100 protein-coding genes, 4 tRNA genes and 1 other RNA gene (1 of these 105 only partly in view) are annotated in these 115343 nt (G+C 69.6%); 49 read left to right on the top strand and 56 right to left on the bottom strand.

All coding sequences use genetic code 11. The features are described 5' to 3' along the window. On the bottom strand, positions 1-3548 hold the 5' portion of the coding sequence (locus tag BJP65_RS13915) for a Pls/PosA family non-ribosomal peptide synthetase (protein ID WP_070409529.1). 397 nt of this gene lie to the left of the window's left edge; only the first 3548 of its 3945 coding nucleotides appear in the window; it begins with the start codon at positions 3546-3548; its stop codon lies beyond the left edge, outside the window. 159 nt (positions 3549-3707) lie between these two features. Between BJP65_RS13915 and BJP65_RS13910 the strand changes: the two genes are divergently transcribed. The 4 genes from BJP65_RS13910 (at position 3708) to pstB (ending at position 7897) form a co-directional block, all read left to right on the top strand. Further along, on the top strand, positions 3708-4835 hold the full coding sequence (locus BJP65_RS13910; protein ID WP_055838330.1) for a phosphate ABC transporter substrate-binding protein PstS: 1128 nt from the start codon (positions 3708-3710) through the stop codon (positions 4833-4835). Between the two features lie 156 nt (positions 4836-4991). Beyond that, on the top strand, positions 4992-6011 hold the full coding sequence (pstC, locus tag BJP65_RS13905) for a phosphate ABC transporter permease subunit PstC (RefSeq protein WP_055938237.1): 1020 nt from the start codon (positions 4992-4994) through the stop codon (positions 6009-6011). Continuing rightward, a complete protein-coding gene (gene pstA / locus BJP65_RS13900) occupies positions 6008-7099 on the top strand; it encodes a phosphate ABC transporter permease PstA (RefSeq protein WP_055838335.1) in 1092 nt (363 codons plus the stop codon). The genes pstC and pstA overlap by 4 nt, the downstream gene beginning before the upstream one ends. Positions 7100-7117: 18 nt before the next feature. Next, on the top strand, positions 7118-7897 hold the full coding sequence (gene pstB, locus BJP65_RS13895; RefSeq protein ID WP_055838337.1) for a phosphate ABC transporter ATP-binding protein PstB: 780 nt from the start codon (positions 7118-7120) through the stop codon (positions 7895-7897). Positions 7898-7985: 88 nt separating this feature from the next. On the opposite strand, the gene BJP65_RS13890 is transcribed toward pstB, so the two are convergent. The 4 genes from BJP65_RS13890 to sigK all read right to left on the bottom strand — a co-directional run bounded on the left by BJP65_RS13890 (position 7986) and on the right by sigK (position 11291). Continuing rightward, positions 7986-8870 (bottom strand): aminodeoxychorismate lyase, encoded by an 885-nt coding sequence (locus tag BJP65_RS13890; RefSeq protein WP_055838340.1) that lies wholly within the window; start codon positions 8868-8870, stop codon positions 7986-7988. 329 nt (positions 8871-9199) lie between these two features. After that, positions 9200-9838, bottom strand: coding sequence for a DNA-directed RNA polymerase subunit beta (locus BJP65_RS13885; protein WP_070409528.1), 639 nt, complete (start codon positions 9836-9838; stop codon positions 9200-9202). Positions 9839-9891: 53 nt separating this feature from the next. After that, positions 9892-10704 (bottom strand): anti-sigma factor domain-containing protein, encoded by an 813-nt coding sequence (locus tag BJP65_RS13880; RefSeq protein WP_055838345.1) that lies wholly within the window; start codon positions 10702-10704, stop codon positions 9892-9894. Further along, positions 10701-11291, bottom strand: a complete 591-nt coding sequence (sigK, locus tag BJP65_RS13875; protein ID WP_055839471.1) for an ECF RNA polymerase sigma factor SigK — start codon at positions 11289-11291, stop codon at positions 10701-10703. Before sigK ends, BJP65_RS13880 begins: the two co-directional genes overlap by 4 nt. 318 nt (positions 11292-11609) lie before the next feature. Here sigK and BJP65_RS13870 point away from each other — a divergent pair, with 318 nt between their 5' ends. Then, a complete protein-coding gene (locus BJP65_RS13870) occupies positions 11610-12284 on the top strand; it encodes a fasciclin domain-containing protein (protein ID WP_070409527.1) in 675 nt (224 codons plus the stop codon). 109 nt (positions 12285-12393) lie between these two features. On the opposite strand, the gene BJP65_RS13865 is transcribed toward BJP65_RS13870, so the two are convergent. Next, positions 12394-13443, bottom strand: a complete 1050-nt coding sequence (locus tag BJP65_RS13865) for an iron-siderophore ABC transporter substrate-binding protein (protein WP_070409526.1) — start codon at positions 13441-13443, stop codon at positions 12394-12396. Between the two features lie 23 nt (positions 13444-13466). On the opposite strand from BJP65_RS13865, the gene BJP65_RS13860 reads away from it, so the two are divergent. The 3 genes from BJP65_RS13860 (at position 13467) to BJP65_RS13850 (ending at position 15644) form a co-directional block, all read left to right on the top strand. Next, complete coding sequence (locus BJP65_RS13860; protein WP_219811351.1) at positions 13467-14516, top strand: iron ABC transporter permease; 1050 nt, start codon at positions 13467-13469, stop codon at positions 14514-14516. Continuing rightward, positions 14513-15529, top strand: a complete 1017-nt coding sequence (locus tag BJP65_RS13855; RefSeq protein WP_181015941.1) for an iron chelate uptake ABC transporter family permease subunit — start codon at positions 14513-14515, stop codon at positions 15527-15529. The genes BJP65_RS13860 and BJP65_RS13855 overlap by 4 nt, the downstream gene beginning before the upstream one ends. A gap of 39 nt (positions 15530-15568) precedes the next feature. Next, positions 15569-15644, top strand: a tRNA-Lys gene (locus BJP65_RS13850). Between the two features lie 363 nt (positions 15645-16007). Here BJP65_RS13850 and BJP65_RS13845 read toward each other — a convergent pair. After that, the gene (locus BJP65_RS13845; protein WP_070409525.1) at positions 16008-17717 is read right to left on the bottom strand and encodes an AIPR family protein; all 1710 of its coding nucleotides are present in this window, start codon (positions 17715-17717) and stop codon (positions 16008-16010) included. Positions 17718-18853: 1136 nt separating this feature from the next. Here BJP65_RS13845 and BJP65_RS13840 point away from each other — a divergent pair. The 8 genes from BJP65_RS13840 to BJP65_RS13805 all read left to right on the top strand — a co-directional run bounded on the left by BJP65_RS13840 (position 18854) and on the right by BJP65_RS13805 (position 28191). Next, the gene (locus BJP65_RS13840) at positions 18854-19642 is read left to right on the top strand and encodes an AraC family transcriptional regulator (RefSeq protein WP_258027481.1); all 789 of its coding nucleotides are present in this window, start codon (positions 18854-18856) and stop codon (positions 19640-19642) included. Positions 19643-19806: 164 nt separating this feature from the next. After that, the gene (locus BJP65_RS13835) at positions 19807-20874 is read left to right on the top strand and encodes an ABC transporter substrate-binding protein (RefSeq protein ID WP_070409523.1); all 1068 of its coding nucleotides are present in this window, start codon (positions 19807-19809) and stop codon (positions 20872-20874) included. 8 nt (positions 20875-20882) lie between these two features. Then, positions 20883-21956, top strand: coding sequence for an iron ABC transporter permease (locus BJP65_RS13830; RefSeq protein WP_070410029.1), 1074 nt, complete (start codon positions 20883-20885; stop codon positions 21954-21956). Continuing rightward, a complete protein-coding gene (locus BJP65_RS13825) occupies positions 21953-23047 on the top strand; it encodes an iron chelate uptake ABC transporter family permease subunit (RefSeq protein WP_070409522.1) in 1095 nt (364 codons plus the stop codon). Before BJP65_RS13830 ends, BJP65_RS13825 begins: the two co-directional genes overlap by 4 nt. 11 nt (positions 23048-23058) lie before the next feature. Further along, positions 23059-23847 (top strand): ABC transporter ATP-binding protein, encoded by a 789-nt coding sequence (locus BJP65_RS13820; RefSeq protein WP_083285866.1) that lies wholly within the window; start codon positions 23059-23061, stop codon positions 23845-23847. 8 nt (positions 23848-23855) lie between these two features. Beyond that, the gene (locus BJP65_RS13815) at positions 23856-25490 is read left to right on the top strand and encodes an ABC transporter ATP-binding protein (protein ID WP_181015940.1); all 1635 of its coding nucleotides are present in this window, start codon (positions 23856-23858) and stop codon (positions 25488-25490) included. Further along, entirely contained in the window at positions 25487-27304 is a 1818-nt protein-coding gene (locus BJP65_RS13810; RefSeq protein WP_070409519.1) for an ABC transporter ATP-binding protein, read from the top strand. Before BJP65_RS13815 ends, BJP65_RS13810 begins: the two co-directional genes overlap by 4 nt. After that, complete coding sequence (locus BJP65_RS13805; RefSeq protein ID WP_070409518.1) at positions 27301-28191, top strand: siderophore-interacting protein; 891 nt, start codon at positions 27301-27303, stop codon at positions 28189-28191. The genes BJP65_RS13810 and BJP65_RS13805 overlap by 4 nt, the downstream gene beginning before the upstream one ends. Positions 28192-28241: 50 nt before the next feature. On the opposite strand, the gene BJP65_RS13800 is transcribed toward BJP65_RS13805, so the two are convergent. Beyond that, positions 28242-29183 carry a LysR family transcriptional regulator gene (locus BJP65_RS13800; protein WP_070409517.1) on the bottom strand — a complete coding sequence of 314 codons (942 nt, stop codon included), beginning with the start codon at positions 29181-29183 and terminating at the stop codon, positions 28242-28244. A 118-nt stretch (positions 29184-29301) separates the two neighbouring features. Here BJP65_RS13800 and BJP65_RS13795 point away from each other — a divergent pair, with 118 nt between their 5' ends. From BJP65_RS13795 to BJP65_RS13780, 4 genes are all read left to right on the top strand, one after another. Next, positions 29302-30294, top strand: coding sequence for a putative oxygenase MesX (locus tag BJP65_RS13795; protein ID WP_070409516.1), 993 nt, complete (start codon positions 29302-29304; stop codon positions 30292-30294). A 20-nt stretch (positions 30295-30314) separates the two neighbouring features. Next, the gene (locus tag BJP65_RS13790) at positions 30315-31352 is read left to right on the top strand and encodes a methionine synthase (protein WP_070409515.1); all 1038 of its coding nucleotides are present in this window, start codon (positions 30315-30317) and stop codon (positions 31350-31352) included. Between the two features lie 79 nt (positions 31353-31431). Beyond that, a complete protein-coding gene (locus BJP65_RS13785; protein WP_070409514.1) occupies positions 31432-32472 on the top strand; it encodes an aldo/keto reductase in 1041 nt (346 codons plus the stop codon). A gap of 96 nt (positions 32473-32568) precedes the next feature. After that, positions 32569-32754, top strand: a complete 186-nt coding sequence (locus BJP65_RS13780; RefSeq protein ID WP_070409513.1) for a hypothetical protein — start codon at positions 32569-32571, stop codon at positions 32752-32754. 4 nt (positions 32755-32758) lie between these two features. On the opposite strand, the gene BJP65_RS13775 is transcribed toward BJP65_RS13780, so the two are convergent. Together BJP65_RS13775 and BJP65_RS13770 are read right to left on the bottom strand one after the other, a co-directional pair. Continuing rightward, positions 32759-33457 (bottom strand): hypothetical protein, encoded by a 699-nt coding sequence (locus tag BJP65_RS13775; RefSeq protein ID WP_070409512.1) that lies wholly within the window; start codon positions 33455-33457, stop codon positions 32759-32761. 144 nt (positions 33458-33601) lie between these two features. After that, positions 33602-34072 carry an Lrp/AsnC family transcriptional regulator gene (locus tag BJP65_RS13770; protein WP_070409511.1) on the bottom strand — a complete coding sequence of 157 codons (471 nt, stop codon included), beginning with the start codon at positions 34070-34072 and terminating at the stop codon, positions 33602-33604. An 80-nt stretch (positions 34073-34152) separates the two neighbouring features. On the opposite strand from BJP65_RS13770, the gene BJP65_RS13765 reads away from it, so the two are divergent. From BJP65_RS13765 to BJP65_RS13755, 3 genes are all read left to right on the top strand, one after another. After that, complete coding sequence (locus tag BJP65_RS13765; RefSeq protein WP_070409510.1) at positions 34153-35115, top strand: DMT family transporter; 963 nt, start codon at positions 34153-34155, stop codon at positions 35113-35115. A 42-nt stretch (positions 35116-35157) separates the two neighbouring features. Further along, positions 35158-36741 carry a molybdopterin-dependent oxidoreductase gene (locus BJP65_RS13760; protein WP_070409509.1) on the top strand — a complete coding sequence of 528 codons (1584 nt, stop codon included), beginning with the start codon at positions 35158-35160 and terminating at the stop codon, positions 36739-36741. Positions 36742-36937: 196 nt separating this feature from the next. Then, a complete protein-coding gene (locus BJP65_RS13755; RefSeq protein ID WP_070409508.1) occupies positions 36938-37963 on the top strand; it encodes a PAS domain-containing sensor histidine kinase in 1026 nt (341 codons plus the stop codon). Here the strand turns inward: BJP65_RS13755 and BJP65_RS13750 are convergent. The 14 genes from BJP65_RS13750 to BJP65_RS13685 form a co-directional block, all read right to left on the bottom strand. After that, positions 37944-38522, bottom strand: coding sequence for an isochorismatase family protein (locus tag BJP65_RS13750; RefSeq protein ID WP_070409507.1), 579 nt, complete (start codon positions 38520-38522; stop codon positions 37944-37946). The genes BJP65_RS13755 and BJP65_RS13750 overlap by 20 nt on opposite strands. After that, positions 38519-40798, bottom strand: a complete 2280-nt coding sequence (locus BJP65_RS13745; protein WP_083285863.1) for an efflux RND transporter permease subunit — start codon at positions 40796-40798, stop codon at positions 38519-38521. Before BJP65_RS13745 ends, BJP65_RS13750 begins: the two co-directional genes overlap by 4 nt. Before the next feature lie 40 nt (positions 40799-40838). Next, positions 40839-41234, bottom strand: coding sequence for a hypothetical protein (locus tag BJP65_RS13740; protein WP_070409505.1), 396 nt, complete (start codon positions 41232-41234; stop codon positions 40839-40841). Between the two features lie 224 nt (positions 41235-41458). Next, positions 41459-41534 (bottom strand) — tRNA-Thr (locus BJP65_RS13735). A 77-nt stretch (positions 41535-41611) separates the two neighbouring features. Next, on the bottom strand, positions 41612-42283 hold the full coding sequence (deoC, locus tag BJP65_RS13730) for a deoxyribose-phosphate aldolase (protein ID WP_055838391.1): 672 nt from the start codon (positions 42281-42283) through the stop codon (positions 41612-41614). Between the two features lie 63 nt (positions 42284-42346). After that, the gene (locus BJP65_RS13725; RefSeq protein WP_070409504.1) at positions 42347-43888 is read right to left on the bottom strand and encodes an alpha/beta hydrolase; all 1542 of its coding nucleotides are present in this window, start codon (positions 43886-43888) and stop codon (positions 42347-42349) included. Further along, positions 43885-45063 (bottom strand): DNA polymerase III subunit delta', encoded by a 1179-nt coding sequence (locus BJP65_RS13720; RefSeq protein WP_070409503.1) that lies wholly within the window; start codon positions 45061-45063, stop codon positions 43885-43887. Before BJP65_RS13720 ends, BJP65_RS13725 begins: the two co-directional genes overlap by 4 nt. A 121-nt stretch (positions 45064-45184) precedes the next feature. Continuing rightward, entirely contained in the window at positions 45185-45859 is a 675-nt protein-coding gene (gene tmk / locus BJP65_RS13715) for a dTMP kinase (protein WP_083285862.1), read from the bottom strand. Next, positions 45856-48795, bottom strand: coding sequence for a type I DNA topoisomerase (gene topA, locus BJP65_RS13710; RefSeq protein WP_258027480.1), 2940 nt, complete (start codon positions 48793-48795; stop codon positions 45856-45858). The genes tmk and topA overlap by 4 nt, the downstream gene beginning before the upstream one ends. A 60-nt stretch (positions 48796-48855) precedes the next feature. After that, entirely contained in the window at positions 48856-49185 is a 330-nt protein-coding gene (locus BJP65_RS13705) for an Rv3654c family TadE-like protein (protein WP_055838404.1), read from the bottom strand. Next, entirely contained in the window at positions 49185-49538 is a 354-nt protein-coding gene (locus BJP65_RS13700) for a TadE family type IV pilus minor pilin (protein ID WP_070409502.1), read from the bottom strand. Before BJP65_RS13700 ends, BJP65_RS13705 begins: the two co-directional genes overlap by 1 nt. Next, complete coding sequence (locus tag BJP65_RS13695; RefSeq protein ID WP_070409501.1) at positions 49538-49777, bottom strand: DUF4244 domain-containing protein; 240 nt, start codon at positions 49775-49777, stop codon at positions 49538-49540. Before BJP65_RS13695 ends, BJP65_RS13700 begins: the two co-directional genes overlap by 1 nt. Before the next feature lie 95 nt (positions 49778-49872). Next, entirely contained in the window at positions 49873-50775 is a 903-nt protein-coding gene (locus BJP65_RS13690) for a type II secretion system F family protein (protein ID WP_070409500.1), read from the bottom strand. Further along, positions 50769-51749, bottom strand: coding sequence for a TadA family conjugal transfer-associated ATPase (locus tag BJP65_RS13685; RefSeq protein WP_258027479.1), 981 nt, complete (start codon positions 51747-51749; stop codon positions 50769-50771). The genes BJP65_RS13690 and BJP65_RS13685 overlap by 7 nt, the downstream gene beginning before the upstream one ends. Positions 51750-52221: 472 nt before the next feature. Between BJP65_RS13685 and acs the strand changes: the two genes are divergently transcribed. Beyond that, the gene (acs, locus tag BJP65_RS13680) at positions 52222-54189 is read left to right on the top strand and encodes an acetate--CoA ligase (protein WP_070409499.1); all 1968 of its coding nucleotides are present in this window, start codon (positions 52222-52224) and stop codon (positions 54187-54189) included. Between the two features lie 193 nt (positions 54190-54382). Here the strand turns inward: acs and BJP65_RS13670 are convergent, their stop codons facing one another. Next, entirely contained in the window at positions 54383-54850 is a 468-nt protein-coding gene (locus tag BJP65_RS13670; protein ID WP_055938344.1) for a RidA family protein, read from the bottom strand. Next, positions 54847-55065, bottom strand: a complete 219-nt coding sequence (locus BJP65_RS13665) for a DUF4177 domain-containing protein (RefSeq protein ID WP_055838421.1) — start codon at positions 55063-55065, stop codon at positions 54847-54849. Before BJP65_RS13665 ends, BJP65_RS13670 begins: the two co-directional genes overlap by 4 nt. 116 nt (positions 55066-55181) lie before the next feature. Between BJP65_RS13665 and BJP65_RS13660 the strand changes: the two genes are divergently transcribed. Genes BJP65_RS13660 through BJP65_RS13645 form a run of 4 tightly spaced genes read left to right on the top strand, consistent with a single transcriptional unit; the run spans position 55182 to position 60427 of the window. Further along, a complete protein-coding gene (locus BJP65_RS13660; protein WP_070409498.1) occupies positions 55182-57881 on the top strand; it encodes a transglycosylase domain-containing protein in 2700 nt (899 codons plus the stop codon). Beyond that, the gene (locus BJP65_RS16660) at positions 57878-58801 is read left to right on the top strand and encodes a metallophosphoesterase (protein ID WP_156784906.1); all 924 of its coding nucleotides are present in this window, start codon (positions 57878-57880) and stop codon (positions 58799-58801) included. Before BJP65_RS13660 ends, BJP65_RS16660 begins: the two co-directional genes overlap by 4 nt. A gap of 42 nt (positions 58802-58843) precedes the next feature. Continuing rightward, entirely contained in the window at positions 58844-60166 is a 1323-nt protein-coding gene (locus BJP65_RS13650) for a recombinase family protein (protein ID WP_083285859.1), read from the top strand. A 9-nt stretch (positions 60167-60175) separates the two neighbouring features. Then, positions 60176-60427 (top strand): hypothetical protein, encoded by a 252-nt coding sequence (locus BJP65_RS13645; protein WP_070409496.1) that lies wholly within the window; start codon positions 60176-60178, stop codon positions 60425-60427. Positions 60428-60482: 55 nt separating this feature from the next. Here BJP65_RS13645 and BJP65_RS16655 read toward each other — a convergent pair whose 3' ends face one another. Together BJP65_RS16655 and BJP65_RS16650 are read right to left on the bottom strand one after the other, a co-directional pair. Then, a complete protein-coding gene (locus tag BJP65_RS16655; protein WP_156784905.1) occupies positions 60483-60647 on the bottom strand; it encodes a hypothetical protein in 165 nt (54 codons plus the stop codon). Then, positions 60644-61021, bottom strand: a complete 378-nt coding sequence (locus tag BJP65_RS16650; RefSeq protein ID WP_156784904.1) for a hypothetical protein — start codon at positions 61019-61021, stop codon at positions 60644-60646. Before BJP65_RS16650 ends, BJP65_RS16655 begins: the two co-directional genes overlap by 4 nt. A gap of 1 nt (position 61022) precedes the next feature. Between BJP65_RS16650 and BJP65_RS16645 the strand changes: the two genes are divergently transcribed. Genes BJP65_RS16645 through BJP65_RS13610 form a run of 9 tightly spaced genes read left to right on the top strand, consistent with a single transcriptional unit; the run spans position 61023 to position 67149 of the window. Then, complete coding sequence (locus BJP65_RS16645; RefSeq protein WP_156784903.1) at positions 61023-61331, top strand: hypothetical protein; 309 nt, start codon at positions 61023-61025, stop codon at positions 61329-61331. A 38-nt stretch (positions 61332-61369) separates the two neighbouring features. Beyond that, complete coding sequence (locus tag BJP65_RS16640) at positions 61370-61675, top strand: hypothetical protein (protein ID WP_156784902.1); 306 nt, start codon at positions 61370-61372, stop codon at positions 61673-61675. Further along, a complete protein-coding gene (locus tag BJP65_RS13640; RefSeq protein WP_070409495.1) occupies positions 61672-62043 on the top strand; it encodes a hypothetical protein in 372 nt (123 codons plus the stop codon). Before BJP65_RS16640 ends, BJP65_RS13640 begins: the two co-directional genes overlap by 4 nt. A gap of 3 nt (positions 62044-62046) precedes the next feature. Next, positions 62047-62460, top strand: a complete 414-nt coding sequence (locus BJP65_RS13635; RefSeq protein ID WP_070409494.1) for a hypothetical protein — start codon at positions 62047-62049, stop codon at positions 62458-62460. A gap of 37 nt (positions 62461-62497) precedes the next feature. Further along, positions 62498-62974, top strand: coding sequence for a hypothetical protein (locus BJP65_RS13630; RefSeq protein WP_070409493.1), 477 nt, complete (start codon positions 62498-62500; stop codon positions 62972-62974). Further along, positions 62974-64200, top strand: coding sequence for a hypothetical protein (locus BJP65_RS13625; protein ID WP_070409492.1), 1227 nt, complete (start codon positions 62974-62976; stop codon positions 64198-64200). Before BJP65_RS13630 ends, BJP65_RS13625 begins: the two co-directional genes overlap by 1 nt. Further along, positions 64200-64568, top strand: coding sequence for a hypothetical protein (locus BJP65_RS13620; protein ID WP_070409491.1), 369 nt, complete (start codon positions 64200-64202; stop codon positions 64566-64568). The genes BJP65_RS13625 and BJP65_RS13620 overlap by 1 nt, the downstream gene beginning before the upstream one ends. After that, positions 64565-66283 (top strand): hypothetical protein, encoded by a 1719-nt coding sequence (locus tag BJP65_RS13615; protein ID WP_156784901.1) that lies wholly within the window; start codon positions 64565-64567, stop codon positions 66281-66283. The genes BJP65_RS13620 and BJP65_RS13615 overlap by 4 nt, the downstream gene beginning before the upstream one ends. 11 nt (positions 66284-66294) lie before the next feature. Next, positions 66295-67149, top strand: a complete 855-nt coding sequence (locus BJP65_RS13610) for a hypothetical protein (RefSeq protein ID WP_156784900.1) — start codon at positions 66295-66297, stop codon at positions 67147-67149. A gap of 924 nt (positions 67150-68073) precedes the next feature. Here BJP65_RS13610 and BJP65_RS16340 read toward each other — a convergent pair. Then, positions 68074-68259: a hypothetical protein gene (locus BJP65_RS16340; RefSeq protein ID WP_083285858.1), complete on the bottom strand. Its 186-nt coding sequence runs from the start codon at positions 68257-68259 to the stop codon at positions 68074-68076. 555 nt (positions 68260-68814) lie between these two features. On the opposite strand from BJP65_RS16340, the gene BJP65_RS13605 reads away from it, so the two are divergent. Together BJP65_RS13605 and BJP65_RS13600 are read left to right on the top strand one after the other, a co-directional pair. After that, positions 68815-70338: a hypothetical protein gene (locus BJP65_RS13605; RefSeq protein ID WP_070409488.1), complete on the top strand. Its 1524-nt coding sequence runs from the start codon at positions 68815-68817 to the stop codon at positions 70336-70338. Positions 70339-70504: 166 nt separating this feature from the next. Continuing rightward, positions 70505-70581 (top strand) — tRNA-Pro (locus BJP65_RS13600). Between the two features lie 356 nt (positions 70582-70937). Here the strand turns inward: BJP65_RS13600 and BJP65_RS13595 are convergent. Next, positions 70938-72950, bottom strand: a complete 2013-nt coding sequence (locus BJP65_RS13595; protein ID WP_070409487.1) for a S1 family peptidase — start codon at positions 72948-72950, stop codon at positions 70938-70940. A gap of 129 nt (positions 72951-73079) precedes the next feature. Between BJP65_RS13595 and BJP65_RS16335 the strand changes: the two genes are divergently transcribed. Both BJP65_RS16335 and BJP65_RS13585 read left to right on the top strand, forming a co-directional pair. After that, on the top strand, positions 73080-73487 hold the full coding sequence (locus BJP65_RS16335; protein ID WP_083285857.1) for an META domain-containing protein: 408 nt from the start codon (positions 73080-73082) through the stop codon (positions 73485-73487). A gap of 144 nt (positions 73488-73631) precedes the next feature. Next, a complete protein-coding gene (locus BJP65_RS13585) occupies positions 73632-74411 on the top strand; it encodes an HAD-IIB family hydrolase (RefSeq protein WP_070409486.1) in 780 nt (259 codons plus the stop codon). 49 nt (positions 74412-74460) lie between these two features. Here BJP65_RS13585 and BJP65_RS13580 read toward each other — a convergent pair whose 3' ends face one another. From BJP65_RS13580 to BJP65_RS13550, 7 genes are all read right to left on the bottom strand, one after another. After that, positions 74461-75282, bottom strand: coding sequence for a siderophore-interacting protein (locus tag BJP65_RS13580; RefSeq protein WP_070409485.1), 822 nt, complete (start codon positions 75280-75282; stop codon positions 74461-74463). After that, positions 75279-76076 (bottom strand): FadR/GntR family transcriptional regulator, encoded by a 798-nt coding sequence (locus BJP65_RS13575; RefSeq protein ID WP_083285856.1) that lies wholly within the window; start codon positions 76074-76076, stop codon positions 75279-75281. The genes BJP65_RS13580 and BJP65_RS13575 overlap by 4 nt, the downstream gene beginning before the upstream one ends. Positions 76077-76139: 63 nt before the next feature. Next, positions 76140-77168, bottom strand: coding sequence for a UDP-glucose 4-epimerase GalE (galE, locus tag BJP65_RS13570; RefSeq protein WP_070409484.1), 1029 nt, complete (start codon positions 77166-77168; stop codon positions 76140-76142). A gap of 49 nt (positions 77169-77217) precedes the next feature. Further along, complete coding sequence (locus tag BJP65_RS13565; RefSeq protein WP_055838470.1) at positions 77218-77823, bottom strand: thymidine kinase; 606 nt, start codon at positions 77821-77823, stop codon at positions 77218-77220. A 7-nt stretch (positions 77824-77830) separates the two neighbouring features. Beyond that, entirely contained in the window at positions 77831-79303 is a 1473-nt protein-coding gene (locus tag BJP65_RS13560; protein ID WP_055838473.1) for a malate:quinone oxidoreductase, read from the bottom strand. Positions 79304-79404: 101 nt separating this feature from the next. Beyond that, positions 79405-80475: an aspartate-semialdehyde dehydrogenase gene (locus tag BJP65_RS13555; RefSeq protein ID WP_055838477.1), complete on the bottom strand. Its 1071-nt coding sequence runs from the start codon at positions 80473-80475 to the stop codon at positions 79405-79407. Positions 80476-80682: 207 nt separating this feature from the next. Then, a complete protein-coding gene (locus BJP65_RS13550; protein ID WP_055838480.1) occupies positions 80683-81969 on the bottom strand; it encodes an aspartate kinase in 1287 nt (428 codons plus the stop codon). A 174-nt stretch (positions 81970-82143) separates the two neighbouring features. Between BJP65_RS13550 and BJP65_RS13545 the strand changes: the two genes are divergently transcribed. Beyond that, complete coding sequence (locus BJP65_RS13545; protein WP_070409483.1) at positions 82144-83541, top strand: threonine/serine exporter ThrE family protein; 1398 nt, start codon at positions 82144-82146, stop codon at positions 83539-83541. 34 nt (positions 83542-83575) lie between these two features. Here BJP65_RS13545 and recR read toward each other — a convergent pair whose 3' ends face one another. The 7 genes from recR to BJP65_RS13510 all read right to left on the bottom strand — a co-directional run bounded on the left by recR (position 83576) and on the right by BJP65_RS13510 (position 95281). Then, positions 83576-84169, bottom strand: a complete 594-nt coding sequence (gene recR / locus BJP65_RS13540; protein ID WP_055838486.1) for a recombination mediator RecR — start codon at positions 84167-84169, stop codon at positions 83576-83578. Then, positions 84169-87225 carry a DNA polymerase III subunit gamma and tau gene (locus tag BJP65_RS13535; protein ID WP_070409482.1) on the bottom strand — a complete coding sequence of 1019 codons (3057 nt, stop codon included), beginning with the start codon at positions 87223-87225 and terminating at the stop codon, positions 84169-84171. The genes recR and BJP65_RS13535 overlap by 1 nt, the downstream gene beginning before the upstream one ends. A 348-nt stretch (positions 87226-87573) precedes the next feature. Beyond that, positions 87574-90111, bottom strand: a complete 2538-nt coding sequence (locus BJP65_RS13530) for a glycoside hydrolase family 65 protein (RefSeq protein WP_070409481.1) — start codon at positions 90109-90111, stop codon at positions 87574-87576. Between the two features lie 119 nt (positions 90112-90230). Beyond that, entirely contained in the window at positions 90231-90965 is a 735-nt protein-coding gene (locus tag BJP65_RS13525) for an HAD family phosphatase (protein ID WP_070409480.1), read from the bottom strand. Positions 90966-91042: 77 nt separating this feature from the next. Continuing rightward, a complete protein-coding gene (locus BJP65_RS13520; protein ID WP_070409479.1) occupies positions 91043-92293 on the bottom strand; it encodes an acetate/propionate family kinase in 1251 nt (416 codons plus the stop codon). Continuing rightward, on the bottom strand, positions 92290-94434 hold the full coding sequence (pta, locus tag BJP65_RS13515) for a phosphate acetyltransferase (RefSeq protein ID WP_070409478.1): 2145 nt from the start codon (positions 94432-94434) through the stop codon (positions 92290-92292). Before pta ends, BJP65_RS13520 begins: the two co-directional genes overlap by 4 nt. A gap of 73 nt (positions 94435-94507) precedes the next feature. After that, positions 94508-95281, bottom strand: coding sequence for a DeoR/GlpR family DNA-binding transcription regulator (locus BJP65_RS13510; RefSeq protein WP_258027478.1), 774 nt, complete (start codon positions 95279-95281; stop codon positions 94508-94510). 41 nt (positions 95282-95322) lie between these two features. Here BJP65_RS13510 and BJP65_RS13505 point away from each other — a divergent pair, with 41 nt between their 5' ends. Further along, positions 95323-96000 (top strand): NUDIX domain-containing protein, encoded by a 678-nt coding sequence (locus BJP65_RS13505; RefSeq protein ID WP_070409477.1) that lies wholly within the window; start codon positions 95323-95325, stop codon positions 95998-96000. A 30-nt stretch (positions 96001-96030) separates the two neighbouring features. Here BJP65_RS13505 and ffs read toward each other — a convergent pair. From ffs to BJP65_RS13470, 7 genes are all read right to left on the bottom strand, one after another. Next, positions 96031-96127, bottom strand: an RNA gene (ffs, locus tag BJP65_RS13500) — signal recognition particle sRNA small type. Positions 96128-96265: 138 nt separating this feature from the next. After that, complete coding sequence (locus BJP65_RS13495) at positions 96266-99292, bottom strand: glycoside hydrolase family 38 C-terminal domain-containing protein (RefSeq protein WP_070409476.1); 3027 nt, start codon at positions 99290-99292, stop codon at positions 96266-96268. Positions 99293-99319: 27 nt separating this feature from the next. Continuing rightward, positions 99320-100228 carry a carbohydrate ABC transporter permease gene (locus BJP65_RS13490; RefSeq protein WP_244630687.1) on the bottom strand — a complete coding sequence of 303 codons (909 nt, stop codon included), beginning with the start codon at positions 100226-100228 and terminating at the stop codon, positions 99320-99322. Beyond that, on the bottom strand, positions 100225-101157 hold the full coding sequence (locus tag BJP65_RS13485; RefSeq protein ID WP_070409475.1) for a carbohydrate ABC transporter permease: 933 nt from the start codon (positions 101155-101157) through the stop codon (positions 100225-100227). The genes BJP65_RS13490 and BJP65_RS13485 overlap by 4 nt, the downstream gene beginning before the upstream one ends. Before the next feature lie 2 nt (positions 101158-101159). Next, positions 101160-102518, bottom strand: coding sequence for an extracellular solute-binding protein (locus BJP65_RS13480; RefSeq protein WP_070409474.1), 1359 nt, complete (start codon positions 102516-102518; stop codon positions 101160-101162). 137 nt (positions 102519-102655) lie between these two features. Then, positions 102656-103861, bottom strand: coding sequence for an ROK family transcriptional regulator (locus BJP65_RS13475; RefSeq protein ID WP_070409473.1), 1206 nt, complete (start codon positions 103859-103861; stop codon positions 102656-102658). Positions 103862-103961: 100 nt separating this feature from the next. Next, complete coding sequence (locus tag BJP65_RS13470; protein WP_055838521.1) at positions 103962-104894, bottom strand: ROK family protein; 933 nt, start codon at positions 104892-104894, stop codon at positions 103962-103964. 200 nt (positions 104895-105094) lie between these two features. Here BJP65_RS13470 and BJP65_RS13465 point away from each other — a divergent pair, with 200 nt between their 5' ends. From BJP65_RS13465 to BJP65_RS13455, 3 genes are read left to right on the top strand one after another with little or no spacing between them, the layout of a single operon-like run. Then, entirely contained in the window at positions 105095-106105 is a 1011-nt protein-coding gene (locus BJP65_RS13465; protein ID WP_055839498.1) for a MoxR family ATPase, read from the top strand. A gap of 7 nt (positions 106106-106112) precedes the next feature. Beyond that, entirely contained in the window at positions 106113-107333 is a 1221-nt protein-coding gene (locus BJP65_RS13460; protein ID WP_070409472.1) for a DUF58 domain-containing protein, read from the top strand. Beyond that, on the top strand, positions 107320-109626 hold the full coding sequence (locus BJP65_RS13455) for a DUF3488 and transglutaminase-like domain-containing protein (RefSeq protein WP_258027477.1): 2307 nt from the start codon (positions 107320-107322) through the stop codon (positions 109624-109626). Before BJP65_RS13460 ends, BJP65_RS13455 begins: the two co-directional genes overlap by 14 nt. Positions 109627-109738: 112 nt before the next feature. Here the strand turns inward: BJP65_RS13455 and BJP65_RS13450 are convergent. The 3 genes from BJP65_RS13450 to BJP65_RS13440 form a co-directional block, all read right to left on the bottom strand. Beyond that, positions 109739-109827: transfer RNA gene (locus BJP65_RS13450), tRNA-Ser, on the bottom strand. Between the two features lie 61 nt (positions 109828-109888). Further along, the gene (locus BJP65_RS13445; protein WP_070409471.1) at positions 109889-110470 is read right to left on the bottom strand and encodes a GNAT family N-acetyltransferase; all 582 of its coding nucleotides are present in this window, start codon (positions 110468-110470) and stop codon (positions 109889-109891) included. Beyond that, entirely contained in the window at positions 110467-110838 is a 372-nt protein-coding gene (locus tag BJP65_RS13440) for a MerR family transcriptional regulator (protein WP_070409470.1), read from the bottom strand. Before BJP65_RS13440 ends, BJP65_RS13445 begins: the two co-directional genes overlap by 4 nt. 120 nt (positions 110839-110958) lie before the next feature. On the opposite strand from BJP65_RS13440, the gene BJP65_RS13435 reads away from it, so the two are divergent. Further along, positions 110959-112452 (top strand): SulP family inorganic anion transporter, encoded by a 1494-nt coding sequence (locus BJP65_RS13435; protein ID WP_070409469.1) that lies wholly within the window; start codon positions 110959-110961, stop codon positions 112450-112452. A gap of 198 nt (positions 112453-112650) precedes the next feature. Here the strand turns inward: BJP65_RS13435 and BJP65_RS13430 are convergent, their stop codons facing one another. Then, the gene (locus BJP65_RS13430) at positions 112651-113586 is read right to left on the bottom strand and encodes an AraC family transcriptional regulator (protein ID WP_070409468.1); all 936 of its coding nucleotides are present in this window, start codon (positions 113584-113586) and stop codon (positions 112651-112653) included. Positions 113587-114025: 439 nt separating this feature from the next. Between BJP65_RS13430 and BJP65_RS13425 the strand changes: the two genes are divergently transcribed. Beyond that, positions 114026-114367 (top strand): hypothetical protein, encoded by a 342-nt coding sequence (locus BJP65_RS13425; RefSeq protein ID WP_070410021.1) that lies wholly within the window; start codon positions 114026-114028, stop codon positions 114365-114367. A 56-nt stretch (positions 114368-114423) separates the two neighbouring features. On the opposite strand, the gene BJP65_RS13420 is transcribed toward BJP65_RS13425, so the two are convergent. After that, complete coding sequence (locus tag BJP65_RS13420) at positions 114424-114888, bottom strand: helix-turn-helix domain-containing protein (protein WP_070410020.1); 465 nt, start codon at positions 114886-114888, stop codon at positions 114424-114426. 228 nt (positions 114889-115116) lie between these two features. Between BJP65_RS13420 and BJP65_RS13415 the strand changes: the two genes are divergently transcribed. Further along, positions 115117-115317, top strand: a complete 201-nt coding sequence (locus tag BJP65_RS13415) for a hypothetical protein (RefSeq protein WP_070409467.1) — start codon at positions 115117-115119, stop codon at positions 115315-115317. Positions 115318-115343: the final 26 nt, after the last annotated feature.

Raw genomic sequence — 115343 nt, 5'->3', positions numbered from 1 at the left:
AACCACGGGGCGGCGACCATCTCGGTGAAGGTGTCCGAGACCTCGGTACGCCACACGAAGCTCGACCAGAGGGGCTGTTCCCCCGCGCGGATGACGCCGACGATGGCCCACTTGGCCGCGGTCGAGACCCCGGCGGCGACCGCCCCCGCGGCCAGCATCACCAGGCCCGACAGCAGCAGCGTCCACACCGGCCCGACGCTCTGCCAGAGCCCGGCGAGGGCGAAGATCACCCCGAGCCCGATGGCGCAGGTGACGACGACGGGGACGAAGCGCCCCAGTTCCCACAGCGTCCGCGCCAGACGCAGACCCGACGTGGGGCGGTAGGTGCGCGACTCGTCGCCCGCGGCCGAAAGGCGGCGCAGACGCACCGCGGGCGAGCCGAGCCACGACGAACCCGCCTTGGCCTTCATCGGCGCCGCCGACAGCACCGCGACCAACCCGTCGCGCGGCACGCGGTGCCCCGGCGCAGCCATGCCCGAGTTGCCGAGGAACGCGCGCTTGCCGATGCGCACCGGGCCGATCCGCAGCCATCCGGCGCGCAGTTCGTAGGACGCGACCATCGTGTCGTCGGCCAAGAACGCGCCGTCTTCGATGCGGGTCATCGACGGGATCAACAGAACGGTCGACGCCTCGACGTCGCGACCCACCTCGGCGCCGAGCAGGCGCAACCACACGGGGGTGAACAACGACGAATACAGCGGGAAGAGGATCGTGCGGGCGGCATCCAGAAGTCGTTCGATGGTCCATGCCTGCCACGCGACGCGGCTGCGCACGGGGTGGGTCCCCTCGGTCAGGCCGATCGAGAGCAGCCGCACGAGCAGGACGACGGATGCCGCGAACACGAGCCCCGTGACGGCGACGGCCGGCACGAGCCAGACGAACGCGCCGCCCGCAGCCCCGGCGAGCGAATCCGCGCCGCGCATGCCCTGGGCGACGACGAGCGCGCCCACGGTGAAGGCCGCGAGCGGCAGCAGCGCGAGCACGAGCGCCGACGCCGCGTACGCCCACAGCCAGCGGGTGGGCGCGGGCGGGCGCTCGGTCGGCCATCCCTTCGCCGTCCCGCCGACGCGCACGGCGGGCGAACCCGCCCACGACTGGTCGGCCTTGACGCGGCCGAACACCGCGGAACCGGGGGCGATCTCGGCTCGTCGGCCGATGCGGGTGCCCGGCGCGAGCGTGGAGCGCGCGCCCACCGTCGCCTCGGCGCCGATGCGCACCTCGCCGATGCGCACGAGGTCGCCGTCGATCCAGTACCCGGTGAGGTCGACCTCGGGCTCGATCGATGCGCCGTCGCCGACGACGAGCATGCCCGTGACCGGCGGCAGCGCGTGCATGTCGACGTTCCGGCCGATCCGCGCGCCCAGAGCGCGGGCGTAGTACGACACCCAGGGGGCGCCGGCCAGACCCACGGCATCCACCTGGTCGGCGATCTGCTCGGCGAGCCACAGGCGGATGTGCACCCAGCCGCCCCGCGGGTGATCCCCGGGCTGTACCCCCGCCAGAAGCAGACGAGCGGATGCCACGGCGATCGCCATGCGTCCGAACGGCGTCGCGAAGATCAGCAGACCGACCACGAGCAGGGGCCAGGGCACCGACGGCAGCACGTCGAAGCCGGGGAGGAGCCGCAGCACGGCCGACGCGGTGAGCAGGTACAGCAGCCACCGCACGCCGGAGAGCACGAACAGCGGCGCGCCCAGCAGCGTCTGCGCCCACTGGGTCGTGCGCGGGGTGGGCTCGGCGCGGTGGAACTCCGCCGCGCCCTCGTCGACCAGCTGCGGACCGAGGGCCTTCGCCATCGCGCCCAGACGGGGAACGTCGTAGATGTCGGCGACCGAGAACTCCGGCACCCGCGTACGGATACGCGAGACCAGCTGCGCGGCCGCGAGCGAACCGCCGCCCAGGTCGAAGAAGTCGGTCTTGCGCTCGGTGACGGCGACGCCGAGCACCGCCTGCCACTGCTCGGCGAGCCAGGCCTCGTCGGCCGAGAAGTCGGTGGGCGCGGGGGCGTCGACGCCCGGGAGCGGCCAGGGCAGTGCCGCGCGGTCGACCTTGCCCGAGGTGCGCACCGGCAGCGCGTCGACGACGCCGAGCAGCGGGATGGTCGCCGCCGGCAGGCGCTCGGCGAGCGCGGCGCGCGCGGCGCCCCGGTCGAGGTCGACGCCCTCGTCCATGACCAGGTAGCCGACGAGCACGGGCACGCCGGCCTCGGTCGTGCGCACGGCGACCGTGGCGGCGCTCACGCCCGCCAGATCCTGCAGCGCCGACTCGACCTCCCCCAGCTCGATGCGTCGTCCGCCGACCTTGACCTGGTCGTCGGCGCGGCCCTGGAAGACCAGGCCTTCCGACTCGAACCGCACCAGGTCGCCCGAGCGGTAGGCACGATCCCACCCGAGCGTCGGCATGGGCGCGTACTTCTCGGCGTCCTTCGCGGGGTCGAGGTAGCGGGCGAGACCGACCCCGCCGATGATGAGCTCTCCGGTGCCCCCCTCGGGAACGGGGAGTCCTTCGGCGTCGACGACGGCCAACGCCCATCCGTCGAGCGGCAGACCGATGCGCACCGGCAGCGAGCCGTCGAGCGCGGCCGCGCACGCGACCACGGTGGCCTCGGTCGGCCCGTAGGTGTTCCACACCTCGCGCCCGTCGGCGACCAGGCGGGCGGCGAGCTCGGGCGGGCAGGCCTCGCCGCCGAAGATCAGCAGGCGCACGTTCTCGATGGAGTCGGCGGGCCACATCGCCGCCAGCGTCGGCACGGTCGACACCACGGTGATGCCCTGGCGCAGCAGCCACGGCGCGAGGTCTTCGCCGGAGCGCACGAGCGAGCGGGGGGCGGGCACCAGGCACGCGCCGTGTCCCCAGGCGAGCCACATCTCCTCGCACGAGGCGTCGAACGCGACCGACAGACCGGCCAGCACACGGTCGCCCGGTCCCAGCGGCTCCTGCTGGAGGAACAGGCGCGCCTCGGCTTCGACGAATGCCGCCGCCGAACGGTGCGACACGGCGACGCCCTTGGGAACGCCCGTCGAACCCGAGGTGAAGATGATCCACGCGTCGTCGTCGACTCCGGGCGGGGCCACCACCGGCACCGCGTTCGTGCTGGGATGCGGCGCGTCGCCGTCGTACAGGCGCACGAGGTCGGCATCCGCGTCGTGGGAGACGAACTCCCCGGCGCCCACGACGATGCCGCGGACCCCGGCTTCGCCGAACACCAGGCGGGCGCGCTCGTCGGGATCATCGGCATCCACGGGCACGTAGGCGGCGCCGGCGGCCATGACCGCGAGGATCGAGACGTACAGCTCCTTGGAGCCCGACGGCATCCGCACCCCCACGCGGTCGCCGCGGCGCACACCCGCCGCGTGCAGGGCGCCGGCCGTGCGCCAGACGCGCGCGAGCAGCTCCCGGTAGCTCAGGGCGCCCGAGCCGTCGTCGATCGCCGAGGCCTCCGGATGCCGTGCGGCGACGTCCGAGAGCAGATCGATGAGGGTGCGCGCAGGAGCCGCGGCATCCCGTCGGTCCAGCGGAGCCTGTGCGGCGGAGGCAGAGTTCGTCACGGGGGTGAACAGTACAACCCCCAGGAAAACACCCCGGACGGGCCACACCGGTTCACCTCCCGTTCACCCGTGGGGCGCAGTCTCGTAAGAGTCGCTGTTTACCGTTCACGACGAACCCTGCACCGGGTTCCTGTTCCCGACATGCGAAGGATTCACACAGTGAAGCTCTCCCGAATCGCCCAGCTGGGCACCGTGGCCGCCGTGGCCTCTCTGACCCTCGCCGGCTGCGCCGGCCCCTCGAGCTCCGGCGGCGCCGCGGGCTCCTCGGAATCCCCCTCCTCCTCCGACGTGGCGTTCACGATCGACTCCTCGCTCTCGGGCACCATCACCGCCGGTGGCTCGAGCGCCCAGTCCAACGCGCAGGCCGCGTGGACCAGCGCCTACAACGCCCAGGCCAAGGGCGTCACGATCAACTACGACAAGTCGCAGGGCTCCGGCGGTGGCGTCACCAACTTCCTGAGCGGCGCGTACGACTTCGCCGGCTCCGACTCGCCGCTGAACGCCGACCAGACCTCGCAGTCGGTGGCGCTGTGCACCGAGGGCGGCGTGAACATCCCCGTCTACCTCGACGGCGTCGCGATGATCTTCAACATCCCCGGTGTCACCGAGCTGAAGCTCTCGGGCGAGACGATCGCCAAGATCTTCGCGCTGCAGATCACCGACTGGTCCGACCCGGCCATCACCGCCGACAACGGCACCGAGCTCCCCGCCGGCGCCATCACGACCGTCGCGCGTTCGGACGGCTCGGGCACCACGCAGAACTTCACCAACTACCTCGCCGCGACCCAGTCGTCGGTGTGGACCTACCCCGCGGGCAAGGACTGGCCGGTCGAGGGCAACGTGTCGAAGCAGAAGGGCGGCTCCGGCGTCGTCGAGGCCGTCAAGGCGGGCTCGGGCACCATCGGCTACGCCGACCACTCGGCCGTCGGCGACCTCAACTCGGCTGCCGTCATCCAGGACGGCACCGCCGTCGCCTACAGCCCCGAGGCCGTCACCGCGACGTTCGAGGCTGCGGCCGTCGACGCCAGCAACGGCATCGCGGGTGACCTGTCGAAGAAGTTCGACTACTCGAAGCTCACGGCCGAGACGTACCCCATCCCGCTGGTGTCGTACGCGATCACCTGCAGCACGTTCAAGGACGCCAAGCAGTCCGAGCTGGTCAAGTCGTACCTCGGCTTCGTCACGAGCTCGCTCGGCCAGCAGGTCGCGGCCAAGAACGCCGGCTCCGCACCGCTGCCGGACTCGGTCCTCGAGGCTGCCGCCGAGACCCTCTCGGCCATCAAGTAAACATCTGTCGGACTCGGCCCGGCTCGCACCTCTCGTGCGGGTCGGGCCGGGCTGATCGAAGCGATCGATCATCATCGAGCGTTTCGCTGAGCCGAATCCTCACAGAACACCCGACCGAGGAGCACCCCATGACCCGTGCCGAGCGTGAGGTCCCGCGTGACTGACACCGTCGCTGACACCGAGACCGCCCCGTCGTCCCCTCCGCCGCCTCGAGCGAGCATCGTCGGGAAGCGTCGCGTCGGCGACACGGTCTTCCTCGGTCTGTCGACCACGGCTGCCGTGTCGATCATGATCATCCTCGCGGGCGTCGCGATCTTCCTGATCCTGCGTGGGCTTCCGGCCATCACCGCCAACTGGACCGAGGGCGACCTCGCCGGGTACCAGAACGGCACGTGGACCAACTTCTGGGAGTACGTCGGCCCGCTGCTGTTCGGCAGCATCTGGGCGGCGCTCATCGCCATGGTGATCGGCACCCCGGTCGCCATCGGCATCGCGCTGTTCATCTCGCACTACGCGCCCCGCAAGATCGCCGGAGCCCTGGGCTACGTCGTCGACCTGCTCGCCGCGGTGCCCTCGATCGTCTTCGGACTGTGGGGCATCATCGTGATGCGCCCGCTGCTGCTGCCGGTGAGCCAGTTCCTCAACGAGTACCTCGGCTGGATCCCGTTGTTCCAGGGCCCCGTGTCGAGCACCGGCTCGACGATGTTCACCGGTGGAGTGGTGCTCGCGGTCATGATCCTCCCGATCGTCACCTCGATCACCCGTGAGATCTTCCTGCAGACCCCGCGCCTGCACGAAGAGGCCGCCCTCGCCCTCGGCGCGACGCGCTGGGAGATGATCCGCCTCGCGGTGTTCCCCTACGCCCGCAGCGGCATGGTCTCGGCCACCCTGCTCGGCCTCGGGCGCGCGCTGGGTGAGACCATGGCCATCGCGCTCATCATCTCGCCGAGCCTCATCTACTCGGTGCTGCTGCTGACCGACGGCTACAACTCGCAGACCATCGCCGCCAACATCGCCCTGAACTTCCCCATCGCGACCGACCTGCAGCGCTCCGCGCTGATCGGCACGGGCCTGATGCTGTTCGTCGTCTCGCTCGCGGTCAACATGTTCGCGCGCTACATCGTCGCCGCGACGGGCCCGGGGGCCAAGGGTCGCAAGAAGGGAAAGCGCTCGTGACCGCCTCCGTCACCCCCGCGGCCTCGACCCCCCTGGCGCTGACCAGCGGCCGGCTCCCGCGTTACATCGAGCCCGCGCTGCTCGCCGGTGTCGCCGTCGTCGTCGCCGCGATGCAGCTGCTCATGGGCGGCTTCAACATCGCGACCTGGCTGATCCTGACCGCCGTGCTGTACCTGATCGCCATCGGCGTCGGCTCCAGCATCGTCGAGAACCGCCGCAAAGCGGTCGACCGGGTCGTGCGCGGCCTCGTCACCGTGGCCTTCCTTCTCGCCGTGGCGCCGCTCATCTCGACCCTCTACACCGTGGTGTCGAAGGGCCTCGCGGTGGTCAACCTGCAGTTCATCACGCAGGTGGGAGGCACCGCCTTCGACCCGAACACCCTCGAGGTCGTCGCGACCCCCGGTGCCTGGCAGGCCGTCACCGGAACGCTGATCATCACGGGGATCGCGGCCCTCATCTCGGTGCCCATCGGCATCCTGGCCGCGGTCTACCTCGTCGAGTACGCACAGCCGAACAACCCGCTCCGCCGCGCGATCACGTTCCTCGTCGACGTGATGACCGGTATCCCCTCGATCGTCGCCGGTCTGTTCGCGTTCTCGCTGTTCAGCCTCGTCGTCGGTCCGAAGGCCTTCAGCGGCTTCTCGGCATCCATCGCCCTCTGCGTGCTGATGATCCCCATCGTCATCCGCTCCACCGAGGAGATGCTGCGTCTGGTGCCCGCCGATCTGCGCGAGGCGTCGCTCGCCCTGGGCGTGCCGCGCTCGGCCACGATCATCAAGGTCGTGCTGCGCACTGCCGCCAGCGGCATCATCACGGGTGTCGTGCTGGCCGTGGCCCGCGTGGTGGGTGAGACGGCGCCGATCTTCATCGCGGCGAGCTTCACCGACAACTTCAACGCCAACCCGTTCGACGGTCCCATGCAGACCCTCCCCGTCATGGCCTACACCGCCTACAGCTTCCCCGGCCAAGACATCGACGCCTCTCAGGCCCAGGCCTGGGGCGCGGCGTTCCTGCTGGTCGTCCTCGTCGTCATCTTCAACCTGATCGCCCGGATCGTCGCGGCCGTGTTCGCGCCGAAGGCGCGCTGAGCTAGGAAAGGCACTCCCGTGTCCAAGAGCATCGAGGTCCAGGACCTCAACGTCTACTACAGCGACTTCCTCGCGGTCGAGGGCGTCTCGATCGACATCGAGCCGCGTTCGGTCACCGCCTTCATCGGCCCCTCGGGCTGCGGCAAGTCCACGTTCCTGCGCACCCTGAACCGCATGCACGAGGTGATCCCCGGCGGCCACGTCAAGGGCCGCGTGCTCATCGACGGCGACGACCTCTACGGTCCCGGTGTCGATCCCGTGCTCGTGCGTCGTCACGTCGGCATGGTGTTCCAGCGCCCCAACCCGTTCCCGACGATGTCGATCCGTGAGAACGTCCTGGCCGGCGCGAAGCTCAACGACAAGCGCATGTCGAAGAGCGACGCCGACGCCCTCGTCGAGAAGTCCCTGCAGGGCGCCAACCTGTGGAACGAGGTCAAGGACCGCCTCGAGAAGCCCGGCGGCGGACTCTCGGGTGGTCAGCAGCAGCGTCTGTGCATCGCCCGCGCGATCGCGGTCTCGCCCGACGTGCTGCTGATGGACGAGCCCTGCTCGGCGCTCGACCCCATCTCGACCTTCGCGATCGAGGAGCTCATCTCGGAGCTCAAGAACGAGTACACGATCGTCATCGTCACGCACAACATGCAGCAGGCGTCGCGCGTGAGCGACAAGACGGCGTTCTTCAACATCGCCGGAACCGGCAAGCCCGGCAAGCTCATCGAGTACAACGACACGTCGGCGATCTTCACCGCGCCGACCGTGCAGGCCACGGAAGACTACGTCTCCGGCCGCTTCGGGTAAGCGCCAGAACGACGAAGGCCCCGCTTCAGCGGGGCCTTCGTCGTTTCCGCGCCGGGGCGGGCCGGTCGCGCGGGCTGGGCGCGTGAGCTCAGTCGCGCGGGCTCAGCAGGTACGCGTTGAGGTCGGCGGTGAGCTCCCGGTCCACCGTCTTCGGACGACCGTCGACGGCCGACACGGGCGCGGCGAGACGCACGCTCGACAGCAGCCACGCGGCATCCGCATCTTCGAGGTCGTCGAGCAGGACGGTCTCGTACGAGGTCGAGAACCCCCGCGACTCCAGGTGCGAGAACAGGCTCAGCTGCGTCGTCCCGTGCAGGATGCCGGCCTGCGGCTCGGGGGTGACGAACCGGTCGCCCACGCGCAGCAGGACGGATGCCGTGGGCGCCTCGAGAACGACCCCGTCGTTCGTGACGAAGACGGCGTCGTCGGCGCCGCGGCGCTGGGCCTCGCGGATCGCGGCCATGTTCACCGCGTACGACAGGGTCTTGGCCCCCAGCAGCAACCAGGGGGCACGGGCGGGGACGTCGGCCGGGTAGCCCCGGTCGAGGGTGGCGATGCGTACGCCGTCGCGTCGGGCGCGGACGTTGTCGGGGGCCGTGGCGAGGGTGATCCACGCGGTCGGCGACGCCCCGGATTCGACACCGCGGCTGAGGATGAGCTTGATGACGCTCTCGCCGGCGCCGGCCTCGGCGGCGACGCGCTCGATCGCGGCCCGCCACTGCGCCGGATTCGGCGTGGGAAGGTCGCACAGCCCCGCGGACCGGGCCAGACGTTCGAGGTGGGGCCCCACCTCTTGCGGGTGGCCGTCGACGACGCCGAGCGATTCGAAGACCCCGTCGCCCCGCTGCGCACTGAGCTCACCGAGCGGCAGCACGGGAGCGTTCGGATCCACCGTGTGCAGCGTGTCGGAGAAGTCCTCCCGCTGATCGTCGGATGCCACGGGGTCGATCACGAGAGCGAAACGCCAAGCCATGCAGCGAGCCTAGGGCCGCCGAAGCGACACGCCCGGGGCTTGTCAACGGGTCGCGCGGAGGGAATGTCTTCGGCCGACCCTTGTTACACTCTTCTAGCCGGGCCGCAGTAACCCCGGGCTCCATCTTTTGCCGCTCTGAGCGGCCATGCGCCGAGAGGCGTTCTGCGGTCCGGCACTTATCTTTTTTCTGCGACAGTCGTCGCGTCGCAGGCTCGAGAGGCATCGCCCTCGTCTGCGCGGCACTCTTCTCGTCGTCCGGCGCCGGCGGAACGCGGGCGGCACCACGATCCACCGCCGCAGGCCCGACGGGTCGCGTCATCCGCTCCGACTCAGGCGAGCGCGTCGCGGCGCCAGAGCGCGGCGGATGCCGACAGGTCGTCGGCGTACGTCGCCAGGCGCAACGCGCGGGTGGTGAGCGCCGTCGCCCGCTCCGACTCGGTGTTCTCGTAGTCATCGGCCAGATGGCTCGACCCCGAAGCCTGCACACGGCAGAAGGCCGCCGCGCGATCGAGCGCCACGGCGAAGTCCCCCTCGAAAAGGCCTCGCAGGATCGTGTCGATCAGCTGCACGAGTTCTTCCGGTCCGGCGGGGGCAGGCGCGCCCGCAACGACGGGGTCGACCGTGGCGATCTCGCTGCGTCCCCGCTCATACAGAAGAGCCGCCGTCGGGGCGTCGTCGTGGATCATCAACTGCAACAGGTACAGGCGCCAGAGTGCGCCGGGCAGCGACTTCGCCGGGGAACGCGACCACAGCTCCGCGATATCGTCGATCCCGTTGTCGTCGGTGAAGGCGACCAGTCGCTCGACGACGTCGACGGTGGGGTCTGCCCGCACCCTCGACAGCAGGGCCTGCGCGGTGCTGTGCGCGACGCGCGACACCTCGGCGGGGTCCTCCGCCGCGAACAGGCGGTCGAACAGCTCAGCGGGCCGTCGCACGGGCTTGTGGAACTCGCGTGAGGAATCGCTCATCGTTCCAGGCTAGGGCGTCGACCCTCACCGTGGGCCGAGAGCGAGACCCGGGCTCAGGCCGTCGCGACGGCGACGACGGCGTCGGTGCTGGGCGTTCCGTCGGGCGAACCGCCCGCCGGCTCGATCGTGACGGCGATGACGTCGCCCTCGTGCATCTGGCCCTCGAGAACCGCGGTCGCCGAGCCATCGGCATCCGGCTCGAAGGTTCCGGCGGCGATCGGGGTGCCCTCGCGCACGAACCACAGCTCGTACGTCTTGTCGGACGGAAGCGCGGGCATGCCGTCGGAGACCAGCACGCTGCGTCCGGTCGACGCCGACCAATGGGCGGTCGCGACGGTGCCGTCGGGCATGGTGGCCGTGGCCGAGCGGGCGTCGGGCGATCCTTCGATCTGCTCCAGGGCGACGACGGCGGCCGGGGGTGCCATCAGCTGACCCACGCTCACGGCGCCGAAGCCGAGAGCGAGAACAGCGGCGAACGACGCAGCCAGGGTGAACCACCGGCGACGGCCCCAGCCGGATGCCGAGGCGACGGAACCAGTCGATACGGGCTCACGCTCCGTCACGACAGGGGTGAGGCCCGCTGCGGCGAAGTCCTCGTCGTCGAGCGGGGCGGGGGTCGCCGCAGCGGGGGAATCGTCTTGGGGAAGATCGGAGATGCGGGCGAACAATGACGCACGCACGGAAGCAGGCGGCTCGACGGGCTCGATGGTTTCGCTGATCGCGGCCACGGCGTCGGCGGCAGATCGAACGTGGGAGTCCCAGTGCGGATTACCCGCCAGAGCCTCCTGGTACGCGCGCTCATCTGCTGCCGAGAGCGCGTTCAGCGCGTGCCCGGCAGCGAGGTCGGCGAAGTCCCTCTCGTTCACTTGTCCACCCCCATTTCCATCCTCAAGCGTGACAATCCGTCGCGCATCCTCGTCTTGATCGTTCCGAGCGGCGCCCCGACGAGAGTAGCGATCTCACTCTGGCTGTATCCACCGAAGTAGGCCAGGGTGAGGGCTTCTTTCTGCGCTTCGGGAAGCGCCGCCAGTGCATCGACGACGCGTCGCCCCTCGATCTTCATCTCGACTTTTTCAGAGACGTTGTCATAGGCAACGTCCATATCGCGGAACCCCGCGCGTACGTCACGATCGGCACTGGACTGCGACGACCGCACGCGGTCCACCGCTCTCCGGTGGGCGATCGTGAGAACCCACGACCTTCCTTGGCCTCTATTCGGAGTGAACCGCGCGGCGGATTGCCAGATCTCGAGGAAGACCTCCTGCAGCACCTCTTCGCTCTGCGATCGGTCGACGAGCACGCGCAGGATGAGGCCGAAGGCACGAGCCGACAGGACGTCGTACAGCTCGGCGAAGGCGAGGCGGTCGCCCGTCGCGACGCGCTGCAGCAGCGCTCCGACCTGATCGACAGGCTCCGTCCCGTCGTCGGGAAGGTCGAAACCGTCGATCACCATGGCCCCCATCATTCCTTACGCATACAGAGACCCCCGTACGCGCGCGCGCGAGCCGCTCAGCTCGGTGGGGTCATCCCCCCACCTGCGGGGCCGACAGGGCTCGGATCGAAAAGATTCTGAAGAGTATTTACGAGCTTCTGACCTGGACTTTTTCTGCTACCGAATGCCGAAATCCGACCCCGATCGCAACAATCCGCAATCCGATCCCCCGGGGGTCCCGAAGACCCTGTGTAAGCCGCTCCACGGTGAACCGCCCCTCGCACCGGGGTGTCCCTGACGGGTCGCAGACGCGATCCGAATGATTCTCGGAGGAATGTCATGCTCATCAACAAGAAGCCCGTCGTTGCTGGTCTCGCCCTCGTTCTGGGCTCGGCCTTCGCACTCACCGCCTGCTCCGGCGGCTCCACCACCTCGGGCGGCACCACCGAGGAGAGCATGGCTCCCTCGATGGCCGCCTCGCCCTCTGCCTCGGCGACGTCGTCGATGATGGACCCGGCCGCCAACCTCGTCGGTGCCGGCTGTGCCGACTACGCCGCCGCCGTTCCCTCGGGCTCCGGCTCGGTCGCCGGCATGGCTGCTGACCCGGTCGCGGTCGCCGCCTCGAACAACCCGCTGCTCACCACGCTCACCGCGGCGGTCAGCGGCCAGCTGAACCCCGACGTGAACCTGGTCGACACGCTCAACGGCAGCGAGTTCACCGTCTTCGCTCCGGTCGACGACGCGTTCGCCAAGATCGACGCCGCCACCATCGACGGCCTCAAGACCGACTCGGCCACGCTGACCAAGATCCTCACGTACCACGTGGTTCCCGGCCAGATCGCGCCCGACGCCATCGACGGCACCCACACCACGGTCGAGGGCCAGGACGTCACGGTCGCCGGTTCGGGCGACTCGATCACGGTCAACGGCTCGGCCAACGTCATCTGCGGTGGCGTCCAGACCGCCAACGCCACGGTGTACCTCATCGACTCGGTGCTGATGCCCCCGATGTAATTCTCGACTGCGCGGTCTCCGCGCACTCGATCGGTCGATCACCGACCGGATTAGACGGCGAGCGCCGGACCCCAGGCGAGGGGGTCCGGCGCTCGCTTTCGTTCGTGGGTCAGTCGTCGATCGCGCGGACGATCTCGTCCTGCACCAGACGCGCCGCGACCGGACCCGCATTCATGAACCAGGGGTCGAAATCAACGGCCACGGTGTGCCCATCGGCGACCGCGTTCAGGGTCGGCCACAGCGGCGCGTCCTCGATGAAAGCCAGCCCCTGGCCGGTTCCCGCGTAGAACAGGCGATCGGCGTCGGCGAGGTCGATCTGTTCGGCGCTGATCTCTTGCGACGTCTCGTCGAACTGCTGCGACGCCGGCCGCCCCAGCCCCAGATCCTCGGCGATGCCACCCGCGAACGACGGCACCCCCATGATGCGGGTGCGGTCGCCCGTCGACTGCAGGAACGACACGGTCGGCTCCCCCTCCGGGTGCGTCTGCGCGAACGCCGCACTGTCGGCGTGCAGAGCGTCGAGGATGCCGCGCGCCGCGCCCTCGTCTCCGAGGGCGTCGGCGATGAGCAGGAAGTCGCTCTTCCAGTTGACGCCGTTGCCCTTGGTGACGACGGTCGGAGCGATGGCCGCGAGCGCGTCGTACAGCTCTGCGCCGCGCGTGGAGTTGATGAGGATGAGATCGGGGGCCGACTGCGCGAGGGCCTCGAGGTCGGGCTCGGTGCGCTGGCCGATGTCAGTCATGGCGCTGAGGGCCGCGGCATCCTGAGTGAAGGCGTCGACGAGGTACTGCGGCACGAGCCCGCTGTTCTCGGCGCGCGTCGCGGCGGTGGGGACCTCGCCGAGGGCGAGGAGTGCGTCGAGCTGACCGGTCGACACGACGGCGATGCGCGTCGGCGCGGCGGGGATCTCGGTCGCCCCCTCGAAGTGGGTCACCGTGCGCGGGAAGACGCCGTCTGGCTCGGTCGAGCCCATACCGGGTTCGAGGTCGCGCGCCACGACCCATTCGCCGGTGGAACCGGCTTCGGCATCGACGGTCGACGCGGGGGCGGGCGAGCCCGCGCAGCCGGCGAGGGCGAGCACGGCCGTCACGCCGATGACAGCGCCGAGGCGACGAGGACGAAAACGGGTGCGGAAGGACGGAGAACGAAAAACAGTCACGAAGTGAGGTTATCCTTACCTTCGTGCCTGACCTCGCCACCGTCACTCCCCCGACGGCGGTCACCCGACTCGTCACCCGTCACCGGGCCGCGCGAATGCGCCTGGTGATTCTGACCGTCGCGATGGTGGTGGCGGTCATCGTGCTCACCGTCGCCAGCCTCGCCGTCGGGTCGCGCGCGCTCGCCCCCGCCGACGTCATCGCCGCCCTGTTCTCGGACAGGCGAGATGCCGCGGGCGTGATCGTGCACGAGCTCCGTGTTCCACGCACGCTCACCGCCCTGCTGGCCGGTGCGTGCCTCGGGGTGGCGGGTGTGCTCATGCAGGCGGTCACCCGCAATCCCCTCGCCGATCCGGGTTTGTTGGGCGTCAACGCGGGAGCGGCCGTCGGGGTGGTCGTGGCGATCGCCTTCTTCGGCGTGGGGACGGCGAGCGGATACGTCTGGTTCGCCTTCGCGGGAGCCGCGTCGGCGGCCCTGCTGGTGAACGCCGCCGCCCGTCCCGGTCGCCGCGGCGACACCGTCGGACTGATCCTGGCCGGAGTCGCGCTGAGTGCGTGTCTCGGCGCGGTCGTGCGCATCATCACGCTCGCCGACGACGACACGTTCGAGTCGTTCCGGTTCTGGGCCGTCGGCTCGTTCGAGCGGCGCGACGCGGACGTGGCGGCGCAGGTGCTCCCGTTCGCGATCGCGGGCCTGATCCTGACCCTCGTGATCGCTCGGGGACTCGACCAGCTGCGCCTGGGCACCGACCTGGCCCGCTCGCTCGGAACCTCGCCCGCCCTGACGATCGTCGGCGCGGGCGCGGCCATCACCCTGCTCTGTGCCGCCGCGACCTCGGCCGCGGGGCCGCTGGCCTTCATCGGCCTGATCGTCGCCCACATCGTGCGCCGCACCGTCGGCGGCGACGTGCGCTCGACGATCGTCCTCGCCGCCCTGTCGGGTGCGGCGCTCACCCTCGCGAGCGATGTGATCGGACGCGTCATCGCGATACCGGGCGAGGTCGAAGCCGGGATCGTCGCGGCGTTCGTCGGGGCGCCGCTGCTGCTCTGGCTCGTCGTTCGGAGGGCGTCGTGATCGCCGCATCCCACCCGCCGAGCCGCACGCTCCCCCGACGGCGCCGCCGCGCGACGCTCGTGGTCGGCGTGACGATCGCGATCGCCGTCCTCGCGGCGATCGCCGGCCTGACGACGGGTTCCTTCCACACCTCGTTGAGCGACGTGGCATCCGCCCTGATGGGGACGGCCGACGGGCCCACCACCGTCGTCGTCATGGGGATGCGCGTTCCACGCATGCTCGCCGCCCTCGCGATCGGCGCGGCGCTGGGCCTGGCCGGCGCGGTCTTCCAGACCCTGGCACGCAACCCGCTCGCGAGCCCCGACATCATCGGGTTCAGCGCGGGCTCGGCCACCGGCGCCCTCGTCGGGCTCACGCTCATCGCGCCCACCGCGTCGCCCGCGGCGGGCGCGTGGATCGGCGGCATCCTGACGGTCGTGGTCGTCATGGCGATCGCGCGCAGCGTCGGCGTCTCGCGCGAGCGGACCATCCTCGCCGGCATCGCGCTGAGCACCCTGCTGGCGGCCGTGAACGATTATCTGCTCACCCGCGCACCGATCGAGATCGCCCGCAACGCCGACCAGTGGCTGCACGGCAGCCTCGTCGCGACCACGCTCTCCGACGTGGCCCTGCTCGTCGGGGCCCTCGGCGTCTTGGGTTTCATCCTGGTCCTGGTGCATCGTGACTTCCGCACTCTGGAGCTCGGCGACGACACCGCCCGCTCGTTGGGCGTTCGCATCGGGCACCTGCGGCTGCTGCTCATCGTGGTCGCGGCTCTTCTGACCGGAACCGCCACCGCCGTCGCCGGTCCCATCGGGTTCATCGCCCTCGCCGCCCCGCAGCTCGCGCGCCGCACCATGGGCACGAGCGGGATCCCCCTGTGGGGATCGGCGGTCACGGGCGCCACGGTGCTGCTCGTCGCCGACGTCATCGCCCAGCGGGCGCTGGCCCCGCTGCAGATCCCCGTCGGATTGCTGACGGCCGTCGTCGGAGGCGCCTACCTGTTCTGGATCGTGGCTCGAACGCGTCGGTGAGCACGAGCTCGTCATCGCGCCCGGTAAGCTGGACGATGAGGGCCTCTAGCTCAGTCGGTAGAGCATCGGACTTTTAATCCGCGGGTCGTGGGTTCGAGCCCCACGGGGCCCACCACGCACGCTCTGGGGCTGCGCCAGATTTCGTCGGGAAGCCCAAAACGGAAGTCCCGGCGGAATCCGTCCAGCTCAGGTGGTGTGACAGGCGTACGCGCAGTGGTAACAGCCGTTTACATCGCTGTAGTAACCCTTGGCAGCTTGAACAGCTCCGCTGCAGGACGCGTGGTATCCCAGATCCCGCCGATTGACCGGGGCCGGTAAGCACGCCTTTGTCGAGGCGAGGTCATGGACCTCGTGATCCCCTGAGCTAGGCTGAGCATTCTTGTTTACGGTGTAGTACGGCATTGCACTTCCCCAGTTCTACGCACACCAGCGTGCGTCTGTTGATTGTAGGCGCGCCCTCCGACACCGCCCCCGGCATTTAGTTTCGAACAGCGGCAAGCACAGAGTCGGTGAACGACTGCACCTTGACCGCGTCTCGATTCAGGTCTCCACCTCCGAGCGCAACGTCGATCGCATGCGCGGCCTTCTCGAAAAGCTCGATGGCCTTCGAGTCATCCCATAGCACTTCGTTGATCTTCTGAGCATAACCCTCCATCTTATTGGCGGTGAATGCGGGCATTGCGTTACCCTTCGCGGCTATGTACCGCGCCGCGGTCAACAGGTGATAGCGAGCAGGCTTGTACCTCACCGGGATCTGGCCGTTCCGGAACAAATACTCGAGTTTGTAGTAAGCGAACGCGGAGGTGTAGTACGGCTCGATCTTGTGCTCAGACTGGAAGATGGTCTTGCCTACATAGGGTTTGAGTTCGGAATAATAGTTCGCTGCACGACGGGGCTCGTCTAGAAACATCGCCGCGAACGACCGAAGCGCGAGGGTCTTGGTGATGATGCGCACTTTTTCAACACCTTGGGCACTGAATTGCTTCGACCGGCGCTCGTAGTGCAGCCGATGGCGTTCGTCTCCAACCGACGACATGAATGCTTCTAGCTGCTTCTGGAACGTCGTGAGGGCGAAAAGATCCTCGTCAGTGACTTCTGTCTGACGGTTGGTGGCCGTGGTGATCGCATTGATCACTTCGTCGTCGTTAGTGGCGATGACCTTGAAAGGAACCCCGAGATTATCTGGAAGTTTATCTCGGGAGTTATACAGAACGTGACTTGTCTGGCAACCGTTGACAATTTGGTAATCAGATACATGAAACTTGTTAGCCGTGCTTTTCAGCCCACGTGCAACGAGGGTCACTCCGTTGTTTAGCACCGCGAACCGATCCGATCCCTCTGGAGTAGAGAGACTGTGAGCCATTTCATTGTTCACGGGGTTGTCACCCTGGAAGTCACGCACGTTGTCCTCGAAAATGTGACGACGGATGCTGCCGGTCTCCGCATCCGACACAATCTTGAGGAACTCACTAAGCGGCAATACACCAATATACGACTCAGTCACACCCTCGATATCGGGCAAAGTCGCCTTGTTCGCGAAGGTAAACTCAACTGAAGTTGCGTTCTTGGATCTGATCCAAGCCGCCTGAAGCTCCGTAGCACCGAACGGTCGTAGGGTGACTCTGCTGAACAGGTTGGTCTCAGCGAGCCGCTCTTCGGCGCGCCGAATTTTACCAACCAGATGTGCATCGTCGGTCCACTTCCCGGTGCTCACGTAGAACATCTCGCAGGTGGGCTTGTCATGTTTGAACTGTGAACTGTGATCGTAAACCCAGGTCATCAGCTCCCGAGCAGCGACAATACGATCGGAAATCGGGAGTCTAGGCGACTCCTCAAAAAACTCCAGGACACCGTCGCCGACCGCCGCAATCTCTTCTCCGCTGAACCCGCTAGCCGACTTCGCCTGGATGAATATGAATCGGACATCCAAATATCCGTTGGTTGTTAAGAACTCGGACATTTCGTCGATGTCGGTCACCAGCGCGCCGTTGACAATAACCGCAACACCATCGAGCGCCAGGTCCGCACCTCCGCCGGTGTGAACGTCGACGACGCTGAACTCGTCGTCATAATTCTCGGCCAGCACGCAGTAGTTCACGAAGTGCTCGAAAGTCGTTGCCGACTGTCCCGCTGGCAACGCTTGCTCAGTACGAAAGTCCTCGACGTATGCCGTTGTGATCCTGTCCATTCCAGGATCATGGCACAGCTAAAAATCCCGCCCGCGGCACATTTTCAAGGCGCGACATGCTGCGCGTAGTCCATCGGGTGCAGGTGCGTGTAGATCGTGTCTGCCTGCTTCGTGGGGTTGAGGCCGTACCCCGCTCCCCGCGGCCGGATCAACTCTGACATCATCGAGTTCTCTCGGCCGCCGCCGCGACCGGCAAAATCGAGACGCCAAACCTCGTCCAATTTGCGTAGATCGAGCAACAACGATGAGACTTACCCCCCTGGCATTCCGCGTCGTGGCTAGGGGTACGCCCCAACGTCGTACGTCTAGTCAAGCTTGCTGAGTGGGTAGTCGGCCTTCTTGCGCTTTGGATTGGCCTCGTTGATTCGCAGTGTGGCCCACCGCGGAGGCGTACCCGCCAGTCGCTCGACTGGCCGCCTATGCACCAGCAGCACGGCACCGACGTACGCGCGCAGCTGGACGTCGGACAAACCCGACTAGGGGCGGGTGATGCACCAGGGCAAGAGTTGAACCGTTCAACCGCTGCCGGCTTCACATCATCGAGACACCTCGCCTTCCTCGGCAGACCGCGCGCGAGTTCTACTCTTCGCGCCCGTTCGATCGAGCTATTGAACGGAGGTGGGTGTCAGTTCGCCGAAATGCGTCGACCGGGAAGCGTTCTCGATCTGAAGGCACCGGATATCACGCGACGCGCTGGCGCCTGACCGTTCTCGACTGCCCCGAAGTAGCGGGCCAAGGGGTAGGCGCCCGCCTACCCGCCCGACTCCCACAATGCATGTCAAATGGTTCGTCGCCGTCGCACGGGTTTGCTTCGCGGCCACCACCTCACACCCGCCGAGTCCGAGCCGACGTTCTATGCTGACCACACCACCGCCGATCGATCGGTGAGAATCGAAATGCGCGGGTCTCCCCAGACCCAGGGCGCCGCAGTAAGCCACCGAATGACCGTCGGGTAGGCACTCGTACCCGCAGCGTTCCCACCGAGCCGACTTTGCGCGCCGCGGCGGAGAAGGTGTCACGGACATCGAAATGCTCCACATCGATCGCGCGCGGAGTAGGCGACCATCCCACCGGAGCACAGGATGAACTCATACCGGCAGGCCGATTGGGACGCGAGCCCCGAGCATCCATCGACCGTGGTGAAGCCGTACCTGATGGGGACAGGGGTAGTGACCGGGGAAGACACCGGCACCCGCCCGCTCTCGCCTCCGCACTCGCACGCCGACGCGATGCTCGCGTGGTGCTACCGCGGCACCGTGTGGATCCACCTGCAGGACGCGATGTGGCGACTCGCTCCGGGCCAAGGGGTCTGGATCCCCGCGCATACGCCGCACACGGCGCACCACGAACGGGACTCCGTCGGTTGCTACACCTATCTGCCGGCAACGTCCGCCATCACACCGATCGACGACATCACACGGGTCCTCGTGCCGCGCGCCGTGCAGGAGATGCTGCTGCACCTCGGCATCAACGACATGCCCACCGACCTGCGCGTGCGCATCCAGTCCACTCTGATCGAGATGCTGCAGCAGCCGACCCCCGATGCGCTCAATGGCTGGGGCGAGGTCCCGCTGCCCACCGACGAGCGCGTGCGCGCGCTGACGCAGGCGGTGCTGGACGATCCAGGCGATCCGCGCAGCGCCGGCGAGCTGTTCCTCGCCCACGGTCTGCATGAGCGCACCGTACTGCGCATCTTCCAGAACGACGTCGGCATGACGTTCGGGCGGTGGCGCACCGGGGTTCGGTTGACCCTCGGCGCCCGCCTGATCATCGATGGCACCCCCATCGGTGCGGCGGCTCACCGGTGCGGCTATGCCACGACCAGCGCCTTTTCCGCGAGCTTCAAGGAGCGGTTCGGACTCACCCCGCGTCAGCATGTCGCACGCGTGCAGGCGGACTCCGCACACCACCTCTATTGGCGCTGACTCTCGCGCCCGCTCGAGCCGACGTGTCTGTTTGACGACACAAGTCGTCCATCGATCGACACTGGCCGCCGCATCCGCGATCTAGCATCGATTTGTTAGGGCATGCTTACCTAACTTCTCGCCGCGTTGCCGCGGCACTCCCCTCCCATCTCTCAAGGAGAACCATGTCGCACGCTTTCGCGCGCCCGAAAATCCGGCGCGGGTCCGCGCTCGTTGCCGCGGCCATCGCCGCTGCCCTCATCCTGACCGGCTGCTCGACCAGCGGCGAGACCGCCGGATCCACCACGCCCTCGACCTCCGCCGGTGGCGTGGTCATCGAGCACGGCCACGGCGAGACCGTCATTCCCGAGAAGCCTCAGCGCGTCGTCGCCCTCGGCTGGATGACGCCCGACGTCGTCGCCGCCCTCGGCACGAACCCGGTCGGCATCGAAGAGGTCTGGGGCGCTGGCGAGAGCGGCTACCAGCCGTGGTTCGAGGAGTTCGTGACCGAGAAGTACGGCGAGACCCCCGAGATCATCCCGTTCACCGAAGACGGACCCAACTACGAGGCGATCAAGGCCCTCAAGCCCGACCTGATCCTCAGCCTGTACTCGGGCGTGAGCGACATCGAGTACGAGCGCCTCAGTGAGATCGCGCCGACCGTGCCGTACATCGACGGACCGTGGAATCCGGGCACCTGGGAGGGCATGACGCGGACCGTCGGCAAGGCGCTGTCGGAGGACGCCAAGGCCGAGGAGCTGATCGCCGAGACCGAGGAGCAGATCACCACCCTCGCCGGCGAGCACCCCGAGTTCCAGGACAAGACCTTCGTCTGGGGTCTGACCCTGAACGAGGGCGGCACCGACCTCGGCGTCTATCTGAACTACGACCCCCGCGTGCGCATCACGGAGGCGCTCGGATTCACCTCCACCTCGGCCATGGACAGCTTCCTCGCGAGCGCCGAGGGCGACAACTGGTACACCGGTGTCAGCCTGGAGAAGCTCTACGACGTGCAGGCCGACCTGTTCGCCGCCTGGGGCGGGAGCGCCGCGGAAGGCACGTACACGGTCGAGAACAAGGTCGTCTCGCGCTGGAACCCGGTCGCGAACGGTTCCTACGTGATCTACGCGGATGCCGTGAAGGCCTCCGCGATCAGCGCTCCGACCGTGCTGTCGCTGAAGTACATCCTCCCGACGTACGTCGACGACCTCGCGGCCGCGCTGCAGGGCACGCCGACCATCGCGGGAGAGTGACCCGCGAGATGTCCCTGGCGACGACAGACGGCACGGACGTCTCGAACACGGGTGCGGAGGGCCGGGCAGTCGGCTCTCCGCACCGCAACGCGACCCTCGTGCTGGGACTCATCGTCTCGGCGGTGGTGCTGGTGCTCGCCACCCTCGCCTCGCTGGCCGTCGGCAACCGGGCGATCGATCCCCTCACCGTGCTGCACTCCCTGTTCGCCTATGACGACGCCGACCCCCTGCACCTCATGGTGGTGGAGCTGCGGGTGCCCCGAACGGTGCTGGGCATCGTCGTGGGCGCGGGCTTGGCCGTGTGCGGCGGGCTCATCCAGGCCTTCACCCGCAACCCCCTGGCCGACCCCGGCATCCTGGGGGTGAACGCGGGGGCATCCTTCGCCGTCACGTTCGCGGTCGGGGTGCTGGGGCTGACCACCCCCGGCGCGTACGTGCCCTTCGCGCTGGCCGGTGCCTTCGTGCTGACCATCCTCGTGTACGCGCTCGGCTCGTTCGGAGCCTCCGGGGCCACGCCCATGAAGCTGACGCTCGCCGGGGTCGCCCTCGGCGCGGCGCTCACCGGCCTCACGACCGCGATCGTGCTGCGCGATCTGGGCACGCTCCAGGTCATGCGCTTCTGGGGCGTAGGCTCGATCGGCGGACGCACCCTCGACCAGCTCGCCTGGGCAACCCCGCTGATCGTCGGCGGTCTGCTGATAGGGCTGTTGTGCGCCCGTTCCCTGAACGCGCTGGCCCTCGGCGACGACCTGGCCCAGGCGCTCGGCGCCAGGGTGCGTGTCACCCGCGTGCTCGTGATCATCGCGGTCACGCTGCTGGCGGGCACGAGCGTCGCCGCCGCCGGTCCCATCGCTTTCGTGGGGCTGATGATCCCCCACATCGTGCGGTGGTTCACGGGCCCCGATCAGCGCTGGGTGCTGACGTACGCCATGATCATCGGCCCGACCTTCCTGTTGTTCGCCGACGTCCTGGGCCGCATCGTGCTGCCCAGCGGCGAGCTGCGCGTCGGGATCGTCACCGCCCTGCTGGGCGCCCCGCTCCTGATCGCGCTCGTGCGCCGCGAGCGGGTGAGCGGACTGTGAGCATCGATCGGCGCCCCACCCCCACCGCACACGATGACGCAGCCTTCGCGCCCGTCGACCGCGGACGTCGGCAGATCCGAATCGACACCGCCCGCGTCGCGACGCTCATCCCGGTCCGCTCGATCGTGATCTGCGTGCTGCTCGTCGTCGTGATCGTCGCCGCGGGTCTGTGGTCGATGACGATCGGCGCCTACGAGGTGGACCTCGCGGCGGTCATCCGCGCTGTCGTCGACCCGTCCTCCGACTCCGACATCCGCCAGGTGGTCCTCGAGTGGCGACTGCCACGGGTCTTGTTCGCGGTGCTCTGCGGCGCCGCTCTCGCCTTGGCCGGCGGCATCTTCCAGTCGCTCACCCGCAATCCGCTCGGCTCGCCCGACATCATCGGCTTCGGCATCGGCGCCCAGTTCGGGGTGACCCTCACGATGGTGGTGCTGGAGCTGAACACCTACATGTTCAAGGCCGCCGGGGCACTCGTCGGCGGTCTGCTTACCGCACTGCTCGTGTACGTGCTGGCGAACAAGAGGACCCTGTCGTCGTTTCGCCTGATCATCGTCGGTATCGGCGTCTCGGCCGGGCTCGGGTCGCTCACCTCCTGGATCCTGATCTCGGTCAGCGTCGAGAAGGCCATGATGGCGGCGACCTGGGGGGCGGGTTCGCTCGCCTCGCTCGGCTTCGAGCAGCTGGTCCCCGCCTCGATCGTGTTCGCGATCGTCACCGTGTTGTCACTTCCGCTGAGCCGCACGCTGCCGGTTCTCGAGATGGGCGACGACGCGGCGACCGCGCTGGGCATCACTCCCGGTCGCACGCGGCTCGCCGCGATGGTGTTCGGCGTCGCTCTGGTGGCGCTGGTCACCGCGGCCGCCGGCCCTCTCTCGTTCATCGCGCTGGCGGCTCCGCAGATCTCGCAGCGCCTCACCCGCTCGAACACCCCGATGGACCCCGTCCCGGTGATGCTGACCGGCGCCGCCCTCGTCGTGGTCTCCGACGCGGTCGCCCAGCTCGTCGCGGTCCCCGTCGGGGTCGTGACGGTCTCGATCGGCGGCATCTATCTCGCTTGGCTGCTGGCCGCGCAGTACGCGCGCCGCACCTGAAAGGAACACGCATGATCGCTTCGCTGCGCGCCCGCGACATCACGCTGGGCTACGGGGAGACCCCCGTCATCTCCGACCTGTCGCTGGAGGTGCCGGACAACTCGTTCACGATCATCATCGGACCGAACGCGTGCGGCAAGTCGACCCTGCTGCGCGGGTTCGCTCGACTGCTTCGCCCTCGCACCGGTGCCGTGCTGCTCGATGGCGACGAGCTGCGCTCCCTCAAGCCGAAGGATGCCGCACGCAAGCTGGGGCTCCTCCCCCAGTCGTCCCTCGCCCCCGACGGGATCACCGTCGCCGACCTGGTCGGACGGGGCCGGTTCCCCCACCAGAGTGCGATGCGCACCTGGAGCGCCGCCGATGAGCGCGCGGTCTCCGAGGCGATGGCGGCGACCGGGGTCACCGATCTGTCCCGCCGGCTGGTCGACGAACTCTCGGGCGGCCAGCGGCAGCGCGTATGGGTGGCCATGGCCCTCGCCCAGCAGACCCCGCACCTGCTGCTCGACGAGCCGACGACCTTCCTCGACATCGCGCACCAGATCGACCTGATGGAGCTGTTCGCCGATCTGCACCGCAGCGGCACCACCCTGGTGGCCGTACTGCACGACCTCAATCACGCCGCGCGCTACGCGACCCACCTCGTGGCGATGCGCGACGGGGCCATCGTGGCGCAGGGAGACCCCCGCGAGATCATCACCGCCCATCTCGTGGAGGCCGTGTACGACCTGCCCTGCACGGTGATCACCGACCCCGTCTCGGGCACACCGCTGGTGCTGCCGCTCGGTCGGCGGACGCAGTGACGACAACAGTGACGAAGACTCCGCGGCGGCTCTTCGGGATCGCGCTGAAGGCCGAGGGGCGCGGTGCGGCCCTCGCCGCGGCAACGGCACTGCTCATCGTGCACGCGCTGGCCGAGGCCACGATCCCCGTCCTCATCGGCGCGACGATCGACCGCGCCGTGCTCCCCGCCGACCCGGTCGCGCTCGCCGTCTGGATCAGTGTGCTGGTCGCGACGTTCCTGGTGCTCACCGTGAGCTACCAGTCGGCATCCTGTCTGATGGTCTCGATCTACGGCTACGGCGAGCAGGCGCTGCGCCACCTCGCCCTGTCGCGAATGCTGCGCCCCCGACTGTCCCGCCGCACGGTGACGCCGGGTGAAGCGCTGACCTTCGTGACCTCCGACACCTATCGCGTGGCCGGTGTCGCCTGGTCGGTGGCGCAGCAGTGCTCCACGATCGCCGCGATCGTCGGCGCCGGGCTGGCGATCCTGGTGATCTCGCCGGTCGCGACTCTCGTCGTGTTCGGTTCGACGATCGCGATGATGTTCGTGATGCAGGTCGTCTCGCGTCCGCTCGAGCGTCGAGGCTTCGCCGAACAGCACGCCGCCACCGAGGCGGGGGCCATCGCCGCCGACTTCATGAGCGGATTCCGCGTGCTGGTGGGCATCGGCGCCCGCGAGGAGGCCGTGCGGCGCTACGTCGCCGCGAGCGACACCGCCCGGCGAGCCGCGACGGCCGCCGGTCGATCCCTCGCCTCGTACGAGGCGATCAGCAGCACGCTGGCCGCGGTCGCGACGACCGCGCTCGCGGGGATGTCGGCGTGGTTCGCATCCGAGGGTCGCATCAGCATCGGCGAGCTGGTCGCCGTGCTCGGCCTCGCCCAGTTCATCACCGGCTACCTCGCCTACGCGGGCTCGTTCCCCTCGAACTGGATCCACAAGCTCGCCTCGGCCAAGCGGCTCGCCGAGGTCATCGACGCCGAAGACCTGCTCGCCCCACCCGTGACGCACGAACGCCGTCGGGATGCGGCGGACGACGTCGTGCTGGCCTTCCGGGCCGGCGCCGAGCCCGAGTCGCTCGTCGAGGTGAGGAAGGGCGAGCTGCTCGGCATCCTTCCTCCCGACAGCGACACGGCCCGAGCGCTCTCCCGACGCCTCGGCCTGCGCACGCCGCCCGTGCCGGGTCACGTGCAACTCGCCGTCGACGGTGAACGACGGGACCTGTCCGAGTGGGACCCGGTCGAATACCGCCGCCGCGTCGTCGCCCCGCCGCACGGTCAGACGATCGTGAACGGCACGCTGCGCGAAGCCGTGCGCGGACACGGCACCGACGGATCCCCGAACCCCTCGCTCGTCGACATGGCGGCGCTGCAGGACACCGTCGTGCAGATCGGGGGCTGGGACTCGAAGGTCGGCGAGGCGGGCCGACGACTTTCGGGAGGACAGCGACAGCGCATCGGGATCGCCCGCGCCCTGCACGCGAAGGCCGACGTGCTCGTGCTCGACGAGCCGACCTCGGCCGTCGATGCCGTCACCGAGGCGCGCATCGCCCGTTCGCTCGCCCGACACAGCGACACCGTCATCGTGATCACCACCTCCCCCGTGCTGCTGGGAGCCTGCGACCGGGTCATCGAACTCTCCTCCCACGGATCGGAGTCGGCATGAGCGACGCCCTCGACACCGCCCCGCCCCTTCTGCCGATCGCCTCCGGCGCGCGCGTGCGCACGGCGATCGGGGCACTGCTGAGACAGCACCCGGGCAGAGTGGCCGGCGTCGCCGTGCTGTTCCTCGCGGCATCCGCTCTGGGCATCGTGATGCCCGCGTGTCTGGGGCGCATCGTCGACGCCGTCTCGTCCGACGCGGGATCCCTCACGATCGCGGGCTGGGTCATCGGCGCCGGTGCCGGGGCGATCGGATCTGCGGTCGTGATGCTCTGGGCGGTGCGTGTGCTCACCGCACTGGTGCAGGACATGCTCGCCCGCCTGCGCGAAGACGTGTTCACCTCGGCCATGCGCCTGCCGGTGAGCACCGTCGATGACGGCGAGAGCGCCGACCTGCTCTCCCGCCTCACCGGTGACGTCGACGCCGTCGCGGAAGCCGGGGGCAACGTCGCGCCCACCCTGTTGTCCGCCGCCTTCGCCATCGCCGTCTCGGTGGTCGCGCTGACCGCGCTCGACCCCTGGCTCGCGCTCGCCGGTATCGCCTCGGCGCCGTTCTACGTGCTCGGCACCCGGGCGTTCCTGCGTAGGTCGCGCGTCGTTTTCCGCGAGGTGCGCATACGTGAGGCCGCGCGCAGTCAGGCCGTGCTCGAGGCGGTCGAGGGCATCGACACGCTCACCGCGTTCAACGAGCAGGATCACGCGCTCGCTCGCGTGTCCGAGCGCGCCGAAGCCTCGATCCGGATGCAGATCGAGGGCGTCCGGGTGACGAACCGGCTGTTCCGGTGGATCAACGCCGGAGAGCTGGTCGGCCTGGCCGCGATCCTCGGTACGGGTTTTCTGCTGCAGTCCGCCGGGGCGATCACGGTGGGCATGGTGACGACGGCGGCACTGCTCTTCCATCGGCTGTTCGGGCCGGTCGGTCAGTTGATCTTCGGACTCAACGACATCCAGCGCGCGGCGATCGGACTCGCGCGCCTCGTGGGCGTCATCGACCTCGCTCCGGCGCCCTCGAGCGCACGGGAGGGGGAATCGGATGCCGCTTCGACGGCATCCGGAGGGCTCGAGGTGCGGCAGGTGACGTTCCACTACCCGACCACCGGCCGCGGTATCAGCGACGTGAACCTGCACGTGCCTGCGGGCACGACCGCCGCGCTGGTCGGCGCCTCGGGGTCGGGCAAGAGCACCCTTGCCCGGGTGATCGCCGGACACCACCCGCCGACGTCGGGCAGCGTGCACCTGGCCTCCACCGCGAATGCGCCCTACTACCTCTCGCAGGAGCTGCACCACTTCCGGGGCACGATCGCCGACAACCTGCGCCTGGTGGCACCCGACGCCAGCCTCGACCAGATGGTCGCCGCGGTGAAAGCGGTCGGGGCGGACTGGGCGGTCGACGCGCTCACCGCGCAACCCGGCGGCTCCGACTCGTCGCATGAGCCCGCCGTGCCCCTGGACGAGGGCCGCATTCAGCAGCTCGCCATCGCGCGGGCGTTCCTGGCCGATCCCGCCGTCGTGATCCTCGACGAGGCGACCGCCGACGTCGGGCTGCACCACCGCGACGCGGTGGAGAAGGCGATTACCGCCCTGCGCCACGGCCGCACGGCGTTGCTCATCGCGCACCGGCTGCAGCAGGCCGCCACGGCCGAGCAGATCGTCGTCTTCGCCGACGGGCGTCCGACGCAGCGCGGCACGCACGAGACGCTCCTCGCCGTCGACGGGCTCTACCGCGACGCCTGGACCGCCCAGACCCCCTCGGCGCAGAACACGACCACCCGTTACCCCCGCCAGCCCTCCCCGAGCCCAGAGACGGAGACTCCGTGATCATCCACCGCGGCATCGTCAGCAGCACCACCACCCTCACCCCGAACCTGGTCCGCATCACCCTCGGCGGCGACGGCGTCGCTGACTTCGTGAGCACGGGGATCGGCGACGAATACGTGCGCGTGTTCTTCCCGCGCGGCGAGGACCCCACCGACGTCTCACTGCCCATTCCCGCCGGGGACTGGTGGGAGACCCCGGCGGGGGCGCCGGAGGCTCCGATGCGCACGTACACGATCCGTGCCGTGCGCCAGGATGCCGGCGAACTCGACATCGACTTCGTGACCCACGAATCCGGTGTCGCGGGGCCGTGGGCGCTCCGCGCAGAGCCCGGCCACGTGCTCGGCCTGAACGCGCCGACCGGTCTGTACGCTCCCCCGGCCGGCATCACCTGGCAGGTTCTGGTGGCCGATCTCACCGGCCTGCCCGCTGCGGCACGCATCGCCGCGAACGCGCCGGAGGGCGTGCGCACCCGCGTCGTCCTCGAGGTCCCCCACGAAGACGACCGGCTGCCCTTCGACGCGGGCCCCGATGTCGAGGTCACCTGGGTGATCGGCGGCAACGGCCACAGCCCGAGCGCTCTGGGTCACCTGGTGCGCGGCGTCGTAGACGCGCGTCTCCCACTCGACGAGGGCTACGTCTGGGTCGCCGGCGAGACCGTCGCGCTGCGAGACGTCCGCAAATACCTGCGCAAGGAGCTCGGCCTGCCCGCGACCAGGTTCAAGGTCGTCGGATACTGGACGCCGGTCGCCGCGTGGGACGAGAAGTTCGCCGCACTCCCCGAGTCCGTCCAGAAAGAGCTCGCCGCGATGTGGACCGAGTCCACGGACGACGAGCCGGAAGACGTGCAGATTCGCGTCGAGGAGCGCCTGGGTCGCCTCGGACTCTGACGGTCAGCGCCGCACCCGACAGCGGGCGGGAGACATGGCATCCGCTCCCCCTACCCGAGCACCTCCACGCCGAACCCCGCCACCACGTCGCGCACCTCGGCGAGGTACCGCTGCGCCTGCTCGGTGAGGGGGATCGCGGTGCGGCCGATCCAGCCGATCTCGATGTGCTCGTCGACGTCGAGGGGCACGGCGACGATCTCGGGGTCGAGGTCGTCGCTGATGATGCCGGTCGAGATCGTGTAGCCGTCGAGACCGATCATGAGGTTGAAGATCGTGGCGCGGTCCGAGACGCGGATCTCTTGCGCGCTCGACAGCGTCGAGAGGATCTCTTCGGCGAAGTAGAAGGAGTTGTTCGCCCCCTGGTCGAACGTCAGGCGCGGCAGGGCGACGAGGTCGTCGAGGGTGGCGCGCGTGCGCTGGGCGAGCGGGTTGCGCCGCGAGACGAAGATGTGCGGCTCGGCGACGAACAGCGGGTGGAACGCCAGCCCCGAGTCGCGCAGCAGCTTGTCGAGGACGTTGCGGTTGAAGTCGTTGCGGAACAGGATGCCGAGCTCGCTGCGGAGCGTGCGGACGTCTTCGATGATGTCGAAGGTGCGGGTCTCGCGCAGCGAGAACTCGTACTCCGCCGCGTTCGTGCCCTTCACCATGCGCACGAACGCGTCGACGGCGAACGAGTAGTGCTGGGTCGAGACCCCGAGCAGGCGCCGCGAGGGCGGCCGGCCGAGGTAGCGCTGCTCGAGCAGCTCGGCCTGTTCGACGACCTGACGCGCGTAGCCGAGGAACTCCACGCCGTCGACGGTGAGGGTGACCCCGCGCGCGGAACGCGTGAGCAGATCGCGTCCCACCCGGTGCTCGAGGTCTTTCATCGCGGCCGACATGGTCGGTTGAGCGACGAAGAGGATGTCGGCCGCGGCGGTGATCGATCCCTCGGCGGCGACCTCGATGAAGTACTGGAGCTGTTGCAGGGTGATGCCGCTCGTACGCTTGGCCATAGCCCCAGGCTATAGGCGTGCATAGCTGAGCGGAATTACCCGATGACCGCGGCATCCGAGCACGATGGAGTCACCGACTTCCCCGAGGCCCGCGCCTCTCGGCCCCGATTGGCTTCTCATGGCGAACGACATCACGTTCAGCATCAGCACCACCCGTTTCGACGAGGACTACGCCCCGGCCGACACCTCGCGCGTCACGACGAACTTCGCCAACCTCGCGCGGGGAGAGCACCGGCAGCAGAACCTGCGCAACGCCCTCTCGATGATCGACCGCCGCTTCAACGACCTCGCGAGCGACGACAACCCCACCGGCGACCGGTACCGCGTCGAGCTCGACATCGTCTCGGTGCAGCTGCAGTTCACCGACGGCGCCGACGACGAGCACATCCCCGTGATCGAGGTGCTCGACGTGCACGTCGTCGACACCGCCACCGGCGAGCGCCATCGAGGGATCGTCGGCAACAACTTCTCGTCGTACCTGCGCGACTACGACTTCAGCGTGGTCCTGCCCGCGGCCAACGCGAGCGGCACCGGGTTCACGGTGCCCGACGATTTCGGCATCCTGCACGGAAAGCTCTTCCAGCACTTCCTCGACTCGGATGCCTACCGCGAGCGCTTCCCCCAGTCGCCCGTGATCTGCATCAGCGTGTCGACGAGCCGCACCTACCGCCGTACGGGCGTGGTGCACCCCGTGCTGGGTATCGAGTACGAGCAGGACTCGTTCTCGATGACCGACGAGTACTTCGCCAAGATGGGCCTGCAGGCGCGCTACTTCATGCCGCGGGGCAGCGTGGCGCCGTTCGCGTTCTACTTCCGCGGCGACCTGCTGGGTGACTACACCGACCTGCAGCTGATCGGCACCATCAGCACGATGGAGACCTTCCAGAAGATCTACCGCCCCGAGGTCTACAACGCCGTCACCCCCGCCGGCGCGGTCTACCGTCCGACGCTCGACCAGCCCGACTTCGTGCGCACCGGCATCGACTACGACCGCGAAGAGCGCAGCCAGCTCGCCGTCACGCAGGGGCGCTACGCCGAGGAGCACTTCGTGAAGCCCCACCGCCTCGTTCTCGACCAGTGGGCCGCCGCCTACGCCGCCCCCGTCCGATGACCCGCGAAGGATCCACCCCCGTGCCCACCCTTCTTCCCACCTCCACCGTCGGCAGCCTTCCCAAGCCCGCGTGGCTCGCGAAGCCCGAGGTGCTGTGGTCACCGTGGGAGCTCGAGGGCGAGATCCTCGTCGAGGGCAAGCACGACGCCCTGCGCTCCGCGGTGCAGGAGCAGGAGCGACGCGGGATCGACATCATCAGCGACGGCGAGCAGACGCGTCAGCACTTCGTCACGACGTTCATCGAGAACCTCGACGGCGTCGACTTCGAGAACCGCGAGACGGTCCGCATCCGCAACCGGTACGACGCGAGCGTTCCGACCGTGGTCGGCGCCGTGAGCCGCCGGGGCCCCGTGTTCGTCGACGACGCCGCTTTCCTGCGCACGCAGACCGATCAGCCGATCAAGTGGGCACTGCCGGGACCCATGACGATGATCGACACGCTCTCCGACCGCTACTACGGCAGCCGCGAGAAGCTGGCGTGGGAGTTCGCGACCATCCTCAACCAAGAGGCACGCGAGCTCGAAGCGGCGGGGGTCGACATCATCCAGTTCGACGAGCCCGCCTTCAACGTCTTCTTCGACGAGATGAAGGACTGGGGTGTCGCCGCGCTCGAACGCGCAGCCGAAGGCCTGCGCGCCGAGACGGCCGTGCACATCTGCTACGGCTACGGCATCAAGGCCAACACCGACTGGAAGGCCACCCTCGGGTCGGAGTGGCGGCAGTACGAGGAGTCGTTCCCCCTGTTGCAGCAGTCGTCGATCGACATCGTGTCGCTGGAGAGCCACCGCTCGAACGTGCCGATCGATCTCATCGAGTTGATCCGCGGCAAGAAGATCATGCTCGGGGCGCTCGATGTCGCCAGCGAGCGGATCGAGACCCCCGAAGAGGTCGCCGACACCCTGCGGCGCGCGCTGCAGTTCGTCGACGCCGACAAGCTCATCCCGAGCTCCAACTGCGGCATGGCGCCGCTGCCGCGCGGTGTCGCCTTCGACAAGCTCAGCGCGCTGTCGGCCGGAGCGGCCCTGCTGCGCGGCGAGCTGTCCGGCACCGCCGCCTGAGTCCCGAACGGCGGATGCCACGCGGGCGGCGTGGGCGTGGCAGAGTCGGATCACACCGCTTTTCGTTCCGAGGAGAACCATGCCCATCGCCGCCGATGACCCCCGCCTGTCCTCCCCGTTCGAGGCGGCACCCACCCGCTACGACGACGTGCCCTTCGCCCGCGCCGGGGCCAGCGGCATCCCCCTTCCTCGCATCTCGCTCGGTCTGTGGCAGAACTTCGGCAGCGGGCGCACGCTCGACACCCAGCGCGAGATCCTGCGCCACGCGGTCGACCGCGGGGTCGTGCACATCGACCTCGCCAACAACTACGGCCCGCCCTACGGCGCCGCCGAGACAACCTTCGGCACGGTGCTCGACACTGACCTGCGCCGGTACCGCGACGAGCTGTTCGTCTCGACGAAGGCGGGCTACGACATGTGGCCCGGCCCGTACGGCGACGGCGGCTCGCGCAAGTACCTGATCCGCTCGCTCGAGCAGAGCCTCACGCGCATGCGCACCGACTACGTCGACGTCTTCTACTCGCACCGCGTCGACCCCGAGACCCCGATCGAAGAGACGGTCGGAGCGCTCGCCGACATCGTCCGCAGCGGCAAGGCGCTGTACGCGGGCATCTCGAACTACCCGGCCGATCTCACGCGACGCGCGCACGAGCTGCTCGCCGCCGAGGGCGTGCGCCTGTTCATCCACCAGCCGCGGTACTCGCTGTTCGACCGCACGCCCGAGGCCGAGCTGTTCCCGGTGCTGCGCGAACTCTCGGTCGGCAGCGCCGTCTTCTCGCCCCTCGCCCAGGGACTGCTGACGGCGAAGTACCTCGACGGAACGGTGCCCGCCGACTCGCGCGCCGCCGACAGTCGATTCCTCGACGAGTCCGCCCTGACCGACGACTACCTCGGCCGCATCCGCGGGATCGACGGCGTCGCGCGCGAGGCCGGCCTGTCGATCCCCCAGCTCGCCGTGGCGTGGGTGCTGCGCAATCCGGTGGTCACGACGGCGATCATCGGCGCCTCGCGCACGAGCCAGATCGACGACGCGGTCGCCGCAAGCAAGGTCACGCTGACCGACGACGTCATCGCGGCCCTCGAGCCGTTCGCCGCGACCGTGGGCGGGTCGCTGCGCTGACCCTCACCCACATCGGCGGGCGTTGCGCAACCGCCGGGGTATCCGGCATCCGTTCGCGTTGAGTGGGACTCCCACGACGCAGAACGAGGAGTGACCATGGGTGTCGGACGTTGGATCGGAACCGGAGCGGTGGGACTCGCGGGCGCTGTGCTCGCGCGGACGGCGATCGGTCGTGCCGCTGCGGCGGGGACCGTCGCCTACCGGGTCTGGAAGGACCCGAAGGTGCAGAAGATCCGTCGCAAGGTGCAGGCGAAGCTGCTGAAGCAGCGCAACGCGCGCTGAACGACTAGCGCCCCGGGAAGACCCCGAGCACGAGGCAGGCCACGCCCGCCACCGCGAGCACGGTCGCGTAGACCCACCGGTGATCCATATCGATCAGGTGCGAGTAGATGCGGTTCACCCGTGCCGCGGTGGCGGGGAAGTGGATCCACGCCGTGGCCAGCAGCACGAACGGCGCGGCGAGCGCCACGAGGAACACCGCGTAGGCCAGCCACCGCAGCAGGGGGTGGTCGCTGACGCCGTCGGCGATCCGCCCGGTCATGTACATGATCGGCAGCGTCGTGAATCCGATGACCGAGCAGCTGACGCCGAGCACGTAGTAGCTCCACGAGTGCGCGCGGGCCTGGACCTGTCTGCGCGCGGGGGAACGCACCGGGACGCGGAGCTTCCACCACGCCACCGCGACCGCACCGAGCAGGAACATCGTGCCGGCGATCAGGTCGACCCGCCGGTCGAGCACCGCCTCGGTCGTGCTGCGCTCAGCCGCCGCGACGAACTCGGTGGGGTCGAAGCTCTGCAGCAGCAGGTACAGGATCGTCGCCCCGGTCGCCAGGCCCCCGACCATCCACCCCATCCGCGCCGGAACGCGGGTGTTCTGGGCGAGCATGTCGGCGGTCGCCCCGTACAGAGCCGGGTTGAGCCCGAGGGTGAGTCCCAGACCGACCATCGTCGTCAGAGCCGCGGCCCAGCGGGCGAGGTCGTCCACGTCGCGGGTTCCTTTCGCACGAACGGATCCCGGATGCCGTGACCACGGGTCGTCACATCGTATCGACGCGCGATCCGTCGGCACCGCCCTGCCCGCCGGCCGATCGTGCGGCGTGAGATATCGTCCCCGGCGGCACGGCGCCGCTCACCGGGCGTCGAGCGGCAACGCCGACACGGGCTTGGTGACCCCGAACGCGAACGTCGTGTCGATCGAGGCCAGTGAGGGAATGGCGCGGAGGTGTTCGCGCAGCAGTCGCTCGTACGCGTCGAAGCTCGACGTGACGATGCGCACGAGGTAGTCCCAGTCGCCGGCGAGCAGGTGCGCTTCGACGATGTGCGGAATGGCGCGCAGGCGCTCCTCGACGGCGTCGACCGTCGCCCCCTCGTGCGAGGCAAGCCGCAGGCGCACGAACGCGGTGATGGGGAGGTCGACGGCGCGCGGCGAGACGACGGCGCGATAGCCCTCGATGATGCCCGCCTGCTCCAGCTGGCGCACGCGCCGCAGACAGGGCGAGGGCGACAGCCCGACGCGGTCGGCGAGCTCCTGGTTGGTCAGGCGGGCGTCCTGCTGGAGTTCGCGCAGAATGAGGCGATCGATGCGGTCGAGCGAGTGCATGCAGCAGATTCTGCCAATCCACGTCACTGTTCGGCAATATTCGCAATCGGCTGCGGCGCGGCGCTCCCTACCGTCGAGGGGTGACGACGTTCGCCCTCCCCCGCCCTTCTCTGCTGTCGCCCCGCGTCGTCGTCGGCACCGCCGCCCTCGCGGCGGTCGTGGCGCTGTGGTCGGCGTTCGCCCTGTCGACGCGCGCCCTCGACGGCGTGGGGCTGACGATGGCCGACGCCGCGGTCGTGCGTTTCGCCGTGCCCGGCCTGCTGCTCGTCCCGTGGATCCCGCGGACCCTTCGCATCCTGCGCACCGAACGCCCCGCCGTCGTGGCGCTCGTGCTGCTGGCCGGCCTTCCCCACTTCCTGATCTTCGCGTGGGGCGCGCACCTCACCTCGGCGGCGCTCACCGGGCTGCTCGTGCCCGGTACCGTGCCCCTGTTCGTCGCCGTCCTGCTCTTCCTCCGCCATCGCGCCGCCGTCTCGCGCCGGCGCCTGCTCGCGCTCGGGGCGATCGTCGCGGGTATCGCCGCCGCCGCAGCCCTCACCGGCGACACCGCGAGCGTCGGCGGCGTCGCCGTGCTCGTGGGCGCGGGCTTCGTCTGGGCCGTCTACACGCTCGGTCTCGCCCGGACGCGGCTCGATCCGCTCGGTGTGATCGTGATCGTCTCGCTCAGCTCCACGCTCGCCGCCGTCGCGCTCATCGTGACGGGGGTGATGCCCTCGCACCTGCTGGCCGGCACCGCCGACCTCGCGAGCCTGGGTACCTACGCCCTCGTGCAGGGCATCGGCACCGGGCTGCTCTCGACCGCGTGCTACGTCGTCGCGGTGAAGAACCTCGGCAGCAGCATCACCGCGACAGCCGGAGCCCTGAGCCCGGTCCTCACCGCCCTCGTCGCGGTCCCACTGCTGCACGAGCCGCTGACGGCGGGCCTCGCCGTGGCGCTGGCGCTGATCGTCACGGGAGTCATCGTCTTCACCCTGGCGCCCCGACGCGCCGCTCGGCCGCTCGACGCGGCATCCGTTTCGCCCGCCGCTCCGAACAGAGGGTGAGGCGTAACCGCGCGTGCGTGGGGAGCAGAAACGAGGGATGCCATGTCGACCGACACCGCGGTGAAGAACTCCACCCCGACGAAGGCCCGGAAGCGGCACGCGTGGCCGTGGGCCGCGTTCGCCGGCATCGTGTCGGCGGCGGTGCTTCTGGCCGTCGCCGAGCTGCTCGCCGCCCTCTTCGCACGGTCGGCGAGCCCGATCCTCGCGGTCGGTTCCGTCATCGTCGACATCGTGCCCCGGCCGCTGAAGGAACTCGCGATCACGCTGTTCGGCGAGACCGACAAGATCGCCCTCCTGGCTGGTGTCGGACTCGGTGCCGCCGTCGCCGCGGCCGTCGCCGGCATCCTGCAGTACCGCCTGCGCCCCGCCGGCGCCGTGGTGCTCGCCATCGGCGGTGTCCTCGCCACCGTCGCCATCCTCACCCGCACGGGAGCCGGCGCCCTCGCCTGGCTGCCCCCCGTGATCGGCACCGCCGCCGGCGTGTTCGTGCTGATGTTCTCGACCACCAAGCTGCGCCGCTGGATGACGGCTGCCGCGGCCGACGCCGACACGCGCGGCACCGATCGACGCGGCTTCCTGCTGTTCACCGGCCTCACCGCCGTGGGCGCGGTCGTCGTGGGCGTGGGTGCCCGCGTGCTCAACGCGACCAGCTCGTCGGTGGCCGCCGCGCGCGACGCCCTGCGACTGCCCACGGCCCGCACGACCGTCACCCTCCCCGAGGGCGCGAACTGGGAGCTCCCGGGCCTCAGCCCGATCATCACGCCCAACGCCGACTTCTACCGCGTCGACACCGCGCTCACCGTTCCGAACGTCGATCCGACCACCTGGCGCCTGTCGATCGAGGGGATGGTGGACACACCGATCGAGCTCAGCTTCGACGACCTGGTCAACATGGGTCTCGATGAGTACGGCGTGACCCTGACCTGCGTGTCGAACGAGGTCGGCGGAGGTCTGGTCGGCAACGCCATCTGGACCGGCGTGCCGATCCGCGACATCCTGCGGATGGCGGGGGTGCAGTCCGGGGCCGACATGGTGCTCTCCGAAAGTGTCGACGGGTACACGGCATCCACTCCCCTGGGCTCGCTGACCGACGACAACCTGGATGCCATCTTCGCCGTCGCCATGAACGGAGAACCCCTGCCGTTCGAACACGGCTTCCCCGTGCGCATGGTCGTCCCGGGTCTCTACGGCTACGTGTCGGCGACGAAGTGGGTCACCAAGCTCACCGTCACCCGTTTCGACGAGGTCGAGGCCTACTGGACCCCCCGCGGTTACTCGGCCGAAGCCCCCATCAAGATGTCGTCGCGCGTGGACACCCCGAAGATCGGTACGCCCGTCACCGCCGGTGCGATCACCGTGGCGGGCATGGCGTGGGCGCAGCCGATCGGCGTGGCCACGGTCGAGGTGAGCATCGACAACGGCGAGTGGCAGCCGACCACCCTGTCGACGCCCATCAACGACCAGTCGTGGGTGCAGTGGAAGTACGACTGGACCGCCGAGAAGGGCACGCACTACATCGCCGTGCGGGCGACCGACAAGCAGGGCAACGTGCAGATCGAGGATGCAGCCCCCATCGCGCCCAACGGCTCCAGCGGCTGGCAGCGCACCCTCGTCACCGTGTCGTGACGGTTTCGGAGGCGTAATGATCTTGTCAATCTCTGTCGCGGGGTCGCCGCGTCGGGGATGATCGGAGAATGCCTTCAGCAAGCATCCCGAGCCGCTTCTGCGTGCGCCGATGAGCACCGCAGAGAGCGAGCCTCCGATGACAGACGCCCACCTTCCTTCTTCTGCGCAGCCGACTCCTCTGCCTATCCGACGCTCCATGCCGGCGGACTGGGACGGTCAGGTCGACCTCTTCGCCATCGTCAAGCTCGACAGCGGCGGATTCGTGCGGGGGTGGAACCTCGGCGCCGAACTGATCAAGGGGTACAGCGAAGCCGAGATCGTCGGGTCGCACTTCTCGACCTTCTACCGCGAAGAAGACCGGCGTCGTGGCGTTCCCGACCAATTGCTCGCCGCCGCCCAGCGCGACGGGCACGTCGAAGACACCGGCTGGCGCGTGCGGCAGGACGGCAGTGAGTTCTGGGCCCGCGTGACGATCTCGGCGATCCGCAACGATCAGGGCCAGGTGCTCGGTTTCGTGAAGATCGTGCGCGACCTCACCACCGAGAAGCAGGAGGTCGACCATCGCGACGCGCTGCAGCGCACGTTCGCGCACGACCTGCTCTCGCCCGTGACCGCTCTGCGCGGGTACCTCGATCTCATCGGCGAGGAGCTCGACCCGGATCACCGCCTGCTGCGTCTCGCCGGCGAGGCGAGCGACCACCTCATCGCCATGGCCCAGGCGCTGCTCGCGGACTCGACCACGACGGCGGATCGCGGTCGCCGCCGCGCCACGCTCGACCTCATCACCCGCGGTGCGGTCGCTCTCGTTCTCCCCGGACAGGCGCCCACCCGCGTGCAGTTCGGACACGTCGACGCCGTTCCGGTGCTGGGTGACGTCCTGGGGCTTCGTCGCGCCGTCGCCAACGTGCTCGAGAACGCCGCCAAGTACTCCGACGACGTCATCGAGATCGACCTGTTCGAGACCGACGAGGGCGCCGCCGTCCGCGTGCGCGATCACGGCCGGGGCATCCACCCCGACGACCTGGCGACGATCACGACCGAGGGCCAGCGCGGCCGCTACGCCGACGCGAGCGACGGAGGAAGCGGCATCGGCCTCGCGAGCGTCCGCCAGATCGTGTCGGCGCACGGTGGGACGCTGCGCATCGCGAGCGACCCGGGCGAGGGGACGAGCGTGACCATCACGATCCCCCGCGCCGACGACGTCATCGCCGAGAGCGCGTGAGCTCTGCGCCGGCCGCCTCGATCTCGGCCAGCGCCGCGGCGCTCGAGGTCGGGTGCACGCCGGCGATCAAGTCGGTCAGCACGCGCACCGAACGCCCCGCGGCGATCGCGTCGAGAGCCGACGCCCGCACGCAGTAGTCCGTCGCGATGCCGGCGAGATCGATGTGCCGGATGCCGTGCGCCTCGAGGATGCCCGCGGCCGTCTGGCCGTCGTCGGACACGCCCTCGAAGAGCGAGTAGGCGGGCTTTCCCTGCCCCTTCTTGAGGTGGTGGGTCACCCGCGCGGTGTCGAACACCGCGTCATAGTCCGCCCCGTACGTGCCGCCGACGCAGTGCACCGGCCAGGTGTCGACGAAATCGGGGGTGGCCGAGAAGTGCCCCCCGTTGTCGTCGTCGCCGTGGTGCCAGTCGCGCGAGGCGACGACGACCGCGTAGTCGTCGGCGTGGGCCTCGAGGTGGCGCGAGATCCGTTCCGCGACCGCATCACCGCCCTCGACGCCCAGCGCTCCGCGCTCGGTGAAGTCGTTCTGGACATCGACGATGAACAGCGCCCGGGTCATGCGTCGAGCCTACGCGCGTCGACATCGGCCCGGCCGAGTTTCGACGGCCACCAGATGCGGCGCCCCAGGTCGTAGGCCAGCGCGGGAACGAGCAGGGAACGCACGACGAAGGTGTCGAGCAGCACCCCGAACGCGACGATGAACGCGATCTGCGCGAGGAACAGGATCGGGATGACGCCCAGGGCGGCGAAGGTCGCCGCCAGCACCAGGCCGGCCGAGGTGATCACGCCGCCCGTCGCGACGAGTCCCCGCAGGATGCCGGGACGGGTGCCGTGCACGAGGGACTCCTCGCGCACCCGCGACATCAAGAAGATGTTGTAGTCGACGCCGAGGGCGACAAGGAACACGAATCCGTACAGCGGCACCGACGGGTCGGCACCGGGGAACCCGAACACGCCGTCGAAGACGAGGGCGCTCACGCCCAGCGCCGCGCCGAACGACACGATGACGGTCCCGATCAAGATGAGCGGCGCGACGATCGAGCGCAGCAGCGCCATGAGGATGAGCAGGATGACGACGAGCACGATGGGGATGATCAGGGTGCGGTCGCGGATCGAGGTGTCGACCGAGTCGATGTCGGTCGCCGTCACGCCGCCCACCATCGCCGTCCCCTCGCCGAGCTCGGTGGTCAGGTCGGCGCGCAATGACCTCACCGTGTCGTCGGCGGCCGGGGAGTCGGCGGTATCGGACAGCGTCGCGGCCAGCAGCACGTCACCGTCGGAGACGGTGGGCGCGGGCGCGGGCGTTCCCGGTGCACCGAAAGCGGTGGTCTGCAGGACACCGTCGCTCACCGACACGGGGGCCTGACCGCCGGGGGCGTCCGCGGCGAGGACGCCCACGCTGTCGATGCCGGCGGTGCGTTCGAGCACCGTGACGGCGTCGGCCGCCCGGCCCTCGGGCACCAGCACGTAGGCGGGGCTGCCCGATCCGCCCGGGAAGTGCTCGGCCAGGGCCGCCTGCCCGTCGCGCGCCTCGGAGGCGCCGAGCACGAGGTCACTGGCGGGAACGCCGTCGGCGCGCAGCTGGGTCACCCCCACGCAGGCGGCGAGGAGCACCAGGGTGCACACGATCCACACGGGGCGTGCGCGGCGTGCGACGAACCGCGCCTGTCGCGGCCAGACGCCCTTCGCGGGCGCGGTGAGGTCGGCGGGCAGGGCCGCAGCTCCCGGCTTCGGCAGGAACGGCCAGAACGCGGCACGGCCGCAGAGGGCGAGCAGCGCCGGCAAGAAGGTCAGAGCAGACAGCACGGCGAACGCGATGCCGATCGAGGCGATGGGCCCGAGCGCACGGTTGGTGGCGAGGTCGGAGAGCAGCAGGCACAGAAGGCCCGCGATGACCGTTCCGCCCGAGGCGAGGATGGGCTCGACCGCTCCCTTCCAGGCCCGGATCGTGGCATCCCACCTCTTCTCACCCTCACCGATCGCCTCACGGAATCGGGCGACGTACAACAGGGCGTAGTCGGTGGCCGCGCCGATGACGAGGATGAAGAGGATGCCCTGCACCTGTCCGTTCAGCACCACGATCCCCGCGAACGCGAGCCACCACACGGTCAGCAACGCCACGCACAGTGCGAACACCGAGGTGAGCAGCACGAGCACCGGCAGCAGCGGCGAGCGGTAGACCACCACGAGGATGACGAACACCGCGCCGAGCGCGACGATCAGCAGCAGCCCGTCGATGCCGAGGAAGCCCTTCACCAGGTCGGCGGTGAACCCCGCGGGTCCCGTCACCCACGCCTCGACCCCGGCGGGGACGTCGGCCGAGACGCGCTCCCGCACCTGCTCGACGACCTCGCGCACCTCACCGGAGCTGTCGATCGGCACGAAGATCTGCGCGGCCGTGGCGTCGTCGGACACGAGCGGCGCCGACGCCTCGCCCGTGACGCCGTCGATCGAGGCCACCTCGGTCGCGAGGGTCTGCAGTGCACTCAGCTGCACGTCGGTGAGCGCGCTGCCGTCGTCGGTGGCCGCGACCACGAGCGCCGGGATCGTGTCGCCCCCGGTGAAATCGGTGAGTCGCTCGCTGACCTCGGTCGCGTCCGCCGACTGCGGCAGGAACGACGACTGGTCGTTCGTGGCCACCTGGTCGACCTTGCCGAAGAAGGGTCCGCCGATCGAGCCGCCCACCACCCAGAGCAGCACGAGCAGACTCGGGATGCCGATGCGCAGCCACCGCGACACCGTGGGCGCGGAGCGGTGGCGGCGGTCGCCTCGCGATGAGGCGGGGTCGCCGGAAGCGCGGCGTCGAGACGGGGTGGGCGCAGGAGAACCGGACATATCGCTAGCTTATCTAGCAATATGTGCCTCGCGTCAAGTCCTACCCCTGCACGAAGAGCACCACGATCGACGCGATGAACGACACCGCCCCGAGCCCCAGCACCCCGGCCGCGAGCAACGACACGAATCGCACCGACGGCGACGACCGCGTCAACCGCATGCGGTGCGCCGACCCCCGCCGGTAGAAGATGTCGGCCATGTCCGCGTCGCCGAGGCGAGCGTCGTCGTGCGGCGCCAGGGGGGCTTCGTTGACACCGCCGCCCTCGTCGAACCACCGCACCACTCGCCCGCCCTCGGCGTGCTCGACCACGGCACGTGTGGGCACCCAGGTGCCGTCGGCGAGTACCAGGACGACCGCGACGAACGCGAGCAGAATGCCCCCACCGAGCCCCACCCACGTGAAGATCTCGATGAGGGCGTCGAGCGCGTTCGACACGGGGGCTCCTGCGGTCAGCGGGCGGATGATCGCCGCCGCACGGCACGGGACGACACGGATCCCAGCCTATCGGGCGAGCTCCCCCGCCCCCGCAGCTCCGCGCTCGCGACGCTGCGTCCACACTTGCGTCAGCCCGAGGGGCACGGGTACACCGCGGGTCGCTCCGAGGTTCGTCTCGCCGACGAACCAAAAGACCCCCACCCGATATGCGGGTGAGGGTCTGGTGGAGCCGCCTAAGGGAATCGAACCCTTGACCTATTCATTACGAGTGAATCGCTCTGCCGTCTGAGCTAAGGCGGCATGTGCGCGCTGTCGCGTGCACGATCATCGATCCTACATGCTCCGGCGGGGTCTGAGGTACGCGCGCCGGGGTGGGATCAGTAGTCTCCGGTCGCCGAACGGTCGGCGAGGATGTCGCGGCTCGACGACAGGCCCAGGCGAGTCGCGCCCGCGGCGATCATCTCTTCGGCCGCCGCACGGGTGCGGACGCCTCCGGATGCCTTGACCTCGGCGCGATCGCCGACGGTGCGCTTCATCAACTCGACGGCGTGCACGCTGGCCCCGCCGGCGGGGTGGAAACCGGTGGAGGTCTTCACGAAGTCGGCGTCGGCGGCGACCGCGACCTCGCACACCGCGACGATGGCCTCGTCGGACAGTGCGGCCGACTCGATGATGACCTTCAGTACGGTCGGGGCCGGAGCGGCAAGTCGCACCGCGCGGATCTCGGCCTCGACGACGTCGTAGCGCCCCTCGATCGCTGCGCCGACGTCGATGACCATGTCGATCTCGTCGGCGCCCTGCGCCACCGACAGGGCGGCCTCGGCGGCCTTGACCTCGGCGTGGTGCTTGCCGCTGGGGAAGCCGCAGACGACGGCGACCTTGAGTCCCGCGGGCACCTCGACGGGCAGGAACGACGGCGACAGGCAGACGCTGTAGGTGCCGAGCTCGGCGGCCTCGGCGATGATGCGCTCGACGTCGGCGCGCGTGGCCTCGGGCTTGAGCAGGGTGTGGTCGATGTACGACGCCAGGTCGGCGGTGGGCGCGGTCATGGGGGTCTCCTCGGGGTGTGACGGATCCAGCCTAGGCGCGGGCGCCGGCGGTGGGTTCGGGGGTCATCCGCAGCGCAGGCCCTCGGCCGGCACCGTGCCGCCGACCAGGTAGTCGTCGACGGCACCGTTCACGCAGTCGTCGCCCTTGTTGTAGGCGAGGTGTCCCTCGCCGACGTAGGTCACCAGCACGCCCTGCGACAGCTGGTCGGCCAGGCTCTGCGCCTCGGCGTACGGGGTCGCGGGGTCACCGGTCGTTCCGAGCACCACGATGGGGGGTGAGCCGGGCGCGGTGATGGCGGCACGCGTTCCGGTCGGCGGGGCGGTCCACGCGTCGCAGGGATCGGGTCCGACCCAGTACGGCGCCACGACCGGGGCCTTCTGCTCGAGCTCGGCCAGCAGCGCGTCGCTGTCGGCCTCGCTCTCGGCGGGGTAGTCGACGCAGTTGTACGCCCGCAGCGCCTGCATCGTGTTGTCGGTGTAGCCGCCGTCGGTGCGACCGTTGTAGAAGTCGGCGAGCTGGAACGCCACCGACGCGTCGCCGTTCTGCGCGCCGCTCAGAGCGGCACGCAGATAGGACCAGTTCTGGTCGCTGTAGAGCGCGGCGATGATCGCGGTCATGAGCGAATCCGCTCCGAGCTGACGACCGTCACCCGCCGTGATCGGTCGCGCGTCCACCCGCTCGAGCAGCGACGACAGATCGGCCATCGCGTCGTCGACCGAGCCCGTGAACGGGCAGTCCGACTTCGTCACGCAGTCGGCCATGAACGCCCGCAGCGCGTTCTCGAAACCCACCGCCTGAGCGATCCCGCTCGCGCTGGCCGGGAGGCTCGGGTCGATGCCCCCGTCGAGCACCATGCGCCCGACGCGTTCGGGGAACAGGCCGGCGTACGTCGTTCCCAGCAGCGAGCCGTACGAAAATCCCAGGTAGTTCAGCTTCGCGTCGCCGAGCACGCCACGCAGAAGATCCATGTCGCGCGCGGCGTTCTCGGTCGAGACGTAGGGCAGGATGCCGGCGCTGTTGCTCTCGCACGCCTGGGCGAAGTCGACCTGCCGCTGCTCGAGAGCGGCGTTGCGCTCGTCGCTGCCGCGCGCTCCGGGCGGGATGTCGTACAGGTAGGCGTCCATGCCCGCGGCGTCGTAGCACGTCACCGGCGACGACTGACCCACCCCGCGCGGGTCGAACCCGATGACGTCGTACGCGCTGGTGAGCGTCTCGTCGGCGACGAGCGAGAGCGAGTCACGCACCGTGTCGACGCCGCTGACCCCCGGCCCACCGGGGTTGGTCAACAGGGAGCCCAGGGGCTCGCCCGACGTCGCGCGGTGGCGGATGACGGCCAGCTGCAGGTCACCGGCCGAGGGGTCGGCGTAATCGCGAGGGGCGGTGACGGTCGTGCAGTCGAACCCGGCGCTTCCGCAGGCTTCCCACGCGAGCGTCTGGCCGTAGTACGGCAGGAGTGCCGCGTCGACGCCCTCGGTCTGCGGAGCGAGCGAGCGCCCCCCGTCGGGCGCCATCGGCGGGATCTGGGCGTAGAGGCACCCGGACAGGGCCAGGGCGACCCCGGCCACGCCGGCGATCACGGCGGCCAGACGACGGCGCGCGCTCACGGGGCGGAACCATTCGCGACGGTGATCATGAGACTCTCCAATGCCAAGAGGGGCGCCGCGTTCTGCTCGAGGTGCGAGCGGGTGTCGGAAATGCGGTCGAGCACGCCGAGGGTACGGGTCGGCGTCCACTCGGCCGCGAGGGAACGCAGGTCGTCGAGGCGCTCGCTGTTGACCAGGTCGCCCTCGCGGCCGTACTGGATCATCACGACGTCGCGGAACAGGGACTGCAGGTCGGTGAGCACGCGGTCGATGCCATCGCGCAGGCTGCGGGTGGCGCGCCGCTTCTGGTCGTCTTCGAGGGCGTTGACCTGGCCGCGGACCGACGGCGGCACCGCGGCCCCCTCGGCGACACCGAAGGTGCGCAGCAGCGCACGCCGTTCTTCTTCGTCGCGGGTGGCGGTGAGGGCCTTCGCATCATCGGTGGCCAGGCGCACGATGCGTCCCGCCACCTCGACGGCGTCGCCGATGCCGCGCACCGCGAGGACCGCAGCCAGGGTCTCGGCACGACGGGCGCGGGCGTCGTCGTCGGTGGCGAGGCGTTGCGCCATGCCGATGTGGCGCTGCGCGTGGCGCGCGGACTCTTCGGCGATGTCTGGGGCGACACCCGTGCGTTCGACGATGAGGGCGGCGACGTCGGTGACCGAGGGCTCCCGCAGGCGCAGGAGCCGTACGCGGGAGCGGATGGTCGGCAGAAGGTCGGCATCGCTCGGGGCGCACAGCACCCACACGGTCTTCTCGGGGGGCTCCTCGAGGGCCTTCAGCAGCACGTTGGACGTGCGTTCGGCCATGCGGTCGGCGTCTTCGACGACGATCACCCGGTGCCGCCCGAGCGACGGCGCGAATGACGATCGCTCCACCAGACGGCGGGCCTCGTCGATGCGGATGACGACCTGCTCGGTGCGCAGCGCGGTGAGGTCGGGATGGGTGCGGGCCAGCACCTGCTGCTGCGCCCGCTCGTCGCCCGGCTCGGCGATGAGCGCCGCCGCGAACGCGTACGCGAGGGTCGAGCGCCCCGACCCGGGAGGGCCCGTGATCAACCAGGCGTGGGCGAGGGCGGCGGGGTCGGATGCCGCGGCGCGCAGGGTGTCGACCGCGTCGTCTTGCCCCCACACGGCGTCCCACGGGAACGGCGCCGCCGCGGCGGGCGTGGACGGCGGGTCGAGGGCGACGGACATGGGCTCCAGCCTAACCGTGGGCTCCGACAGCTTTCCCTGGCTCGTCACCGCGCGATGGAGGGCGCGCTCGCCCAAGGGCGCCGGACGTCGATACCGCCGGGGTACCGCGGTAGAGGACGCGTCAGCCCAGCCGCGTCGTCACGGCGTCGCGCACGTGCGCGGCCAGAACCTCGGGCGCCTCGGTCGCATCGAGCACGAGGAAACGCTCCGGCTCACGTCGTGCGAGAGCCAGGAAGCCGTCGCGCACGCGGGCATGGAACTCGTTCTTCTCGGCTTCGAGGCGGTCGAAGGGCTTGTCGTCGGCATCGAGGCGCGCTCGCGCGGCGGTCGGGTCGAGGTCGAGCAGCACCGTGAGGTCGGGCAGCAGCCCGTCGGTCGCCCAGAGAGACAGCGCCCGCACGTCGTCGGCGTCGAGGACGCGGCCCGCCCCCTGGTACGCGACGGAGGAGTCGAGGTACCGATCCTGGATGACGACGTCGCCGCGCGCGATGGCGGGCTGCACGACCGTCTCGACGTGGTGCGCGCGGTCGGCGGCGTACAGCAGAGCCTCTGCGCGGGCGTTGATGTGCCCCCGGTGGTGCAACACGATGTCGCGGATCCTCACGCCCACCTCGGTGCCGCCCGGTTCGCGCGTGCGCACCACGTCGCGACCGTCGGAGCGCACCCACTGCTCGAGCAGCGACGCCTGGGTGGTCTTGCCCGCCCCGTCGCCGCCCTCGAAGGTGACGAAGAGGCCGGGGCCCCCGGCCGCCGCCGCGCGCGGGGCGTGCAGCGGCCGGGTGTCCTCGATGGTCACGACTGCGTCGCCGGCGCCTTGCGCGTGGTCGTGGCCCTCGGCGCGGCCGTCTTGCTGGCTGCCGCCGTCTTGCTGGCGGTCGATCTGGCGGCGGTCGTCTTGCTGGCCGCCGTCTTGGCCGCGGTCGTCTTGGCCGCCGCGGTCTTGGCTGCCGTGGTCTTGGCAGCGGTCGTCTTGGCAGCGGTCGTCTTGGCAGCGGTCGTCTTGGCAGCGGTCGTCTTGGCAGCGGTCGTCTTGGCGGCGGTCGTCTTCGCCGCCGTCTTGCGCGCCGGCGCCTTCTTGGGCGCGGGGCCCTTGGCGCGCTTGTCGGCGATGAGCTCGACGGCGCGCTCGAAGGTGACGGCCATGGCGTCCTCACCGCGCGGGACCGTGGCGTTGGTCTCGCCATCGGTCACGTACGGTCCGAAGCGGCCGTCCTTGAGCTTGATCGCCTTGCCGCTGACCGGATCGGCGTCGAACTCCTTCAGGGCGCTCGACGCACGACGTGCGCCGTACTTCGGCTCGGCGTACTTGGCGATCGCCTCGTCGAGCGTGATCTCGAAGATCTGCTTCTCATCGTCGAGCGACCGCGAGTCGGTGCCCTTCTTGAGGTACGGCCCGAACCGCCCGTTCTGCGCGGTGATCTCGGCACCGGTCTCGGGGTCGGCGCCGACGACGCGCGGAAGCGACAGAAGCTGCAGGGCGGTGTCGAGATCGATCGTGTCGACCGACATCGACCGGAAGAGCGAGGCCGTGCGGGGCTTGGGCGTGACCTCTTTCTTCACGCCGCGCTTTTTCGGCTGCTCGACGACCTCACCGGTGGCCTGGTCGACCTCGTCGGGCTCTTCGGCATCCACTTCTTGCACGTACGGCCCGAAGCGGCCGTCTTTCACGACGACGAGCTTGCCGTTCTCGGCGTTCTCGCCGAGCACGCGGTCGCCCGCGACGGGGGCGTCGATGAGCTCCTGGGCCTTCTCGGGCGTGAGCTCGTCGGGCGCCAGGTCTTCGGGGATGTTGACGATGCGGGGCTTCGTCTCGGCGTCAGCCCCGGGCTCCGTGATCTCGAGGTACGGACCGTACTTGCCGAAGCGCAGGGTGGCCGTGTCGGTGATGCGGGTCGAGTTGAGCTCGCGGGCATCGATCTCGCCGAGGTTGTCGACGATGTGCCGCAGGCCCACCTGCTTGTCGGAACCGAAGTAGAACGACTTCAGCCACTCCGTGCGACGCTGCTCTCCGCGGGCGATCGCATCGAGGTCGTCTTCGAGGGCGGCCGTGAAGTCGTAGTCGACGAGATCGGCGAAGTGCTCTTCGAGCAGGCGCACGACGCTGAAGGCCAGCCAGCTGGGCACCAGGGCCTGGCCGCGCTTGGAGACATAGCCGCGATCGAGGATGACGCCGATGATGCTGGCGAACGTCGACGGGCGGCCGATGCCCTTCTCTTCGAGCGCCTTGACGAGGCTGGCCTCGGTGTAGCGCGGCTTGGGTGAGGTGCTGTGGCCCTTGGGCTCCACGTCACTGACGGTGAGTTCGTCGCCCGCCGCGACCGCGGGCAGGGACTGGTCCTCGTCGTCGTCACGCCCGTTGCGCTTCTCGTCGTTGCCCTCTTCGTAGGCCTCGAGGAAGCCCTTGAAGGTGTAGACGGTTCCGGACGCCGTGAACTCCGCGACCTGCTCGCCCGCGGCGACGGTGAGGGTGACCGTGGTGGTCTCGTACTTGGCATCGGCCATCTGGCTGGCGACCGTGCGCTTCCAAATGAGGTCGTACAGCTTCTGCTCGTCGCGGTCGAGCGACGACGCGAGCGACGCCGGCGTGCGGAAGGTCTCACCCGAGGGGCGGACGGCCTCGTGCGCCTCTTGCGCGTTCTTCGACTTGCTCTTGTAGACGCGCGGGTTGGCGGGGACGGCCTTGTCGCCGTACAGCGAGACGGCCTGTGCGCGCGCCGCCGAGATGGCCTGCCCCGAGAGGGCGACCGAGTCGGTACGCATATAGGTGATGAAGCCCTTCTCGTACAGACGCTGCGCGACGCCCATGGCGTGCTTGGCGCTCATCGAGAGTTTGCGGCCGGCCTCCTGCTGCAGGGTGGAGGTCGTGAAGGGGGCGCGGGGGCTGCGCGTGCCGGGCTTGGCCTCGACCTTGGCGACCGTCGCGCGGCCGGCGGCGGTGATGGCCGCGGCGAGTGCGCGGGCCTTCGCCTCGTCGAGCACCACGACGGCCTTCTTGAGGTTTCCGTTGTCGTCGTAGTCGCTGCCGCGGGCGATGGGAGCGCCGTCGAGACGGGCGAGGCGGGTGGTGAACGAAGACCCGGTCTGCGACGCGAGCGCTTCGACGTCCCAGTATGACGCCGACACGAACGCCATGCGCTCGCGCTCGCGTTCGACGACCATGCGGGTCGCGGCGGACTGCACGCGGCCGGCGCTGAGCGCCGTGCCCTCGCGGCCGGATCCCACCTTGCGCCAGAGCACGGGCGAGACGTCCCAGCCGTACAGGCGGTCGAGCACGCGACGGGTCTCCTGCGCGTCGACCAGCGACACGTCGAGTTCGCGAGTGTTCTCGGCGGCTTCGCGGATGGCGTCCTTCGTGATCTCGTGGAAGATCATGCGACGCACGGGGACCTTGGGCTTGAGAACCTCGAGCAGGTGCCACGCGATGGCTTCGCCTTCGCGGTCACCATCAGTGGCGAGCAAGACTTCGTCGGCCGTCTTCAGCGCGCGCTTGAGCTCGGCCACCGTCTTGGTCTTGCGGTCGTTGACCACGTAGAACGGGTCGAAGTCGTTCTCGACGTCGATGGAGTACTTGCCGTACGCCGCCTTCTTGTCGGCCGGGATCTCTTTCTTCGACGCGAGATCGCGGATGTGACCGACCGAGCTGAGCACCTCGTAGTCGTCGCCGAGGTATCCCTGGATCGACTTCATCTTCGTCGGGGACTCGACGATGACGAGCTTCTTGCCGTTTGCCACTGGGGTCCTTTCGTCGATGCACACCATACACACGCCTGCCTGGCGGGGTTCCGGGAGGACTCATGGGCTCGGGACATCGGGTGGTCCGGCCCGCGCGCGCACATCGAATGGAATCCCACCGTACGCCCCAGCGACGGTGACGGTGGCGACCAGGCCGTCGACATCGCACTCCTGCAGGCTCGCACCCCCCTGCTCGGCGACGACCGTCGCCGCCTCACAGGGCACCCCCGTCACCGCCCCGCTCACCGTGTCGGCCGCGGCGAGGGCGGCGGCATCCGCGATCCCCGACAGCCGTTGCACCTGCACCACGGCGCCGAGAGCGAGTCCGAGAGCGACGGTGGCGCCCGCCACCACCGCGGTGACGCCGACCACCGCGACCGTGCCCGCCATCAGCGCCCTCCGTCGAGGGCGCAGGCCCGCGCGGTCACGGGCGCGAGCGGGAGCGCCGACGCGATCGGGGCGGAAGCCGTGATGCAGACGAGGCCGTCGACGCGTTCGACCGACGCGCTGCCCCCGACGCCGTCGACGACGGCGAGCCCGCCGCCGTCTCCCCGCCCGAGCAGTCGCGCGGCCTCGGTGGCGCTGTGCTGCAGCCGGACGGCCGTGGCGACCGAGCCGAGCGCCCCCACCCCCAGCGCCAGCACGACGATCAGCGCGGGGAGCGCGACAGCGAACTCCGCGGTCACGGCACCGCGCTCGTCGAGTCGTGGCCGTCGACGCTCGGCCCGGTGAGCCGCGGACATCACTGCACCGTCAGCGCACGACGAACGAGATCGGTGAGGATCCCGCGCACTTCGTCGCTGCGCATGATGACGACGAGCAGCCCGGCGAAGGCGACGGCGGCCATGGTCGCGATGGCGTATTCGGCGGTCGCGGCTCCTCTCTCATCGAGGAAGAGGGCACCCGCGCGCCCCGAGGTCAGCGCGGGGACGCACACCTCGTGACGAGCGGCGGCGGCGGTGGGAAGGAAGGGAATGGTCATGGCGACTCCTTTTCGGTGAGAGACCCGGGCGAAGAGGCATCTCCGCCCATCGGATCGAGGGGAGGTGAGCGGGTGGGGGCGAGAGTGACCCCTCGCTAGGGGAACCCGCTGGAACGCAGCAGGCCGAGCATCATCGGCACGACGGCGAGCAGGAGGAACGCGGGCAAGGTGCAGGCGCCGAGCGGCACGAGAAGGTGCGTCGACAGGCGCGCGGCCGCCGCGCGCCCCTCGGTGCGGGCGCGATGACGTGCCATCCACGCGTCGCCGCGCAGCAGCTCGCTCGCCGGCACACCGGCGCGCACGGCCAGCTCGAGAGTGGCCTCGATGGCCTGGTCCCCCGAGGTCTCGGAGGGCGGCGGCTCGACGCGGCCGGCTGCGGTGGCGAGCTGACGCGCCCGATCGACCGAGATCCCCGCCGAGAGGGCGACCGCCCATAGCTCGGCGTTCAGACCCGGCACACCTCGGGGTGGCCTCGCTCGGCGCACGAGATGGCGGGCCCACAGGCGTGAGGCCACGACGAGGAGCGCGCCCCCGAAGAGACAGGCCGTGCCGAGCGGATCGGTCACCAGGATGCCGACGGTATCGAAGCCCAGGGCGAGCCCCAGCGGAACCCCCAGAACCGGGAGCCACGCGAGCAGCCGCGCCGTCGCCGCGGGTTCGGCGAGTGCCACGCGCACGTCGGCCGAGATCTCGGCGGCGTCCCGCAGGGCTCCCCCGATCGTGCGCAGCGTATCGGCCAACGGCGCACCGGCATCGACGGCGACCGCGTAGACCGCGGCGACATCACTCCAGGTCTCACCCGCCGAGCGCAGGACCTCGGCGACATCGTCGCCGCGCGCCGCCGCCCGTGCCGCGCCCACCGCCGTCGCCTCCCCTCGCTCGGCGACGACGGCCCACGCGCGCGCCGGGGTCAGCCCCGCGCCCAGCAGCACGGCGAGACGCATCGTGGTCTCGAGCGCGTCGGCGTGACCGATCGCGGCGCGTCCCGCTTTCACCACGGCTCCGCATCGATGCGTAGTCGCCCGTCGCTCAGCACCGGGCGCCCCCATCCCGTGACCCGGCGGCGTCCGTCACGACGTTCGACGTGCACCACGGCACCGATGGCGCTCGCGGTCTGCCTGCCGGTGGTGGTGGCATCCATTCCCGCCAGCGACCCCAGGGCCTCCAGTCGCGTCGCCACGTCGCGCAGGCTGCTCGCGTGCAGCGTGCCGGCGCCTCCGTCGTGGCCGGTGTTGAGCGCCATGAGCAGGTCGCGTACCTCTTCTCCGCGGCACTCCCCCAGAACGAGGCGGTCGGGTCGCATGCGCAGCGCCTCGCGAACGAGGCGGGCCACGGTTAGGGCCCCGGCACCCTCGAGGTTGGCCTGGCGGGCTTCGAGCGCGACGTGATGGGGGTGATCCGGGCGCAGCTCGGCCACCTCTTCGACGGTGATGAGACGTTCCCCGGCGGGGACTCGCCCCAGCAGGGCGGCGAGCAACGTCGTCTTGCCGGCCCCGGTGGCGCCGCTGATGAGGATGTTCCACCGCCGATCGACCATGTCTTCCAGACGCGCGCGCTGCGTCGCGGTGAACATGCCCCCGCGTTCGAGCCCGACGAGATCGGGGGCGTCCCACCGCGGCACCCGCACCGAGATGCTCGTTCCGCCCACGGCGACCGGTGCGAGCACGGCATGTACGCGGACCCCGCGTTCGAGCCGCACGTCGACGCAGGGCGACGCGTCGTCGAGGTGGCGACCGCCGAGCGCGATGAGACGCACCGCGAGCCGACGGACCTCGAGCTCGCTCGCGCGCCATGACGCCACGCATTCGATGCCGCGCCCTCGATCGATGAAGAGTCCCCGGTTTCCGTTGACGAAGAGATCGGTCACCGACCCGTCGTCGAGGAACGGCCGCAGGAACGCCAACGCCGGATCGTCCCAGACGGGGGGCGCTTCAGCGGGATCGGGCCGGTGCAGGGGAATGACGGAAGACACGACGACGAACGTAGGGAGGACGCCCCCGCGCGCGTCGAGCGAAAACAGCGATCGGTGGATGCTCCGACGCATCGACACCGTGGGGAGGAACGGTCGTTCTCGCCGCGTCAGCGGGTGTGCGCCCCGGCGAGGGATGGCCCCTCGGGGCCGGCATCGCAGGCCACCGGCCGCGGAAAGAGGAGGGGGCGGCATCCCTACAGTGGGGGGCGAGGGATGCCGCCAGGCGCCGGAGGAAAATTGGGGGGCTCCCCCCGACGCGAGTGCCGAAACAATGTTCCGGCATGACTAGGTTACGCGTGGGAGAACGGCCTGGCCAACTCCCAGACCCATTCACCCCGATATATCACCTGTTTTGATCCCGAGCCGATGCCAACTATCGGAGGTGGCCGGTGTCGGAGGGGGTCGATAGCGTGACCCGGGTGATGACGTCGCGCACCGACGCGGCGTCGCGTGAACGCGAAGGAGCGCCGCGATGAGCAGCCAGATCGACCATCTCCTCAACGAGACCCGCCGGTTCGCCCCGGCGGCGTCGTTCGCAGCGCAAGCCGTCGCGGATCGTAGCCTGTACGAGCGTGCCGCCGCGGATCGCGAGGGCTTCTGGGCGGACCAGGCTCGCGAGCTGCACTGGCACACTCCCTTCACCCGCGTGCTCGACTGGTCGAACCCGCCGTTCGCCGAGTGGTTCGGCGACGGCGAGCTGAATGTGGCCTACAACTGCCTCGACCGCCACGTCGAGGCCGGGCACGGCGACCGCATCGCCCTGCGCTGGGAGGGCGAGCCCGGCGACCAGCGCAACGTCAGCTACGCCGAGCTCACCGACGAGGTCAAACGCCTCGCCAACGTCCTCACCGAGCTCGGCGTGGAGCAGGGTGACCGCGTCGCGCTGTATCTGCCGATGATCCCCGAGGCGATTGCGTCGATGCTCGCCGTCGCCCGCATCGGCGCGGTGCACTCCGTCGTCTTCGGCGGATTCTCGGCCGACAGCCTGCGCGCCCGCATCGACGATGCCGGGGCGAAGGTCGTCATCACCGCCGACGGCGGGTGGCGCAAGGGCAAGGTGTCGCCCCTGAAGCCCGCGGTCGATCAGGCTCTCGCCGACCGCAACGGATCCGGCATCCAAGAGACCGTCGAACACGTGATCGTCGTGAAGCGCGGCGCGAACGAGGTCGATTGGACCGACGACCGCGACCTCTGGTGGCACGATGTCGTGCCGTCGGCATCGGCCGAGCACGAGGCGCAGGCATTCCCGGCAGAGACGCCCCTGTTCATCCTCTACACGTCGGGGACGACCGGTAAGCCGAAGGGCATCCTGCACACCTCCGGCGGGTATCTGACGCAGGCGGCCTTCACGAACCGCGTCGTGCACGACGTGCACCCCGAGACCGACGTGTACTGGTGCACCGCCGACATCGGGTGGATCACCGGCCACACGTACGTCACCTACGGTCCGCTCGCCAACGGCGCCACCCAGCTGCTGTACGAGGGCACCCCCGACACTCCGCACCCGGGCCGCTGGTGGGAGCTCATCGAGAAGCACGGTGTGAGCGTGTTCTACACCGCTCCGACCGCGATCCGTTCGTTCATGAAGATCGGGCGCGACGTCCCGCAGAAGTTCGACCTGTCGTCGATCCGGCTGCTCGGCTCCGTGGGCGAGCCCATCAACCCCGAGGCGTGGATCTGGTACCGCGACATCATCGGCGCCGGCGAGGCTCCGATCGTCGACACCTGGTGGCAGACCGAGACGGGCGCGATCATGATCTCGGCCCTGCCGGGCGTCACCGAAGCCAAGCCCGGATCGGCCCAGGTGCCGATCCCCGGCGTCTCGATCGCGGTCGTCGACGAGCAGGGCGAGAAGGTGGGCAATGGCGGAGGCGGTCTGCTCGTGGTCACCGAGCCGTGGCCGAGCATGCTGCGCGGCATCTGGGGCGACCCCGACCGCTACCGCGAGACCTACTGGGACAAGTTCGCCGACAAGGGGTACTACTTCGCGGGCGATGGCGCTCGGCTCGACGATGACGGCGACGTCTGGCTGCTCGGGCGCGTCGACGACGTCATGAACGTCTCGGGCCACCGCCTGTCGACCGCCGAGATCGAGTCGGCCCTGGTCGGCCACGAGGGCGTCGCCGAGGCGGCGGTGGTCGGTGCGTCCGACGAGACGACCGGGCAGGCGGTGGTGGCGTTCGTCATCATCAAGAGCCGCTTCCTCAAGCAGAACCCGGTGGAGGGCCTCGGAGACGAGCTGCGCAGGTGGGTGGGCGAGCAGATCGGTCCCATCGCGCGTCCCCGCGACGTGTACATCGTGGGCGAGCTGCCGAAGACGCGCTCGGGCAAGATCATGCGCCGGCTGCTCCGCGACGTCGCCGAGGGGCGCGAGGTGGGCGACACCACGACGCTCGCCGACACCGCCGTCATGAGCGTGATCAGCGCCCAGGTGAAGTGATCACCGGTCGTGGATGCCGTGTTCGACGGCGTCCACGACCGACGGTCTCACTCCGTGCGGGCGCGTGGCGCCATCGCAGAGACCGTCGTTCGCGACGCCATCCCCGTCGCGGACGAGAAACGACGAAGGGGACGCGCGGTACGACCGCACGTCCCCTTCGTCTCGCCGGGTGCCCGGCATCCGGAATCGATCCTCACACGACGGTGAAGACCACCTCGACCTCGACGGGGCTGTCGAGCGGCAGCACGGGAACGCCCACGGCGGAGCGGGCGTGCGCGCCGGCCTCGCCGAACACCTCGCCCAAGAACTCGCTCGCCCCGTTGATGACTCCCGGCTGACCGGTGAACTCGGGAACGGATGCCACGAACCCGGTGAGCTTGAGCACACCGGTGAGATTGTCGACACCGCCGGCCACGGCGGCGGCCGCGGCGATCGCGTTCAACGCGCACTGGCGGGCGAAGGAACGAGCGTCGGCGGGGCTCACCAGTCCGGCGGACTCCCCCACCTTGCCGGTCGCCGGCAACGATCCCTGCACCATCGGCAACTGGCCCGAGGTGTAGACGAGGTCGCCGTGCCGTTTGGCCGGAATGTAGGACGCCACGGGCGGGACGACGGCGGGCACCTCGACGCCCAGCTCCGCCAGGCGCTGCGAGACGCTCACTGCTGGCCCTCGAACTGGCGGGCGGCCTGTTCGGCCGCGCCCAGACCGGCGTTGGCCGTCCCGCCGCCCGTGGGCCGCTTGAGGTAGGCGACGAGCCCACCCTCGGGGCCGGGCACGACCTGCACGAGCTCCCAGCCCTGCTTGCCCCAGTTGTTGAGGATCGCGGCGGTGTTGTGGATCAACAGCGGCGTGGTGACGTACTCCCACGTGATCATTCGGGCTCCCGGCGGTGACTCGGCGCGCGCAGACTCGTGCGCGCGGGATGAACGCGTACGCGTGCGGGCGCACGCCTTCGAGGCATCGCCCAGCAACGTCGCTTAGCATCAACCCTATGCCCGAGAACAAACGTACGGCTAGCGGTGCCCTCGGCGGCATCGTCGGCCTCGTCGGCCTGAGCGCGGTCGCCGGACTCCTGGTCACCGCCGCCGTGACGCCGGCCATCGCCGTGTCCGGCGCCGCCGCCTCCAGCGCCATCACCATCTTCGACAAGATGCCGAGCTACCTGCAGCCCGACGAGCTCATGGAGCCGACGACGCTCATGGCCGGCGACCGGGTGCTGGCGAAGTTCTACGACCAGAACCGCTCCCCCGTCACGTTCGACCAGGTCAACCCGGTGATGTACGACGCGATCCTGTCGTCGGAAGACCCGCGGTACTACCAGCACGGCGGCGTCGACCTCATCGGCACCACCCGCGCGCTGCTGAGCAACGCCTCGGGCGGTGAGACGCAGGGTGGCTCGTCGATCAGCCAGCAGTACGTCAAGAACGTGCTCGTGCAGCGCTGCGAGCTCGAAGCCCGCGCCGTCGAGCCCACCGACAGCGACCCCGGCATGACGCGCGACGAGGCACTGCAGAAGTGCGCCCTCGAGGCCGTGCAGTCCGAGGGCACCGAGGGCTACCAGCGCAAGCTGCAGGAGATGCGCTACGCCATCCAGCTCGAGAAGGAGTACACGAAGGATCAGATCCTTCTGGGCTACCTGAACATCGCGAACTTCGGTGGCACCACGTACGGCATCGACGCCGCCGCGCGGTACTACTTCAACACCCCGGCCTCGCAGCTGAGCGTCAGCCAGTCGGCGATCCTCGCAGGCATGGTGCAGAACCCCAACCGCTTCCGCATCGACCGCGCCGAGGGGTCGATCTTCGACAACGATGGCACGGCGTACAACAAGCAGCCCGACGGCTCGATCGACGACGTCGATCAGGGCACGATCCAGGCGTTGTACACGCTGCGCGACAACGGCGAGATCACGCAGGAGCAGTTGCTCAACGCCGCCGACGGCTACAGCGAGACCAAGGGCCGACAGCTCTACGTGCTCAGCCGCATGGAGGTCGACGGCAAGATCACGCACGAGCAGTACGTGGCGGCCGCCCTCGAGCCGATCAGCCCGGTGATCACGCCCACCAGCCAGGGCTGCGCCTCGTCGGCCGCTCCGTACTTCTGCCAGTACGTCGTCTCGACGATCCTGAGCGACCCGGCCTTCGGCACCGACACCGACGAGCGCGTCCGCGCGCTGCGTCAGGACGGCCTCACGATCCAGACGACGCTCGACTGGCGGGTTCAGGATGCCGCGCAGAACGCGATGAACGCCTACGCGCCGCAGAGCTTCGACGGCATGAAGTTCGGTTCGACGGTCGTGAACACGGAGTCGAAGACCGGTCGCATCCTCGCGATCGCGCAGAACACGAAGTTCACGCAGGACCCGGGTCAGGCCGAGGCCGATCCGTCGTTCAACTCGGTCGTGTTCGCCGGTGACAGCACGAACGGCGGCTCGATCGGCTTCAGCGCGGGGTCGACGTTCAAGCTCTTCACGCTCGTGGACTGGCTCGAGAAGGGCCGCTCGCTCAACGAGACGCTGAACGGCCGCATGGGTCCGGTGCCGAACATGACCAACTCCTGCACCGGCAACTACGTCAACACGAACAACGACCGCATCAACAACTTCGCCAACAACGGCGGTTACGTGGGAACCCCCATGATGTTCACGCGCGACTCGCTGAACACCGGCTACCTGCAGATGGCCGCCCAGCTGGATCTCTGCGACATCGCCAAGACCGCGAAGAAGCTGGGCGTCACCCGGGGTGACGGCACCGACATCACGATGCAGTACGCCAACAACGTCATCGGAAACGACAACGTCTCGCCCATCGCCATGGCCGGCGCGTACGCGACCGTGGCGAACGGCGGCACGCTGTGCCAGCCCAAGGTCATCGACAAGATCACCGACAACAAGGGTGCTGACCGCGCGATCCCCGAGCGCACGTGCTCGCCCGCACTGACCCCCGAGATCGCGGCGACCGCGGCCTACGCCCTGCAGGGCGTCATGGCCGGCGGCGGCACCGGCTCGCAGGGCAACCCGCGCGACGGCACCCCGGTGCTCGGCAAGACGGGTACCCACGAGGGATGGCAGACCTGGATGATCGAGTCGTCGACCAACACGACGACCGCGGCCTGGGTCGGCAACTACGAGGGCAGCGAAGACCTGTTCCGCAAGTACTGGGGCGGGCGGGCGCTGTCCGACATCCGCTACCCGCTCGCCGCCGACGTCCAGCGCTCGTCCGACGACTTCTACGGCGGCGACCGGTTCCCCGACCCCGCCTCCAACCTGCTGCGCACCGTCCAGCGCGACCTGCCGAACGTCGTCGGTCAGAGCATCGACAGCGCCCGGTCCACCCTCGAAGGCGCCGGTTTCCGCGTCTCGATCGGCGACCCGGTCGACGCCGAGTTCGGCGGCGACCGCGTGGCCGCGATGAACCCCGGCGCGGGCTCGGCGGCCGCCGGGTCGGTCATCACGCTCAGCCCCGGCAACGGGCAGGGCGGCACCGTTCCCGACGTTTCCGGGCAGCCGGTCAGCTCCGCGCGTGCGGCGATGCTGTCGGCCGGGTTCGGAACCGTATCGATCGGGTCCTGTGAGCGGGACGGCAATGCGCCCGCAGAGGGACGCGTCGCCTCGACGAGCCCCTCCGGCGGTACCTCGGCGAACAAGAGCACCCCGGTGACGCTGGCCATCGTCGCCAAGGACTGCCCGTGACGCGCCCCCTGGTGACGGCCGCCCTCGCACCCCTCGGGGTCGCGGGGGCGGCCGCTGTCGGGGCAGCGGTGTGGGGAGTGGGCATCGAGCGGTATCTCTTCACCGTGCGCTATCACGCCGTCCGCGTGCTGCCGCCGGGTGCGGAGCCCCTCCGGGTACTGCACGTGTCCGACGCGCACATGGCTCCCTGGCAGCATCGCAAGCAGGAGTGGATGTCGAGGCTCGTCGAGCTGGCCCCCGACCTCGTCGTCAACACCGGCGACAACATGGGCCACCGCGACGGTCTCGTCGGGGTGCGCACCGCCTTCTCGTCGCTCCGCGGCGTTCCGGGTCTGGTCGTCCACGGATCCAACGACTTCCAGGAGCCCGCGCCCCGCAACCCGCTGCGGTACTTCCTCGGCCCCTCGGGCCACCTTCCCGCGCACAAGCACCTCGACATCGACGCGCTCGATCGCTTCTTCGCCGTGGATCTGGGATGGAGCATCCTCGACGACACGGCCGTCTCGCTCGAGGTGAAGGGCACGCGCATCACGGCGTTCGGTGTGAACGACGCCCACCGCAACTGGGATCGCCCCGAGCTCATCCCGCCCGTGCTCGACACCTTGGATGCCGCCGACCTCCGGATCGGCGTGATGCACGCGCCCTACCGGCGAACGCTCGACACGTTCACGGGTCTCGGCGCCGACGTCCTGCTCGCGGGCCACACGCACGGTGGCCAGGTGCGCGTGCCGTTCAGCCGCAAGGCGCTCGTCTCCAACTGCGACCTGCCGCTCGACCAGGCGCGCGGTCTGAGCGAGTGGACGTACGACGGGCGCACGGTGCCCCTCAACGTCAGCGCCGGCCTGGGGCACTCGATCTACGCCCCGGTGCGTTTCGCGTGCCGGCCCGAGGCGACACTGCTCACGCTGCTCCCCCGCTGACCCGTTCTCCCCATCCTCGAAAGGGGCCGTTCCTTCCGCATAATGTCACTTATGACAACATGCGCGATATACGCCCGTCAGAGCATGGACAGGGCTACGGGCATTGACCGCCAGCTGGCCAGGTGCCGTGCTCTCGCTGCCTCACGGGGCTGGGAGGTGGTGGCTGAGTTCGAGGACAACGCCGTCAGCGCGTTCAAGTCGCGCGGCGCTGGGACGGCATGGTCACGCCTACTGGCGTCCAGCGCCGAGGTCATCGTGAGCGTGAACCTCGACCGCCTCTTGCGAGGACAGGCGGACCTCCTGACCATCATCGCGGCGGGCAAGACGGTTGCCACAGTCGAGGGTGACCTCGACCTGACTACGGCGGACGGGCGGTTCCGCGCCGAGCTTTTGACCTCCCTCGCTACGTTCGAGGTGAACCGCAAGCGCGAACGGCAACTTCGCTCGAATGAATCTCGTGTAGCCGGGGGCCTCCCCGTCCCGGGTAAACGCCGGTTCGGGTTTGAGCCTGGCAACGTGATCGAGCGCACCGCTGAGGCTGACGCACTCCGCAAGGCGTACCGCGACCTGCTCGACGGGCGCAGCGTGCGGAGCATCGCTGCCGAGTGGGGCCGCCAGCCGGTGCGCGTGCGGACGATCCTCAGCAATCCGTCTAACGCGGGGTGGGTTGTCCGCGGTGGCGAACGGTTCGAGGCCGCTCCCGAGGTTGCTCGCATCATCGACCGCGAGACTTGGCAGGCCGCCCGCGACCTGTTGACGGATGAGGCCCGGAGGGTCAGTGCTGGCCCGGCCCGGAAGCACCTGCTGTCCGGCATCGCACGGTGTGAGTGTGGGGCAAAGATGCACAGCGCGAGCCGCTACTACCGATGCTCACGGGATGCCGACCACGCCTTGATCCGGCGTGAAGAGGTGGAGGACGAGGCCCGAACCTGGTTGTTCTTCTCGATCCTCAACGACCGCAGCGCCGAGCGCGTCGGCGCACCCGCGCCCCTCGCCGCCCGCCTGTCCGAGCTAGAAGACGAGCGCACCCGATGGACCGCAGTCGCAGCACTACCCGGCGCCGACCTCGCGCAGGTAACGAAGGAACTCTCCCGCATCGCCCAGGAAGCGGAGACGGCTTCGACCGAACTGGGGCGTGCCCGTGTGGACAGCGCAACCGCCGACCTCATCGAACGTGCCGAAGCATCACTGACCAGCATCCAGCCGCACGCCGAGGGCCTAGAGGTGAACGCCGCCCCGTTCTTCGAATTCTTCGACGGCCTCGAACTAGACCAGCAACGCACACTCATCGAAACCCGACTCACAATCACCGTTCGCGCAGGCCGCGGCGATGACCGGGTGACAGTACACAAGCGCGCTGAGTAGGCTCCGACCATGACCGAATTTACGGACCTCGGAGCAGAGTCCAAGAAAGAGATTGGCAAGCTCATGTCAAAGAAGATCGCGTCGGACAAGCTGACAGACCTCACCGCCGAGATGGTGGCCGACAACATCGAATACCTTGACCAGCTTGACGAGGAGGCGGTAATCGACGCCATATCCCGCGGCCTAGTAGAGGGGCGTCAAATGGCGCAAAAGCGTCGGGCTGACGCAGAGCCGAAGGACGACACCGACCCCGCTATTTGAGCCGACAGCGGAAGGCCCCGGCAAGATGCTGCCGGGGCCTTTCCTTGTGACTGGTTCACGTTTGCTGGGGCGGGTACTTCCGCAGGTGGTCGAGCCACGCCTGAGCGACACGGGCCTGGGTTTCTAGGGCCGCGACGCGGATGCGCTCTACCTCCAGTTGGCTTTCGAGAATGCGGACCCAGGCCGCGTTGTACTCCAGGTTCGCTTCCCACCGCTTCATGCCGGAGCCTTAACAGCTAGCTCAGGGAGCGGGGGCATTGAGTAGCGTGGCGCGGTCTTCGCGCCCGTCTTCGTCACGTAGTCGAAGCTGGCGACGTGCGTCATCGTGCGTTGCCACGTTTTGTAGTCGGCTGACGAGGTTGAGTCGATGCCGCAGGCCTGGCGAATCTCCGTGCCGGTGTGTTCTTCGCCGTCCGCGAGGACTCGCAGTATTTCAGCCTCGAATGGTCGAGGCGCGGCCTTTCCTCCATCGTTAGTGATAACAGCCGAGTTGAGAGCGGGCACGAGCGAGAAGCCGTGCCACTCCTCGGCTCGACCATCCTTGATCTTTCCGCCTGGTGTCATCGGTACTGAGAACCGCCCGAGCTTCGCCATTGTGAGCCCCGAGCTTTACCGCGATGTTCTACTCACCTCGGATAACGACAAGCTGGCATTCCTTAACGCCGGTTTTGGACTCGAAGAGGGCGACTTCGCGTCGTTCAAGATCGTCCCCGGGAACATTGGCGCTGGCAAGGTCATCGTCGGAGCACGTGAGGCTGCGACGTTCTACACGCTCCCCGGAACTCCGATCCGTGTCGAGGGTCTTGACGTTCACCACGGTGGAGTCGATGTTGCCGTGTTCGCTTATTACGCGAGCATCGCGAACAACTCTGCCGCTATCCGCTCAGTCACAGTTACCGCGTGAGGACCAGGGGCGAACGCATGGCTAGCTGGCACACACCAATGACCGCACGCATCTTCTGGAAAGACGCGGCGCGGCTAAACGATGAGATTGTTTCGACCTATCTCACGGTTGCTCGCGCTGCCTGCCTCGCGTTCGCCCCCATCGCCCTTACCGAAGATGACGCGGTTCCCGAGCACTATCGCCTTGCTCAGGTAATGCACGCACGCAACGTATACAACGCGGTGAACGGTGACACTCAGCCGGTAGACCCCGAAACAGGCTACGGACAGATCGTGTCGACTCCCCTTGATTGGCACGTCCGCCAGCTTCTACGGCCCGTTACGGCGTGGGGCGGTATCGCGTGAGCGTCCGTCAGCAGGTTGCAGACCTCCTCATTGAACTGCTCACGGCGAATGAGGCGCTTCCGGCGATCAATGTCGTGGCCACCGAGCGGATTCTCGACGAGGTACGCGACCTAACAATTCAGCTTCGCAGCACAAGCATCGGGCGACTCCCCCAGGCGCCGATCTCTCAGCGTGTAATTCGCATGAACGCCATTGTGATCTCCGGTCACGACGACCCTGATATGGCCGTTGACGAATTGGAAGACATTGTGCCGCTGATTCTCGACAGCCTCGATACGTCGTTTCAACACGAGGACGCCGAACTAGTTCAGTTCGGCACCCGCATGGCGTACTCCATCCCACTCACCGTTATTGCAGCAAAGGAATAAACCATGGCACAGATTGCCCTAACCCCCATCGTTCTAAACGATATCGACCTCATCATCGGGGCCGACAACTACGAGGTCTCCGTCTCCAAGGCTGAGATTGTCCCCACCATGCCCACGGTCACTTGGAAAGGCATGGCCCCTACAGCCATTCAGCAGATTGCCGGTACGGCTACCTGGGTCCTCAACCTTGAATACGCACAGGACCACGCCACGGCATCGAGCCTTTCGCAGTATTTGCTAACCAATGCGGGCACTGTGAAGAGCATCAAGCTCAAGCCTCGCAAGGGAACCGGCGCAGCGCTCTACACAATTGACGCGCTAATCGTCCCCGGCCCAATCGGTGGTGCGGTAGACCAGATCGCCACGGGTTCCGTGTCTCTGCCCTGCAACGGACAGCCGGTCCGAACGGTCGCGTAAGCCAATGCGAATCGACGTTACAAAGAGTCGCGAGCTTATGGCGACCATCTACGCGATTCGCTCAGTCGACCGCACGCTACAGAAGCAGATCAGACAGCAGACGAAAAGGGTTGCCGCCCCCGAGTGGACCAAAGCCCTTGCCGAACGTGCCGACACTCGCTTGGAACATCGAGTGATTGTCGGCACGGCGGTGGTCACCGTGTCGAACCAGAACGTTCGTATCCAAGCTGCCGGTAAGGGCCGCGCCCTCAAGGGTGGCCTACAGCCGAAGCGGGATTACAACGCCGTGGAGTTCGGCGCGAACACAGGCAAGTTGACCTACCAGCGCCGCAGCCGCAATGGCGGTACGCACCGGGTCACCCGAGTCATCAACACGCAGCTCAAGCCTCACGCCGGAAAGCGCGGCTACGTCTTCTGGCCGACCGCCCGAGAGATGGTGCCCCGAATGGGCCGCCTCTGGGTCCAAACCACCGTCCGAACAATCGCTAACGCCCTCGAAGGAAAGCAAGAGTAATGGCCCTAACACTCGACATTGGCGCGAACACCCGCCAGGCGCAAGCTCAGGTCAAAGACCTGGGTAAGGCGCTGGAAGAGGTGTCCGACGCGCTCGATGACGTAGCTAAGGACGCCGATAAGTCCGGGTCGAAGGTCGAGCGCGAACTCGACGGCATGGGCGATGCTGCCAAGAGTTCGTCCCGCGAGATCGATGCAGCCGGTGAACGTGTAGAGCGCAGCTTCAAGGACATTGTGTCCGACGCAAAAAAGGCCGACCGGGCTATCGAGGACATAGGCGACAGCGGTGGACGCAACCTGCGCAAGGTCAGCGAGGCTGGCGAGGAAGTTAGCTCCGAGCTCAAGCAAAACCTAGGCGAAACCTTCTCGTCCTTCCGAGGCGATATTGAGGACATTCCTCAGATCGCCCAGGACGTGTTCGGTGGCCTCGCCGGATCGGTCGGAGGTCTAGGTGCATCGCTCGCCCTTGCCGGTGGCGCAGCCGGTGTCGGTCTTCTCGTCGCTGGATTCCAGCAGCTAGAGGAGAGGCGACAGGAGCTAGAGGACCGCGCAAACGGACTAGCCCAGGCGTATATCGAGGCAGGTTCCAGCGTCCTCGACGCCATCGGTATCGCCTCCCGCACCTCCGAAATTATCACCGGCGAGGAACGCGACAAGGCCAAGGAGTACGCCGACATTCTCGGCATTGACCTGGCGACCGCTGCGCGCGCCATGGCTGGGGATATGAACGCCCTGGCCGCTGTGAACGAGATTGCGAACCGCGCAACCGATGACGCTATCCGCTTAGGTAATCAGTACAACGAGACAGGCAAGGCTCTTTCCGGTACACAGAACGCCAAGGTGGAAGCCGACCTAAAGGCCGTCGGCGCTGCCCGCGAACTAAACGGCGTCGTCGAGGATGCAACCGCAAAGTTCAACGATCAGCAGAGCGTCCTCAAGGGTCTCATTACTTCTGCGGACAGCGCATCAGTATCTGTGGACGACCTCGGTAATACCGTTTATCAGCTACCAGACGGCGCGCAGATCATGATTGACGCGAAGACCGGTCAAGCATCCGCAGACGTTAGCCGTTTCCGCGGCGACACGGACGGCGTTATTGACCACCTAAACGGACGCCAAGTCCGGATGCGTGTAGACCTGGATGACTCCGCTATCCGCTATTACCGTCCACCCACGATCACCATTCCTGGTCAGATCGTTGCACGCGGAACGGTGGCCCAGTACTAATGGCAACTCTCATCACCGTGGGCGATGCCACTATCGCCCCTCAGCAAGTCATGTCGATTACGTCCGAGCAGGCATCCGGCACGATCATTCACCCGATCCTTGGACGCGCCTACCCGGACGTGACGATCCGCCCTGCCGGGTTGCGCACGGGGACCATTGAGATGGGTTTCTACGGCCCGAACTCCGAGGCCGAAAGCGCCACGGCACGAGCCCTCATCGCTGCGGGTGGAATCTTCACCATCGCCTCTGAGGAACGCGCCACGCTCTCGATGACGTGCGTTGCCTCCGGGCGTATCTCGCTAACCCTCGAAGATGTAACCCGAGACGCCTGGGTTCTAGCGGTCGATTACCAGGAGGTCCAGGCGTGACGGCTACGACCTTCCAATACTCCGCCTACGTCATCGGCCCGCCCAATCGCAACATCAATGTGCGCGGTGGGTCACTGACGTTTGACGACTCCCAGGCTCCGCACGTGCAGGCCGACCTCACAATCTCCGTGCCCAACGGTTTTACCCTCGCCGCGCTCGACCCCCGTACCTCGCCGCCGCCCCGTGTCCGTCTACAGGCCGACACCACCGATAGTGACGGCGTGAAGACATCGCGTGGATTCAACATGACTCTGCGCGACCGCCCTATCAGGTACCGAGACGGCACCATGTCTCTCCGCCTCGCGTCGGACGAAGCGCTCCTCATGGACTGGGCACCGCTCGCAGACGATGAGGCCCTGTTTAGCCGTCAGAGTTCACTTCGCGACATCGTGACCTACGTCCTCGGCAAGGCCGCACCGGGCGCGAGCTTCCCGGCTGGAACAGACCTTGCCGTCCGGGTGTACGCGGATGCCGTCAATGAGATGAGCAACCCCGCCGCAATCGTCAACGTGACCGGCTGGAACGCCACCAACGTCACGCTGAGCCGCGCGACCGGCTCGACCTGGACGTCCAACACCAACGGCACGGCGTTCAACCTCCGCGGCACGGCGAACACTGATAGCTACATCGACACGACATTCCCGGCGACGAGCATGTCGGGCCGCACGTACCTTCTCCGCGCACGCCAGCGCACCGCCAGCACGGTTGTGAATCCGTCCTCGAATGCGGGCCGTCTACGCGTATTCGCCAGCACCAATGGTGGTCTGAGCTACAAGTCCATTAAGGACGCCTACGGCACCTCCGCAGCTAACACCACATCGACCGTGGTCACCCGTGTTGGCATCCCGGTTGGCACAACACACGTCATCGTGCGCGCCTATCACGGGTTCAACTCGGACCAATCGGTCCTCTGGTCCGACTTCCGCATGAGCGAGTACACGGGCGACCCAACCGACACCGGTTACTTCGACGGCAACACCGCAAACACCGCGGCCTACACGACCGTCTGGGAGGGCGATACCGGCCTGAGCACGACGAGGCGAACGGCCCTCATCGAGCGTGACCCCGAGACACTTCTGTGGAAGTCGGGTCAGACGGCGATGGACTTCCTACAACCGATCGTCCAGTCATTCGGCCTGCGTCTCGTGTGCATCGAAACGCGCCGCTGGTCTCTCCGCGCAGAGGACTTCACCGCCCCCGGCGCGCTCTCGATCCGCCACGGCATCAACCTGATCGACGCCGACGACAAACTCTCGAGAGACGATGCCGATTGGTTCGATGCCGCAGTCACCGTCTACAAGTGGACCGACCGCAACGGCAACACTCAGGAACGCCGGGACGCCTACGGCCCCGCGGGCTACAGCCGCCTCAGGACATTCGAGCGCAATACTCCGTACCCCGGCCCCGGGTTCAGTCAATACGCCGTGCGCCGCGCCCAGGGACGTGGACGCGAGGTCACAGCGACCGCCGTATCCGACTTCCGCGCGAATGCAGAGATGCCCGTAACCGTCGTCCTTGAAGAGGCCCCGCGCGCTGACGGAACCATCGTGCCGCCGTCTCAAGCAACGCAGACCGGACAGACCTCGCGCGTCACGTTCGACCTCGACCGAGACGAAATGACCATAACCACCCGAACAACCGACACCCCCGCCGGGGCGATTGACCTCGCCGTCGGCACCATCGACCAGGCCACCGGCACCATCGACGAGAACTAACAGGAGAGAACATGGCAGTTGGAGATGCAGCCCTAGCGGCGGGCATGGACCTCGTGTCCGGCACCGCCCCGCTAAACACCATTGACACTGAAGAAAACAAAACCAGGGATTACATCGCGCAGCGCACGAGCGCCGTAACCTCGATCAGCAAGGGCGGAACCGGCGCGACCACCGCAGCCGCCGCGCGCTCTGCCCTTGGGGTATCCCCGGCGTCGGAGGTTGGTAAGCGCGCCTCGATCAACTCGATGAACTTCCCGTTCGCCGCAGCACAGATCGAGACGAGCCCCGCGCACCAGATCGGTTTCTACTTCAGTGACGGCTCCGGGCGACCCGTCGCCCGTGTGGACGCAACGGACATGACGCTAGCCCTCAAGGCTGACGCCGACGCCGCCGCATCCGCCGCGTCCAACGCAATGAACGCCGTGAATGGCCGCGTGGCTAAGGGCGGCGACACCATGACCGGCGACCTCAACCTACCCAACGCCTCGGCGGCTACCTCGGGGTTCACCGTGGCATATATAAACGGTGACGGTCGCGTGTCCAAGGGCACGTCCTCGCTGCGCTACAAAGACCTCTTGGACGACCCGGACGTGAGCACGTTGGGCAACATCTTCCCGACCCTCCGTCAGTACAAGTTCAAGAACGGTGACGGCAAGCCAACGCTGGGATGGATTGCGGAAGAGGTTGCGGAGTCCCCGGACCTACAGCGGTTCGCGGTCTATAAGACGACCGTGGACGATGACGGGAACTGGGCCGCGACCAACGTCGTGGACTCCATCGACTTCATCCAACTTCTAATTGCGCAGACGGCGCAGCTAAATGCGCGCGTTCTCGCGCTGGAGGAAAAGCTACGCGAACCGGAGTGAACCCGGAAAAAAGAACAACGCGAACAACGAATGGAACAGCAGCGCAAAGAACAACCGCAAATCCAACGCCGCGAGTAGGATTTGTATCAAATCTGCGGTAGCATCACAGAGTCAGGCGCTCGTAAAATGACGAGAGCCGCCCGGAATGCCAGTTCCGAACGGCTCTCGCTGGGTACCCCAGCCATCCAGTTATAGAGCACTGGCACTCTCAGTCGCGAGACGGCCCCGGTTCTGAAGCCGGGGCCTTCTCCTTTGAAGTATCGTCCCGCACCTATAAGCCTAGCGCCACTTTTTCAAGGGCCATGGGGGTTAGGAGGACATATACGCACATTGCTCCACGCATAGCGCGTACTGCCCCCCGGAATTACGCGGAACACCTCGCGCGGACTTTCAGAAAACTCCCAGCTTGCATTTCTCACTAAGTCCCGTTTATACCCCCTCGGGGTACACCCTCCGAGATAATCGCCCGGTGCAGACGTTCGGTTGCGAGCCACAAAGAGGTAGCCCAACCGAGCAGCACCCCTCGGTGCTCGACGCGATAACGCGGCCCGTCTTCGGTACGCCGAAGCTCGATAGTCCCTGCCACCCGGTGGTGCGAGTCGCGCATGGACCAGTAAGCGGGCGGCGTCTCGCGCGCGAGCAGGACGGGGTGCCAACGCGGTCCGTCATCATGCATCTTCGTAGTATCGAACATTTGTACTACATACTCAACCGACGGAGCGTCGCGGATACACCGAAGGCGCACCACTCCCGGAGAAGTGATACGCCTTCGGCCTGCTGGATCGTCAGATGCGGACGTTGAACTCCGCGCCACAGTGAGCGCACGATGCGCGACCGGAAGTCAGGCGCGAGAACGGCCCGAGTTTACGACGGCATCGCGGACAGGTGACGACGATCGGGCCGCTGACCCGCTTGGTCGCCATCTCAGTGCTTCGTCCGGTCGACGAGGTTGTAGGTCATGCCCGGCTTGGGGGTCGGGGGCAGGGGCTCACGGCGCGTAACCGTTCGCTCCGGGCCACGACCACCGCGCGGGCCGATCTGCTGGTACTGACCCGACTGAGGTGCGGGCTGACCCGGGCGGAGCCCGTTGGTGTTGTTGGCCTTAGCCATGGTTGCCTCCAAAAGGCGATTGAATTTTGCGACACGCCCTAGCCGGATTTGCTGGGGCGCCGCAGGCGCGCGTACTTTGGAGGAAGTTTCCGCCTCACAGTTGAAACTTCCGGCCCTCAGATCAGTTACCGCTGATCGGGGGGCCTTTTCCGTGTTCACTTGCCTGCCCATCAATACTACATATGGGGACCGACATCGGAAGTGACTACAAGGGGTAGTAGTTACATCCGTGTGATTTTCCACCGTCTCTCCCCATGTACAACACAGGTTGTCCACGGTTCTATCCACAGCTACCACCCCTCGGACGCACCCCCACTTCCGCGCCGTTCCGCGAACCTTCGGACTTGTGTTCGGGTTTATCCACAGATCGGACGCTGGCGAGGGGTTCCGACATTGCACAGGGCGTTAACGACCCGTGTCGGCGTGTCGCACGGCGTGTCGAATACGTCCAAATTTTGACGTGAGTGAATTTCTGCCCACGGAACGGCCCCTTTCGCCGTCGGGGGCATCCCTTCAGCGAGCACGATCGAGTCTCCTCGACCGAAGGGACTCCGCATGAACCATGCTCCCCCGCCCACCCGCCGTCGCCTCCCGGCCTTCCTGGCCGTCCTAGCCGTGCTGCTCACCAGCCTGACCATCGCTCCGGTCGCCCACGCGGCCGATCAGGGCACCGGCTTCGGCACCTGGGCTCCCCTCTCGCGCACCGGTTGGCACGGCTCCATGCGAGTGGGCGACGTGCACACCTACTGCATCCACCCGGGTCTGCCCGTCGCCACCGGGCCCACGACGGACCACGGCGTCACCTCCGACGTGAACGGCCTCAGCCCGCAGCAGCTGGTCTCGATCAACCACCTCGTCAGCACGTACGGCCAGACCGACGACGCCGTGCAGGCGGCCAGTGTGGGCTGGGCCGTGAAGGCGATCGTCGACCGTGACACGACGCTCCACTCGTGGGGGTATTCCGGCGACCAGTTGCCGGAGGCCATCGACTTCATCATGCGTCGCGCGAGCCCCGAGAACAGCGCTGCGATCCAGGAACGCACCCTGCAGTACCTCGCCGAAGCGGAGGCGATCCGGGTGCCCCGCACCGGCGGCTCGCTGACGCTCTCGGCGGCGCAGGACGACCCCACGCGCGGCACACTCTCCGTCGACGTCGACCCGGATGCCACGGGCACACTGCATCTGCAGAACGCGGTGTTCGCCGACACGGGGTCCGCCGATCGACACGACGTGCGCGGGGGTGCGACCTACGCGATCATCGCCCCCGCCTCGGCCTCGGACGACGGGCGGCCCTACACGGTGCGCGCGACGGGCTCCTTCTCGGTGCGCGCCGCAGCCATCCGGTACTACTCGTCACCCGATCAGCAGGAGTCCGCCGGTCCCGCCGGCCCTCAGACGTTCGAACTCTCGACCCAGGATGCCGCGCCCCGGCCCGTGCAGTTCTCGCCGCGCGTGCAGACGATCGCCCGTCTCGAGGGGCGCCGCTTCGTCGATGACGTCACGGTGTCGACACAGGACGGCGTGTGGCCCCGCCGGGCGGACGGGTCGTTCGTCATCCTCTCGGCCACCGCCGACATCTACCGGACGGGCGCGTTCCCCGCCGAGGCCGACGAGGTCCCGGCGTCTCTCAAGCCCGTGGCCCAGCTCACGCTGCGCACCGATCCGCTCGAGGGGGCGGGAACGTACACCGTGCAGACCGAGGCGGATCTGCCGGGCCCCGGTGTGTACACGGCCGTCTGGCGCATCGAGCGCTCCGCGCAAGATGCGGATGTCGTGCCGCACCTGCCGCCGTCCTTCCTGTGGGTGGAGCGGTTCGCCTCGCCCACGCAGACCGAGCAGCTCGTTCCGACGCCCCCGGCAGACCCGACACCCGCGTTGACACCCGCGGCCACGGTGGTTCCCGTGCCGGCTGCCCTCCCGACGGCGCCACCCGCAGCGCTGCCCGCGGTACCGGTGCTGGCGGCCACGGGGGTCACGACGGCCTCGCTCGGCGCCACTGGCGGCCTCGCGGCGGTGCTGCTCGGTGCGGGGCTGGTCGCGGCCCACGCAGCCCGGCGACGTCGCACTCCGCAGCCCTGAACGGAGGGAGGCCGCCGCGTCACGCGCGCGGCCTCCCTCCTCGGGGTGCGAGTTGACGAACCCGGACGGATGAACCCGCGTAGACGAACGCGCCCGTCCGAACGCGCTCGAATCCCGCAATGGTTCGAAGCATGCCGCCCGACGGGGTAGACTTTCCTAGTTGCAACGGGGTGTGGCGCAGCTTGGTAGCGCGCGTCGTTCGGGACGACGAGGCCGCAGGTTCAAATCCTGTCACCCCGACCACTGCATCACAGAAGGCCCTCCGCGAAGCGGGGGGCCTTTCTGGTTCTCTCGGGGCCGCGCGAATGTTCGCGAGAGAGCGGGGGCATTCTCTCCGTGCGGCGACCGTCACAGCGACGTGGACGCCGGCAGCTGCGAAGCCCGCATTCTCGGGTCGGCCGGCGAAGCCGAAGCGCGAGGAATGGTCCCGGTGCTCCCGCATTCTTCTGCGCCCCTTCGATCAACCGGAATGAACGTGCCCTCCGGGGGACCTTCGAGGACACGACGTCCGCGCGGCGACGGGAACGGCCCACGCGAACAAAAAGCACCCCCGGTACCTCCCGAAACGGGGAGACACCGGGGGTGCTCTTCAGATGCGCTTAGCGGGTTGCGCGGCGCAGACGACGGTAACCGAAGGCACCGAAGCCACCGAGCAGGAGCGCGACAGCACCCCAGGCCAGCGGAGTCGGGTCACCCATACCGGTCACGGCGAGGCCGCCGCCACCGTTGCCGTTGCCGTTACCGGGGTTGCCACCGGGGGCAGGGGTACCGGAGGGCGAGGGCGCCGGGGCGGGAGCCGCGGCGACCGAGAAGCTGACCGAAGCCGAGCTGGAGACGCTGTTGACCGTCTGGGTGGCGACGACCGCGTAGGCGCCTTCACCGAGAGCGTTCTTCAGCACGATCGACCACTTGCCGTCCTTGACGGTGGTCTCGCCGACCTTCGCGTCGTTGATCGTGACCGAGATCGCCGCACCGTTGACACCGGTGCCCGAGATCGAGGTGGGGATCGCGGCACCCGAGTACGAGGCACCGTCCTGGATGCCCGTGATGGTCGGAGCCGACGGGGCGACCGTGAACGACGAGGTGGCCTCGGCCGAGGTCTGACCGTCGCGCGCCTGCGTGGCGGTGACGGAGTAGGTGCCGATGGCGAGGTCGGTGGTGACCGACCAGGTGCCGTCGGCGGCGACCTTGGCGCTGCCCTTCGCGTCACCCGTGAGGGTCACGGTGGCGCCGGCGAGACCGGTGCCCGAGATCGAGGTGACCTCGTTCTCGACGGTCGAACCGTTGGCCGGGCTCGTGATGACCGGGGCCTCCGCCTTGACCTCGACCGACGCGTCGACCGAAGCCGACTTGTTGAAGCCGTTGACCGCGCGCAGCGAGAAGGAGAAGGTGCCGAGCTTGTCGGGAGCGGTGAAGCTCCAGTTGCCCGAACCGTCGACGGCCACGTCGAAGGTGTCGCCACCCTCGGGGGTGACCTTCAGAGTGGTGCCCGCGGGGGCGGTGCCCGAGATGGCGCCGCCGACGCCGACCGTGCCGCCATCGGCGGGGGTCGTCAGTGCGGGGGCGTCGACCTTCACGGCGACCGAGTAGCCGTCGGTGCGAGCCAGGCCGGCCTGCAGGTCGGCGGCCCAGAGGAAGGTACCGGTCTCGTTGCCACCGGAGACCACGCCGACAGCGGTCGTGCCCTGGAAGACGGCTCCACCGGAGTCGCCACCCTGAACGGTGTCGATGTCGCCTTCGACGGCGAATCCGTAGACCCAACGCACGTCGTTCTCTTCGGCGACGCGCATCCAGCCCTCGACGCCGGTGACGTTACCGGTGGTGAGGCCGGTCGTGCGGCCCGACTTGGAAGCCGGCTGGTTGACCTGCGCCGAGCCGATGGCGCGGACGTCGGTCGTCGACGCCGACAGGTCCTCGGACGATGCCGTGGTCCAGTCGGTGATCTCGGGGAGCAGGTCGAGGTCGGTGTTGGTGACATCGATGGTGGCGATGTCGACCGACGAGGTGTCGCCCTCGGCGCCGGGGGTGTTGCCCGGTCCGCCGAACTGCGAGAACGCCAGGGTGCCGAGCGGAGCCTTGACGGCGATGTCGGCGTTGTTCTTGTCGCCGCCGCCGGCCGGGTCGCCCGAGGGGAGCGAGAGCAGGCTCTCGGTGAGGGAGCCGTCGGCGTTGCAGTGACCGGCGGTGATGACCGCGGGGTCACCCTGCGGCGTCCAGCCGGTGAAACCGACCGAGCAGAGGGCGACGGAGTTGCCACCGGCGGGGGAAAGGTATCCGGCGCCACCGACGAGGTCGTTGGTCGCGGCAGCCTTGATGGGGTCGATCTTCTTGACGACGACGTTCGACTTCGTGTCGACGAACGACTTGGCCTCACCCTGGAGGTCGGCTTCGTCGGCCGTGGTGTACACCACGACGTTGCCCGAGCCGTCCTTGGCGACGCCCTGCACCTGGTCGCTGCTCGTCATGAGCCGCTGCGCGGTGGCATCGAATTCAGGGCCCGTGGTGGGGGCGGTCGACTGGTCTTCACCGGCGAAGGCCACAGCAGGGGCCAGCAGACCGGACGCGGTGAGCGCGACGGCGGCCGATGCTCCGGCCCACCCCAAACGCTTCATGTTTCGTGTCATCGTCTCATCTCATGTGTTTGATGGAAAAACGCACAACGAGCAGGACGGGGATCGCTATTGGGTCCCCACCCACCTCTCAGCGTCGCGGCCTACCCTACGACAACCTGATAGTTCTTTATGACTTTTTTTCCGCATTCGCTCGTAAATGAGGAGACTCTCATGTTCCCCCGCATTCTCGCCCTCGCCGCAACTGCATTCGTCGGAATCGGAATGGTGTCCGGCGGCGGGCGGATCAATGGGTCTTCCCTCGCCGAAGAAGAGGGTCGCTGGAACGGGCACGGCTCCGAATTCCTGGAGTTCACCGACGGCGATCTTCGCGGCAGCGACGGCTGCAACGGCGTCGCCGGCTCTTACGTGCGCGACGGCGATGCGCTCGAGTTCCGGCGGGGAATGTCGACGATGAAGGCCTGCCTCGGTGTCGACACCTGGCTGCGGACCGCCGCCCGCGCGCGCGTCGACGGTGACACCATGACGGTGTTCGATCGCGACGGTGCGGAAATCGGCACGCTCACCCGCTCCGCCTGATCCGCCGCGTCACCCACCTCGGCCGTCTCCGCGGCCGACGGGGCGAGCACACCCTCGCCCGTAGAATCGACGAGGCCGCGCACTCCGCCGGCCCGCGCCCCGCACGTCCGCGAGGCGACGACCACCGACCTCCTCAGGAGCACTGTGTCCGACGCCTCGCCCCGCCTCGTCGCCTTCGACCTCGACGACACCCTCGCCCCGTCGAAGTCCGCGATCGATCCGCGCATCGGCGACCTGCTCCTGGCTCTCGCCGAGCGCGTCGAGGTCGCGATCATCTCGGGTGGGCAGCTGCAGCAGTTCCGCAGCCAGGTCGTCGAGCGTCTGCCGCAGGCCGACCCGGCCCTTCTGGCGCACCTGCACCTCATGCCCACGTGCGGCACCCAGTACTACCGCCTGTCGACCGAGGGCATCGAGACCGTCTACGCCCACTCGCTCACCGATGACGAGAAGCAGCGCGCCCTGTCCGCCGTGCAGGAAGAGGCCGAGCGCCTGGGACTGTGGGAGGCCGAGCCCTGGGGCGACATCCTCGAGGACCGGGGCTCGCAGATCACCTTCTCGGCGCTCGGACAGTCGGCTCCCCTCGACGCGAAGATGGCGTGGGACCCGACGGGCGAGAAGAAGAACGCCCTGCGCGAAGCCGTCGCCGCCCGCATCCCCGATCTCGAGGTGCGCTCGGGCGGGTCGACGTCCGTCGACATCACCCACCGCGGTATCGACAAGGCCTACGGCATGAACAAGCTCGCCGAGGCCACCGGCATCCCCCTCGACGACATGCTCTTCGTCGGCGACCGCCTCGACCCCGACGGCAACGACTACCCCGTGCTGGCGATGGGCGTGGAGTGCCAGGCCGTGCACGGGTGGGAGGACACCGCCGCGTTCCTCGAGACGCTCGTGCCCACGCTGCCGGAGCGCACCGGCGCCTGACTCCGCGACCGGCTCGGTGAGCCGGGCCGAGACCGCGGCGATGCCCGTGTCAGAGGATCTGACCGATCGGCTCGCGCTTCTCGGCCTGGAACCGGTCCTCGGTTCGGCCGTAGGCCCAATAGCCCGACAGCGAGACCTGATCGCGGGCGAGACCCCACCGGGTGAAGACGATGTCGCGCAGGGCTTTCATCGCCTCGCGCTCCCCGTGGGCGAACACCTGGCCCCGCCCCGGAAGCGGATGCCACGAGCCCACCGCGTCGGCCAGCACCGCTGACGCACCCGCCTGCGCTGCGCCGCGGTACACCCAGTGCACCTCGACGCCGGCCGGGGCGACCAGCTCGACCTGCTCGTCGGCGTTCTGCACCTCGAGGAAGGCCGTGCCCACGGCATCCGGCGCGAGCGCCTCGAGACCGGCGGCGATCGCGGGGATGGCGGACTCGTCTCCGACGAACAGGTGCCAGGCGGCCGCCGGGTCGGGCGCATAGCCTCCCCCGGGTGACGACACCACCAGGCGGTCGCCGGGACGCGCAGACGCCGCCCAGGGGCCCGCGAGGCCCTCGTCACCGTGCACGACGAAGTCGATGGTGAGCTCGTCACCGTCGACCCGACGCACCGTGTAGGTGCGGGTGACCGGAAGATCCTCGGGGCTCAGCGTCTCGCGCAGCGCCGCCAGGTCGTACGGCGGCTCCAATCCCAGTTCCGCCTTGGCGAACGTGATCTTGACGTACTTGTCGGTGTGCGGGCTCTCTCGGAACACGGCGAGGTCGTCGCCCCGTGCCCGCACGCGCACGAGGTGCGGCGTGAGCCGCTCCGTCGCGACGACGTGCAGAACGTGCTGGGGGCGCGGCGGGCGCGCGGGACGGTCGGTCATGAGGGGTCCTCTCTCGCGGGCATCGAGGCCCGGTCCACGGTCGCGGCGTCTCGCGCCGCACCGGCGACGGCGGCGTCGCCGCGGTCGTCGGGACTCAGCGCGACAGCCACCTGGGCGTAGTAGTCGGCGATGTGCGCGCGCACGCTCTCGCGCGCCTGCGCGGCCTCGCCCGCCGCGACGGCGGCGACGATGCGGCGATGTTCGCCGCGCAACCGGGCGGCGGTGGCGGGCCAGTCGCTCAGTCGCGCGGCCCCCGCCTGCGTGTACGACTCGATGGAACTCCGGAGCCCCGCCATCATCGCCGAGACGACCGCGTTGCCGGACACCTCGGCGAGCGCCTGGTGGAAGCGCGCGTCGAGGGCGAGGAACTCGACCGGGTCGAGGTCGGCGGCATCCATGGCATCCAAGATGCCGGTGACCTCGGTGAGGTCGGCGTCGCCCCGGGCGAGGCGCTCGGCGACGTCGCACTCGAGCACCACGCGGGTGCGCACGACGTCGGCCAGTGGGAAGCCGTTGGCGGCCACCTGCAGGCGCAGGAACGCCCCCAGTCCCCCACGCGGTGTGGTGACGATCATCGCCCCCGCGTTCGGTCCCGAGCCGGTGGCCGTGCGGACGACGCCCAGCACCTCGAGCACACGGATGGCCTCGCGCACGCTGGAGCGTCCCACCCCGAGCTGGGCGGCGAGCTCGCGCTCGGGCGTCAGCCGATCACCGGCGGCGAGGCGTCCATCGCGCAGGTCGGCCTCGATGCGCTCCAGGACGACCTGCCAGGCGCGCGGTGCGGTGTCCGGCATGGCATCCCCCGTTCGACCGACCGAGGCGGCGTGGCCGGACCACACCACCTTACGTGTGCCCTCTCAGGAAGCGTCGGCGCTCGCATAGCCCGCCGGATTGGTCGTCTGCCAGTTCCAGTAGTCGCGGCACGCGTCGTCGATCGAGAAGCGCGTGCGCCACCCCAGGACGTCGGCGGCCTTCGTCGGGTCGCAGTACGTCGCGGCGACGTCGCCGGGACGACGGTCGAGCATCTTCTTCGGCAGATCGTGGCCGACGGCCTTCTCGAACGACGCGACGAGTTCGAGCACGCTCACGGGGCGACCGGTACCGAGGTTGAACACCTGGTGACCGGGCTGCGCCTGCTCGAGGGCGGCGACATGCCCCTCGGCCAGGTCGACGACGTGGATGTAGTCGCGCAGGCCCGTGCCGTCGGGGGTGTCGTAGTCGGAGCCGAAGACGCCGATCTCGTCGAGCGTTCCGATCGCGACGCGCGAGACGAACGGCATCAGGTTGTTCGGGATGCCGGCGGGGTCTTCGCCGATCAGGCCCGACGGGTGCGCCCCCACGGGGTTGAAGTAGCGCAGCACCGTGACGTTGAGCTCGGGGTTCACGCGCGCCACGTCGGCGAGCACGACCTCGTTCATGCGCTTGGACTTGCTGTACGCGTTCGACAGGTCGACGCTCGTGGTGGACTCCTCGGTGAACGGCAGGTCGGCCGGGTCGGAGTACACCGTGCCGGTGCTCGAGAACACGAACGAGCGGATGCCGTGGGCGATACCGGCGCGCAGCAGGGCGAAGGTCGTGTCGAGGTTGTTGGAGTAGTACTCCAGGGGCTTCTGCGTGGACTCCCCCACCGCCTTGAACGCCGCCAGGTGGATGATCGCGTCGATCGGGCCGTACTCGTCGAAGACGGCCGACACGACGGCGTCGTCGGCGGCGTCGCCCACCACGAGCGGCGCCGGCTTACCGGTGATGCGCTCGACGCGCTCAGCGGCGACGGCGTGCGTGCCCGACAGATCGTCGAGGAGGACGACGTCGTGCCCGGCTTCGAGAAGGGCTACGGCCGTGTGGGTTCCGATATAACCGGCACCGCCGGCCAGGAGTACGCGCATGACCCCAGGCTATCGCCCGGCGCCCGCGGCCCTCGCAGCGGGGCGCCCGTCAGCGACCGTCGAGCCGCCCGCCCGACTCGCGCAGGTAGCACACGGCACACATCGACTCGTAGGTGACCTCGCCCGCGATCTGGCCCTCGTCGATCGCGACCTGATCGCCGTCGAAGACGAACCGACCGCCGACCAGGCGCGCGTTGAAGATCGCCTTGCGCCCGCACCGGCAGATGGTCTTGAGCTCTTCGAGGCTGTGGGCGATCTCCATGAGCCGCGCAGAACCCGGGAACGCCTCGGTACGGAAGTCGGTGCGGATGCCGTAGGCGAGCACCGGGATGCCGTCGAGCACCGCGATGCGCAACAGGTCGTCGACCTGCGCGGGGGTGAAGAACTGCGCCTCGTCGACCAGCAGGCACGCCACCGGGGCGTGCCCCGCCGCGCTCTGGAACACGGCGCGGAGGTCGTCGTCGGGAGCGACCAGGAAGTCGACCGGGCGATTCACGCCGAGCCGACTGTCGATCTGGTCGGCACCCTTGGTGTCGATCTCGGGCTTGGCCAGGAGCACGCGCTGGCCGCGCTCCTCGTAGTTGTACGCCGCCTGCAGCAGGGCCGTCGACTTGCCCGAATTCATCGCCCCGTAGCGGAAGTACAGCTTCGCCACGACGACCTCAGGCGTTGATCTTGAGCGCCTGGGCCGTGGCATCCAGCTCTGTGCGGGCGGCCTCGGGACGCGTGTTGAGCGTCTCGCCGTAGCTGGGGATCAGCGTGCGCAGACGCGGCTCCCACTCGGCCATGCGCTCGGGGAAGCACGTCTTGATGAGTCCCAGCATGATCGACACGGCGGTCGAGGCTCCCGGCGAGGCGCCGAGCAGTCCCGCGATCGAGCGGTCTTCGGCGGTGATGACCTCGGTGCCGAACTGCAGCACGCCGCCCTTGTCCTTGTCGCGCTTCATGACCTGGGCGCGCTGACCGGCGTCGAGCAGCTCCCAGTCCTCGTCCTTCGCGGTGGGCATGAACTCGCGCAGGCTGTCGACCTTCTTCGCGTGCGTTTTCACCAGCTCGCTCACGAGGTACTTGATGAGACCGGGGTTGTCGACGGCCACCTTGAGCATCGGCAGCAGGTTGTGCGGACGCACCTGCGTGACGATGTCGAGCATCGAGCCGTTCTTGAGGAACTTGGGGCTGAAGGTCGCGAACGGGCCGAACAGCAGAGCCGATTCCCCGTCGACGACGCGGGTGTCGAGGTGGGGCACCGACATGGGCGGTGCGCCGACCGACGCCTGCGAGTAGACCTTGGCCTGGTGCTGGGCGACGATGCCGGGGTCGGAGGTCTTCAGCCACTGTCCGCCGATCGGGAAGACGCCGTAGCCCTTGATCTCGGGGATGCCCGAACGCTGCAACAGCTTGAGCGCCCAGCCACCGGCCCCCACGAAGACGAACTTCGCGTTGATCGATCCGGGCGTACCGCCGATGACGTGGCGGTACGAGACCTGCCACGACCCGTCCTTCTGTTTCTTGAGCTTCTTGACGTCGTGGTTCGTGGCGACGTCGACGCCCTTCTCGCGCAGGTTCGTGAACAGCTGGCGCGTGAGCGAGCCAAAGTCGACGTCGGTTCCGGCGGGGACGCGCGTGGCGGCGAAGGGCTCGCCCTTACGACGCTTCTGCATGAGCAACGGAGCCCACTGGTTGATGACGCGGGAGTCCTCGCTGTACTCGATGCCCGCGAACAGGGGCTGCAGCTTGAGCACCTCGTAGCGCTTGCGCAGGAACGCGACGTCTTTCTCGCCGCGGACGAACGTCATGTGCGGGGTGGCGTTGATGAACGTCGACGGTTCGTCGAGCACACCTTCGGCCACGAGCGAGGCCCACAGCTGGCGGCTCTGCTGGAACTGCTCGTTGATGGCGACGGCCTTGGCCGGGTCCATCGAGCCGTCCTTGCCCTCGGGCATGTAGTTCAGCTCGCAGAGCGCCGCGTGGCCGGTGCCCGCGTTGTTCCAGGCGTTGGAGCTCTCCTGCGCGACGTCGCTCAAGCGCTCCAGCACAGCGATCTTCAGATCGGGCTGGAGGTCTTTCAGCAGCGTGCCGAGAGTGGCGGACATGATGCCGCCACCGATGAGGAGAACATCGACGTTTTCAGTCACCCGACGATTCTAGGTGCGCGCCGAGAGGTGTCTCGACATCGAGAGATCGGTCGGTTCGATGTCGAGACAACCCCCGGGTAACGGCATCCGGATGCCGAGGCTCAGACCGTGGCGGAGAGCTTCTGCGCCACGATCTCGGCGATCTGCACCGCGTTCAGCGCCGCGCCCTTGCGCAGGTTGTCGTTGCTGATGAACAGCACGAGACCCTTGCCCTCGGGGGCGGACTGGTCGGCGCGGATGCGTCCGACGTAGCTGGGGTCGGTGCCGGCGGCCTGCAGCGGCGTGGGGACCTCTTCGAGGCGCACGCCGGGGGCCTCGGCGAGCAGTTCGCGCGCGCGCTCGGGGGTGAGGTCGCGGGCGAATTCGACGTTGATGCTGAGCGAGTGACCGGTGAACACGGGAACGCGCACGCACGTGCCGGCGACGCGGAGGTCGGGGAGCTCGAGGATCTTGCGGCTCTCGTTGCGGAGCTTCTTCTCTTCGTCGGTCTCGTTCTGGCCGTCGTCGACGAGGTTGCCGGCGAAGGGGATGACGTCGAAGGCGATGGGCGCGACGTACTTCTCGGGCGCCGGGAAGTCGAGAGCCGAACCGTCGCGGACGAGGCGCTCGACGCCGCCCTGGGCGAGCACGCCCTCGACCTGACCGAGCAGCTCCTGCGCTCCGGCGAGACCGGAGCCGCTGACGGCCTGATAGGTGCTGACGATGAGACGCTCGAGGCCGGCCTCGGTGTCGAGCACCTTCAGCACGGGCATCGCGGCCATCGTCGTGCAGTTCGGGTTGGCGACGATGCCCTTGACGGCCTGGTCGATGGCGTGGGGATTGACCTCGCTCACGACGAGGGGCACCTCGGCATCCATGCGCCAGGCGCTGGAGTTGTCGATGACCAGGGCCCCGGCCTCGGCGAAACGCGGGGCGTGCGCGCGGCTGCCGGTGGCACCGGCCGAGAACAGCGCGACCTCGACGCCGGCGGGGTCGGCCGTGGCGACGTCTTCGACGATCACGGAGTGACCGGCGAACTCGATGGACGAGCCGGCGGAGCGGGCCGTCGCGAACAGACGGAGCTCGCGGATCGGGAACGCACGCTCGGCGAGGATCTCGAGCATGACGGTGCCGACCTGGCCGGTGGCGCCGACGACGGCGAGGGAGATTCCGGAATCGGAGATGCGGGTCATGCGAGGTCCTCGGGTGTTCGGGAGTGGATGCCGCGAACGCGGCGTTCGGGTCAGGCTAGCGCGCGGGCCGGGACAGGTCGTCTGCCGGGGGCCGAACTCCGGAGAAGTCGACCTGGATGCGCCGGTGGATGGCGGTATTGCGCGGATGCGCGCGAGCGGCGCAGCGGAACTCAGGAGTTTCGCACCCGCGACGCGCGGACGGGAGTGTCAGCGACCGGTGCCGGCGTGGATGGTGGCCTCGGCCTCGCCGTCCAAGCCGTAGGCGGTGTGCACGAGGCGCGCGGCCTCGGCGAGATCGACGCCGCGCACGACCACCGAGATGCGGATCTCGGAGGTCGAGATCATCTCGATGTTCACGCCCGCGAGGCTGAGCGCCTCGAACAGGGTCGCCGAGACGCCCGAGTGGGTGCGCATGCCGGCGCCCACGACCGAGAGCTTGCCGATCTGGTCGTCGTGCACCAGGCTCTCGAACCCGACCTCGGACTGCTCGCCGGCGAGGGCGCGCAGGGCGGTCGCGGCGTCGGTCTTGGGAAGCGTGAACGAGATGTCGGTGCGAGCGGTCGCCGCGGCCGACACGTTCTGCACGATCATGTCGACGTTGGCGCCGGACTTCGCGACGATCTTGAAGATGTCGGCGGCCTTGCCGGGGACGTCGGGAACACCGATCACGGTGATCTTGGCCTGGCTGAGGTCGGTGGCGACGCCGGCGACGATGGGCTCTTCCATGGTGGCTCCCTCGGGGACGAGCGGGGACTTCTTGGAGGCGTCGAGCACCCAGGTGCCCTCGCCCGCGCTGAACGTGGACCTCGCGTGGATCAGCACGCCGTGACGGCGGGCGTACTCGACGGCGCGGATGTAGAGCACCTTCGCGCCGTTGGCGGCGAGCTCGAGCATCTCTTCGCTGCCCACGCGGTCGAGCTTGCGGGCCAGCGGCACGACGCGCGGGTCGGCGGTGAAGATGCCGTCGACGTCGCTGTAGATCTCGCACACGTCGGCCTTCAGGGCGGCGGCGAGCGCGACGGCGGTCGTGTCGGAGCCACCACGGCCGAGGGTGGTGATGTCGCGGGTGTCGCGATTGAAGCCCTGGAAACCGGCGACGATGACGATCGCCCCCTCGTCGAGGGCTTCGCGCAAGCGCACGGGGGTGACGTCGACGATGCGGGCGGCGCCGTGCGTGGCATCCGTGATCATGCCCGCCTGGCTGCCGGTGAAGGAGCGCGCTTCGAAGCCCATCGAGTGGATTGCCATCGCCAGCAGCGCCATCGAGATGCGCTCACCGCTGGAGAGCAGCATGTCGAGCTCGCGGGGGGCGGGGATCGGCGCGACCTGGTTCGCCAGATCGAGCAGTTCGTCGGTCGTGTCGCCCATGGCGCTGACGGCGACGACGACCTCGTGACCGGCTCGACGCGTGTCGACGATGCGTTTCGCGACCCGCTTGATGCTCTCGGCATCGGCGACGGAGGAACCGCCGTACTTCTGGACGATCAGCGCCATAAGAGGAACTCCCGGATGGGTCGGGCGTCGGGATGCCACGACGGGGCGCTCGGATGCCGCGCCCGAGGACCCATCCTAGGGGCGGCCGCATGCCGCCCCCGTCATGCGTGCACCCAGCCCCGCGCGGATAGGATCGAGCCCTCCCGCCCGGTTCGTGTTCCTGGAGGCCCGCGGTTGTCCCCCACCTCGCGTCGACTGCTGTCGTCGCTTCGCCGTCTCGTGCACACCGACGACGAGGCGACCCCCGACACGCAGCTGCTGCCCGTCATCGACGAGGCGCTGTCGACGCGCATCCTCGACCTGGCGATCCGCATCGGCGAGACCATGCTCGTCGTCGGGGCGCCGGCCAGCGAGGTGACGCTGACCATCGTGCGGGTCTGCGGCGCGTACGGACTCGACCCGGTGCACGTCGACGTCACCTACAACTCGATCACGATCGCGCACAGCCGGCCGGGGGCGAGCCGCCCGACGACGCTGTTGCGCGTCGTGCGCGGATCAGTTCCCGACCACGCCAAGCTCCAGCGCCTCCAGGCGCTCATCACCGAGATCACGGGCGGGCTCGCGCTCGACGACGCCATCAGCCGATGCCGTGCCATCCGGCGTCTGCCGTTCCGGTACCGCCCCGCGATCGTCATCGCCTCGCAGGCGTCGCTCGCGGCCGGCGTCGCCATCATGTTCGGGGCGAACTGGCTCGCCCTCGTGCTGTCGTTCATCGCGGCCGCGCTGGCGGCCACGACCCAGCATCTGATGGCCCGCGCGCGCGTTCCCTACTTCTTCGCGCAGATCGCCGGGGGTTTCGTGCTCACCGTCGTCGCCGCGCTGTCACCGCTGCTGCAGTACACCGGGCTCGACGCAGCCGCCGCGATCCGCCCGTCGGTGATCGTGGCATCCGGGATCGTGCTGATGCTCGCCGGGCTCACCGTGGTCGGCGCAGCCCAGGATGCCATCGACGGATTCGCGTTGACCGCCACCGGGCGCATCCTCGAACTCACCACGCAGACGCTCGGCGTGGTGCTCGGCATCCTCGCGGGCCTCGAGACCGTGCGGGTGATCGGACTCGGGATGTCGCCGCCGTCGAACGCCCTGCCGCTGGGCCCCGTCACCGTGCAGTTCATCGGCGCCGCGGTCATCGCCATCGCCGTGGCCGTCTTCAACGGCGCCGGCGCGCGCATCATCGTCGTCAGCGCAGCTCTCAGCCTGGTGGCCTGGGCCGGGTACGTGGGCGCCTCGACCCTCGGGTTCGAGGTGGCGGCGGCCAGCGGCCTGGGCGCCTTCATCGGCAGCTTCATCGGGATCGTGGTCGCCTATCGCCTGCACGTGCCCTCGGTGGCGATCACGACGGCGGCGATCCTGCCCCTCGTTCCCGGTGCCGCGGTCTTTCGCGGCCTGCTCGGCATCGTCGAGTCGGGCGACGACCCGGCCGTGCTCATGACGGGCGTCACCACCCTGGCCGGGGCGGCCACGATCGGTATCGCTCTGGCCGTGGGCGCCTCGCTGGGCATCTACCTGGGGCAGCCGTTGCGGGCAACGTTGTCGAGCGTCGTGCGGGCGCGTTCGCGGACGCGGCGGTAGGCGCCGCCGCGTCGCGCGGGTCGGGCGGCGGCAGTCAGAGCGTGCGGCGGCCCTCGAAGGCGCGGCCGAGGGTGACCTCGTCGGCGTACTCGAGGTCGCCGCCGACGGGCAGGCCGGATGCGAGACGCGTGACGCGGATTTCGAGGGTGTGCAGCAGCCGACTGAGGTACGTGGCGGTGGCCTCGCCCTCGAGGTTGGGGTTGGTGGCGAGGATGACCTCTTGCACCGTTCCGTCGGCGAGACGCTGCATGAGCTGCGTGACGCGCAGGTCGTCGGGACCGATGCCGGCGATCGGGCTGATCGCGCCCCCGAGCACATGGTACAAACCGCGGAACTCACGGGTGCGCTCGATCGCGGAGACGTCCTTGGCGTCTTCGACGACGCAGATCAGCGCCGGGTTGCGCCGCGGGTCGCGACAGATCGAGCAGCGGTCCTGTTCGGAGACGTTGCCGCAGATCTCGCAGAACTTGACCTTGTCGCGGATCTCACCGAGCAGCGTCGACAGTCGCGACACGTCGAACGAGGGCGACTGCAGGATGTGGAACGCGATGCGCTGCGCCGACTTGGGCCCGATTCCGGGCAGGCGTCCGAACTCGTCGATCAGGTCTTGAACGATTCCGTCGTACATCAGTTGAACCTCGTCGGGGGCTCGTAGGGCTCGTCGCGCACGTAGGTGGCGCTGAGCATCTGGCGGACGACCGCCTCGCCGTAGCGCTGAACGCCACCGCCGAGCGGTGCCATGCGCGGCACGACGACGGGCGGCAGCGGCGCCTCGACCTCGTCGGCGGGTGGGATGACGTCGTCATCGTCGACCTCGTCGGGGGCCGGCACCGAGGCCACGACATCGCGAGGCGGAAGGACGGCGCCCTCGCGAACGACGACCGCCTCGGCCGAGCCCGCCGCGTCGGCCGGTTCGTCGTCGACGGCGAGAGCCGTCGTGGGGGCGATCGGCGCACGCTGCGCCTCGGGAGCGGCCCCACCCGACGTGGGGATGGGAGCGACGGCCCACTCGGTGACCGATGACGCGTACGGCGCCGACGACCGCGCGCCCGATGGGCTCGCCGACGGGGGCGGGGGGCTCGCGGGGCCACGGGAGGGTCCACCGGGGCGGCCCGGACCCGCACCACCGGAACCGGGTGGGTCGCCCTCGAGACGGGCGAGGTACTTCACCCGCACGCCCAGCACGGCCTGGATGGCCTGGCGGAGGTCTTCGCTCGGGCCGCCCTCGGGGGTCCGCGTCTTGAAGGCACCCAGGTCGCTCGCCGTGCGGAACGACAGCGTGAGCACGTCGTCGTCGAAGGCGGCGACGGTCGACGTCGAGACCACCAGCCACGACGAGCGGCTCGCCACCTCGAGCTGGCCGAGCACTTCGGGCCACGCGTCACGCACGTGGCCCAGCTCGATCGGCCCGACGGGCGTGGCCGGCAGGGTGGGGGCCGACGGTTCGAGCGGCGATGCCTCGGGGGCCGCCGAGGCGTCGGGCGCGTCCGTTGTGAGGGCATCCGTCGCTGGTGCCGTCTGTGCGGGAGCTTCCGCCGTGGGGGCTTCGGCCGCGGGAGCATCCGGCGCGGGGGCTTCCGCCGCGGGGGCTTCCGCCGTGGGGACTTCGGTCGCGGGAGCATCCGCCGCGGGGGCTTCCGTCGCGGGAGCATCCGCCGCGTCGGCCGAACCGGTGTCGATGGGGGCGGCCGGGAACGCGTCGACGTCGGATGCGTCATCGGCGGCCGTCGGCGCCGTGTCGAACGGGTGCGCCTCTTCGGCCGGCGCGGGGCGCGACCCGGCGGACGAAGGTGACGTGGTGTCGGACGCCGCCGCGGGAGGCGAGCTCGCGGCCGTCGTCGGACGGGACGTCACCGGCTCATCGGTTTCGGCCGCGGGGGCCGTGCTCGAAGCCGAAGCCGTCGCGCGACCTGCTCCCGAACGAGCACCGGACCGGAACGACCCGGTGTCGACCGGCGCACCGTCGTCGTCGCCGTAGGGCGGAGGAGCATCGTCGTCGGTGAACGGCGGCGGCGCGTCATCGTCGGACGTGCTCGACGCGGGCGCCGGGGTCGGGGTGGAACGCGGCGGCTGTGCGGCTCCCGGCGACGCGACGGCGGGTGCCGCGGATCCGGGCGCGGCGACCGTCGGCGAGGCGACTCCCGACGACGCGACGCTGGGTGAGGCGATGCCCGGCGAGGCGATGCCCGGCGACGCGACGTTCGGCGAAGCGATGCCGGGTGACGCGATGCCCGGTGCGGCAACCGGCGCGGTGACGCGCGTGGGAGCCGCGCCGGCGCCCGACGAGGCGGTGCCGGGGTTCGCGACCCCCGGCGCGGATGCGCCCGGAGAAGCGACGCGGGGCGACGCCGCACCCGGCGAAGCAACGCGCGGAGCGGCAGGCGACGGGGCGCCAGACGACGGGGCGCCAGATGACGGGGCGGCAGCCGACTGGGAAGCAGCCGGCGCGGCGATCTCGCCCGCCGGCGAGGCGGGACGCCCGGTCGCCGGTGCGGAGGTGCGCGAGGCTTCGACGTCGTGCGCGGTGGCGGGAGACGTGCCCTGCGACACCCCGGCGTGGGTGAGCACGCGCGCGACCAACAGCTCGAGCTGCAGACGCGGTGACGTGGCCCCCGTCATCTCGTCGAGGGCGGCGACGACGAGGTCGGCCGTGCGCGACAGACGCGCGGTACCGAAAGCGGTGGCCTGACGCGACATGCGCTCGAGCTCGTCGTCGGGGACACCGCGCAGGACGGCCGCGGCTCCGGCCCCGGTGGCGGCGACGATGATCAGATCGCGCAGACGCTCGAGCAGATCGTCGACGAAGCGCCGGGGGTCTTGGCCGGTCTGCACGACGCGGTCGATGGAGGCGAAGGCGCCGGCGCCGTCGTTCGCGGCGAACGCGTCGACGACCTCGTCGAGCAGCTCCGAGTGGGTGTACCCCAGCAGGGCGACGGCGCGTTCGTACCGCACGAGCACTTGTCCGGCCTGCGCGGTCTCGGACCCCGTCGAGGGGTCGGATCCGGCGATGAGCTGATCGAGCAGCGAGAGCGTGTCACGCGGGGATCCCCCGCCGGCTCGGACGACGAGCGGCAGGACCCCGGCCTCGACGGCGACGCCCTCGGTCTCACAGAGTTCTTGGACGTACTCGAGCATGGCCGCCGGCGGAACCAGCCGGAACGGGTAGTGGTGCGTGCGCGAGCGGATGGTGCCGAGGACCTTCTCGGGCTCGGTGGTGGCGAAGATGAACTTCACGTGCGCGGGGGGTTCTTCGACGAGCTTGAGCAGAGCGTTGAAGCCCTGCTGCGTGACCATGTGGGCCTCGTCGAGGATGAAGATCTTGAAGCGATCGCGGGCCGGCGCGAAGATGGCGCGTTCGCGCAGGTCGCGCGCGTCGTCGACACCGTTGTGGCTGGCCGCGTCGATCTCGACGACGTCGAGCGATCCTCCTCCGCCACGACCGAGCTCGACGCAGCTGTCGCAGACGCCGCACGGGGTGTCGGTGGGACCGGCCGCGCAGTTGAGGCAGCGGGCGAGAATGCGGGCCGAGGTGGTCTTTCCGCACCCGCGCGGACCCGAGAACAGGTAGGCGTGGCCGACCCGGTCGCTGCGCAGGGCGGTCATGAGCGGGTCGGTCACCTGGGACTGCCCGATCATCTCGCCGAACGCCTGCGGGCGGTATCGGCGGTACAGGGCTGTCGTCACCCGAACAGCCTACGGCGTACCTCCGACATCGCCTCCGCGGCCTCGTCCGTCGGGGTCCGAAACCTCGACAGCGCGCCGCGAGCGCAGGCACAGCGACCGCGCGGGGCGCGAAGGAGCAGCGACGCGGGGCGAGGGGAGGACGAGGGACGAGCGGAGGATGCCACGGGCACCCAGGTCCTCCCCCGGTCCCCGACCCTCCGCCCCGCACGGGCGCGGGCATGCTCCCGCGCATCCGCGGCCACCCGCATCTCGCGGCCCGACCACACGCCCCTCACGGCCGGAGACCCGGCACGCCGGAAACGCCGCACGCGGCGACCCCCGCATAGGGAGCCGCCGCGTGCGCGCGGGTCAGAAACCTCCGTCGAGGCCGACCGCGATGGGGGCGTCGTCGTCGTTCAGGACCGGGATCGTCGCCGTGACGATCGGCACCGAGGCCGACAGCAGCGTGCCGTCCTCGCGCACCGAACCCTCGAGCTGACGGATCGAGGGGCGTCCCGGGCGCACCGGGCCCTGTCCGTGCAGGGTCACCCGCACGGTGGCGCCGGGCGCGACGGTGTAGTCGACGCCGCGAACGGCGAAGGTGACGGGGTCGCCCTCGTGCCCGGCGCGCAACGTGAGCGCATCGGCGGTGACGGTGACGTTGAGTCGAGTGCCGTGCCAGTGCAGCACGTACGACAGCTCGGGCCAGTCGGCGGGCAGGCGCGGGTCGAACGTCAGCAGTCCGAAGTGGTCGCGCATGCCGCCGAAGCCGCTGACGAGCGCCGTCCACACGCCACCGGCCGACGCCACGTGCACACCGTCGGAGGCGTTGTGGTGCAGGTCGCCGAGGTCGACGAACGCGGCCTGACGGAAGTACTCCAGCGCCAGGTCCTGGTACCCCACCTCGGCGGCGAGGATCGACTGCACGACCGCCGACAGCGTGGAGTCACCGGTGGTCAGCGGGTCGTAGTACTCGAAGTCGGCGAGCTTCTCGGCATCCGTGAAGTGATTGCCCTGCAGGAACAGCGCCAGCACCACATCGGCCTGCTTGAGCACCTGGTAGCGGTAGATGACCAGCGGGTGGAAGTGCAGCAGCAGGGGGCGCTGGTCGGGCGGGGTGTTCTCGAGGTCCCAGATCTCGCGCTCGAGGAACACGGCGTCTTGGGGATGGATGCCGAGGGCCGGGCTGAACGGGATGTGCATCGCCTCGGCGGCGCGCTCCCACCGCTCGGGCTCGGAGGGGTCGAGGTTCATGCGGTCGGCCATGTGGGCGTACGCGTCGGGGTTGTTGTCGGCGAGGTCGCGCACCGTGCGCGCGGCGAAGCGCAGGTTGAAGCGGGCCATGACGTTGGTGAAGAGGTTGTCGTTGACGACGGTGGTGTACTCGTCGGGACCCGTCACGCCGTGGATGTGGAACGAGTCGTGCTCGCCGTCTTCGGCGGCGTCGCTGGACCGCCAGAAGCCCAGCGTCGACCACAGCCGCGCCGTGTCGACGGCGATGTCCACGCCCTCGCGGGCGAGGAACTCCTCATCACCCGTCGCACGCACGTACTTCGCCAGCGCGAAGGCGACGTCGGCGTTGATGTGGTACTGCGCGGTGCCGGCGGCGTAGTACGCCGAGGCCTCCTCGCCGTTGATCGTGCGCCACGGGAACAGCGCCCCGGCCTCGTTCAGCTGGTGCGCGCGCTTGCGCGCAGCCGGAAGCATCAGGTACCGCATGCGCAGGGCGTTGCGGGCCCACTGCGGAGACGTGTACGCCAGGAACGGCAGCACGTAGACCTCGGTGTCCCAGAAGTAGTGGCCGCTGTAGCCCGACCCGGTCACGCCCTTGGCGGGGACTCCCTGGCCGTCGGCGCGCGCCGCCGCCTGGGCGAGCTGGAACAGGCACCAGCGGGTGGCCTGCTGCAGGTCGCCGTGACCGCCGATGCGCACGTCGGAGCGCTCCCAGAAGTCGGCGTACCAGGCGATCTGCTTCTCGATGAGCTTGTCGATGCCGGTCTCGACCGCGCGGTCGAGGGTGCGGCGGCACCGGTCGAGCAGCTCCCCCGTGGGCACGCCGCGTGAGGAGTGGTAGCTCACCAGCTTGGTGATCGTGGTGGGCACCCCCGCGCGCGCGTGCACCCGGAAGACGTTCTTGGCGATGTCGGGCTCGATGAGCTGACGCGCGGTGTAGTCGTTCTCGGTGTCGACCAGGTGGTCGGCGATGACGGCCAGCGTCATGTTCGACTCGGTGACCTCGTAGCTGAGCGCGGAGCGGTTGCCGTCCTGCCAGTACTCGCGCGGCTGCAGCACACGGTCGCTGAGCTTCTCGGTCTTGCGCGGGTCGAAACCGGACTGCTTGGATGCCATCGGCGAGCCGCCGTAGATGCCCTCGCCGTCCTGACGGTTCAGCAGCTGGCTGCTGACGGTGACGGGTGCGTCGGCGTCGAGCACGGTCACCGTGAGACGCAGCACCGCGAGGTGCTTCTCGTCGAACGACACGAAACGGTCGTCTTCGATGCGCACGTGCTTGCCCGAGGGGGTGACCCAGAGCAGGGTGCGACGGAGGATCCCCTGGCGCATGTCGAGCACGCGCTCGTACTCGCGCACGTCGGCGACGTCGAGCGACAGCGGCTCATCGTCGACGTAGACGCGCATGACCTTGGCATCCGGCGCGTTGATGATCGTCTGACCGACCTCGGCGAAGCCGTAGGCCTGCTCGGCGTGACGGATCGGGAACGTCTCGTGGAACCCGTTGATGAAGGTCCCCTGCTCGAGGGCGAAGCGGCCCTCGATGGAGTTGCCGCGCAGGCCCAGGTAGCCGTTGCCGAGGGCGAAGAGGGTCTCGGTGACGCCGACGTCGTCGAGCGAGAACTCGGTCTCGACGAGGCGCCATTCGTCGATGGGGAAGCGATCGCGATCGATCATCGGGGCGTGCCTTCCGGTGGCGGGTTCGGGTCTCCGCGTGAGGGCGGCATGCCGTTCGCGCGGGTGGAGCTCGGGTTCGTCGTGGGGACGACGGTGGGGGCGTCGCGGGTGGCGACGGCTCAGTCTACGAACGCGGCGAGGTCGTCGACGACCACCGTGGCGCCGGCTGCGGCGAGGTCTTCGGCTCCGACGCCGCGATCGACGCCCACGACGACGGTGTATCCGGCCGCGACGGCGGAGCGCACGCCGCTGAGCGCGTCTTCGACGGCGACCGACCGGGCCGGGTCGACGCCGAGCATGCGCGCGGCCTCGGCGAACACGTCGGGGGCGGGCTTGGACGCCAGGTGGTCGCGCTCGGCGACCATGCCGTCCATGACGACGGGGAACCTCTCGCGCAGGCCCGCGGCCTCGAGCACCTCGACGGCGTTCTTCGAGCTCGACACGACGGCGATGGGGATGCCCGCGGTCTCGAGCACGTCGAGCAGCGCGACCGAGCCGGGGTAGGGAGCAATGCCCTCGGCGCGCAGGATGCGCGAGAACACGGCGTTCTTGCGGTTGCCGACGCCGCACACGGTGTCTTCGGACGGGTCGTCGGACGGGTCTCCCCACGGCACCTCGACGTCGCGGCTGCGCAGCAGGCTGGCGACGCCGTCGTAGCGCTTCTTGCCGTCGACGTACTCGAAGTAGTCGCGATCGGTGTACGCCGGCTCGATCTTCCACGCGGCGAACAGCTCGTCGAACATCTCTTTCCACGCGCGCATGTGCACCTCGGCCGTGGGCGTGAGCACTCCGTCGAGGTCGAACAGCACCGCGTCGTAGGCGGTGAGGTCGGGCAACGTGGAGGTGTCGGTCATGGCGGGCTCCGAATCGGCGAAGAGGGCGAACGGCCGCCCCTGGCGCCGCGGTGATCAGCGTAGCGGCGAGGGGTGACTCAGGACGTGACCGACAGGGTCTGGCGGGCGATCTCGAGCTCTTCGTCGGTGGGGACCACGAGCACCTCGACGCGCGAGGCGTCGGAGGAGATGCGACGGATGCCGCGCTCGCGCCGCGCGTTGCGCTCGGGGTCGATCTCGACGCCGGCGAAGCCCAGGGTGGCCATCGCCTCTTCGCGCACGCGGAGCGAGTTCTCGCCCACCCCCGCGGTGAACGAGATGACGTCGACGCCGTCGAGCTGCGCCAGGTAGGCGCCGGCGTATGCACGGAGCCGGTGGATGTAGACGTCGAAGGCCAGCTGGGCGGCCGGGTCACCGGCATCCCGTCGCTCGCCGATGTCGCGCATGTCGCTGACTCCGGCGAGACCCTTGAGCCCCGACTGCTTGTTGAGCAGGGTGTCGAGGTCGGCGATCGACATATCGGCACGGCGGGCCAGCTGGAACAGCACCGCGGGATCGAGATCGCCGGACCGCGTGCCCATCACCAGACCCTCGAGGGGGGTCAGGCCCATCGAGGTGTCGACCGAGCGACCGCCTTCGATCGCGGCGGCCGACGCACCGTTGCCGAGGTGGAAGACGATCTGCTTGAGCTCGCCGAGCGGGCGGCCGAGGAAGGCCGCCGCCGACTCGCTGACGAACTTGTGGCTCGTGCCGTGGAACCCGTAACGGCGGATGCGGTGGGCCTCGGCGACCTCGCGGTCGATGGCGTAGGTGTACGCCTCGGGCGCCAGCGACTGGTGGAACGCGGTGTCGAAGACGGCGACGTGCGGCACGTCGGGGAAGGCCTTCTTGGCCGCCACGATGCCCGCGAGGTTGGCGGGGTTGTGCAGGGGCGCGAGCACCGAGAGCTCGTCGATGTTGATCTCGACGAGGGGCGTGATCACCGTCGGCTCGAAGAAGCGCGCGCCCCCGTGCACCACCCGGTGGCCGACGGCGACGGGCGGGCGCTGCGTGAGCGAGGGTCCGTGCGCGGCGAACGCCTCGAGCATGACGGCGAAGCCCGCCGTGTGGTCGGGGATCTCGCGCTCGATGGTGAACGTGGCGTCGGTCACCGCGGGGGCGGGTCCGTCGACGGCGGCCAGGGCCGCCGCCTTCACGGTGTGCTGGGCGACTCCGCCGGTCCCCGGGCCCGTCGAGGGCTCGCCGATGCGCTCCACCAGTCCCGAGGCGAGCACCTGCTCGTGCTCCATGTCGAGCAACTGGTACTTGAACGACGACGAACCGCTGTTGACGACCAGTACGACACTCACGCGGGGCTCCCCTGGGCCTGGATCGCGGTGATCGCGATCGTGTTGACGATGTCGTCGACGAGGGCGCCGCGCGACAGGTCGTTGATGGGCTTGTTGAGACCCTGCAGCACGGGCCCGATCGCGACGGCTCCGGCCGAGCGCTGCACGGCCTTGTACGTGTTGTTGCCGGTGTTCAGATCGGGGAAGACGAACACCGTCGCGCGGCCCGCGACCTCGGATCCCGGCATCTTGGCCTGGGCGACCGCGGCGTCGGCGGCGGCGTCGTACTGGATCGGGCCCTCGACGAGAAGCTCGGGGGCACGCTCGCGCACGAGGGCCGTGGCGGCGCGCACCTTCTCGACGTCGGCGCCGGTGCCCGACTCGCCGGTCGAGTACGACAGCATCGCCACGCGCGGCTCGATGCCGAACTGCTCGGCGGTCGCGGCCGACGACACGGCGATGTCGGCGAGCTGCTCGCTGGTGGGATCGGGGATGACGGCGCAGTCGCCGTAGACGAGCACGCGGTCGGCGAGCGCCATGAGGAACACACTCGAGACGACCGAGACGCCGGGAGCGGTCTTGATGATCTCGAACGCGGGCCGGATCGTGTGCGCGGTCGTGTGGGCAGCCCCCGAGACCATGCCGTCGGCGAGGCCCAGGTGCACCATCAGCGTGCCGAAGTACGACACGTCGGTGACGGTGTCGGCGGCCTGCGCGTGGGTGACGCCCTTGTGCGCGCGGAGCCGTGCGTACTCGGTGGCGAACTTCTCGACGTGCACCGCGTCGAAGGGGCTGAGCACCTCGGCGTCGCGGATGTCGATGCCGAGCTCGATGGCCCGCCCGCGCACCTCGATGGGCTCGCCGAGGATCGTGAGATCGGCGATGCCGCGCGCGAGCACGGTGGCGGCGGCGCGGAGCACGCGATCGTCGGTGCCCTCGGGCAGCACGATGCGGCGGCGGTCGGTGCGCGCGCGGTCGACCAGGCCGTACTCGAACATGAGCGGGGTGACGACGCTCGGGCGAGCGACGCCGAGCTCGCTCGTGAGCAGCTCGGTGTCGACGTGACGCTCGAACAGCGCCAGGGCCGTGTCGTATCGGTGCTGCGAGTCGGCGGCCAGGCGCCCGCGGGTGTTCATGATGCGCACGGCGGTGTCGTACGTGCCCAGGTCGGTGGCGATGATCGGCAGCGGCGAGCCGAGACCGTCGATGAGTCGCACGATCGCGTCGGGCAGCTCGAACCCGCCGTTGAGCACGATGCCGGCCAGGGAGGGGAAGGTGCCCGACGCGTTGGCGAGCAGGGCGGCGAGCAGCACCTCGGAGCGGTCGGCCGGGATCACCACGACCGCGGATTCCTTCAGCCGGGGCAGCACGTTGACCATCGACATGCCGGCGACCACGACGCCCAGCACCTCGCGGGTGAGTAGGGCCGGATCGCCCTTGATCAGCTCGCCCTCGACCGAGCGCAGCACGCCCCGCACCGACGGGGCGATGAGGAAGCGGTCTTCGGGCAGGGCCCAGACCGGCACGCGGCGCCGCTCGGCGGTGTCTGCCACGTGCGCGGCGTCGACGACCTGGCGGACGGATGCCACGACCTCGTCGAGCCGGTCGGCGTCGGCGCGATTTGCGATGACGGCGAACAGCGCGGCGCGCTCGTGCTGCAGCTCGGAGATCGCCAGCGAGGCGATCTGCCCGACCTCTTGGGGGGTGCGCGCGACCGACAGGCCCAGGGTCTCGCTGTGGCCCTGCTGCGCGCGACCGCCGAGAACCAGCAGCACCGGTGCGCCGAGGTTGGCGGCGATGCGCGCGTTGTAGGCGAGCTCGGCGGGGCTGCCGACGTCGGTGTAGTCGCTGCCGATGATGACGACGGCGTCGCACTGGGCCTCGACGGCCTTGTAGCGCTCGACGATGCGGGCGAGCGCGGCGTCGGCGTCGTCGCGCACGTCGTCGTAGGTGACGCCGACGCAGTCGTCGTACGCCAGGTCGACGCTGTCGTGGTCGAGCAGCATCTCGAGCACGTAGTCGCGCTCGGCGGTGGATCGCGCGATGGGCCGGAACACCCCCGCGCGCGGAGTGACGCGGCTGAGTGCGTCGAGCACTCCGAGCGCGACGGAGGATTTGCCCGAGTGCCCCTCGGCGGACGTGATGTAGATGCTCTGCGTCACGCAGCCAGCCTATTGCGGCCCGGGGACATCGCACCGGGGTTGCTTCGGCGTCGAGTGATCGGGATGCGCCCGCTCACGTCTCGCGGCGCGCCCCCGTGCCGATCAGTCGCGCGCCCGCCCGGGTCAGCTCTTCGGCGAGGGCCGCGTCGCCATCGAGATCGGCGACCACGCCCGCCACCGCGTCGAGGGGGAGGATGCCGAATCGCGAGGCCGCGCCGAGCTTCTCTTCGCTCGCGAGCACGAACGTCTCGGCGGCCCGCTCGGCGAGCACGCGTTTCATCGCCGCCTCATCGGCGTCGCCGGTGGTCAATCCCGCCGAGGGGTGGACGCCCGTGACGCCGAGGAAGAACACGTCGGCGCTGATCCCCCGGGCGGCCTCGGCGGCCGCGGCCCCGCACGCCACGGCGGAGTGCTTGAAGAGGCGCCCGCCGAGCATGATGACCTCGGCGTCGTGGTGCAGCAGCGCCGCCGCGATGGTGGGCGAGTGCGTGATGAGCGTGCCCGCGAACGTGCGGGGCAGCGCGTCGACGAGTGCGAGCGTCGTCGTGCCGCCGTCGAGCAGCACGGTGGCGCCGGGTTCGATCAGGGCCACCGCGGCCTCGGCCACGCGCGTCTTGCTGTCCCGGGCGACACGGGCGCGGGTGTCATAGTCGGCGACCGCCGGCGAAGCCGGCAGTGCACCGCCGTAGACGCGCACGGCGAGGCCCGCGGCATCCAATTCTCGGAGGTCGCGACGGATGCTGTCCTCGGAGAGGCCGAGGTCGAGCGCGACGTCTTTCACGACGAGGCGCCCGTCTCGGCGCAGGCGGTCGAGCAGGGCGTCTCTGCGAGCGGCGGGGAGCAACACGCTTCGCATTCTTTCACGTTTCTGCATTATCGTTCCGAATCATGGCTGATCTCTCCCCCGCACACCCCGGCACCACCGTCCCCGACCACCGCGGCCGCACGGGCCTGCACCTCACCGGACTCGATCTCGACCGCAACCCCCGCGTGCAGGTCACCGACGTGGAGCTCCTCGCCGCCGGGTGGCACGTGCTGCGCGCGACGACCTTCCGCTACCGCGACGATCGCGGCGAGTGGTCCACCCAGACGCGAGAGACCTACGACCGCGGCAACGGGGCGACGATCCTGTTGTTCGACCCGTCACGGCGCACGGTTCTGCTCACCCGGCAGTTCCGCTACCCCGTGTACGTCAACGACCACCCCGACGGGATGCTGATCGAGACGGCGGCGGGGCTCCTCGACGACGATGATCCCGTCACCGCGATCCGCCGCGAGGCCGAGGAAGAGACCGGGGTGCGGGTCGCCGAGGTGCAGCACGTGTTCGACGTCTATATGAGCCCCGGCTCCGTCACCGAGCGCCTGCACTTCTTCGCCGCCCCCTACGACGGCGCGAGCGGAGTCGGCGCACACGGGGGTCTGATCGAGGAGGGCGAAGAGATCGAGATCCTCGAGTACGACATCGATCACGCCCTGTCGATGATCCGCGACGGCGCGATCCAGGATGCCAAGACCATCCTGCTGCTGCAGTGGGCGGTGCTCGACGGGCCCTTCGCCCGGGCTTGAGACGAGACGTCGCGCGGGCGTCGGGGCAAAAGAAAAGACCCTCCGCGCACCCGGTAGAGCCTGGTTACCCTTGCTACGTTTCCGTCCTGGGGGAGTTGGCCGGGATACCGCCACGCGGAGAGCCGTGTACAGCCTACCCGACGGAAACGGGCGCTCGTGGTCACCCCCACCGCCCCGGCAGGGCACCCGCGAACGAACGATGCGGCCGGGGGCATCTCGCACCCCGGCCGCACCGCGTCTCTCTCGCGCCCGACGGCGCCCCTCGTCAGCGCTTCAGCCGCAGCGTCACCAGCTGGAAGGGGCGCAGGTCGAGCTCGACCGCGCCGCCCGCGACGTTCGACACCGCGACGGCGTCGGTCTCGCGTTCGAGCAGATCGGTCTCGATGACGCCGTCGACCTCGAAGCCCGCCTCGAGCCGCGCGTGCGAGCGCTGTCCGAGGGCCTCGTACAGGCGCACGATCACGTCTCCCGAGCCGTCCTGCGCGAGCTTGACCGCCTCGACGACCACGCCGGGCTCGTCGATCGCGACGAGCGGGGCGACCGACTCCTCGGCCGCGTCGGCCACGACGCGGGCCGGCAGGTTGGTGCGGTAGCCCTCGGCCACCGCGTCGACCACGTCGGCGCCGACGACGATGCCCACCTCGAGGTGATGCGCGCCCTGGTCCTGACCGGGGTCGGGGAAGACCGCCGAGCGGATGATCGACAGGCGCACCAGCGAGTACGTGCCGCCCGCCGCCCGCTCGTGCCGCGTGATGTCGTGGCCGTACGTGGAGTCGTTCGTCACCGCGACGCCGAAGCCGGGCTCGGCGACACGCACCCAGCGGTGCGCGGCGGTCTCGAAACGCGCGGCATCCCACGACGTGTTCGTGTGGGTCGGGCGCACGATGTGCCCGAACTGGATCTCGGATGCCGCGCGGTCGGTGTGCACGTCGACGGGGACGCCGAGCTTGAGCAGCTTCTGCTGCTCGTGCCAGTCGACGTCGAGCGACAGACGCACCGTGCGCGCCCCCTCGCCGAGCGCGATGCGCGTGACGAGAGCGGACTCGCCGAAGGATCGCTCGACGACGAGGGCGTCACCCTCGATGCGCACGCTGTCGGCCGCGTCGAGGGGCGTGACGTGTCGGCGGTACGTCTCGTCGATGTCCCACGCGTCCCACTGGGTGGGCGTGTCACGGAACACCTCGAACAGTCCCGCCACCTGCCCCGCCGGGACGACCTCGCGACCGGATGCCAGATCCACGAGCGAGACGATCAGGCCCCGGCCGTCGATCTCGGCGCGCACGATGCCGTTGTCGAGCACGAACGCCTCGCCCGCGGCGCGCGGGGCGACGTCGCCCGCGGGCGTGACGGGGGCGATCGCGAGCGCGGGGGCGCCGGCGCGACGGTGCGGGGCGGCGTTGGCCACGACCGAGCGGTCGCCGGTGCCCACGAGGGCGCGGAGGCTGTCGGCGATGACCTGTTCGAGCTCGGCGGCGATGGCATCGTAATTGCGCTCGGCGTCGCGGTGCACCCAGGCGATCGAGGTGCCGGGCAGGATGTCGTGGAACTGCTGCAGCAGCACCAGACGCCACAGCCGCTGGAACGTCTCGGCCGGGTAGGCGGCCCCCGTGCGCACGGTCGCGGTCGCCGCCCACAGCTCCGCCTCACGCAGCAGGTGCTCGCTGCGACGGTTGCCCTGCTTGGTGCGGAGCTGGCTGGTGTAGGTGCCGCGGTGGAACTCGAGGTACAGCTCCCCCGCCCACACGGCCGGGTCGGCGTACTCGGCCTCGGCCGTCTCGAAGAACTCCCGCGGGGTGGAGTGCTTCACGATCGGCGCGCCCTCGAGCGAGTGCGTGCGGGCGATCGTCGCGGTCATCTCGCGGGTGGGTCCGCCGCCGCCGTCGCCGAAGCCGTAGGGCAGGAGCGAGGTGCGCGCACGACCCTTGTCCGAGAAGTTGCGCTCGGCGTGGGCGAGGTCGGCCGCGGTGACCTCGGAGTTGTACTTGTCGACCGGCGGGAAGTGGGTGAAGATGCGCGAGCCGTCGATGCCCTCCCAGCGGAAGGTGTGGTGCGGGATGCGGTTGGTCTCGTTCCACGAGATCTTCTGCGTGAGGAACCAGCGCGCCCCCGCGGCCTTCATGATCTGCGGCAGCGCGCCGCTGTAACCGAACGAGTCGGGGAGCCACACCTCTTCGGTGTCGATGCCGAACTCGTCGAGGAAGAACGTCTTGCCCTCGACGAACTGACGGGCCATGGCCTCGCCGCCGACCATGTTGGTGTCGGATTCGACCCACATGCCGCCCACGGGCACGAAGCGCCCCTCGGCGACACGGGCCTTCAGCCGCTCCCAGAGGGCCGGGTAGTGCTCCTTCATCCAGGCGAACTGCTGCGCCGACGAGCTCGCGAACACGAACTCGGGGTCTTCGTCCATGAGCGAGAGCACGTTGCTGAACGTGCGCGAGACCTTGCGAGCGGTCTCGCGCACCGGCCAGAGCCAGGCCGAGTCGATGTGGGCGTGGCCGACGGCGTGCAGCACGTGCGCACTGGATGCCGCGGGCGCGGCCATCAGCGGAGCCAGCACCTCGCGGGCGACCGGGGCCGTGCCCGCGACGTCGTCGGGATCGACCGCGTCGATCGCGGCATCCATGCCCTGCAGCAGGGTCGCGCGGCGCGCGGAGGTCGCGTCGAGCTCGGCGAGCAGGCCCTGCAGCAGACGGAAGTCCTGCAGCAGCTCCCACACGGCGAGGTCGCGCAGACCGATCGACATGTCGCGGAGCGTATAGAGAGGAGCGTCGCCCGCGGTCGCGAGGTCGCCCAGGTGCGTGGGCTCGAACGTGAAGAGGCTCCCCACGTCGGGGTTCGACGCGGCCTCGACGAGCACGTCGACGCGGCCGTCGGCGTCGAGGGCCGCCGGGGTGGCGTTGTTGAACGGCGAGACGCCCTTGATCGGCGCCCCGTCACGGTTCCAGACGAGGGCCTCGCACTGGAAGCCGCTCTGGCCGGCGGTGAAGCCGAGGTCGATGACCAGCTCGGCCACCGTGCCCTCGGGCAGGTCGCCCGCGGCATCGCGCCAGTGGGTCGGGATCCGACCCGACACGGCGAACCAGGTGGTCCCCCACGCCCGGCCCCACGGCGTGCCGACGGCGAAGGGACGGTATGCGGCATCCCGGGCCTCGGCGAAGGTCACGGGCTCGCCCGGGGCCTCCCAGGCCGAGACGTCGAGGGGTTCGCGGGTGCGGTAGACGGCGGGGGCGAGCCGCTCGCGGATGAAGCGGTCGATGCGCATCTCGATGAGCGCGGTGCGGTCGTGCATGGAATGTTCCTTGTCTGGGGGGACGGGTCAGCCCTTGACGGCGCCGGCGAGGGCCGACGGGCCACCGAGGCCGCGCTGCACGAGGACGTACAGACCGAGGACGGGAAGGGAGTAGACGATCGAGTACGCGGCGAGCTGGCCGTACGCCACGGCTCCGAACGACCCGAAGAAGTTGAAGATGCTGACGGCCGCCGGCTGATAGTCGGGGCTGAGCAGCAGCACGAAGGGCACGAAGAAGTTCCCCCACGCCTGGATGAACGTGAAGATGAACACGACCGCGATGCCGGGGCGCATGAGCGGGAGCACGATCTGCACGAGCGTGCGCATCGAACCCGCGCCGTCCATCCACGCGGCGTGCTCGAGCTCGACGGGGACGCCGTCCATGAAGTTCTTCATCATCCAGATCGCGATGGGCAGCGCGCTGGCGGTGAGGAACAGGATCGTCCCGCCGACCGAGTCGATGAGGTTCAGCTGCACGAACAGGCTGTAGACGGGCACCATGATCGCCGTGATCGGCAGGCACGTGCCGAACAGCACCGCGTAGAGGAACGGCTTTCCGACGCGCATCTTGTAGCGCGACAGCGGGTACGCCGCGAGCGACGCGAGCACGACCGTCGCGATCGCGGTGCCACCCGCGAGCATCACGCTGTTCCACAGCGGCAGGAACAGCAGGTCGGGCTTCATCACGGCGGCGAAGTTGTCGAGCGTGACGACCTCGGGCATCTTGATCGCCAGAGTCGGCTGCGCGTCGAGCGAGGCGGTGACCAGCCAGATGAGCGGCACCACGAACAGGATGGCGACGACGATCAGCAGCGTGTTCGAGAGCCAGCTCAGCACGCGGGTGCGGGGCGACGACAGGGACGCCTTCGTGCGCTTCGGTGCTCGGGCGGCGGACCGGGTGCGGCCCGACACCTCGGGGAGTGTGGCGGTGGTCATGACGAGACCTCCTCGCGCAGGGCGCGGACGTAGAAGAAGGAGAAGACCGCACCGATGAGCAGCATGATCGTCGCGATGGCCGTGCCGTAGCCCAGCTCGCCGAACTTCAGACCCTGCTGGTAGGCGAGGATCGGCAGCGTCGTGCTCTTGTTGCCCGGGCCACCGCCGGTCATGACGAAGATCAGGGTGAAGACCGAGAGGGTCTGCAGGGTGACGATCATCGAGTTGGTGCCGATGGTCGAACGGATCATCGGGATCGTGATGAAGAAGAGGCGCTTGATGCCGCTGGCACCGTCGACCTCGGCGGCCTCGGTGATCTCGGGCGGGACGTCGGCGAGGGCGGCCGAGTAGACCATCATCGAGAACGCCGTGCCGCGCCAGATGTTGGCGAAGATGATCATGAGCACCGGCATCGTGAACAGCCAGCTCACCGGCTCCGCACCGAAGATCGCGAGGATGCCGTTGAGCGTGCCGTTGTCGCGGAAGAAGGCGTACGCGGCGAACGCGGCGACGATCTCGGGCAGCACCCACGCGGTCACGACGATCGTGCCGACCACCGCGGTGACGACCCGGTTCGCCGAGCGCATCATGAGCGCCAGAGCGAGGCCGAGCACGTTCTGACCGATCACGGCGGAGAAGAACACGAAGACGATCGTGTTGATCACCGAGACCGGGAAGTCGGGGGCCTGGAAGAGCTGGGTGTAGTTGTCGAACCCGATGAACTCCGAGTCCACGGCCGTCGACCCCGAGAGGGTGGCGTTGGTGAGGGAGCCCCACAGCGACACCAGGATGGGGCCGAGCAGGAACACCGCGAGCAGCAGGGCTGCCGGCAGAAGGGGGAGCGCCCGGGCCGACGACCGGAGGCCGCGCGTCTTCACGCGCGACCCCCGGCCGGTTCCGGTCGCCCCGGGGGAAGCCAGGGCGGTCACGATCAGCCCTGCTGGGTGTTCTCTTCGCCGACGATGCCGATGACGGCCTGGTCGTAGGCGGCGGCGGCGTCATCGACGCTGGACTGGCCGGTCATGACGGCCTCCATGGCGACCTGGATCTGGTTGGAGATCTTGTCGTAGTCCTCGGTGGCGGGGCGGAAGTGCGTGGTGTCGACGAAGCTCGAGAAGGTCTTGAAGCTCGGGTTCGCGTCGAGGTACTCGCTCGACTCGGCGACGTCGGCGCGCACGGCGATCTGGCTGTTGTCGATGCCGTACGCGGTGGCGTTGTCCTTGTTCACCGCGGTCGAGAGGAAGTCCCACGCGGCGTCGGCGTTCTTGGTGTTCTTCCCGATCGCGAGGGTCCAGCCGCCCGACATGCTCGTGGAGCCGGGAGCCTGACCGTCCTGCGTCGGCATGGCGGCGATGCCGAGGGCGTCGCTCCACTCCGGCCACGCGGCCGAGCCGCCCTCGACCCACGCGGCCGACTGCCACGAGCCGTCGAGCGCCATGGCGAGCTTGCCCGACGGCAGCCAATCGGCCGTCACACTGGTGAAGATGTTGGGGTCGAGCGCCTGCTGCAGCGACGGGCCGAGGCCGCCCTGGTAGACGTCGGAGACGAACTGCAGCGAGTCCTTGAAGCCCTGGCTGCCGACGACCCACTTCTTGGCGTCGGTGTCGTAGAGGGTGTCCTCGGTGCCGTAGAGCAGCATCTCGAGGCCCTGCATGGACGCGGCCTCACCGGCGGTCTTGCCGGAGTAGACGTTGAGAGGGATGACGTCGGGGTTCGACGACTTGACCTTCTCGGCGGCCGAGAGCACGTCGTCCCAGGTCTTCGGCTGCCACGGCACGGGGATACCGGCGGCGGTGAAGACGGCCTTATTGTACCAGAGGCCGCGGGTGTCGGTGCCGAGCGAGACGCCGTAGGTCTTGCCGTCGGGGCCGAGGCCGGCCTGCTTGGCGCCCTCGGCGAACTGCGACCAGTCCTCCCACTTCGCGAGGTAGTCGTCGAGGGGCAGCAGGTAGCCGGCGGCCGCGTCGGACTGGATCTTGAACGTGTCTTCGTACTGCACGTCGGGGGCGGTGCTGGCCGACTTGTTCATAAGCGCGAGCTTCGTGTAGTAGTCGGCGCCCTCGGCCTGGATCGGAACGAGCTCGACCGTCATGCCCTCGTGCGCGGCCTCGTACTGCGTCTTGGCGTTCTCCATCAACGTCTGCATCGAGTTGAAGGTCGCCGTGGTCTGGTACGCCACGCGGATGGTGTTCGCGTCGCCCGCGTCGCTGCTGCCGCCGGAGCAGCCGGCCAAGGCCACGGTCAGGGCGGTCGCGGTCAGAAGACCGCCCGCCATCGTCAGTTTCTTCATGGAAGCTCCCTTGCTCGGGTGGAGACACCGCGTCGCCAGAACCTTTTATAAATCAAATGGACTAACTCGGCAAGTCGCGCGGCCACCCGTGACGTAACGATCAGGACACGGCGCGCTATGACCCGCGGGATTCCGGGTCAGATCGCGATCATCATGCGCGCCGGGCGAGCCGCGAAGGCCCCGTCGAGCATGAGGCAGGCGGCGCCGACGGCCGCGACGTCGAGGCCCACGCTCGAGGCGCGGACGACGATCGCCCGCGTCGACGTCGACACCGGGTCGGTCGCCACGCGGGTGGCGACCGTGTCGTGCAGCACCTCGGCCAGACGCTCCCAGACGGGACCCCCCAGCACCACCTCGTCGACGTCGAGCAGATTGTTCGTCACGACCAGCGCGCGCGCGATCCGCTCCCCCGTGCGCTGCAGCACCTCGACGGCGGGAGCGTGCCCATCGCGTGCCTCGCGCACGAGACGGTCGAGATCGGGGCGCGTGTCGTCGGCGGAGACCGCGTCGTAGCCCGCCTCGGCCAACAGCACGCGCGGCTCGATCGAGACCCCGAGGCACCCGCGCGACCCGCACGCGCAGGGCGGTCCGTCGGGATCGACGACCACGTGCGCGATGCCGCCGGCGTTGCCGGTGCGTCCGCGTACCGGAGCGCCCGAGATGGCGACGCCCAGGCCGACTCCGGCGCCGTAGTACAGGAACATCGCGTCGCTCAGCACGTCGGAGCGGTCGAACCACATCTCGCCGATCATGGCCGCGGTGACGTCCTTCTCGACGACGACGGGAAGCCCGGTCACCGCCCCGAGATCCTCGCGGACGTGGACGTTGTGCCACTGCGGCAGCAGGGGCGGGTCGAGCAGCCGGCCCCCGCGCGCGTCGAAGGGGCCCGGGGCCGCGACGCCGACGCCGAGCACGCGTTCCCGCGGGATGCCGGCGCGCTCGACGATGGCGTCGACGGCGGCGCCCACGGCCTCCACGAGCTCAGCGGCATCGGCGTGCGGCAGACGCGGGATCTCGTCGTGCGCGATCACCTCGCCGGCCATGTCGACGACCACGATCGTGTCGACGACGGGGTCGAGGTGCACCCCGACCGCGAAACGCGAGCGCGGCTGCAGCTTGAGCAGGGTGCGGGGCTTTCCCGGTCCCGAGATGACCTTGCCGGCCTCGACGATGAGTCCCTCGTCGGCGAGACGGCGCGTCACGTTGCTCAGCGTCTGGGCGCTCAGCCCCGTGCGTGCCGAGAGCTCCACGCGACTGAGCCCCTCGGGCGAGCGGCGGATGAGGTCGAGCACCAGCGTCTGGTTGTACTCGCCCACGGCGGGCAGGTTGGATCCCGTACGCATGGCCCCCGCCTCCGCTCGTCGGTCCGCGGCGCGGGCCCTGCGCCTCAGATTACGCCCGAGCGGGGATCGACCCCACGCGGCGCAGCGACACCGTGGGAGGTCAGGACTGCAGCGCCAGCGCCGCCGCACCGAGCAACGGACCGTCACCGTCGAGACCCGAACCCACCACGCGGCACCGGCGGGCGTAGGCGTGCAGCGACGCCGCGTGGGCTGCGGCGCGCACCTGATCGACGTAGTCGGGGGCGACCTGGGAGAACCCGCCGGCGATGGCCACCGCCTCGAAGTCGCAGAGCGTCGCCGCCGCCGCGATCGCCTGTCCGACCGCGGTCGCCGAACGGCTCACGGCCGCGATCGCGATCGCGTCTCCCGCGGCGTGCGAGGCCGCCAGGTCGAGTCCCGTCTCGCCCGTCCAGCCCTGGGTGCGCGCCCACGCGACGGTGCCGGGCCCGGCGGCGACGGCCTCGAGCGTGGAGGCCACGACCTCATCGCCCTCGATCGTGCGCACGAAGGTCTGACCGAGGTGCCCCGCGTTGCCGCTCGCACCCGTGACGGGGTGGCCTCCCAGCACGAAGCCCCCGCCGACCCCGGTCGACACCACGATGGCCATCGCGTCGTCGCACCCGACCAGGGCGCCGCGCCAGTGCTCGGCGAGCGCGATGCACGTGCCGTCGAGGGCGAGGTGCAGGGGGCCGTCGACGAGGCCCGCCAGGACGTCGTCGATCGGAAGGCCCGCCGCCAGCGGCAGATTCAGCGGCGAGACCGAGCGCGACGGAAGGTCGACGGGACCGGCGCTGCCCACCCCGATCGCCCCGACGGTGGCCCCGGGGACCGCGGCGAGCGCTTCTTCGGCGGCCGCGCGCACGTTGCTCGCGATGGTCGCGCGATCGTTCTCGCGGCCGGTCGGACGGCGGGTCACGCTCTCGCGCACCACCTCGCCCGAGACCGACACGAGGGCCGCATCGACCTTGGTACCGCCGATGTCGACGGCGAGCACGTGGGTGAAAGCGGGCAGGGACGGGGTGGCATCGGACATGCGCGGCTCCTCGGGTGGATCAACGCTCCCCGATCCTAGGGGCCGGTGCATCGGCCGAGTGACGCCTGGGCACCCGCTGGTTTCGGGCCCCGGTGTCCGCGGCCCGGGTTACGATCAGGTCACGGTGGCCACGACGCGCCTCCGCCCGCGACCCAAGGGATGCCATGGACGAGACGGTCATGCCCGAGGCGGCCTCACGGATGCGCCGCTCCGACACCGCCCCCGCACGCCCCGGGATCGACGAGCCGCTCACCGCGGCGACGTTCGCCCGTCTGACCGGGGAGATCGTCGCATCCATCTCGCGTGTCATCGACGGCAAGCCGGATGCCGTGCGGAGTGCCCTGATCGCGCTGCTGGCCGAGGGCCACCTGCTCATCGAAGACGTGCCGGGCGTGGGTAAGACCATGCTCGCGCGGGCGCTGGCCGCGACCGTCGACGCCGACGTCCGTCGCATCCAGTTCACCCCCGACCTGCTGCCCGGCGACATCACGGGCGTGTCGGTGTTCAACCCGGTCCAGCGGCAGTTCGAATTCACCCCCGGCGCGGTGTTCGCGCACATCGTCATCGCCGACGAGATCAACCGCTCCTCCCCCAAGACGCAGTCGTCGCTGCTCGAGGCGATGGAGGAGCGCCAGGTGACCGTCGACGGGCGCACGCACGTGCTCCCCTCGCCGTTCCTGGTCGTCGCGACCCAGAACCCCCTCGAGATGGAGGGCACGTACGCCCTTCCCGAGGCGCAGCGCGACCGCTTCCTGCTGCGCATCTCGATGGGCTACCCCGATGCCGCGGCCGAGGCGCTCATGCTGCGCCAGCGCGACACGGTCAATCCGCTCGACGCCCTGACGCCCGCCGTCACGGCCAAACAGGTGACCGCGATGATCGCATGGGCCCGCGGTGTTCACCTCGCCCCCGCGCTCGAGGAGTACGTCGTGGCGCTCGCGCAGGCCACCCGCAGCCACCCCGACATCCGTCTGGGCGCCAGCCCGCGCGCGACCCTGCAGCTCGTGCGCGCGGCGAAGGTGCGCGCGGCCCTCGACGGGCGCTCGTACGTCATTCCCGACGACCTCACCGCGCTGCTGTCGCCCGTCTTCGCCCACCGCCTCATCGCCAATCGCTCGGCGGCCGGTGGGCGTGCCGGAGCCGCGGTGGTCGCCGAGGCGCTCGATCGGATCGCCGCCAGCGTGCGCGTGCCGCTCGCCCCGCGACCGTGAGCCCCGCGTGAGTCGACTCTGGCCCTTCACCCTGCGCGGCACGGGGGCGCTGGTGCTGGCGGTGACGTCGTTCGTGGTGGCGCGGCAAGCCGGCATCCCCGAACTGATGTACTTCGGCACGCTGCTCGTCGCGCTGCTCGCGGGTTCGGCCGTCGTGCTGCTGCTGACCCGCGGCGCGGGCGAGGTGACCCGCGCGGTCTCACCCGATGTGCCCGAGGTCGGCGCTCGGGCCGAGGTGGTCGTGCGCGCGGGTCTGCGCAGCGCCCTCCCCGCGTCGGCCGGGCGATGGAGCGACGTCGTTCCCGCCGGCCTCGCGGGGCGCGCCCGGGGCAGCTTCCCCGCCGCCGCCGCGGTGGAGCTGCGTTACGACGTCGTCGGCGCGGCGCGCGGCATCCATTCGCTCGGACCGCTCGAGGTGACCACGACCGATCCGTTCGGGGTGCTCCGGCGACGCCTGCGCCTGGGCCGACCGACCCCCGTCACCGTCGCCCCGGCCGTGATCGACCTCGCGGCCCTGCCGTCAGCGTCGGGAGAGGCCGGGGGAACACGGCAGACCGCCGCGCTGCAGCTGGGGCAAGGGGCCGACAACCTCGTCGCCCGTCCCTACGCGCCCGGCGATTCGATGCGCCGCATCCACTGGCGCGCCACCGCGCACCGCGACATGCTCATGGTGCGCCAGGAGGAGCAGGAGTCCAGCCCCGCGGCGACCGTCGTCCTCGACCGCGCCGTCTCGCGCTGGTCGCCGGCCGCCGCGCTCGCCCCCGCGAGCGACCCCGCGTTCGAGACGGCCGTGAGCGCCTGCGTCTCGGTTCTCGCGCGCCTCGTGCACGAGGGGTACACGGTCGACGTCGTCGACAGCGACGGCACCCTGCTGGTCGACCCCGTCGAGGGCGGCGACGACGTCGAGGCGCGCGCCGCCGCGGCGATGTTCGCCACGCTCACGGCGCGGCCCGACGACGAGTCGCGGCGCGTGCTGCCCGCCTCGGCCGCCGCCCTGCTCGGACCGCTCGTGGTCGTCACGGGCTCGTTGACCCCCGACGACCGCGCGGGCCTCGGATCGACCGCTCCGCGATCGTCTCTCGCGGTGCTGCTCGCGGTGGCCGAGCACACCGAGCTCGACGCCCTACGGCACGCCGGCTGGCGCGCGAGCACCCTGCGACCCCGCGGCGACATCGCCGAGAGCTGGGACGCAGCGATGGAACAGGGGTACGCCCGTGTCGACCGGTGATGTGACGGTGCTGCGCTCCCCGCGGCGCCGACGCGATGCGACACTGCTCAGTATCGGATTGTTCGTCGCCCTCGCCGCGGCGATGCTGCCGGCGTTCTCGGTCATCGCGCCGGGCTCGTGGGTGGCGGGCGCCGCCGGCCTTTCGGCGGCGGTCCTCGCGGCGGGTCTCGGCGTGCGGCTCGCGCGTCTGCCGGCCCTCGCGGCCAGCCTCGTCGAGGTCGTCGTCTGGGTGGTGCTGCTGACGGCGATGTTCGGGCGTCCGACCGCGCTGCTCGGGCTGATCCCGACGCCGGCCACCGTGGCATCCGTTCCCGGACTGCTCGACGCCGCGGCGGAGGAGATCCGCGTCGGCGTGGCCCCGGTGTCGGCCGCCACCGGGCTGAGTTTCCTCTTGGTCGCCGCCTTCGGGGCCCTGGCGATCGTGCTCGATCACGTCGTCCTCACGGCGCGCATGCCCCTGCTCGCGGGCGTGGGACTGGTCGCCGTGTCGCTCATCCCGACGATCGCGATCCCCTCCGACGTCGACGTCTGGAGCTTCGTCGTGCTGGCCGCGGCTCTGCTCTTCCTGCTGCGCATCGACACCCGCGCGCGGGTGCAGGCCGATCCCGTCGCGCGTCGCCCGAGGACTCCGCGCCGTGTCGGCGCGTCGGCGACGGCCCTCGGCGTCGCCGCCGTCGCGGTCATCGTGGCCGTCGTCGCCACCCCCCTGCTGCCCCAGCCCGGCCTGCGCTTCGCCTCGGGCGGCACGGGCGGGGTGGGGACGACCATCAATCCCAACCTCGAACTCGGCAACGACCTGCGTCAGCCGCGCGACGTCGACGTGCTGAGCGTGCGCACGACCGCGCCGTCGGCGCCCTACCTGCGCGCGGTGACCCTGTCGCGCTTCGACGGCTCGGTGTGGCAGCCCGACAGCTCCGACACCGTGCCCGTGCGTGACGACGCACCCGTGTTCGACCCGCTCGTCGTCGACGGCGAGATCGCGGTGGCCGACTGGACCACCGACATCGACGTCGATCAGCTCGACAGCCCCTGGCTGCCCGTGCCCTACCCGGCCTCCACGGTGACGGGTCTGCAGGGCGACTGGCTCGGGATGCCGCAGAACCGCACCGTCGTCTCACGCTCCGGCTCCACACGCGATCAGGTGTACGAGGTGCAGTCGACCGTCGCGCGTCCCACCCTCGAGCAGATCCGCGCGCGGCCGGTCGGCGGCGGCAACCTCGGCGACGCGGTGCGCACGCTCCCGGCGAACGTGCCCGCCATCATCGGCGACACCGCGCGAGAGGTCACGGCGGGCACGCAGAACCCGTACGACGCGCTGATCGCCCTGCAGACCTGGTTCCGCAGCAGCGAGTTCCGCTATTCGCTCGACGCCCCGGTCGACTCGGGCTTCGACGGAGCGGGGCTCGACGCCGTGGCCGATTTCCTGCAGGTGCGCGCGGGGTACTGCGTGCACTACGCCTCGGCGTTCGCCGTGATGGCGCGGACTCTCGACATGCCGTCGCGCATCGTGGTGGGCTACCTCCCGGGTTCGGCGACCGGGACCCCCTCGGACGGACGGACGACCTTCGTCGTCAGCTCCAGCCAGCTGCACGCGTGGCCCGAGGTGTACTTCGAGGGCATCGGATGGGTGCCGTTCGAACCGACGAACAGCCTCGGTGTGCCGACGAACTTCGCCTCGTCGTCGCCCAACGGGGCGTCCAACGCCCCCGCCACGCCGCAGCAGGATGCCGCCACTCCCGGCGCCCAACCGTCGACGGCGCCCTCGCAGGACGGACCCGTCGATGTCGGCGACCAGGACGGCGTCGGCACCGGCGCCGCCGCGGGCCGGGGTGCCGCCTGGGTGCCGGCGGCGCTCGCCGGTCTGCTGGTCGTGCTGCTCGCGGCCACCCCCGCCGTGGTGCGCCTCGTCGTGCGTCGCCGACGTCTGCACGCCGCGCGCGCGGGCGATGCCGTCGCCGCGTGGACCGCCCTGCGCGAAGACGCCGTCGACCTCGGCATCCCCTCGCCCGCCGCCGAGTCGCCCCGCGCGTTCGCGGCGCGGCTGGTCGCCGACCACGGCGCCGATGCCGACGCCCTCGATCTGCTGCGCGCGGCGCTGGAGCAGGTCAGCTACGCCGGAGAGGCGGTCGACCCCTCCGCCGGAGCGGGCCTCTCCGACGCCGTCGACCGGGCGCGCGTCACGCTCGCCGCCGCGGCCTCTCGTCCCCGGCGCCTCGGCGCGCGACTCGTGCCGCGTTCGCTGCTCGTGCGCCCGGGTGCGGCGTCCGCGGAGCGCGAACCCGTCGGACGGTAGGGGGCGGGACCGGTCGCACGTCGAGGCCGAGCTCTGCTCGGAGTCGGCGTCGCGGTCCGCCGGGGGAAAGCGAAGAGCGCCGCCCCGGTGAGGGACGACGCTCTTCGTTCGGCGGAAGTGACAGGATTTGAACCTGCGAGGCGAGTTACCCCGCCTACATGGATTCCAGCCATGCTCCTTAGGCCGCTCGGACACACTTCCAACGGGAAAGCTTACACGGGACTCGAGCCGGTCCGAGTCGCGCTCCCCGAGGCGACGTCGGTCACCGCGCACCGTGCAGCCGTTCTTCGAGACCCGCGCGTACGGCCGGCCACTCGTCGCGCAGGATCGAGAAGTACAGGGTGTCACCCACCGTGCCGTCGGCGTTGATGCGGTGCCGCCGCAGGCGCCCCTCCGGCGTCGCGCCGAGCCGCTCGATCGCGCGGGCACTGCGGGTGTTGCGGCTGTCGCACCGCAGCGCCACTCGGTTCAGCCCCCACACGTCGAAAGCGTGGGTCAGCAGCAGCAGCTTCGTCGCCGGGTTGGTCCTTCCGCCCTGGAATGCGCGGCCGTACCAGGTCGTCCCGATCTCGACCCGGCCCTGCGCGGGCGTGTGGTCGTAGAACGTCGTCGATCCCCGGATGCCGGAGGTCACGGCATCCCGGACCGTGAACGCGAACAGGCCCGGGGTCTGCCGCTGCTGGTCGATGCGCGCGGCGTGAGCCTCGACGCTCTCGGGCCAGGGGGTCGTCATGCCCGCCCACAGTTCCGCGTCGGTGAGGGCCCACGCCTCGGTCGCGTCGTCGGGATGCGCGGGGGTGAGCACGACGTCGGGACCGCGCAGGACGAGGTCGTGCTCGGTCATCGCGCGGCCAGTTGGGCGACGAACTCGTCGGCCGCGTCGAGTTGGCGGCGGAGCGTCTCGCGCCGCTCCATGGCCTCGGTCCGGATGGCCTCGAGACGCTCGCCGAGGGCGGCGTCGTCGGGCCGGTCGGCGAGCCCGTCGACCACCGAGAGCAACTCCCCCATCTGTTCGAGCGAATAGCCCAGCGGCTTCATCCGGCGGATCAGCAGCAGGCGGGACTCGTCGTCGGGCGTGTAGAGGCGGAAGCCGCCGTCGCTGCGGGCGGAGGGCACGAGGAGCCCGATCTCGTCGTAGTGGCGCAGCGTGCGGATCGACAGGCCCGTCCGCTCCGCGAGCTCGCCGATCTGCATCGGTCGCGCGTCGCTCATGGCATCCCCGATCCCGCAACCCTCTCGTTACGGTAGAGTGTGTTCGGTCGCGATCGCGACCCCCTCATTCTCCCCGCTCATCGGCGGGATCCCTCCGCCGCGTCTCCCGGGAGCATCTCCATGACCGACGTCTTCGCGCGCCCGCGCCCCGAGCCGACCGTGCTGCAGGCACTCCGCTCGCCCCGCCTGCTCACCCGCGAGGTGCTGGCCGGCCTCGTGGTGGCGATCGCCCTCATCCCCGAGGCGATCGCCTTCTCGATCATCGCCGGGGTCGACCCGCGCCTCGGACTGTTCTCGTCGTTCGTGATAGCCGTGGCCATCGCGTTCCTCGGCGGTCGCCCGGCCATGATCTCGGCCGCGACCGGCGCGATCGCCCTCGTCATCGCCCCCGTCGCCCGCGAGCACGGCGTCGACTACCTGCTCGCCACGGTGATCCTCGGCGGCATCCTGCAGGTGATCCTCGGCCTCCTCGGCGTCGCCAAACTCATGCGCTACATCCCCCGCAGCGTCATGGTGGGCTTCGTCAACGCGCTCGCGATCCTCATCTTCACGGCGCAGGTGCCGCAGCTGATCGGCGTGCCCTGGGCGGTGTATCCGATCGCCGTGGCGGGGCTGCTGATCATGTACCTGCTGCCGCGGCTGACCAAGGCCGTGCCCGCGCCGCTCGTGGCCATCGTGCTGCTCACCGGCGCTGCCGTGGTGTTCGGCATCTCGGTGCCGACCGTCGGCGACCAGGGCGCGCTGCCCGAGAGCCTGCCGTCGCTGCTGCTGCCGAACGTGCCGCTGAACGGCGAGACGCTCGCGATCATCCTGCCGTTCGCCGTGGCCATGGCGATCGTCGGGCTGCTCGAATCGCTGATGACCGCCGCCCTCGTCGACGACATCACCGACACCCCCTCGTCGAAGACGCGCGAGTCACTCGGTCAGGGCGCGGCCAACGTGCTGTCGGGCCTGTTCGGGGGCATGGGCGGCTGCGCGATGATCGGCCAGACGATGATCAACGTCAAGGCGTCGGGCGCGCGCACGCGCATCTCGACCTTCCTGGCCGGCGTCTTCCTGCTGCTGCTGGTGCTCGTGTTCGGCGACGTCGTCGCGATCATCCCGATGGCGGTGCTCGTGGCCGTGATGATCGTCGTCTCGGTCGCCACGTTCGACTGGCACAGCATCCGCCCCTCGACCCTGCGCCGGATGCCGGTGAGCGAAACGGTCGTGATGGTGTCGACCGTCGCGATCACGGTGTGGACGCACAATCTCGCCATCGGTGTGGGCGTGGGCGTGATCGCCGCGGCCGTGCTCTTCGCCCGCCGGGTCGCGAGCCTGACGACGGTGACCCGCGAGGTCGACGGCGAAGTGGCGCGCTACACCGTCGAGGGTGAGCTGTTCTTCGCCTCGAGCAACGACCTGACGACGAAGTTCGCCTACCACCACGACCCGGCGCACGTGGTCATCGACCTGTCGCGCTCGCACGTGTGGGACGCCTCGACGGTGGCAGCCCTCGACGCCGTTCAGACCAAGTACGCGCACCTGGGCACGACCGTCGAGCTCGAGGGCATGAACACCGCCGCCGCCCGATTCCACGGGCGCCTCACCGGTGGGCTCGGCGGCGGGCACTGACACCGTCCGCGCTCCGGGGCGACGCTACGCCGCCTGCGGCCCGGGCCGCCGACAGCGTGACACGACGCCGGAGCCCGGATCGCCGACGGCGTGCGGAGCGGAGGAGATGCAGCGACGGGAGGATGCCAGGACGAGAAACGTCCTCCCCTCGTCCCACGCCCTCCGCTGGGCACCGCGACGCGCCGACGCGCGCGCGGGTCAGCTGCGCAGCGTCGTCGACGGCGTCTCGCCGAACTCGCCGCGGTACATCGCCGCGAAACGGCCGAGGTTCGAAAAACCCCATCGCGCGGCGACCGCGGCGACGGTGTCGACCGACGGATCGGCGCTGCGCAGCTCGGCGCGCGCGGCGTCGAGCCGCACGCGGCGCAGGTACTGCATGGGCGTACGTCCGGTCGCGGCACGGAAGGCGTACTGCAGCCCCCGCGGAGACAATCGCGCCGCCGTGGCGATGTCGGCCAGCACCACCGGCTCCGCGGCGTGGGCTTCGACGTAGGCCTTCGCCCGGCGGACGGGAGCGGGGAGCGGGCGGGCCGGACGCCCGGCGGCGAGGACCTCGGTCAACGTGGTCGGGAAGGTCAGCAGCGACGCCTCGAGCATGAGCAGGCGCGCCTGCTGCTCGACGAGCGGCGACCGTTCCTGCGAGCGCAGCAGCACGTCGCGCGCGTACTCCCAGGTGCGCGACCAGTAGCGCAGACGCTGCTCGCTGACGGGGGCGTAGCCGGTCGGACGCACGCGCAGCGTGTCGTCGCCCGACAGGCGGCGGGCTGCCTCGTCGAACTCCGACCGCGCGAACGACACGCCTGCCCCGGCGATGCGCCCGGTGAAGGCGATCTCGAGCGGGCGGTCGACGACCATGAACGGCACCGCGGTGTCGATGCGCTCCCGGCGATACGTTCCCGCGACCCGGGGGCCGGCGATGCGGCCGACGACCACGTGATCGAGCGGGTCGGACTCGACCAGCATGGTCGACCCGATCGTGTAGTCGAAGAAACCGAACCCCGGCTCCGTCGCGGCGTGCCAGGACAGACCGGGCTGGATCACCTCGGCGCGCGAAATACGCGCCCCCGGGACGACCGACTGCCACAGCTGCTCCACCGTCTCGGCGTCGCGGGTCTCGATGTTCGTATGCTCCACGAGGTCTTCCTAAATCGTCCCAATTCGTGCGGCAAGACCATTGCGCTCCATGGCAAGGATCGATATGGGACCGCTCTCACGGCGCAGTGAGCGGGCGTCCGTGCACGAACGTGGATGCCCCCCATCCGTCTCCCAGCGTACTGGGGCAATTCATAGCGAGCGGCCACCGCGCCGTCGGCCGCCGCGCGCGCGCCTCCGGCCGGGGAGCGCAACCCGCCTCGCGCCGCATTGACCGCCACCGCCGTGCTCGCGAGGATTCCGAGAGCAGCTCCTTCGGGGTGCGGCATCCGGCGTCCTCCGTTCCCCGGCGCGACGGTCGGATCGTCTCGGTGCGGGGCTCGTGACCCCGCACCGAGACGGCCCACCCCGCGCGGGAGCCCCGGCACGGACATAATGGAGGCAGCCGCCGCCGGGTGTGCCGATACCCGAGGGGATGCCGATGCCTTTTCGCACGATGAGCACGCTCCAGGAGTGGGTCGACGACTTCCGGGCGCTCGGGTTCGACGACGCCGAGATCCTGCGCGTCATCCCGCAGGATGGCGAAGACGGCGCCGACGCCGGCCTCGTCGCCGCGCAGCTGCGCAGCGTCTCGACGACCTTCTACGTGGCGCCGAGCAGCGAGGTCGGCTCGACCGACTGGGCCGTCACCTTCGAACCTCGAGAAGACGCGGCTCCGCTGCCCGCCGGTCGGGTCATGGCGTTGTCGGGCGAGCTGGCCACCCTGGCGGCACTGTGCTCGTTCCTGCAGGCCCGGTCCGAGGCGTTCCTCGCGCGAGCCTGACGCCCTCGGCTCCACCGCGGTGTGGAGGTCGGGCGGTCACGCCTCAGCGTGGCGACTCAGTGCTCGGCCGCGCTCGCCACCGTCGCGATGAGGTGCTGCAGCAGCGACGCCGCCGCAGCCGCGCGCTCCGCATCGAGGCCGGCGATCGCCGCCTCGATGCCGTCGTCGAAAGCGCGCAGCGCGTTCCACGGGGGGCTGTCGAGATCGACCGTCGCCGTGATGTGGTTGACCCGCCGATCGTCCTCGTCGAGATCGCGGCGAACGGCACCACGCTGGACGAGACGGTCGATGAGGGTGGTCACACCGGCCGAGGTGATCCCCAGGTGATCGCGCACGTGGGAGGGACGCGCGCCGGGGTTGTCGGCGACGAACACGAGCGCGCGGGCGTCGAGCTCGTTGAGCGCGAGTTCGCGGCGGGCGGCGGCGGCGGCGACGCGCCGAGCCTCGCCGTATGCGAGCAGGGCGCGCCCCAGGTCGGACCCCGGCGAGGGGGACGACGAAGAATCGGAAGACGTCTGCACGACCCCCGATCGTAGCGACTCCATCCCAGAGGCCGTCTCGTCACGAGGCGGAGGAGCCGGATGATGCCCTCGTCTCCTCCGCCTCGAGCCGAGCCCGTCGTCTGGACCCGCGGCGTTGCCCCGCATGCGCAGCAGGGCGGTGCTGTCAAGGGCGGGTTCCGCCGCTCGCCGCCGGTCTATGACGGAACAAGGACAGTTCCGTCGGGAGACGGGAGCGAGGAGAAGACCATGATCTACGGACAACACGGCGCACAGGACGACGCCCAGCACGCGGGCTCGGTGTGGAGCATCGCGATGTCGACCGCGATGGGCAACGGCATCGTGCCGAGGGCGGCCGAGGACCGACGGGGGACGCGTCCGGCCTGGCGCTGGCCCTGGTCGCGCACCCGCACGATCGTCGAGCCGATGGTGGTCGCGCCCCGCGCCTGAACCACCGCTCTTGCTACCGACGCGTC

The sequence above is a fragment of the Microbacterium sp. BH-3-3-3 genome, from assembly GCF_001792815.1.
In the GTDB taxonomy this organism is placed as follows: domain Bacteria; phylum Actinomycetota; class Actinomycetes; order Actinomycetales; family Microbacteriaceae; genus Microbacterium.
This window is presented reverse-complemented; position numbering and strand designations above follow the sequence as displayed.

Bases quoted from the DNA above. Each gene is read 5' to 3' on its own strand.
- BJP65_RS13890 (WP_055838340.1), bottom strand. From the start codon at position 8,870: ATGGCTTGGCGTTTCGCTCTCGTGATCGACCCCGTGGCATCCGACGAT.
- BJP65_RS13885 (WP_070409528.1), bottom strand. From the start codon at position 9,838: ATGAGCGATTCCTCACGCGAGTTCCACAAGCCCGTGCGACGGCCCGCT.
- sigK (WP_055839471.1), bottom strand. From the start codon at position 11,291: ATGGTGATCGACGGTTTCGACCTTCCCGACGACGGGACGGAGCCTGTC.
- BJP65_RS13870 (WP_070409527.1), top strand. From the start codon at position 11,610: ATGCTCATCAACAAGAAGCCCGTCGTTGCTGGTCTCGCCCTCGTTCTG.
- BJP65_RS13845 (WP_070409525.1), bottom strand. From the start codon at position 17,717: ATGGACAGGATCACAACGGCATACGTCGAGGACTTTCGTACTGAGCAA.
- BJP65_RS13835 (WP_070409523.1), top strand. From the start codon at position 19,807: ATGTCGCACGCTTTCGCGCGCCCGAAAATCCGGCGCGGGTCCGCGCTC.
- BJP65_RS13830 (WP_070410029.1), top strand. From the start codon at position 20,883: ATGTCCCTGGCGACGACAGACGGCACGGACGTCTCGAACACGGGTGCG.
- BJP65_RS13820 (WP_083285866.1), top strand. From the start codon at position 23,059: ATGATCGCTTCGCTGCGCGCCCGCGACATCACGCTGGGCTACGGGGAG.
- BJP65_RS13810 (WP_070409519.1), top strand. From the start codon at position 25,487: ATGAGCGACGCCCTCGACACCGCCCCGCCCCTTCTGCCGATCGCCTCC.
- BJP65_RS13800 (WP_070409517.1), bottom strand. From the start codon at position 29,183: ATGGCCAAGCGTACGAGCGGCATCACCCTGCAACAGCTCCAGTACTTC.
- BJP65_RS13795 (WP_070409516.1), top strand. From the start codon at position 29,302: ATGGCGAACGACATCACGTTCAGCATCAGCACCACCCGTTTCGACGAG.
- BJP65_RS13785 (WP_070409514.1), top strand. From the start codon at position 31,432: ATGCCCATCGCCGCCGATGACCCCCGCCTGTCCTCCCCGTTCGAGGCG.
- BJP65_RS13780 (WP_070409513.1), top strand. From the start codon at position 32,569: ATGGGTGTCGGACGTTGGATCGGAACCGGAGCGGTGGGACTCGCGGGC.
- BJP65_RS13770 (WP_070409511.1), bottom strand. From the start codon at position 34,072: ATGCACTCGCTCGACCGCATCGATCGCCTCATTCTGCGCGAACTCCAG.
- BJP65_RS13760 (WP_070409509.1), top strand. From the start codon at position 35,158: ATGTCGACCGACACCGCGGTGAAGAACTCCACCCCGACGAAGGCCCGG.
- BJP65_RS13755 (WP_070409508.1), top strand. From the start codon at position 36,938: ATGCCGGCGGACTGGGACGGTCAGGTCGACCTCTTCGCCATCGTCAAG.
- BJP65_RS13750 (WP_070409507.1), bottom strand. From the start codon at position 38,522: ATGACCCGGGCGCTGTTCATCGTCGATGTCCAGAACGACTTCACCGAG.
- BJP65_RS13745 (WP_083285863.1), bottom strand. From the start codon at position 40,798: ATGTCCGGTTCTCCTGCGCCCACCCCGTCTCGACGCCGCGCTTCCGGC.
- deoC (WP_055838391.1), bottom strand. From the start codon at position 42,283: ATGACCGCGCCCACCGCCGACCTGGCGTCGTACATCGACCACACCCTG.
- BJP65_RS13720 (WP_070409503.1), bottom strand. From the start codon at position 45,063: ATGTCCGTCGCCCTCGACCCGCCGTCCACGCCCGCCGCGGCGGCGCCG.
- BJP65_RS13705 (WP_055838404.1), bottom strand. From the start codon at position 49,185: ATGGCGGGCACGGTCGCGGTGGTCGGCGTCACCGCGGTGGTGGCGGGC.
- BJP65_RS13700 (WP_070409502.1), bottom strand. From the start codon at position 49,538: ATGTCCGCGGCTCACCGGGCCGAGCGTCGACGGCCACGACTCGACGAG.
- BJP65_RS13695 (WP_070409501.1), bottom strand. From the start codon at position 49,777: ATGACCATTCCCTTCCTTCCCACCGCCGCCGCCGCTCGTCACGAGGTG.
- acs (WP_070409499.1), top strand. From the start codon at position 52,222: ATGAGCAGCCAGATCGACCATCTCCTCAACGAGACCCGCCGGTTCGCC.
- BJP65_RS13665 (WP_055838421.1), bottom strand. From the start codon at position 55,065: ATGATCACGTGGGAGTACGTCACCACGCCGCTGTTGATCCACAACACC.
- BJP65_RS13660 (WP_070409498.1), top strand. From the start codon at position 55,182: ATGCCCGAGAACAAACGTACGGCTAGCGGTGCCCTCGGCGGCATCGTC.
- BJP65_RS13650 (WP_083285859.1), top strand. From the start codon at position 58,844: ATGTCACTTATGACAACATGCGCGATATACGCCCGTCAGAGCATGGAC.
- BJP65_RS13645 (WP_070409496.1), top strand. From the start codon at position 60,176: ATGACCGAATTTACGGACCTCGGAGCAGAGTCCAAGAAAGAGATTGGC.
- BJP65_RS16655 (WP_156784905.1), bottom strand. From the start codon at position 60,647: ATGAAGCGGTGGGAAGCGAACCTGGAGTACAACGCGGCCTGGGTCCGC.
- BJP65_RS16650 (WP_156784904.1), bottom strand. From the start codon at position 61,021: ATGGCGAAGCTCGGGCGGTTCTCAGTACCGATGACACCAGGCGGAAAG.
- BJP65_RS16640 (WP_156784902.1), top strand. From the start codon at position 61,370: ATGACCGCACGCATCTTCTGGAAAGACGCGGCGCGGCTAAACGATGAG.
- BJP65_RS13635 (WP_070409494.1), top strand. From the start codon at position 62,047: ATGGCACAGATTGCCCTAACCCCCATCGTTCTAAACGATATCGACCTC.
- BJP65_RS13630 (WP_070409493.1), top strand. From the start codon at position 62,498: ATGGCGACCATCTACGCGATTCGCTCAGTCGACCGCACGCTACAGAAG.
- BJP65_RS13625 (WP_070409492.1), top strand. From the start codon at position 62,974: ATGGCCCTAACACTCGACATTGGCGCGAACACCCGCCAGGCGCAAGCT.
- BJP65_RS13620 (WP_070409491.1), top strand. From the start codon at position 64,200: ATGGCAACTCTCATCACCGTGGGCGATGCCACTATCGCCCCTCAGCAA.
- BJP65_RS13610 (WP_156784900.1), top strand. From the start codon at position 66,295: ATGGCAGTTGGAGATGCAGCCCTAGCGGCGGGCATGGACCTCGTGTCC.
- BJP65_RS16340 (WP_083285858.1), bottom strand. From the start codon at position 68,259: ATGGCTAAGGCCAACAACACCAACGGGCTCCGCCCGGGTCAGCCCGCA.
- BJP65_RS13605 (WP_070409488.1), top strand. From the start codon at position 68,815: ATGAACCATGCTCCCCCGCCCACCCGCCGTCGCCTCCCGGCCTTCCTG.
- BJP65_RS13595 (WP_070409487.1), bottom strand. From the start codon at position 72,950: ATGAAGCGTTTGGGGTGGGCCGGAGCATCGGCCGCCGTCGCGCTCACC.
- BJP65_RS16335 (WP_083285857.1), top strand. From the start codon at position 73,080: ATGACTTTTTTTCCGCATTCGCTCGTAAATGAGGAGACTCTCATGTTC.
- BJP65_RS13580 (WP_070409485.1), bottom strand. From the start codon at position 75,282: ATGACCGACCGTCCCGCGCGCCCGCCGCGCCCCCAGCACGTTCTGCAC.
- BJP65_RS13575 (WP_083285856.1), bottom strand. From the start codon at position 76,076: ATGCCGGACACCGCACCGCGCGCCTGGCAGGTCGTCCTGGAGCGCATC.
- galE (WP_070409484.1), bottom strand. From the start codon at position 77,168: ATGCGCGTACTCCTGGCCGGCGGTGCCGGTTATATCGGAACCCACACG.
- BJP65_RS13555 (WP_055838477.1), bottom strand. From the start codon at position 80,475: ATGACCCGCATCTCCGATTCCGGAATCTCCCTCGCCGTCGTCGGCGCC.
- BJP65_RS13550 (WP_055838480.1), bottom strand. From the start codon at position 81,969: ATGGCGCTGATCGTCCAGAAGTACGGCGGTTCCTCCGTCGCCGATGCC.
- recR (WP_055838486.1), bottom strand. From the start codon at position 84,169: ATGTACGACGGAATCGTTCAAGACCTGATCGACGAGTTCGGACGCCTG.
- BJP65_RS13530 (WP_070409481.1), bottom strand. From the start codon at position 90,111: ATGATCGATCGCGATCGCTTCCCCATCGACGAATGGCGCCTCGTCGAG.
- BJP65_RS13525 (WP_070409480.1), bottom strand. From the start codon at position 90,965: ATGACCGACACCTCCACGTTGCCCGACCTCACCGCCTACGACGCGGTG.
- BJP65_RS13505 (WP_070409477.1), top strand. From the start codon at position 95,323: ATGGCTGATCTCTCCCCCGCACACCCCGGCACCACCGTCCCCGACCAC.
- BJP65_RS13495 (WP_070409476.1), bottom strand. From the start codon at position 99,292: ATGCACGACCGCACCGCGCTCATCGAGATGCGCATCGACCGCTTCATC.
- BJP65_RS13490 (WP_244630687.1), bottom strand. From the start codon at position 100,228: ATGACCACCGCCACACTCCCCGAGGTGTCGGGCCGCACCCGGTCCGCC.
- BJP65_RS13480 (WP_070409474.1), bottom strand. From the start codon at position 102,518: ATGAAGAAACTGACGATGGCGGGCGGTCTTCTGACCGCGACCGCCCTG.
- BJP65_RS13475 (WP_070409473.1), bottom strand. From the start codon at position 103,861: ATGCGTACGGGATCCAACCTGCCCGCCGTGGGCGAGTACAACCAGACG.
- BJP65_RS13470 (WP_055838521.1), bottom strand. From the start codon at position 104,894: ATGTCCGATGCCACCCCGTCCCTGCCCGCTTTCACCCACGTGCTCGCC.
- BJP65_RS13465 (WP_055839498.1), top strand. From the start codon at position 105,095: ATGCGCCGCTCCGACACCGCCCCCGCACGCCCCGGGATCGACGAGCCG.
- BJP65_RS13445 (WP_070409471.1), bottom strand. From the start codon at position 110,470: ATGACCGAGCACGACCTCGTCCTGCGCGGTCCCGACGTCGTGCTCACC.
- BJP65_RS13440 (WP_070409470.1), bottom strand. From the start codon at position 110,838: ATGAGCGACGCGCGACCGATGCAGATCGGCGAGCTCGCGGAGCGGACG.
- BJP65_RS13435 (WP_070409469.1), top strand. From the start codon at position 110,959: ATGACCGACGTCTTCGCGCGCCCGCGCCCCGAGCCGACCGTGCTGCAG.
- BJP65_RS13425 (WP_070410021.1), top strand. From the start codon at position 114,026: ATGCCTTTTCGCACGATGAGCACGCTCCAGGAGTGGGTCGACGACTTC.
- BJP65_RS13415 (WP_070409467.1), top strand. From the start codon at position 115,117: ATGATCTACGGACAACACGGCGCACAGGACGACGCCCAGCACGCGGGC.